Genomic DNA, 110,355 nt, shown 5'->3' on the forward strand with positions numbered 1-110,355 from the left:
ACTCATCCCGCCGGGGCCATGCGCGACGACGCGCTGCTGCGCATCGGCACCGCCGGCCCCAGCCAGCGCCAGCCCTGCGGTCGCGATTAACCAGGTCCGCATCGTCTTCTCCCTGTTCCGGCGCGCGCCCCCTCGCGCCGACGGTTAACATCGTGTTGACGATTGGCTTATCACTTGGTTCCTGGAGTCGCCAGCGGACCGCTGTCCCCTTTTGGATCAGCCGAGCCGCGTCGCCAGCAGAGCCGCAAGTGCCTCGCAACCCACGGCATCCTCCGCGTCGAAGCGCGCCGGTTCGGGGCTGTCGAGGTCGAGCACGCCGATCAGCATGTCGCCGCGGACGATCGGCACGACCAGTTCCGACCGGCTTGCCGCATCGCAGGCGATATGGCCGGGAAAGGCGTGGACGTCCTCGACCAATTGCGTCGTGCGGGTCGCCGCGGCGGCGCCGCAGACGCCCTTGCCGACCGGGATGCGGATACAGGCCGCCTTGCCCTGGAACGGCCCCAGCACCAGCTCGTCACCGACCAGCCGATAGAAGCCGGCCCAGTTGAGGTCGGGCAGATATTGCCAGACCAGCGCCGAGGCATTCGCCATATTGGCGATTCCGTCGGGTTCGTCCGCGGTCAGCGCGTCGAGTGCGGACAACAGGTCGCGGTACAGGTCGGCCTTCGAGCCGGCGGAGATATCGAACTGGTACATGGCGGGCGATGTAGGCGCGGCGCCCGGCTCAATCCAGCCGCACCTTGCCGCGCCCGGCCTTGACCGTGCTGCGCCCCTTCTTCTCGTCGACGCGGCGTGCCTTCGCCGACCGGCTCGGCTTGGTCGGGCGGCGCTTCTTGGGGACGATCGTCGATTCCTGGATCAGCGCGACCAGCCGCTCGCGCACCTCGCGCCGGTTCATCTCCTGCGAGCGCGATCCGTCGCCGCGCAGCGTCAGCACGCCGTCCTTGCTCAGCCGCGATCCGGCGAGCACGCTCATCCGCTGCTTGACCATGTCGGGCAGGCTGGGCGAGCCCCAGACGTCGAAGCGCAGCATCACCGCGCTGTCGGTGGTGTTGATGTGCTGGCCGCCGGGACCGGACGCCCGGGTGAAGCTCTCCTCGATCTCGCGGTCGTCGATCGCGATCGATCGCGTCACCTGGATCAGCGGCATGCGCGCGCCGCTCCGGTCACGCCGCCTCGGCGGCCGATGCGATCCCCGGCCAGTCCCCGAAGCGCGCCGGCAGCGGCGCCTCGGCGACGATCGGGTCCTTGTTGGCGCGCGGTATCGTGAGCGCGGCGGCGTGCAGCATCATGCCGCCGGGTTCGCCGGCGCCGTAATGCGGATCGCCGAGCACGGGCAGCCCCAGCCCGGTGGCGGCATGGACGCGGATCTGGTGCGTGCGCCCGGTCGCCGGGCGGAACTCGACCAGCGCATGGCCATCGCGCGTCGCGACGACGCGCCATGCGGTGCTCGCCGCCTTGCCGTTCGGATCGGCGACGATCCGCCAGCCCTCCTCGCGCGTGCTGACCTTGCCGAGCGCGAGGTCGATCACGCCCTCCGCCTCCGCCGGCACACCGGCGAGGATGGCGAGATAGCGCTTTTCCACCGCGCCGCGCTCGAACGCCTGCTGGAAGCGGGCATGCGCCTTGGGGTTGCGCGACAGCAGCAGGCAGCCGCTGGTGTCGCGGTCGAGCCGGTGCACCGCGGTCGGCCAGCGCTGGAAGCCGAACTTCAGCGAATCGAGGTGGTTTTCCAGACTGAGGGAGCCGTCGCGCGGCTTGTCGACCGGCAAGCCCGCGGGCTTGTCGATGACCAGAGCCTCGCCGTCGATGAACAATACGCGGTCGCCATGCATGCGAAACGCCTTGCCACTCCCCGCCCCTTCGCGCCAGAGCCGTTGCATGCGCCGCGTCCTCCCCCTGCTGCTCGCCGCGATCCTCGCCACGCCCGTCGACGCGCAGCTGTGTGCCGGGGCCACCGCGAGCATGGCGAGCGACGGCCGCGTCTACGGCCATCTACCCTATGGCGATGCCGCCCCGTCCGATCTGGTCCCCGCGCCCGCCGGCTTCGCGCTCAACGCCTGCATGGTCCGGCGCGACATGATCCCCGACCTCGAACGCCTGCTCGCCGCCGCGCAGGGCGATGCGGCGGTGATCGGACAGCTCCGCGGCCTCTCCTGCCACCGGTCGATCATCCGCCAGGCCAACGTCTTCTGCCGCGAACATCCCGACACAAGCGGCAACCCCGACGCGACGCGTGCGATCTCGGTCGCGCCGCCGGGGCATAGCGAGCATTCGACCGGCTATGCGATCGACTTCGCCGTCCGCCCGGCCAACGGCTGTCCCGATGCGGAGGCGTGCATGGCGGCGACCCCGGCTGCGCGCTGGCTGGTGGCGAACGCGCCGCGCTTCGGCTTCGAGATGTCGTTTCCCGGCGGCAACCGCCAGACCGTGAAGTGGGAACCGTGGCATTGGCGCTGGGTCGGGGCGAACGCAAGCGCCCCCGGCGCCGCCCGCGCGCGGTTCCTGTTCGCCCGGGCGCGCGATCAGTTTCCCGCCGATCCGGCGGTCGACCGGGTCGTCGTCACGGTCGCGTCGGTGACGCCGGTGGTGTATGTGGCGGTGCCGCCATGGACGGAACCGAAGAAGAGGCGGCGGCGCAGATAAGGAGCCGGACGATGTTCATGGACTTCAGCGAGCAGCCGCCCCCGCCCCGCTGGGAGCCTTCACCCCGCCGCCCGCCGCTCACGCCGCGCGAACGCACGGCGGTGACGGCGATCCTGCTGTTCAACGTGGCGATGCTGGTCTGCGGCCCGCTCGCCGGCGTGACATTGTTTCAGGCGATCCCGGCGCTGTTCCGGTAATTACCGTCGGATATACCTGAAATACCACATTTCAGGCATATGTAAGTGCGAATTGGCAGGGATGCCTTGGTTTTTTGCGAGTCCACGGGTGCCAGCAAACCTTCTAGCAATCACCGGGTAATCATGGTGAGCTGTTTGGCACATCTCTGTTCGTAAGAACCAGGCGAGCAGTTAAGCCAAGTCCACCCTCCTGCTGAGTTGGGAGCCATGGACTCTGTCACCGGCTCGAAATAGCGTCATCACACAGGGGAGATGGGTGTGGTTGATCGTTACGACCGTTGGTGCTTGTTCTACGATCTGGAGATCTTGTCATCCCCCTCGCAAGGACCGGCGTATGATCTCGTTGGGCTCGTCCCCCTCCTGCAGCACCGTATTGAGCGAAACCTCAGCGTTAAAACAATCGATCGAGACAGGAGGATCCTTCGGATCGCGCAAGCGAGAGCGCTGGACGTTGGGGGGGCTCCCTGTTTGAGTATGGTTATGACCTTGGGCAATAAGACCGCCGCCGATCCATCATTCATTGATTTTGACGTCGGGACTGCTCGCGATGCTGACCGACAGCCACATGAGGCAAAAGGCGCCAGCGCACATTGCATTCTTCGCACAACAACAACGCCGGGTCATCCTGGCCGATATTTGATGATGCTTGAACAGACCACGGGTTTGGGACGCACGACCGTCGAGCGGCTGCTGAATAGCGAGTTTGCTACAATCGCGAGCGATCGCGGGGACAATTTTATCAGCCCGGCGACTGGCCGGCCGGTTTCGGTTCGCCCCGTGGCCCACATGAGTGGCCATAAGTCGAACCAAATGGAAGAGGCTTTGAGAACGGGAACTTTCGCGCCGATCGAACTGATAGATAGCACGCCCGATCACACGTTCGACGAACCCGGCGTCTTCAGACCGAAGCGTAGGATGTTGCGCGTGGAGCTGGTCGCCCCTCCCGGTGAGCGTCGCGCTGCGCTTGAAGTTCTAAGCGCGCGCGCGCGCGAAGCCGGTTATCAGCGGATGCGAATTAATTGGCGGCCTGCCGGAGCGACGAGGAACAGCGATAGCGAGATCGACACGGATTTGGACGACATTGGCGAGGCGATGTTCACTAAGCGCGAGCTAATTCACGTCGAGGCTGGTATGTCGGAATGCAGCCATACGCTACGCGGTGATTTTATCACGGCCATGGCTGAACGGTTTAGCTAGTTCACCGCGAGGAGGAAAAGTTGCTGCTGGCCCCGCTTCGCTACCTTCGAATCCAACACTCAGTTAAGTGGCGTTGGGACGCTTGGATGCCGTTGGCTGGAGCGACAGCGCTAACGGCCGTGCTACGCCTATGGCCCGCGATTCCCTCTCCATTTTCCGCCACAGGATACATCGCCGGTTTGCAGCCGATGTACGCGATCCTTGGTGGATTTTTCATAGCCGCCCTTACACTCCTCACGACGGCACAAACCACCGCCCTACGGCAACCGCTGGCAGGATACCCGGCTCCGATGGTAGCTGGCGAGTCCACCCCTCTCATCCGGCAGCGTTTTCTATGCCTGCTGTTTGGCTACTTGTCTTTCTCAGTGTTCGGCCTTTACCTCCTCGGTTTCGGTGCGATCCTATGTGCTCCAGGTCTCCGCCTTATGGTTGGAGGCGCCACTCGGGCATGGCTCGGGACGTTCTTCCTGTTCGGCTACAACTTCTGGCTAGCGCACACCGCAGTCGCCACGCTGGTTGGCCTCTACTATTTCACTGATAGGTTGCAGCGGCCTGATGTGGAATTTGCTCCGCCCCACCCGGCGCGTGCTGACTAGCCTATTCAGTCTGCGCAGTTCGCACTAACCCACGGGTGACCGTTCTCGACCATCGGTGTTAGCGGCAATAATCAAGATCAGATGGCATGTCCGATCTTACTGGCGGGAACCAACGGTGAGGCTCACGCTGGTTCTAGACGACCAGAGAGGCTGAAGAACCTAGCCAACTCGCGGGCAGCATCCTCGGAGACGAATTTTGCCAAGACTTCGCCAAAGCCGGTCGGGGATTGCCTATCAACCGAAACTAGATAAATTCCAGCACCATCGACCATAGGGCTATCGGCAGCGGCTTCGGCTTCGGCTGCGGTTATCTCGCCTATCACAAGACTGAGTCGGTTCGTGCTATGTGCGACCGCCTGAAAACTCATATTAATTTCCCACGCGAGAGGCCGACGATGAGTGTGAATCAGCCCGAACTCTCTGTCAACAAACTCGCCGAGTACATCGTCAGCAAGGGAGCCCGCCAACGAAAATTGCTTCGTGACCGGAAGTATCCCGATCCTGATTTTCAAATGGGCATGTTCCACAGAGAGGCAAGCGAATCGGTCCGGAAATACGTTGCGGATGGGTGCGTCGATGCGGTCCCGATCGAGAATCAGATCGCCGCGCTGAAGCAGCAGTCCCCCGGTAAAATCGGCACGATTCGACGTATCAATGCCAACATCGACGCGCTTGAGCGCTTTCTGGATATGCTGGACGATCTTGCGATCGATGGCGAGCCAGAGTTGGGAAGCCACGTCGCAGAAAAGGTCACGATCCACGGTGTTAAGATCAGCGTACGACCCGAGATTGTGGTGCGTGGCACCGGGCCGAAGGGCAAGAAACTCGTGGGCGCAATCAAGCTGCATTTCACTAAATCGTTTCCCATGACCGCTGAATCGGCGGGCTATGTTTCCGCCGTCGTGCAGGAATTCTGCAGAACACATTTACTTGGGCCCGATGAGGCCGTTTTTTCCGACTATTGCAAGGTGATCGATGTGGGGTGCGGAAAGGTGTTTCCGGGCGTGAAAGCAACGACTGCGCGGATGAAGGACGTTTCAGCCGAATGTGAGAATATTGCCGGGCTATGGCCGACCATCTGAGCGCCGGCATCAGCTCACGAACATCGCCTCAACGATCGCCTGCATCAGGACACCCCGAGGCACCGGCACGCTGACCGACGTATAGCCGGGGTTCTCCGCCCGCCGCTGACCATACAGCCCGATCCACGAGCGCCCATGCTGCCGCCAAGCCCGCTGTAGCGCCGGCACCGGCAGGAGGACGCATGTCGCTGCGGGCGCGTGGGCGTAGGCGATGAAGTCGCACGCCAATGGCTTCTGCACCCAACCAGGTGATTGCCGCGCCTCATCCGACCACCGCTCCAGCAGCACGTCCGGCCAGTCCTGAGTCCTGATCTTTTCATCGACCGTATAGGTCCGACCGCACGACAGCGTCAGCAGCCGGTCTATCCCCCCGCGCTGAGCCCACCCGTCATGCTCCACAGCAACCGCGGACATCAACGTCGGGAAGGCGCGGCGATAAATCGGGATCCACCAGTCCGGCCCGTACTGCGCCGCGAGGTCGTGGCTGTCCTTGAACCGGTGGACACGCCCGAAGCCCGCCACCCGCGATCTGCGGGCGACGGGCCGATGTTGCAACGGCCGGGCTGATGCCGGCTGCCACGTGGCGGGGCTATTCGTATGCTTTCTCCTGTCGGTGATGATGGTCGTCTTCACCGGGATCGCTGACGGGGCAACCGGGGTATCCCAGCCAGTTGGCGCTATGATCGACGAAGTCGTCTTCCCCGCCGGTGCCGTCCAATTCGTCGCCGTTCGCCTCGACAAGATCGCCGTCGAGTTCGTCCATGCGGTCGATCAGCCGTTCGGTCAGGCGCGACAATTCGGCCCGGGGGAGCGACGGGATAGCGGCGAGCAGTTGCCCGGCTGTCACTACGTCATCACCGCGAAGCCACCGGCGGCGTTGACGACGCGGCCAAGGCGAGCCGGTGCGATGTCCAGTGCGAGGCGCTGGGTGCATCATGCCCATCGTCATGCCTCCCCGTTCTGACGGCGCTCGATCGTGACCCGAACCGCCTCCGCACGATCAGGGTGGCCCACGATCTGCGCCATCAGCGGCGTCAGCTCGTCTGCCGGGCATTGCTCGACGACCAGCCACAGTTTTCGGCCGGATGCGAGGGCATAGCCGCCGCCGATCTTGACGAGGTCGTGCAGCCAGGCGGTGGGGTTGAATGTGGAGGGCGTCGTCATCGTCGCAGGGCGCGTTTGTAAAAGCGGGTTCATGCCGCACCTCGCAACGCCTTGATCGCACGCAGCGCCATGATGGTGGAAAGCTCCGGCTCGTCGGCGTTGGCCATCAGCCAATCCACATCCTCGCGGTCCATCGCGTCGTTCTCGGTACGATAGACAAGATCGCCGGTAAGGCTGAGCCACATCCGGATCTCAGCTACCCGCGGCCCCGTCTCGTCACTGTCGCGGATGATGTGCTCGGCCCGCTTCAGGCGATGCCAGATCGGATGATCGCCCTCGTCATAGTCGTCGTTCGTTGCCGCGTTGATCGCGCGGCGGATCGCCTTCCATTCCGCGAAGGCTAATTCGACTTCGCCACGGACCGGCGGCGGGGTAGCGCCGACCATCAAGGGGGCCAGAGCGAGGCTTGTGCCAGAGAGCATCGCGCGGCGTGTGGTTTCGATTTTCATGCTCATGCCTCCGCTCGCAGGGCATCCACCGCGATCTTGCGCAGCGTCGGAATGTCGATCTCGCAGCCCTCCAGATAGTCGAGCAATGCGTTGATCTTCACGCCGACGGCGGCGCGATCTGGCGCGGGCAGGGCGGCAAGGTGACGCACTGCGGCCCCCTCCTGATCAACTGCCGTATCCATGGCTTCATCCGAGGCGCCGCCCGGCACGGCATTGAGACGTGCAACCTCGTCATGGGCGGCGTTCCACGCTGCCACCGCCTTGGTCCATTCGGTGTTAGCGGCAACCGCTGTGACGGAGGCTGCTACGGCGGGAGCGATCAGGGTTACGCTGGCCAAGCAAGCGCCCCCGATCAGCATGCGGCGGGTGGTGTACGTCGTCATCGGATCAGCCCTCCAGTCCAGCGATGCGGCGGGCATCGGCATGCAGTTCTTCCAGCCAGTCCATGCCGTCGCCCAGCTCGTGCTCGACCAAGAAAGCGATCTTGGCGGCAAGGTCGAAAGCAGTGCTGACGGGGTGCTGGCCTACGTCGTACTGCGCAGCGCAACATTCGCTGGTCAGCTCGTCGCTGCGTTTACCGGCGGCGGCACAACCGGTGTCCCGCCTTATGCGATTGGAGGCGCGCTCTCGACGCAGTTGGGCAGCGGCAAGCGTGCGTGCGTGAACCAGACCGGCGCCGGTCATGTCCTTGCCTTCGCGGGCCATGTCCACGATCGAGCGGGCGATTGCGACGGTGCTGGGCTTCTCGGTCGACCAGACGACATGTCCGCCGGTGATGCTCGGACCGGCGTGGACGGTCGTATGGGGCAGCGCCTCGATAGCAGCGTCCGCCTTGTCTTTGGCGGGAAAGTATACGTCGCGGTTGTGCAGTTCTAGCACGAGCGACGCTTGCGCAGCCTTGTCCAGTAGCGCGGCGAGGTCCGGCGAAAGGGTTGCAGCCGTGGCAGGGGTGGCACCGCAAGAGGCGATGACGATGGCCGGGAGCGCCGCGGCGCTCCCGATGATGTGACGACGGTTGAGCATGGATCAGCCCTCCATCTTCGCGGCAAGGGCGGCTTCGCATGCCGTGTCGATGGCGTCGGTGACGCTGGCGGACTGGCAGTGCAGCGCGAAGACGGCATAGGCCGGGTCACCCTCGGCATGGTACAGGTCAAGCGCCCGCTGGCCGTGTTCGTCGCGGATCGCGGTCAGCGCATCAACGCGGTAGCCGATGTAGCGGAAGCCCTCGCCATATCCGTAGGAGTGATAGGCGCGGTGCCATTCGCCGTGCGGCATCAGAGCGGCGCAGGAGGCGAGCAGCAGCTTGGCGCGGCGGTCGTCCGTCCAGCTGCGAAGATTGTCGTTCGCGTGCGCGGTCGCGGCGATCACCGCCGGGCTGGCGACGGCAGGGTCCATGATGATAAGGGGCGCGGTAGCCATAGCTTGATCCTTGTACGATCGGTTGCGGTCAGGCCCGGCAGCGGTGTTGGTTGCACCCTGCTGGGCTGTTCCCGTTGGTATCGGGTAACGTTGAGCGTTATGGTAGCTGTTGAGCATCATGTCAACGCTCATCGTTAGCTTGCACTGCTGGCGTTGTAGTCTTACGCCTTAACTATGCTGACACCGTCTACTTGCCGTGCCGCCCGAGCGCTTGTGTCACTCGATCAGGCCGACGTCGCGAAGGCGGCAGGTGTGGGCGTATCGACGGTTCGAAATTTCGAAGCTGGTCGCTCGGTGCCGATCGGCAACAACCTGACCGCCATCCAGCGTGCGCTGGAGGCGGCAGGCGTTGTCTTTCTAGCTGACGGCGAAACCGCACCTGGCGGTCCCGGCGTTCGGTTGGGCGTTACGAGCTCCGCTGACGCGCGGTGACGATCGGCTGCCAGTGCTGGTGGATGATGATGTGACACGGGACGCAGAGCGCCCGCATAAACCGCCAATCGTATCGAGCAGGATGCCGATGGGGCAGATCGTGATGCGCCTCCGCAGACGGGCGCTGACCGCACCGGTGGCATGTGGGGTGCGAATCGAGGTATAGCTTATTGCGCTTCTGCCGGCTGTTCGGCGTCTCGGTGCGCCCGCGTCCGCGCCAGTTCCTGGGATTGCTCATTTCATTTTCTCCATCGCCCATCAGGGGCAATGGTCTTCCAACTGTATCTGGATCGGCGGCGTGGGCCGTTCCTCGCGAGCCGCGCAGCGGCAACCCAAGGTCCGCAGACGGACCGCCCAGAGCGCCCGCAGGCGCGACCGGTGCCGATTCTGGCAGCGGAACTTGATCCAGCTATGAATGACAAAGTGATTATCATTCAAAGCAGCTGATGTGTGGCGTGCCACGGATCAGCGGTATTGCGCCTGCAGTTGAGCTTCGAGGGAAGCGGCCTTGAAGCAGGCTGTGACGTCTTCGTCGCTCATCCAACGTCTTCGATGGCCGGCTACGACATGAACGAAAAACACGTTCTTTTATCTCGTGGCCGTGCATAAAAGGCGTGTCGAGCAACGCACAGGAGGACCCATGCTCGACAAGCTTTTGAAGACCGTCAACCGTCTGGCGGATAGGCATGCTGCGGAGGCCGAGGGGCTTCGCGCCAATGTCGAACGGGAGCGTGCCAGCGATCACGCCCGCCAGCACGCTGGTCGCGAGTTCCAGAATCCAGAAGGTTATACGACGCCACTGCGCAAGAATGCGGAGAACTCGCAGGTGGCGTACGCGCGGGCCCGCAAGGCGTTCGAGAAGGATGGCGGTCTTCGCGCGTTGGCCAATTACCTGGCCATGGAGATCGCTCGGCAGCGCCGGGATGAAGCGGTCGTGGCGCTGAAGAAACACGAGGCCGAGGAAGCGCAGCGCCTCGCGACTGGGGTCCATAAGGAGGTTGCAGCCTTCTTCGCGTTGATGTTCCGCGATGGCGTCGAGCCGCGGCATCTGGCTAATGTCAGCGAGGACGTCCGGGTCATCATCTCCAATCTGATCCGCTGGGACGGCCACGACTGGGATCGCGTCGGACCCGACTCTCCTGTGCCGCAGGTCATCGCGATTTACAGGCACCGCGCGAAGGTCCGGCCCGGCCGGATGGGCGACAGGTCTCGATCGCAGCCGTGTGAGGCAGGCAGCGACGACCCCAACCTGTATCGCTTCGGTGACAACGAAGATGGTCCTGCCAATCGGCCCCTCGACAACGAGCAGGCACCCGATGAGCCGCTGGCGGTGGTGCATGAGGATGTCGTGATCGCTGATGCGGTTCCTTATGCTTTGCCGGTCAACCTATCCCCGGGCACGGTCAAGCTGTTCACCGAGCTGGCCACCTCGCAGGTGGCGATCGATCCCGACTGGGATCTGGGCATTCGGCTGGCGTCGAACGGGTATGACGATCAGCGCAACATCAAGGACACGATCGAGGCTCTTGAGGGGATGTGGCAGCCTGATGCTGTGACGCCGTTCGTCTTCTTTATCGACGCCGCTCGTCGCGGCGGTCTAGGGGCCGGTCGTGCCGCATACCGGGAAGCGACCATCCGCCGCGCGGCAATGCAGATCGCATGCGAGTATGGCGTCGTTCCGGCCATGGGCGTCGCGGCCTGATCATCGACACTCGCCCATGCCGTACTGACGCCAATACCTAGTCCACCGTATCGCACCGCCTGCCGCGATGGCCGCGCACGACAGTGATCGGCCATCCGGCAGGGTGCACCGCGCGACCACACGGTTGTAGCTCTTGCCTACCGGCTGGCAGGAAAGCCGTTTGCCAAGGACGAGGCTAGAGACGATCCGCTGACTGTGGGCGGCGGCGCGATCGTCGCAGCTATAGTTTGCACGACGAGCATCAGGCCGGCGGCATGGTTCGGCGCTTTCGAAGTCCGGTGCTTGAATGCCGGCGATGCGCACCTTCTCGCCGGATCGGCACCATAGGGGGCCATCGCCGTCATGGACGCGGACGACGTCGCAAGTGAACGCCCGCAACGCAGCGGCGGCCAACATCATGGCAATCATCGATCAGGCTGCCATCCAATCGCTCTCCGCGTCGTCGATCGCGGCGAAGGCATCGCCGTCGGCCTGCTGTTTGCGGAGGTGAGCGCGAACGGCCTCGGGATCACCGTCCCGCGGAAAGGTGCGGTCCGCTCGGGCAGCTTCGGCGATGCCCCCCACCCAGTCGCCGCGGTCCCGTTGCGTCAGCAGCCATCGGCCGAAGGCAACTTGGGGTCGATCATCGTCATTCTGCTCGATCATGTGCATGCCTCCATGGTGGCCGCCGCCTGCCACCGATTGTTTGTTCATGCAATGTTCTTGCGAATCGATCGGCGATCGGCGTAGCCTTGGCCATCGCCGGACGCCGGCGCATCGACAGCATCAGGAGCCTCGGTATGGAGCACGATCTCCAGCTACGCGCAGCCGCGCGTGCGATCTACAACGCCTGCTATCCAACAGAGGAATGGGCGCCGTGTGGGTTCGATGAGGCTGAACGGTTCGGCACGGTGCACTACCGGCAGGCCGTCGGCGCAGCTCAAGAGGCACGGTGGGCGCTTACCTCGATGGAAGAACGGCAACTGCTTCTGTCGGTCGTGATCTGACCCAGGCAGCTTGACCGACTCGACTCCAGGAGATCGAAGGCGGATGCTTGCGGCATGGCGACTCACATTCACACGCCTCATGAGCTTGGCGAGCTGCTGACGACGCTACTCGCCGGAGCGGCCGGTGGGACCAAGAAAGACTGGGCGGCGAAGGTCGGCGTGGTCGAGAAGCTGCCGATCGCAATGAACGTGAAGTCGAATTGGCAGGTTACGCCAAACGGGCGGGCTGCAGACAAGAAGGCCATCGGGCAGGCGGTCGACATCGTTCGTGCGCAGCATCCCTACGTGGCAGACTGACAACGTACCTGCACGTCAGCCTACAACCCCGTTCAGGCTAGATGCGCGTCCTCAAGCCTATTGAGGGGCCATGCCCAATCTCCGGGCGAAAGGACACAACATGAAGATCACCAAGATCATCGCTGCAGCGGGCCTGCTCGCAGCTGCAATGGGCGCCAGTGCCAGTGCCGATGCACAGCGCTACAACGGCGACCGCGATCATGGGCGATACGAGCAGCGGAATGACCGCGGCGACCGTGGCCGTCACTATGGCCGGAATGACCGCGGGCATCATTATGGCCGGGACCGTCATCAGCGCTGCCGCACGGAATGGCGCCACCATCACCGTGTTCGCATCTGCCGCTGAAGCTGAAGGCTTGGGGTGCGTTACAGCACCCCAAGACAGCGCCTGGGTCAGCCTCGGTTCAGCACGACTCGGTTAGTTGGCGATTATGCTTAGATCACTGCTCATATCGGCGGTTACCCTCGCGACGCCCGCCGTTGCTGCTCATCGCGATACCCCTGAGATCCAGTTGCAGAAGGCGTTGGCCGGACGTGTGGCTGGCAAGCCGACGAACTGCATCACGCTGTCCGGCGTCAACTCGACCCAGATCATCGACGGTAAGGCGATCATCTACCGGGATGGCAGTCGGCTGTACGTCAATGAACCTCGCTCGGGCGCCGAGTCACTGCGCGATGACGACATTCTGTTCACGCGGACGTTCGGCTCGCAGCTGTGCAGCATCGATACCGTGCGGCTGATCGATCGCGGCTCACGCTTTCCGCGGGGCTTCGTCTCACTCGGCCAGTTCGTCCCGTACACGAAGGTGAAAAATCCGACGTAATCGCTGACGTACCAAGGCGGGATTCTGGATGCGATTTGTCATGCCATGCCCGTTGCTCGCCACTGTCGGCAAGGTCATGGTGGAACGACGCTCTGCCCGGTTGCTCGTCACTCCCGCCGGCAGGGCGACCATCATTAGCCGGTAGTCGTCCTCGTCGGAAACACCGGGCCGCGCACCGTCATCTTGTCGGCCGGGTATGGCTGCTGGAGCGCCACCACATCGTCGTAGCTACCGCGCAACCACCGTTGCCAGTCCGCTTCATGCAGGATGGTGATCATCGCCTTTGGGTGAACCGGGGCGACCAGTTCGTTCGGATCGCAGGTGACCATCGTGAACCCTGCCCCCTTCGCCGTCTGCTGCCAGAACCCAGCGACGGCGAACACCGGCTGATCCGGCACGTCGAACCACATCTCGCCCTTGATCGGCGGGCCATCACCAACCTTGTGCTTGTCAGGCGTCCACTCGCAGAACTCGGTCAGCGGCACGAGGCACCGATTGTGCGGTTCGGCAGCCAGTCGCCGCCACTGGGGCAGGCCCAGGTTGCGGACGTTGGTCATCGGCCACGCAGCACCACCGCCAAGGACATCCCACAGCATGAGGTCGACAGCACGCCGACCGTTCTCATCCCGAACGATGAACGCCTTGCTCTTCGGGAACAGCTCGACCGGATCCCTGTTCGGCCGGACCACGTCCTGAGCCCAGCTGGCGCCGAAGCGTTCGAACAGCGTCTCGGGTTCGCTCGACAGGCGGGCACGGTTACACATCAGGCATCAATCTCGTCATCCTCATCTGCGGAGGATGTCAGTCCCCGTGCGGCCAAAGCGTCCTTCAGCTGACGTTGGATAGTCGAGCCATTCAGATGACCATGGACACCATCGTGTCCTTCGGCGGTGAGCTGCGTGCGAATGTCCGCGACGGAATGGCACGCGCCGGACCGAGCGAGTTGAAATGCCCGCTCGATCGTGCCGATCTCGTTGTCCTTGCTCATGCCCGGCCCACCTTGTCGATCTCGGTCAACAGCCTTGTGCACTCGGCATTTGCTTGCGCCTCCGCCTGCCGCTCTGCCTCGGCACGGTCGGCATATTCGTCTGCCAAGTCGTCATGCGCGGTACGCGCCATGCAGGCTGCGTCTTCTGCGGCTGCTCGCTCGTCCGCTTCTCGCTGGCGCAGATATTCAATGTTATCCGATTCTTGAGTCGGTTCGCCGTTCGTCATGGGGAGCTTATGCGGAGGCCCGGCGAAAACGTCGAGCGTCGACTACTCGCACCCGACCCCATCGCCATCCCGATCGAGCTTGCGCGAATAGCCAGGCTGCCCCGATCGCACTGGCGCAGCGCCGGCGGCCCGCGCCGCAGAGCAATTGGCATAGTAGGAGGCACCACCGCCCCCTCCGGCGTAGGCATAGCTCGCGCCCGACCGGATGCGACGGGCTTTTGTCGAACCATAGTTTCGGCTGTAGCCGCCTCCGCGGCCCCGGCGGGCGTCAGCTTCTTCAGCGATTGCCACCGTGACGAAAATCGCCGCGGTCGCGGCCACCACCAAGTTCAGCACAACCGCCCCCTGCGATCATCGATTCGTTTGGTGAGTATTCCTGACCTGCCTGTCAGAGTCGACCGGCCAAACAGCGTCTGGTGCTACCTGTTGCGGGCTGGGCTTTTGCGCGCGTCGCGCATGTTGCGCATTTCGGCGCCGATCACCGTCAGGTTGGCAGCAATAAAACCGGACATAGCGACGTAGAATGCCATCGTGCTTCTCCCTCCGCCAGCGCGGCTGCTGGCGATGGGTGGATCGTTGGTCGAGGAAAGGTTGACGCCGTCTGAGCAACGAGCCGCCGATCTGTGATCCTGCGGCGACCCGTGCATTCCATAAGGTGATTATCGCCGCTGCTACGGTGATCGAGGGCGCGTAGACCAAGGGTGGGCGACGTTCAGCTCGATGCCTTCACCGTCGGCACCTCGGCGATGCTGGTCGTCCATGCCGGCGAGCGGTTCTCCGACCGCAGCTTCCATTCGCGCCTGAACCCCTGCGATGCCGTCACGGCGGTCCACTTGCCGAACCTGCCGTTGATCTCGTCCAGCGCGCTCATCAACCGATCGCGCTTGCCGCTGTCGTCCTCGAACAGCGTCCTAGGGCGCATGTCTACGGCGACAAGGTCGTCTAGCGTGATGCCCGCCTTCGTATACGCGTAACCGTCCCGCCACGCCCGTTCAGCGCCACGACGGGCGGCGGCGATCAGTTCAAGGCTGTCATTCGTCATCGGGTGCAGGGTCACCGTGCGCGATCCAGCGTATTGCGGCCGGTCGGGCTTGTGACGGTTGGTGTGGAAGAAGGCGGTCAGCCTGGCGGCGACGAGGCCGTGCTGCCGCAGCTTTTCGCCAGCGCGCAGGGCATATTGGCTGAGCGCGCCCATCAGGCCGTCGAACGTGGTCACCGGCGTCCCGAAGGACCGCGTCACGGCCATCCCCTTGCGCGGGGGCGCGACCATCTCGACGGCGGCCGACGGGACACCGCGCAGCTCGGCGACAAGACGTTCGAGCACGACCGTGCCGACCGCGCGCGCCTGCTTCATCGGCATATCGCGCAACGTCCCAGCCGTAGTGATGCCGAGGTCCGCCAGCTTGCGGGCCGTGGCACCGCCAACGCCCCAGACATCCCCAATCGGGAAGGCATGCATCACCTCATGCCGGACGCCGTCGTCGCGGAGATCAGCCACCCCGTTGAAGCCTGGGTTCTTCTTGGCAGCTGCGTTGGCGAGCTTCGCCAGCGTCTTGGTCTCGGCGATGCCCACGCAGGTCGGGATCGTCGTCCATTGGCGTACCTGATCCCGCATCTCATGAGCGTGTGCGACAAGATCGCGATCCTCGAAGCCGGCGAGGTCGAGGAAGGTCTCGTCGATCGAATAGATCTCGAAGTCGCGGGCGAACGCCTCGCAGGCGGCGATCACCCGGCGCTGCATGTCGCCGTACAGGGTGTAGTTCGATGACAGCACGCGGATGCGATGCTGCTTCACCTTGTCGCGCAGATGGTGGATGGGGTCACCCATCTTGATGCCCAGCGCCTTCGCTTCGGCCGATCGGGCAATGGCACAGCCGTCGTTGTTCGACAGGACGATCACCGGCACGCCGACGAGGCTGGCATCGAACGCCCGCTCGCACGAGACATAGTAGTTGTTGCAGTCGATCAGGGCGATCGGCGTGGTCATGCCATCTTGCGGGCGACGCCGACCACGACGCCCCAGATCTCGACATGCTCATCGACCAGGATGTGCGAATAGCCCTCTGCCTCAGGGATCAGCCAATAGCGCCCGTCCATATGGCGCAACCGCTTCAGCGTGCGGTCGCCGTGCACCAGCGCCACGACGATGGCGCCAGATCGCGGCGTTTTCGCACGGTTCACGACGATGAGGTCACCGTCGTTGATCCCGGCGCCCGCCATCGACTGACCATCCACCCGCATGATGTAGCTGGCGGCAGGATGCTCCACTAGCCAGGCGCCGAGGTCGATCGGCTCTTCCATGTCGTCCTGCGCGGGCGACGGAAAGCCGGCAGGCGTGCGGCACAGGAAGAACGGCACCTCGCGCGGCACCAGTTCGTACGGAATTTCGTGCAGCCGCAACGTGTTCATCTCGATTCCCTCGGTCACGCGCATTGTAACGCCCTACAGAACGAAAGAGGAACACGGAATCTGACGCGGTTCGTCGCATGATGCTGAACGGGTTCCAAAAACAGCGTTTGATCGGCCATGCATATCAAGGACGCCACCGGCCCCGCCGGCCACCATCATCGGCATCACGCCCGCCTGAAGCTGAAGATCGGCCGACGGTCTGTCCTGCGGGCGGATGTCGCGATCAGTTCATCCGGTCTACTGGCGATTGGCGGGCTGGTGTCTTCGATCCTGCTCTCGACGGCGGTGATCGTCCAGGTAGCCAAGGATCGCCGTGGATCGGCCCCGGCGAGACCCGACAATCTACCGTTTCGGCCATAACGTGATCGTCATTTGACGTGGCGCAGACGGGGACGCAGCATTGATCAGCCCGATCTCCGGGCGGGAGGATGTTGATGCGCAAACTTCTATTTGCCGCTGTCAGCGTGGGCCTGATGGCGACCGCAACGCCGTCGATGGCTGCACCATGCAAGGACGCGAAGGGCAAGTTCACGAAATGCCCGCCCAAGGCGCCGCCGAAGGCGACGCGCTGTAAGGCCGCCAATGGAAAGTTCGCCAAGTGCGGCACGCCCGGCGCCAAGCCAATCTGAATTCCAAGATACGGCTGGTTCACGGGTTGCGCGGACCAGCCGATCGCAGGAGAGAAGCTGAACCTAGCTCTTGGCGGTGAGTGGCACCGAGGCGCGAGCTGGGGGCCGTGACGCGCTCTGGCCGCCCCTGTCGACCTGTGCAGTCTGCCGCGTATCGTATAGCCGACGGAGGATCATTGCGAGATCGCGCTCAGTCAGCTGCGACGCCGGATCTATCACTGCGCCCTCGGGCAGCGGTTCCACGAACGCCGCTAACCGATTGCAGGCCGCACCAAGGTCGGGATCGAAGGTGTCATCGAAGGCAGCCATCAACCGAATTTATGCCTTATGCCAACGTCTGCAAGATCATAGATGGTCGCATATGCAGGAACTTACCCTTGCCGTGGTCGGCATCGACTTTCCGAACGCGGACGGCAGCAACCGTCGGTCCGAGGCGATGATGACGTTGCCCGGGGAACCCGTCGAACTGATCCCGGAGCCGAAGAACAAGCATGACAGCAACGCCATCGCGGTAATGAGTCCACGCGGCGTGCAACTCGGCTACATCAACGCCGAGCGGGCACCGTACATCGGCGGGCGGATGGCCCGCGGTGAGGATGCCGAGGCGATCTTCCAGGGCCTTGATGGCGGATCAGCGTTCATCCGGGTCAGGTTCGGTGGAGGTGCGCCGACGTTGCCGTCGGTGTCAGACACGCCAGCTACATCGGCACCGACACCACGACCCGTAAGGCGATCGGAGCCGTATGACCCGCACGCCTTCTACCCGGACGAAGACGGGCCAGAATGGGGCGCGTGATGATGCCGTCAGGCGTGAAGGGCGGGCGCCGTGCGCGCTCGGCGAGATCATTCTGTCGTCGCTATGCCAGTCCGGCGCATCCACGACGGCGACGTCTGCGTACCTTCACCTAAAGGGTACAGTGCAGATGATGATCACGCCTGACGAGCAGGCGGAAGCCGTGCATTTGGCGGCGTTCCACGGCGATCGGGTTTATCAGGTCGTAGTCGACATCCTCCAGGCAGCGTTGCGCGAGGAAGATGCAGAGCGAGTCGAGCGGTACAGCCGGATCACGTATTTTTTGAACGTTAAGCGATATGGATAAGCGGGGGCAGCGTTCCGAATGCCTGGTCGCGCGGCATCAAGACCGCGTGCTAGCACCCTGACGGAGCAGATCGTACTTCGCCGCGACCGCCTTCCACAATGCGACCGCCTCCCATTCGCCAGCGATGGCTGCAGCGCCTATCCGCTCGGCGATGTGTCTCGGTGCTCCGCCCCCGTGGTCCTGTTCGACCTTCAGTGCGATGGCCCATAGCTCGTGATCGGTCGCCATCGGATCATCCGCTGCGGATTACCGCCGGCCAAACCCCGCTGTGCTGTTCTCGCCATTGTCCGTCCGGTCGCGGCCAGCCAGCACGTTCTCAAGTTCGGCGAGCGTGTGCGGCACGTCGAGATGCTGCGCCCCAAGGAACAGCCGTGATCCATCGCCTTCAGGTACGGCGTGGGTCAGCTTGTCGATGTCCACCAGCGCCTTGCCCGAGGGGAGCATCTCAATCTGAACGAACCTCATCTCTTGATCCTCGGTTAGACGTTGAAACTGACATCGGTGATATAGAGTCGCTTGACGCATTGCTCAGCGGCCCAAGCCAAGCCCACTTTCTCGGCTTCCTCGCGCGACACGTACGACGGCAGCCCCATCAAGGCGACAGACTCGGCTTCCTCCCCATCGCCACACGTGATGAGCGCGGCGCCTTGCAGCTCGAAAGTGCCGTCAGGCTTTTCCTCGATGCTTATGCAGTCCGCTTCATCAGGCGCCCGCTGGCCGCTCGGTAATCTCGTGATCTCCATCGCTCATCCTTCTCCCTGACACACGATTGCAGAAGTTGCGTTGGTTACACCTGGTCCTCGTCCGGATCGAACGCAGCACGAGCCGCTTCGCCAGCCTTCTCCTCCTTGCCGTCCGTCTGATCGGCGCGACCAGTGTCGCTCTGCCCCTTCCCGTCATCGGACTGGTCAGAGATCGTGCTCTTGTCGACAGATGACGTCGCAGCTTTATCGATGGCCTGCCCTCGATCGTCCGAGCTGGAGCTGCCGTTCGCGTCATGATCTTCGGACATCGTAATCTCCTATTCCGCAGCCCAACGCCCGGCGCATCGTTTCGGCAGCTTCACGCAGCGTCGCTGGAAAACTGGTAAGGTTGGGCTTACGAGTTCCCTCGATCTCATTTGGGCGCGACCGCCCCAGTCTCGTGAGCTGCAACGAAAGACCGCGCGGGGAACGGGCCGGGGCAGTAAGCTATTGCTGATCGTCGCTTGCACCTGTCCCGCTCATCGGCTCAGCTGCGCCACCCAACAGGAGGGCATGATGCGTGACATAGGGTCAATCATCGCGGCGATCGGTGCCGCCGGGTTCTTGGCCATCGTCTTTTTGATGCCGACCAGCGTTGATGCGGCGCTGTACGGCGGTGGCGAGGTCACCAACCTGGCGCTCCAGCAGCGGCAGCTTTTGGCAGCGATGGGCACATCGGCGCTGTTCCTCGCAGGGATCATTCTGCACGCGGCCGGCGCACTGTTACCGAGCGTCGCGGCAGAAGCCGCTCCCCCGGAAGATGAGGAGACCATGTCGCGGCTCGGCATCACCCATGACGCGCACGGCTATCGCGCCGGCGGGTTCGTCTATTCGTCTTTCGCGGCGGCGGCGAAGGCGGTGCAGCGGCGTGGGTGACGGCGCTAGGCCGCCATCTGCTCCGTCAATCTCGCCTTTACGTCCTCGACTGGTTCCGCACCCTCCGGCGTAATCAGCTCGCCGATCCGATCTGGCCAACGACGCAGCAACTGGCGGGTGATGCCGGCGGCAGACACGGTCACCAGTTCGGCCAGTCCACCGACGAGATACTGGATCTGGCCATCGCCTGTGATGCCAACGACCAGCCGCTGAGCCTCGTGGAGCAACAGGCCTTCCCTAACTGGATCTAGGTTGTCGACATCCTCCTGCGTGTTAAACGCGCGTCCCAATATCCCGACGCCGTCCACCGCGGGCATGCAGCACGCCGGAGCAGCCAAAAGCGGCATACAGGGCTCATACCCGTCCAGATAAGAAATGCCCTGAACGTCCTCGGGGTCGCAGCGTTGGAACGTGCTCGCAATGCCCGCCGTCCAAGCCTGTCGTTCGTTCGACCAGCCCGCGATCGTCACCTCGAAATGCCGCTCGACGCATGGGGCGACGTCGCTGGTGACGATGTCGAACATCTGAAGGATGCTGCGGAGGGTGTTTGGAAGCGCGGTCATAATCGAGTCGAAGCTGGGCTGTAGCCCGAGGAGAAACTCCAACGGCATGGAGGGATAGTTCGCGCCCCTGACGGCCATCAGGCATCCGGACCGAGTAAGCTCAGCAACCTTGCTCCGAACGTCCGTCACTCGGCCATCGGGGTCATAGAACGCCCCGTCGGTGATCAAATGAACGGCATCGGTCTTCTGGATGATGATGATCGAGCTCATGCGATTGCACTCCAAGGGCGGAACTGTCCGGCCAGCGGCACGATGGTGGGAGCGTCCATAGTCAGGGGGTTACCGGCCAAGGCACCCAATCCGCCGCCGCCGCCGGTGGCAGCGGCTGCGAAACCACCCGCACCGCCGCCGAACAACGCTAGCAGGCCACGACGGAGCGCTAGGCGGGCAAGGTCCGCGATGATGCCCGACACAGCATCTCCAGCCGCGCCCCGCAGCTTCAGGAAGTTCGAGGCGGCTTCGGCCAGGCCATCGTTCAGCCTCTCGATGCCTCCGACCGCAATGCCTTCCAGCGCCTCGTTGACTTCGTCGCCGCTGGCGGGGATCTCGTCGAGATAGGCGGCGAGAGGGCCACGGTTGTTGCGGTTCACCGCCGCCGTGCCGAACTGTCGCAGCGAGGGTATCGAGTCGAGCACCCCCTTCGCGAGCGCCCCCTCCTGCGGGGTCGCCTTACCTTGCGCGGCAAGGTCCACCACCTTCTGCGCGGCAAGGCGCTGCTCCTCCAGCCCAAGCTCCAACAGCTTCAGCTCGATCGCGCGCCGCTCGGCTGTCGTGCGAGCGAGCCCTTCCTGCGCCTGAAGTATGTCCCGCTGGTGGCCGACCTGCGCCTGCGCGGTTTCCAACTCTTCGTTCGCGAACCGAATCGACTCGTTGCGGTTCACCAAGTCCAGGCGGTTCTGCGTGATCTCGTCGATCAGCTTCTTGCGGGCGTCATATTCCGCCTGGGTAAGATCGCCGCGGTCCTTCTGCTCGTCCAATCGGCCGACCTGAGCCTGCTGGTCGAGCTTGATCCGCTGCCGGCTGAATTCATCCTGCAACCGGGTGTCCGACGTCAGGTCCGACTTCGAAGATAGCAGGTCGCTGCGAAGCCCCAACAGCTCGCGCTCGGCACGGGCGGTGTCACGAATATCCTTCAGCCGCTCGCGTTCCGCCTTGGCCGCCTCGCGTGTCGCTTTGGCATGATCGCGCTTCGACTGCGCAGCGGACTTCTCGGCAGCCTCCGCCGAATTGACCGCCGTCTGCGCCTTCGTGAGATCGGCCCGGTATTGCTCCAGCGCCTTGCCGTCGCCCGCCTGAACCGATCGGCCGCGCTCCTGCACGAGCGCAAGCCTCGCCCGTGCTTTCTCCACCGCCGATGTGGCAGTTGCCAGCGCTACTTGCTTCTCGACCAACCCCGTCGTGGCCTTCCCGATGCCGAGCAGCGCCTTTTGTTGTGCGGTGGCCGTGCCGGTCAGTACAGCCTGTTCCGCCTTCAGCCGCTGCACGCTCTGCGCATAGGTGACGGTCGCCGCCGCCGACGCGGTGATGGTCTTGACCAGGCTCTTGTACTCGGGACGGTCGCCGACAGCCTGCCGAACGGCCAGAGCGAAGTCGTTGATCGGCTGACGGGTGCGGACAGCCTCAGCGGCGAGTTCCCGCAACCGCTTTTTAATAGGATCGGTGGTGTCCTGTTGCTTCGGGACGGTGACGCCGCCGGCCGTGAACACGGGTGTCGTGTCGATGATGCCCGCCGCCTTCTTCACGGACGTGATCGTCGCATTGCGAGAGCTTGCATACGACCGGGTGCCGCTCTCGATGTCGCCCTGGCGGGCCTGTGCCGCAGCGAGGCGCTGCACCGCCGTGGTCTGGCGATTGATCGCGCCGGTGGCCGTGTCCACGAACCGGGCAAGGTCGATCTGCGCCTTGCTCATGGTGTCCGCCGCATCGCCACCTTCTAGCAGGCGCGGGATCAGCACAGTGCCGAGGATCGAACCGGCAGCGAGAATGGCCGCGCCCCATGGACCGGCGAAGAATGACGCAACCCGTCCGGCGGCGCCGCCGACATCTGCCAGCGCATCTGCGATTTGCGGGGCCTGCTGGGCGAAGATGAGGGCGGGATTCTGTCCGCCCGATGCCTGCGCCCCGACGTCTGCCACCTGCCGTCCGAGGTTCCGCCGGGCGTTGGCTATCCGGCCTGCCGACTTATCGATGTCATCCGCGGCCTTTTTGGCGCCCGTGCCAAGACGGTCGAAGCTGGCCGTGCTGTTGCGGGCGAGCTGATCTAGATGCCCTTCAAGCTGCTTCGCCGATCGCTGCATGTTGTTCGTCGAGGACGTGAACGTCGCGTCCATGTCCTTCACGTCAGCCTTCGCCTTGGCCAGCTTCGCGATGATCTCGACCGACACGGTTTCGGCGGTGTAAGTCATGCCCGGTCCCCCATGGCGTTACGGCGGCGCATCAGTCTGTCTGCGCCTTCGCGGCGGCGCGGCCGACGGCTCCAGCAACGAGCTTGCTGATGGCACCGGCTTCCATCATCGCAGCCGGTCCCATGTAAGGGCGGGCAGCCATACGGCTTGTGCCCACCTCCAGTGACAGGGCAGCTTGGGACTGCGAGACGACAACCGAGCTGGTGGGGCCGGTCTGATCGTGCGTGATGCCGCGGACCAGATCGCCCAGATTGTTGTTGGGGGCTTCCCCCGGACGGCTGGCGACGTGGCCCTTGCCCGACGCAGACCCTTCGGTAATCAGGCCCTTTGCTCGATCTTCGACCAGCCGTGCGCCTTGTAGCACCGCCTTGCCGACTTCAGCTTCCATGGCTGCGGCCAAGCGTTTCAACCCACCCCGGCCCATCAGACTGGCTCGTCCGCCGCGGGCGCCTCGATGCCGTAGATCAGCGCGCCCAGTGTGGCGAAGGCGTAGTGCCATGCATCCTCAATCGGCTGACCGACCACGTAGGTGTTGAGCAACTCCATGGCACGAGCGGGAGGAACGGTAACTTCCCGTCCATCGACGACGCCGCGGTTGCCCCCGATCAGCCCAAGCCGAATCGTCTCGATGCAGTCGCGTTGCGTGATCTCGCTTGCGAGGATCTCCGCCTCGGTGATGTTGGACCAGTCGATCTCGCCGGTTGGCAAGAACGCGCGACCCTTCGCAACACGGGCGAAGACGGCTGCTACACCCAGCGGCACGAGTTCGCCGTCCCGGCCGGTGTACCCTGAGGCCCGCTCCAGTTCGTCGATCTGCCGGCGACCGAGATGGAACCGGTACACGCCGTCTCCGAATGGCACCTCGACCCACGTCACCCGGCGGGGGCGGGCCTGGATGTCAGCGCAGAGCTGCGCCAGGCGTTCAACCGCTGGCATTGAAACGATCTCCGCAATCACCTCGTCGGCCTGAACGGTCATGGTGTCGGTCGTCATGCTCGATACTCCAAGGTCCAGGCGGGGATCAGCGGTGCGGCATCAGGAATGCTGAAGGTGGCGATCTCTTCGGGTGTCGCTGGCCGCCCCTGCTGGATCGCCTCGGTCACGGTGCGGACGATCCTCCACAGCTCCGTCAGCGGGCGTGATGCGACGTAATCGGCAACTTCCATCGCCGTCGTGGGTGAGACGACGAACCGGTTTCCGAATCGTACCCCCATGCCGCCGCCGACGAGAGCCAGCCGCAACATCGCCAGACCATGGGCAGTCGGCGCCTTTGCTCGGTCTTTCGGCTCTTTGCTCGCAGGCGTACCGGCCCACAGGGTGCCGACCGGCGTAAGGCGCTCCAACTCCACGCACTGATTGGAGGCCAGATGTAGCCGGTACACGGCGTCGTCGATCGGGATCCAGACGTCGCAGCGATAGAGCCGCATTCGCTGCTCCCATGCGGTGAGAGGCCGACCATCCTCTTTCCAGACGGCGGCGTTTCCCTCTCCCGAGACGGTGCGCATGCCGAACGTCATGCTGTGCGCTGCCCGATCGTGGTGCCGACATCGGCGATCAATCGACCGATCGCGCGGGCGGAGCTGACCGCCATCACCGAGGGTGTGGCGTCAACGATCGTCGTGAACCGATGTTCGAGGCCTTGAAGCTGGCGGAACGCCTTCCGGTCGGCCTTCACCGCGGCACGGCCTTCCTCGTCCAGCCATCGCGCGACCACTTTCCAGCTAGTCGAATAGTGATCGACGCAATCCCACCCGAGCCGGATGAACTGCTCCCGGAAGTCGGCCGGACGCTCCCGCAATGGGGCGCCGGCTCGCACATCCTGCGTGTTTTCGTTGGTTCTCGCGGGCTTCATGCCCCGATTTAAGCGGTGACGAGGTGTATCGTTTACCGCCGTCATGATGCGGCAACCGCCCAGCAGAATGATCGTTGGACAGCGTCGAGGAGAAGACCGATCGCCCATGCCAGCAACGTCGTTCAATGCGATGGACCGAACAGCCCCCACGCCTTCGACATCATCCCGCTACAGCCGCGGAACGGCACCCTGGATGCGAAATGCCCGATCTGTCACGGCTACGGTCAGTGGAACACCGAGATCGATCTCGTCAGCTTCCGGTGCAAGCGGGCTATCTGCGACTATTGCCACGGGGCGGGCTGGGTTGAGACTGGCAACGATCCGGTGGGGCATGCTGACATCGTCATGTCGCCGGATGGCTATCCGCAATGGGTGGTCGCGTTCGATCCGCATCAGGATCCGGATCACCCTGTCGCAGATCCGGCTGCGCCATTGTCCCCGGAGCAGATCAAGCGCTAGATCCTACCGCCGGCTTGCCGCCCAATTTCCAGAGCGATCAACACAGGCCAATTCAACGCGTCAGCCAGCGCCATCTTCACCGCGGCGGCGATCTCGTCACCATGACCGGGATCGGAAACGAAGGTGGCAGGGCTGTCGGTGTACGAGACCGGGCCCCCAGCGGCGTCATAGTGCACCTCGTGGAGGGCCAGATGGTCACCGTGGTCGATGATGCGGTAGTTCCATGTCATTGGGCTGCTCCGGTTGATGGGGTGGTCCGCTCAACATGTGCCGTAGCGACAGGCGCGGCACAGGTTCGGGCATCCCGGCGCTTGCGGTGTCCGGCCGCAACGGCGGCGGCACGGGCTGCGCGGAGCTGTTCGCGACCCTCTTCCATGATCCAGCGGCGGATGCAGCGCCAATTGCAGCGATAATGTTCGTCCAGCCCGTCCCAGCCCATTTCGATGTAGCGATCTCGAAAATCGTCGGGTTTGGGGCGGTAGGGGCGGACGAGACCGGTATCGTTGCGGCGGGGCGGACGGGCGGCCATGGTCCATCGGGCTACCTACCGCAGTCAGTCTGTATTACCGCCGCCACGGCTGCTGGAGGACCGATCGATGATCTGGCGCGACTTGTTCAACCTGTTCACCGGGCGCGAGGCACCGGACGCGCCGCCGCCCTGGGCGGCATACGAGCCGGTGACCGTCGTGCCGGACGAGGAGGTGCGGGCAGCGTTGGTGCAGACAGGCCTATGTCATGGTCGAGACGGGGACGTGGCATTCGTGAAGGCGGCGATCGGCGGCACTGCGTTCGCCAAAGGCATCGACCTGCGACGTCATGGGACACAGCTCGACAAGCCGACGCTCAAGGCCATGAAGGTCCGGCCCACCGCTATGCTGACCGCGGAATACCTGGCGATCCTGACGCCGGCTGGGCTTGCAGACCCGATCGAGGCGGCGCAGTTCCTGACATCCGCTTACCAATCGCTGATTGCTGGCACCAATGCGCTGGGGCGTGCCGAGCATGCCGGTGTGCAGTTCGTCGAGGTGATCCCGAACAACACGGCGGCTGGTCCATGTGCGGCTTGCCTGAAGATGGCGCAGAAGCCGGTGCCGGTTGCCGAGGCGCCGACAGGTCCATTGCCCGAATGCCCGCACCCGACGCAGTGCGTGATCAGGACCAAGTCGGTCTTCTCGCTCAGCTAAGCCTGCGGATATAGAAAGTCCGAAAATGGTGGATAGCGGACGGGCGGGTTTGCGGCTGGATCATAATCAAAGCTGCCGCTAACTCTACCCGATGGACTTTTCCGGCCTCATCGTGCTTCCGCTCGCTGCGCTAATCACTGCCTGCTGGATCGTTGGCACGGCAGTCCTTTCAAAGAATGGTCCGGGCTTTCGAGCGCCGTTTCTCCTATCCTACGGCTTTGGCGCGATCTTCATGGAGCCATGGAAGATCGCGGCATGGCAAGAACTTGGCATGTTCGCGATTATGCTCGTAATGCTCGCGCTTTGGGTTGCGGCCGGATGCGTCGTTGGCGGCATTCCTGCTGCGCTGATCGTCTCGCTCGCGACGAAGTTGCGGCAACGCTTCCGGCATTAAGGAACGGCAGCTTCCTGGCACACTCATAACGGCATGTTACGTCCGACTTTAGGCGGAAGCGGAACGTCCGCTCTTGGGAGGAAAGCGGACATTCGCGAGATCGCGTGATCGGGGTCCGCTACAATCAGAAGCGGACCCGTGTCGGACAGATCAGGCAGGAAAATGAATTCCGCACAATTTGTTGCCGTCGGGGTCACGGAAATAGGCCAGCTCGATGGTGCCCATTGAAGCAGTTTCGCGCGGTCCGGGCGGAGCTTCGATCGATGCCCCGCCAGCGGCAACGGCGGCATCGTGAAGCTGCTTCACCTGTTCGGGCGAGTCGCATGAAAATGCGACGGTGCTGCCGTTGGCGACGCTTGCCGGTTCGTCGTTGATGGGCTGGCTGACGATGAAGTTCGTTCCTTTGCCGTTATTGTATATCAGACGTGTATGGCCGCTGTCGGCGATGTTCCGCGTCCCTTCCCCTGCACCCAAGGTGCCGAGCACCGTGTCGTAGAAGCGCTTGGACCGTTCAATGTCATTCGATCCGACCATGGTGTGAAAAAGCACAGGCACTCTCCTGAAGACTGATCGACTTCCGATCGCTATTATCAGTCTCACCTAGCCGGCGGGTGATCCGCAGTCACCCCGGCCCGTGGAGTGTCCGCTATTGGGCGTTAGCGGGCGTTGGCTGCTCTTCAGCGCGCAATCCGTGCTAGTTGGCCGGCGTTATGGCCGGCTCGGCTATGTCGAGGAGGGTGCCGCTAAATACCAGTCCTGCGGATCTTCTCGGTTACTGGGTAGTGCAACGCCAGGAAGCAAAGTCAGGATGATCGAAATACAGGCTGAGGAATGAGGGCGTAGCCTCGGCGGCGAGAGGGTGTCGCAACAATGCCGTGCTTCGTTCGAACCAGTCCCGCGGCACGGCCACGCTGTCCGAACCGTTCAGGGCTATACAGCGGGCGTGATCGAGCCGGCGAGCGAAGCCGTAGCGGATGTTCGTCGCCCGATCGTTTGCAGCGTGCGCTCGGTCGATGCCGCGGAGGAGGGCCTGCATGGGGTCTTCACCCGTCTTCATGTCGCCTAGCATGATCGCCACCACGAGCGCCTGGAGAGCGATGAACCCGGCGCGGCGCTCGTCCGTCATCGGTACCGAAGGACGGACGCAGGGAGTGGCGCGTTCTAGGGTGCTCAGCCGCCGGACGAGATCACGCATTGTACGGCTCCCCAAAATAGAGATGGCGGTTCCACGACCCGGGGGCGTCTTGCTCGGGATGAATGCCAGTCCGCTGATACTCGACGCGCTGTGGGCCATCCGGGGTTGCCACGACGAACTGGTAGCAGCCGATCATGTCGCCTTCCTGTTCCTCGGGCATGATCTCCCAGGGCAGCAACAGCATGACGCGTCCGTGGATGGCGCCATGCCGCGCCTCCAACGAGGCAAGGCGCCTTTCGATGGTCGCGTTCATAGATGAGCGTCCGCAGGGGACATGCCGGCATAGATACGCTGGAGCCATGGCGCTGCCGCTTCGACCATTCCGATCCAGGCTGCCAAGGCCACGGCAACCGGTCGCCCACACGGCGTCCCGTCGCTGATGAGTTCGGCCTGATAGCGCGCAGCGGCGGCTTCGATCTCAGCCGCTGGCATGCGGGGATCGGCATGTTCGTTCCGTTCAAGGCGGGCGAGACGTTCAGTGATGCGCATGACGATCCTCATCGTAAGCGGAGACGAGGGGCCGACCATGCAGCGCCATGATCGATGCAATCGGCGTTCGATCGCGCGCGAACCGCATCTCCCAAGCGCAATGCTCGGCCGGACTCATTTTCGCGATCCGCTCTTCCAATGAAATTGCCGCGGCTGATGCCGGGAAGCGGCTGGCGAGGCGAGCGACCATGCTGGTGACCGACGCGGCGTCCGCTGCTGTGCTCGTGTTGCCTCCGCTGGTGACGGCATCCTCAAGGAGGGCAAGGCGTTGGATGATCCTCATTTCGCTCCCTTCGCTTCTAGGGCTTCCAACCGGCCCACGATCTCGGCTGTCTCGATTGCCCGACGGTGCTGCTCCATCAGGGCGGCGAATGCCTGCCCCTCATTCGGCGTCAGGTCACCGCCTGCCACCGCCTCCAGTACCGAGGCGAGAACAGCGGGGTGATCCTTCGCGCCGCCAATCGGGGGTAGGTCGAAGGTGAGGAGGCGGTCCTTACGTGGCGGCACCAGCCGTTCGAGGCAGAGCCTAAGCGCAGTCGCATCGCCGTCGAGCGCCTTGTCGATCGCGACGCGGGTCAGCTTTTCAGCCTCCCCATCAAGCAGCGCCTCAGCGGCAAGTGTCGCCCGGCTGCGCGCGCCCTTCGGCTTACCGGGATTGCCGGGTCCGAATGGACGACCCCGCGTTTTTGCGCGGTCATTTCGCGGCTCGGTCATGCTGGATTGCCTACGCCGTGGGACCGCACACTCTTACCGCCGCCAAGGCCGCGGTCGTTGGTCTGCCTCGTTCGTGCCGACCTATTGGCGCTATTGTCACTATTGTCAGGGGCGCGCGCGCTCGCGACCGATCCAGCCGGGACCATCGCTGCCGGCCATTTCCGAAATAGATAGATAGATGACTTTTCTAGCCTACGCCGCGCGAAGGCTGAGGGCGTCAGATTGAGCGCGGGAGTCCGTGACAATAGCGACAATAGTGACAATAGCGCCCGGATCACCGGCCGAACTCCCACAGCAGGACGGGCGAGACGGTCGGGTGCGTGCCATGGCCCATGCCACCGCGAGTGAAGGCGGCGCGGCGGTCACCATCGGCGACGATGGCGCGCTGCTGATCCAGCAAGGCGATCGATCGACCACGCAGCCATACCGCTAAGCCCGAAAATTCCCAGTCGTCACGCGGTCCGATCCCGAACAGATCACCGGCCGACCAGCCCAATGCTATCGCGTTCGCTGCCCACCCGTCGCGAGCAACCCCCAGCGCATCGCGGACGATGCCCCGCCATCTGTCCGCCTGCTCGATCTTCCTCGGCGCAGGCATGTACTCCAGCGCCCGCAGGGAAGCGGCAAGGTGGTCGGGCAGGCCGAACGTTTCCGCTACCGGCGGGAGGGGGGCGGGCTGCTCGCGCCGCTGGGCTACGGCAGCCGCGACGTCACGCCAGCTACCCATTGGCCACCTCATGCACAGCCGGATTGACGAGGAAGTCCTTGCGCGCCTTGCCCGGCGTATCACCGTCCCGCCCTGGTGCCGACCGCAGCCATCCAGCCTCGATCAGCAACTCGGTCGCGCCTTCGACGTCGGCCGCCACCTTCAGCGTCGCAATGCCACTGTTGCGCTGGATGTCGCGGGCATTGATCCGTTGAGCGCCGTGCTTCTTGATGTGCCGGGCCAGAGCTGCGGCATTCCGCTCAACCTCGGGAAGCGCTGCATCACCGAAGACGCGGAGAGCGGACGGTTTGGCATAGTCGTCGACGAAGCCAAGCACCGACACTAGGGTGGTCAGGCTGATCGTCTCCGGCTCGCGGTCGCCGTTCGCCGCCCAAGTCATCAACTCTACGACTAACGCCAACCGCAGCACCATGCCCCGCAGCTTGCCGACGACGCCTTTGTAGAGCGACGATGCCTCGCGAACGGCAGCATCGTTGTCGCGGACCCATGCCTCGAACACATCGGCGGCATCGTCGGCGAGCAGCAGCACCCGTGCATCGATCCGGCCGTCCTCCAGTCGAGGCGCGTCGAGCTGCTGAAGGCGGCGGTACATGCCCTCTAGCTGTTCGGTGTCGGCGATCTGGCGCGGACGCTGATACAGAATCGGATCGGGCCACACCCACAGGAAGCGGGGGACCAGACCGTCGTCCGCCGTCTTCAGCAGGCATTCGCGCAGCTTCTCGGGCTGGATGCCACCAAGGACGGTCACGCCGTTGAACGGCACGAACAGCGGCCCCGCCTTGTTGCTCTTGCGATCGATCACGTGCGGCCGCCCGCCGTATGCTTCCAGCCAGAACTCCCGACCACCCGGCGAATACCGGTCGAAGCTCATCAACCAGGCAGCGAGCTCGTCGCGCAGGTGAAGGGTGCCGTTAGGGTTGCCCGCCAATATCTCGCCGAGGGCTTCCGGCGTCGCGTCCTGCACAACAAGGCGGGGACGCTGCGGCTCATCCGGCTCGACCGCGGCAGTCGGCATAGATGGTGTCGCCACCCCGTCCTTGGTCGCCGCCTTCACCTGCGCCTGCCATTCGGCTCGCTCGGCCTTGGCCCGTTCGTTCTCGGTTTGCCAGCCGATCAGCCGCGACTTGTGCCGTTCGGCCAGCTCTGTTTCCATGCCTCGGAGCGGGCTGGTGGCAGCATCGATCGCAGGCGACTTGTTCGACGACGGATCGCCGACCGGTGCGACCCACAGGACGCACGGTTCCTGCCACTGTGGCGTCGTGGTGTAGGGCTGCACCCGCCGCTTTGCGCCGACGAGCGAAGCGACCACGCCAAGGACGCCCACCGCCACATAGTCGACCGGCGCACCGGCACCGGCCGCCAAGTCGCGGATCAGCGGCCACAGCGATCCGAAGATGTCGGTGGGCATGACTGGAGGCGTGGTGCGCCCGCCCGTCAGGATCGTCATATCAGGCGCTGGCCAAGGGTTCGCACGACGCGGACGGACGACGGTGCCGCCATCGAACGGCTCGGGCGAGAACGGGCGAGCGTCATCGTACGCCGCATGGAATGCCGCGGCGTTCATGACCGAGCCCCCATCAGTTCGGCGTTGAAGTCCTTGTACGGGGGCGTTGGCCGCATGATCCTCGTGGCCAGGCCGGCGGCAGCAAACGCCGCCGCCGCCTTAGCCGCAGCTATAGCACCGGAATCGTCGCTATCCGCACCGATCACGATAGCGCGCGTCACGGGGGTGAAGGTCATCTGCGGCATCATAGAGGTGCCAGCCGCGACCCAGACGGAACGGCCCAACGCCTGGTACAGCGTCAGCCCATCCTCCAGCCCCTCGGTGACGAGCATGCTGGCGGATGGCGGCCCAAGCCGGATCGATCCACCAACGACGTTGCCGAGGCTGTACTTCACCTTCGGCTTACGGTCCGTCTCGGTCGCCTTCACGGCAGCCTTGCGCCCGTCTTCCGTCAGGTAGGTGCGTTGCAACCCGACTAGGTCGCCGACGGGATTGGTGACGATGGCGATCAGCGCGGGCAACAGCCCCGGACCGTTCGCCGCCAGCAAGCCATTCCCGTCGATCTTGGGCGGCGCGAGGCGGGTGAACCGCAGAGTGTGCGGCAGGTCCATCGTGATCCCGCGCGACCGCAGGTACACCGCGGCCGGCGTCCCTTCGATCGGGACGGACCCGGCAACGATACGCTGAGCCACTGGCCGCATGTCCGCCTTCGGCTTGGCGGGCGCACGCTGCTGCTCCAGTTCCCGCAACGCGCCACCGTCCAGCATGTCGATCGCGCCGGGCAGCTTCACGCCATAGGCCTGCTGCACGAAGTCGAGGACATCGCCCGACCAGCCACAGCCGAAGCAATGGGCGCGGCGGTCGTCGGCGTAGATGGTGAAGGACGGGGTGCGATCCTGATGGAACGGGCAACTGGCCTTGAGCTCATTGCCCGCCCGGTGCAGTTTCACGCCAGCCTTCGACGCCACGCCCGACACGGGGAACCGGTCGCGGATCCCGGCGACGATGCGTGCCAGGTCGTTGCTATCGATGCGGCGGGTCATGCAGCGTCCCCCGTCCTGCGCACGAAGGGCAAGATCGTGGCGCTTGGCCGCTTGCGGCGCCGCAAGTTGATACGTCCCGGGTTGTCGAGCGTCTTGAGGCTGATGCGCCACGGGGTCATTTCGACATACACCGCTCCGGTTATTGTGATCCCGTCAGCATCGCTTCCAAGTTCGCCAGTCCGTTCCAGGAGGAAGATGCGGTCGCGCCCGAACGTAGCGACGGAAGCGAACTCGTCTCGATCCGTCTGAAGGTGCGCGAGGATCTTCCCCTCCGCAGTCATCAGGACCACGACGCGATTGTGCTGCACGCTCATGGTCGCGCCCCCATCTTCGGCGCATCGCGCTTATGATCGAATCGGCGCAACGCCCTGCCGTTCGCCTCAATCGCGAGGTGCAGCCGCATCTTCGCAGCCGTGATCGCCGCGATCCTGACAGCAGGACCATACTCCCGTGCCGTCGCGATCCGGGCCACGAACGAGCGCTTACCGTTCTGCACCTCATGCTGAACCACACACCAGTGCGGCCCCTCAACTTGCCGCAGCACGATCATCATGCGGTTCCTCGCGGGCGCGCTCATGCGGCACCCCCTTTTGCTACGGCTTCCTCAAGGTGGGCGACATAGGCGAGAATCATCTGCACGCTGGCGGCGGACAGCTCAACGCCGCCGTCGGTGGCATCGCCAACACGGTCGGTCAGATGCTCCACAGCAAATGCTGCCCAACGGTTGGGGAGGGTGTTATCCAGGGCCGCGACCGCGGTCAGACGCTCGGTGACGTAGCCCCGAAGAGCAACACCACCGCCGCCGGCGATGATCTCGTCAGCCGTCAACAGCGTGGATCCGTCTGCCTTGCGTGCGTCGTCCAGCCAGGCGAGATTTGACTTCGGCGGGATCAAGCGGACGCCTCCTGTCGATCGAGGATCGTGGCCCGCCACACGATGGCGTTGGCCCCGCTGACGTTGCGACGGCGCTTGCCCGTGTCGCGGATCATCTCCTTCTTGCGCAGCTCGGTGAAGCGGGGCTGGAGCGAATACCTGGGGTATCCGGCAATGCCGCACGTCTCGTCGACCGTCAGACCAGCAGGGTGGCTGCACAGCGTTTTGTGGACGATGGCGCGCAGGTGATCCGCCATAGGGGCAATGCCCGCATAGGCGGCGGCGCTGGTGTCGGTGCGGCCCATCATGCGCCCGCCTCCCATGCCATACCGGCGATGACGTTCGCACGCGGTCCGGTAATCCCGGCCGCGAACAGCCGTTGCAACCGGAGCATCGAGGCAGTATCTGTCGTGGTGCTGATGCTGTGAAAGTTCTGGAGGGGTCGGACTGTGGCGGTCCGGCCCTTCCGCTTATTAGGCTGCGGTGCCTCTGCCGATCTGGATGCCATGATCGATCACGCGGCGACCGGCTGCGACGTCGACGAGACGCGACGCCCCGCCTTCCACGCCTCGATGTCAGACACGTCATACGCGATATTACGTCCCGCGCGGATGTGCTGAGGGCCGCGCCCGAGGACGCGCCAGTTTTCGAGAGTCTTGGGCCTAACGCCAACCAGTGGCGCGGCTTCCTTGGTCGTGAGCAGCTTCTGCATGTTGCCTCCTCCACCACGGGTACGTCCGGGTGTTGGAGGGATGATCGGGGGTCCAAAAATCGCAGGCTATTTCGCCGAAATTCGCCGAAAACATTCGCTGATAAATGCGCTATCCGCCCTTCTTGTTACGGCCTCTCGTCCGCGCCGGCAGCTCTAATTGCACGCGAACATCTGCATCTAGTTTTCGAATAGTGGGGCGACCGGGGACGACGTTATCCGGGAACGCACTGGCTGCGCCTTTGACGATCTGGTCCTGGTCCCAACCTTCGACGTTTCGAGCGCGCACCCAGCCGCGCAGGTCGCTGCCGCTTACGGTCGGCTTGTTCTTTATCTCTGCCACCGTAGCCTGTGGTGTTGGCTTAGCGACGGGCGCTCGGACGTCGTCTGCGCGAAACCGAAGATCATACCATCGCGCTGGTTCATTTATGCCGGCAACGACACGGTGAAGTGAGCCCCCGCGCCCTTCCCAAAGTTGAACTCCAATGAAATCATAGGCGGGAACGTCACGCCGAACGCCCTTATCCGCAGGAATGCCCGTCGCGCGGACACTGCCGGTTTGGCAAGCTGCCAACAGCTTGATCCGGGCTGCGTCGGCGGTCATCATGCCGCTGCCGGCCGTCGCGCGATGGGCAAGCGACTGCTCCAGCCGCTTCCATGCCACCGCGCCGTAATTCTTAGCGGTCGTGCCGGGAAAATGATGTGGTTGCTGGCGCTCGACAAACGCGAGGTCGTGCGTTCCCATCCACGCCACAGCTTCGTAGAGCGACCAGAGGGCCAGCGGCGCAGCAGTGTCAGCGGCGGCTGGCGCCTCGCTGATGAGCGTCGCCGAACTGCCCAGCATGAGCTGGGTCATATCACTAGGCAGCACCGTGCCGACTTCGCGCTCCCGGTTAGCAATCAACTCGCCCCTGATACGAGGCCAATCTTCTTCACGCACCCAGAGCGTTGCTCGATCGCATTCCGCACGGGTCGGCCCGTCACGACCGTACGCGACATTGAGCGCAACGTAGATGCCCGTCTGCACCGTGTAAGACGAGTTCCACTTGTTCGGCCCGAAAAGGGTTTCGTGGTCCAGCTCGACGAAGCTGCCATCGTAATCCGTCCATGTCGGAAGATGGCCCGATGACAGCGCCTTGACCATCGCCTCGCTCGCCGCATCCCGCAGATACCAGCTCGTGACGTAGGGCTCGCGCGCGTTTGGATCATAGAAGTCCATGCTTGCAGCAATGCCGCTCATCCCGAGGAACGCGCGAGATTCGCGATCTGCCGTGCTGACGATCATCTGACCAAAAACGCTCATCAACTCTTGCATGCAATCTGCCAGCTTAACGCCGCCGGGCATCTTGCCCGGGTGACGCCCGACACGCGGCGCTTCTATCCTCGACATTCGCCCTCCGTTGGCGTCCCGCATGTGGAAGGGGCGGCAGGCTGGGCGGAAACCAACCGTTCGGGAGCTACCCTAGCCGCCCCAGCATCACGCCCGCCGGGTGGCGAGCGGGATGACGTTTGTCTCATCGGCATAGGCGAGGATCTTGCGGATGTGTTCGCCCCAGGCGTCCAGCGCCTCTCGCTTTTCATCGACCCATCCAAACCGCTGGTACACGCCGGCCACGCCCGATCGCGCCCCGGACAAGTGGTTAAGCACCGCCTCGGTCACTTCGAAGCGAACGCCTAAGCGCTGAAGACCGGTGGCGAGTGTGCGTCGCAGATCGTGGAGGCGCCATGGGGGCAAAGGATCTTCCCCGTCCTTCTCGATCACCCCGTCAATCTTGTCCTTGCCTTTGGCATGCGCGGTGAACGCCTCGCCGTTGGACGTTGCGAAAACCCGCCCGCGCTTCGGCCACTTATCCCCACCCGCGACGGCGTCGATCACCAATACCGCCATCTTGCTCAACGGCACCTCGTGCGGTTCGCTGTTCTTGGTCCGCGGACCCGGCAGGCGCCATAGCTTTGCCGCACGGTTTAGCTCCTGCCACATAAGCCCGGTCACTTCTTCCCGACGTTGTCCCGTAAGGACGAGCAATCGTACGATTGGACCGAAACAGCGGTGGCAGGACGGTGCGGCATTCCAGACGCGGGGTATCTCGTCGTCGGTCAGCCAGCGGTCCCGGGCCTTAACGGGCGGCGGCGTCTCCATCCCCTCCATCGGTGAGCGCTCAATGTCGCCACGACCCACGGCCCATCGAAACAGCCGGCGCAGTATGGCGAACACATTGCGACGACCGGCCTGTTGCCCGGCGGGCATGGCATCTAACACGGCGACGACGTTGGCGCGCGTGATTGTCGGCAGCGCCTTGGCACCAAGCACGGGCGTGATGTGCAGCCGTAGAGATCGTTCGACGAGATTGCGCCACCCCTCCCCTTTGCAGCTGCCGTAGAACGCATTGGCGTAGGCGTTGAAGGCGAGGCTCACCGCTTCATGACGGCGCTTCTTGTCGGCCTCAGCTGGGTCGGTCCCCTGCGACACCAACACCGCCAAACGCTCAGCTTCGGTCCGTGCAGTCGTTGGCGTCCATGGGGAGCCATGCGCCCCTATGGTGTAGCGCCGTGTTTTCGCCTCGCGACCGCCCATTCGGTACTGATACACGTAGGTCACGGCCCCGGCCGGCGTGATCTTCACCCCGAACCCCTTCAGGTCGTCGTCCCATAGGAAGCCGACGCCAGCGCCGGGCTTCAACGCATCGACCGTCCGCTTATTGACCTTGCCCGTCGCCATTAGGAGCCTCGCTGGCAATCACCTGACAATCACCGTAGCGGGAAGCACAGGGAACAGCAAGGGAACAGCGGGAACAAGGCCCCTCTCTAACAGGCGTGAACGGATCGCGAACCCCGCAGCCTACTGTCGGATATACCTGAAATACCACACCTCATGCCCCTGCCGGCGCGCCTTGCGTTCGTAGCGCGTTTCGGGCCAGTCGTCGGGCCGGGTGAGGAAGTCGGCGGGCTCGGCGGCGGTCCAGACGAAATCGCGACGCTGGTTCATCACCATCATCGACCAGCGGCAATAGGTCGGGTCGTCCGTCCCCAGCCGGAATTCGGCGCCCGGCTTCAGCTTTGCGGCGATCGCGTCGAGCGGGCCGTGATTCATCATCCGCCGCTTGGCGTGGCGCGCCTTGGGCCAGGGATCGGGATGGAGCAGGTAGACGCGCGAGAGGCTGGCATCGGGCAGGCGCTCCACCACCTCCAGCGCGTCGCCCATGTGCAGGCGGACGTTGGCGAGGCCGCCGTCGCGGATATGGCCGAGCGCGCCGACGACGCCGTTAAGGAAGGGTTCGCAACCGATGAAGCCGGTATCGGGGCGCATCGCCGCCTGTCCGGCGAGATGCTCGCCGGCGCCGAAGCCGATCTCGAGTTCGAGTGGACGCGCATCGCCGAACAGCACGCCGGCATCGAGCGGCCCGGTGTCGGGGACGCTGAGCGGCGCCAGCGTGTCCTCGACCAGCGCGGCCTGTCCGCTACGCAGCTTGTGGCCCTGACGACGGCCGTAGAGGCGGCGGATGGTGGCGGGATCGTTCATGGTGGCGCGCCCTAGAACACTTGGCGGGACAGGGAAACGGCACATTCGTCGTGCCGCAACGGAGCAAAGCGGTGCGGGGTCCGTTGCACTGCCGTAATGGCCGATTCCCCTCCCGCTCCGCATGACGACGATGACGATCTGAAGGCGGCGGACGCCAAGGACCTGCATCGCGCGGTGCGTCAGGAGGGCGAGGAGGAGTTGCGACGCCCGGCGGCATCGCTGTTCTGGTCGGGGCTCGCCGCCGGCATCGCCATCACCGTATCGCTGCTGACCGAAGCGGCGCTGCACACCGCCCTGCCCGCGACGCCGTGGCGCGAGCTGATCGTCGCGCTCGGCTATCCGGTCGGGTTCCTCGTGGTGATCCTCGGCCGGATGCAATTGTTCACCGAGAGCACGATCACCGCGATGCTGCCGCTGGCGACGCGGCCGTCGCGCTGGGCGCTGGCGCGGACATTGCGGCTGTGGGGCATCGTCCTCACCGCCAACCTGCTGGGGACGGCCATCGCCGCGCTGGCGATGGCGACCGGCGCGCTGGGCAGCGAGGCGATCCGGGCCGCGGCGCTGACCCTGTCGGCCGGGATCACCGAATTGTCGGCAGGCCGGACCTTCGTCAATGCGATCCCCGCGGGGTTCATGATCGCGATCCTCGCCTGGGCGTTGCCCAATGCGCGCGACCAGAGCGTGCCGGTCATCGTCATCGTCACCTATGTCCTGGCGATCGCCGGCTTCAGCCATTCGATCGTCGGGTCTGCCGAGGCGTTCCTGCTGCTGTTCGCGGGACGGACCGACGTGTGGCAGACCGTGGCGGGACTGATTGCGCCGGCGGTGCTCGGCAATCTGGTCGGCGGTGCGGGCATCTTCGCCCTGCTCGCCCATGCGCAGGTACGCGGCGAGATGCCGCAGGGAGACGACAGTTGAGCAAGAAGCCGGGCAAGGCGAAGAAGGCGGCGAAGACACTCGCCAGAGCCGATCGGGAGGCGACGCACGATGCCGCGCGCCATCGCGACGCGGCACCGGTGCGGTTCGCCGGTTTGCTGGGCGAGATCGCCGACCAGCCGCAATTGATCGCCGTATCGGGCGCGACGATCGCGGCGGGCCTCGTCGCCCGGCGCCCCGACCTCGTGCGCGGCGGGGCGAGGATGCTCGCCGCGCATCTGCTCGCCACCGCGGTCAAGACGGCGATCAAGCACCGGTTCGACCGCGCCCGGCCGAGCAAGGCGCTGGACGACGGGCAAACCCACTTCGATCGCGGCACGAGCCACGATCACCAATTGAACTCGTTTCCGTCCGGCCACACCGCCGGCGCGGTGGCGGTGGCCCGTGCCGCGGCGCGTGAGATCGATGGCGCCGCCTTGCCCGCCGCACTCGGTGCCGGTGCGGTCGCCGCGATCCAGCCGGCCGCCGGCAACCATTATCTGTCTGACGTCATCGTCGGCGGGGCGATCGGCTGGCTATCGGAAGCGGTGGTCGACGCGCTGCTGAACCAGCTCCCACGCCCGGAAAAAACGGCGATATCGGACATAGTTGTGCGAAATCCAGGGTAACGCGGCCCGCGATTTACTTTCGCCTTACTATCTTCTGGCAAGAATGGCGGCGGAGACACCTATGCCAGATCTATCCGAACCCGCGCGCGAGAAGCGCAACAGCGTGATCGTCCGCGCTGCCGTGGCCTTCCCCGGCGGCCTGTCCAACGAACGCCGTGTGCGCAATCTGTCGCGCTCCGGGGCGTGCGTCGAGCATGCCGGCGAATTGCAGGTGGGCGCGACCGTCCAGCTCCAGATGGGGACGATCACCGATCTCGCCGCGGAGGTGATGTGGGTGACCGAGCGCCTCGCCGGCCTGCGCTTCGCCGAGCCGATCGACCTGGACGAGGCGCGCAAGCCGCGCGGCATCGGCACAACGCCGAAGGCGGGCTGGATCGCCGAGATCAACGACGCCTATCGCCGCTGATCGCGGGCGGATACGAAACACCCTCCCCCGCCGACCGGCGAAGGAGGGTGCGTTGTCGAACCGGCGATCTATGCCGGGCGATTTGCGCCGGCGGTAGACGTCAGGCCACGGCGGCCTTCAGACGATCGACCAGATCGGTCTTTTCCCAGGTGAACAGGTCGCCCTCCGGCTCACGGCCGAAGTGACCATAAGCGGCCGACTTGACGTAGATCGGCGCGTTGAGCTTCAGATGCTGGCGGATGCCCTTGGGCGTCAGGCGGACGAGCTGCGGCAACACCTGCTCCAGCTTCGCCTCGTCGACGGTGCCGGTGCCATGCGTGTCGACATAGACCGACAGCGGCTCGGCGATGCCGATCGCATAGCTGAGCTGGATCGTGCAGCGCTTGGCGAGACCCGCGGCGACGACGTTCTTCGCCAGATAGCGCGCGACATAGGCGGCCGAACGGTCGACCTTGGTCGGGTCCTTGCCGCTGAACGCGCCGCCGCCGTGCGGGGCCGCACCGCCGTAGGTGTCGACGATGATCTTGCGACCGGTGACGCCGGCGTCGCCGTCCGGTCCGCCGATCTCGAACGCGCCGGTCGGGTTGATATAGACCTTGGTTTCGTCGGTGACGAAGCCCTCGGGCAGGATACCGGTGAACACGCCGGTGACATAGTCCTTCAGGACGTCATACTTGGCGGGATCGGCATTCTCGCCCTGCAGGCAATAGCCGGCCTTATGCTGGGTCGAGACGACCAGCGCGACCGCACGGGTCGGCACGCCATTCTCGTACTGCAGCGTCACCTGGCTCTTGGCATCCGGCTCGAGGAACGGCGCCTTGCCCGAATGGCGGTCGGCCGCCATCGTTTCGAGGATCTTGTGGCTGTAATAGAGCGTCGCCGGCATCAGGCCCGGCGTCTCGTCGGTCGCATAGCCGAACATGATGCCCTGGTCGCCCGCGCCCTCGTCCTTGTTCGAACCCTCGTCGACGCCCATGGCGATTTCGGCGGACTGGCCGTGCAGGTTGTTTTCGAAGCGGAAGGTTTCCCAGTGGAAGCCCGACTGTTCGTAGCCGATGCGCTTCACCGTCGCGCGGACCGCCGCCTCGATCTCGGCGAGCGCGCCATCGGCCCAGGCGCCGTTCTCGTACACGCCCTTGCAGCGGATCTCGCCCGCCAGCACGACGAGGTTGGTCGTCGTCAGCGTCTCGCACGCGATGCGCGCCTCGGGGTCCTTGGACAGGAACAGATCGACGACCGTGTCGCTGATCTGGTCGGCGACCTTGTCCGGATGGCCTTCGGAAACCGACTCGGACGTGAAGATGTAGCTGCTGCGCATCACTGCCTCATAACGATATAAAGAAACCTTTATATCACCTCCCTAACGTGCGCGGCGGCGGATGGCAATCGCGGCGATCAGGAAGGCGAGGCCGACGATCAGGGCCGCCGCATTGCCGATCCGGCTGAACAGCGTCGGCGGCGGCGCGGGCGGCATCGGCAGCGCGATCGCGCCTGCGGTTTCGTGCGGCACGGTGGCAAGCAACGTGCCGTCGGCGGCGATCACCGCGGAGATGCCGGTCGGCGTCGAGCGCACGATCGGCAGCCCCTCCTCGATCGCGCGCATTCGCGCCTGCGCCAGATGCTGCGGCGGCCCCCAGCGCCCGAACCAGGCGTCGGTCGAGGGGTTGAAGATCATTTGCGGCCGATGCGCCCGGTCGACGACCTCGCCCGAGAAGATGATCTCGTAACAGGTCTGGAACCCGATCGCGCCGAAGCCGGGGATTGCCAGCGTGCGCGGCCCCGGCCCGTCGTCGAAGTCGAAATCCCCCGGCACCAGCCGCGCGATGCCGATCGGGCGAAGCAGCCATGGCATCGGCAGATATTCGCCGAAGGGGACCAGATGCGCCTTGTCGTAACGGCCGACGATCCGGGCGCGACTGTCGATCGCGACCACCGCATTGGCGGCGCCCGCGACGTCGCCGGCCGCATCGAAGCGCAACGGCGTATGCCCGGTGAGCAGGATGTCGCGGGGGCCGAGCAGCTGCGCCAGCCGCCAGCGGTTGAATAGCGGGCTCTGCCCGTCATAGATCCAGCGCGGATAGCCGCTTTCCAGATAGTCGCGCATCACCCCTTCGGGCCACAGCACCAGCCGCGGGCGCGGTCCCGGGCGGCCGGACTGGCGGATCAGCGCGGCGAGCATCCGTTCCTGATCGTCCTGCCCGCGCGCATCCTGCCCGATATTCGGCTGCACCACGCGCAACAGCGGCGCGTCCGGTGCGGTGGCGGGCGCGCGGGTCCACGGCGCGGAGATTGCGGCGAGTGCCAGCACCGCCGCCAGCCCGGCGGGCAGCCGCCAGCGCCGCTGCGACAGGAGCAGCAGCGACACCGCCATGAGCACGGTGACGCCCGACAGCGCATAGGTGCCGATCCACGCCGACAGCCGCGCGACGCCGATCACCGGCAGCCAGATCACGCCGATCGGGTCCCAGGCATAGCCGGTGAACAGCGTCGCGCGCAGATATTCGCTGCCGATCCACGCCGCCCCGAACAGCAGCGCATAGGCCGCATCCGGCCGCTCTCGCCGCCCGAACCGCCAGCCGATTCCCGACACCAGCATCGGGAACACCGCCAGATACAGCGCCAGCCCGACCGCGGCGAAATAGCCGAGCACCGGCGGCATCTTGTCCTGAAAGTCGAAGGCGTGCTGGAACCAGTTGTTGTTGATCGTGAAATGCCCGACGCCCCAGCACCAGCCGATCCACAGCGCCCGCCGCCCCGTCGGCGCGGCATGGACCAGCGCAGCGAGGCCGGCGAGGCCGATAAGGGTCAACGGCCAGAGCTGCAGCGGCGCGAATCCGGTCGCGGCAAGCGCCCCGAGCAACAGCGCGACCAGCGCGGGACGGCGGAAGAGGAAAGCAGGCATCGCAGCGGCCTGTAATGCGCCCGCGGCGCAATGTCCCGTGTGGTGAGTGAGGGGATGCGGGAGGCTCGCCCGTTGGCGTTCGGCGCATGTGCGGGTGGTACCTCGCACCCTTCTGTTCCCCGGCGGAGGCCGGGGCCCAGTCGGGAAGGCCGTCGTACGGTATCGCAACCGTTCGCCCAACTGGGCCCCGGCCTTCGCCGGGGAACCGCGGGGGATGTTCGCCGTCCTGTTCACGCAAGCTGGCATCCGTCCCGCGCGTGTATTGACAGGCGGTGCAGAGGCTCGCCCGTCGGCGCTCGGCGCATAGGCGCGCGGTACCTCGCACCCTTCCGTTCCCCAGCGGAGGCCGGTGCCCAGTCGGGACAGCCGTCGTCCGGTATCGCAACCGTTCGCCCAACTAGGCCCCGGCCTCCACCGGGGAACTGTGGGGGATGTTCGCCGTCCTGTTCGCACAAGGCTGGCATTCGTCCCGCGCGTGTCCTGGGAGGCGATAAGGACGCTCACCCGGCGGCGGTCTGCGCATGCGCGCCCGGTGCCTCGCATCCTTCTGCTCCCCGGCGGAGGCCGGGGCCCAGTCGGGAAGGCCGTCGTACGGTATCGCAACCGTTCGCCCAGCTGGGCCCCGGCCTTCGCCGAGGAACATGTGGAGAGGTCGTGGTTGTGCGCTCCCCCACCCCCTCAGCGCAGGCTGGCATCCGCCCCCGCGCCGCCCTATCTCCTCGGGCATGACGCTGCGACCGTTCCACCTCGCCTTTCCGGTCCACGACCTTGCCGCCGCGCGCGCCTTCTATGGCGGGATGCTCGGGTGCGCCGAGGGGCGGTCGAGCGATCACTGGATCGATTTCGACCTGTTCGGGCATCAGATCGTCGCGCATCTCGATCCTGCCGCGCGCGCGGTCGCGGTCGAGAATGCGGTCGATGGCCATGCCGTCCCCGTGCCGCATTTCGGCGTGGTGCTGACCATGCCCGACTGGCAGGCGCTGAGCGCGCGCGTCGCCGCCGCCGGCGTGCGCTTCGGCATCGCACCGCACATCCGCTTCGAGGGACAGGCCGGCGAGCAGGCGACGATGTTCTTTTACGACCCCTCCGGCAACGCCCTGGAGTTCAAGGCGTTCGCCGACGACGCGATGCTGTTCGCGACCACAAAGGACCCCGCATGAGCGCCCCCATCGACATCAACATCCCCCATCAGCTCGGCAAGCAGGCGGTCCGCGACCGGCTGGACGGCGGGGTCGGCAAGATCGGCCGGATGATCCCCGGCGGCGCGCAGGTCGACCATCGCTGGGAGGCGGATACGATGCATTTCACCGTGCAGGCGATGGGCCAGTCGATCGGCTGCCGCGCGACGGTGTACGATACCAACGTCCATGCGATCGTCGACCTGCCCGGCTTCCTCGGCCTGTTCGCCGGCAAGATCCGCGACGTGATCCAGCAGGAAGCGCCCAAGCTGCTGAAATAACGGCGGGCGGCGCGGCCGAGGTCGCGCGCCTATCCCATGTGACGCTTGTCGAGCTTTCGCGCGAGCGTACGGCGGTGCATGCCGAGGCGCCGGGCGGCTTCGGAGATGTTGAAGTCGACGTCGGCGAGCGTCTGGTGGATATGCTCCCATTCCAGCGTCTTGATCGAGGTCGGCGGCGCCGTGGCGATCGTCGCGTCGGCATCGCCGTCGACCCGCGCGAACGCCGCCTCGATATCGTCGGTGTTGGCGGGCTTGGTCAGGTAGTTGGTCGCGCCGAGCTTGATCGCCTCGACCGCGGTGGCGATGCTGGCGAAGCCGGTGAGCACGACGATCTTCATGGCGGGATCGAGCGCGTGCAGCGCCGCGACGCAGGTCAGCCCCGATGCGCCGCCCAGTCGCAAGTCGACCACCGCATGGTCGGGGCGGAAATCCGCGACGCGCGCCTCCAGCCCGTCGGGTCCGGGCAGGGTCGCCACCGCATAGCCGCGCCGTTCGAACGAGCGCGCCAGCGTCCGGGCGAAATTCGCATCGTCCTCGACGATCAGCAGCCGGCGATCGCCGGTCATGCCGAAGGCTCCAGCGCGAGGCTGGCGAGCGGCAGTCGCAGGACCGTCTCCGCGCCGCCGCCCGCCAGATTGCGCGCCTGCAACGTGCCGCCCAAAGTCCGCAGCACGTTGGTCGCGAGGAACAGACCCAGCCCCGCGCCGCGCCGGTCCTTGCTGCTGTTGTACGGCCGCCCCAATGCGGCGAGCACCTCCGGCGGGAAACCGCTGCCATCGTCCCGTACCGTCAACACCAGCACCGCCTCCTCCAGTCCCGCGGTCAGCGTGATCGCCGCCGCCCCCGCCTCCACCGCATTGTCGAGCAGGTTGACCAGCGCCTGCCCCAGCGCGCGATCGGCGACGATCGGCCGGTCCTCGCCCAGCCGGTCCGCGAAGGCCACGCTGCCGGGCCATGTCGCGACGATTCCCGACAGGAAGCGGCGCAGCGTCGTCCGCTCGGGCGCCTCGCCGGTCACCTCGCCGGCGGCGAACAGGATGCCCGACACGATCGCCTTGCAGCGCATCACCTCGGCCTGCATCTCGTCCACCTCCGCCGCGAGGCGCGGTTCGTCGCGGATCGCCGCCTCGCCCTTCCAGTCGCCGAGCAACACCGAGATCGACGACAGGGGCGTGCCCAGCTCGTGCGCGGCGCCGCTCGCCAGCAGGCCCATGCGGACGATATGATCCTCCTCCGCCGCGCGCTGGCGCATCGCGGCGAGGTGCGAATCGCGGCTGCGCAGATTGGCGGCGATACGGGTGACGAACAGCACCAGCAGCACCGCGGCAAGCACGAAATTGCACCACAGGCCGAGCACATAAGCGGGCGACAGGCTGGTCGCGAGCCATGGCGGCAGGTCGAGCGGCGGGCTGACCAGGGCGACCAGCGCAAAGGCGGTGGCGGTCAGCCCGACCAGCGCCCAGCTCGACCAGGCGTGCAGCAGCACCGCACCCATCACCACCTGCAACAGATAGAGCGAGACGAAGGGATTGGCCGCTCCGCCGCTGAGGTGCAGCTGCACCGTTAGCGCGACGACGTCGCAGGCGAGCGCGCCGAACAGCTGGAAATTGGTCACCGGCCAGTGCGGATGGCCCAGCCACGTCATGACGTTGAGCATGACCAGCGCCGCCAGCACGACCGCCATCGGCGCGATCGGCAGGCGGATGCCGAAGCCGTAATGCACTGTCAGGATCGTCGCGAGCTGGCCGCCGACCGCCAGCCAGCGCAGCAGCACCAGCTGGCGCATGTTGCGCGCCGCCGCATCCTCGGGCGCGGGCGGCGGCAGGCGGGTGGGATGCGTGGCCATCGCCGCCGGTGTAGGCGCGATTCGGGGCAAGCGCGACACCCCTCGCGCCGGCATGCGCACCGTTCGTCATCGCGGCGCGGCAATCCAGGGCCGCGCCGCGGGCCGCCCTGGATTGCTTCTCTGCGCTCGCAACGACGAGGGGCGGTTACTTCAGCTTCGCGGCCGTCTCGGCGATGCGCTTGCCCTGATAGCGGGCACCGGCCAGCTCTTCCTCGTGCGGCTGGCGCGCGCCGTCGCCGCCGGCGATCGTCGTCGCGCCATAGGGCGAGCCCCCGCGGACCTCGTCGACGCCCATCTGGCCCTGGAAGCCGTAATCGAGTCCGACGATCGTCAGGCCGTGGTGCAGCAGGTTGGTGATGATCGAGAACAGCGTCGTCTCCTGCCCGCCATGCTGGCTGGCAGTCGAGGTGAAGGCGCCACCGACCTTGCCGACGAGCGCGCCGCGCGCCCAGAGCCCTCCGGTCGTGTCCCAGAAGCTCGCCATCTGGGCCGGCATGCGGCCGAAGCGGGTCGGCGCGCCGACGACGATCGCGTCATATTGCGCCATCGCATCCGGTCCCTCGATCACCGGATGGGCGGTGTCGGTCTTGAAGTGCGCGGCCTTGACGACCTCGTCCGGCGCGGTTTCGGCGACGCGGCGGATGTCGACCTCGGCACCGCCGGCGCGCGCGCCCTCGGCGACCGCATCCGCCATCTGTTCGATATGGCCGTAGGAGGAATAATAGAGCACCAGAACCTTGGTCATGCGAGCGTCTCCAGATCGTGTCGGGGCCAAGATGGGCGTGGCCGACCATCGCGTAAACGGAAACGATGGAAACCGATCGTTTCTACGCTAGGTTCCGCGGCGTTGCGTGGAGGACGAGGATGCGATTACCCGATCTGGAAGCCTGGGCGATCTTCGCCGCCGTGGTCGAGCATCGCTCGTTCAGCGGTGCGGCGGAGGGGATCGGGCTCAGCAAGGCGACCGTGTCGAAGGCGATCACCCGGCTGGAGGAGCATATCGGCCAGTCGCTGTTCCACCGCACCTCGCGCCGGCTCGCGCTGACCGAGGCGGGCAAGCCGCTGGCGGAGCATGCGCAACGCATCCTCGCCGAGGCGCGCGCCGCAGAGGAGGCCGCACGCGATGCGGCCAGCGCGCCGACCGGCCGGGTTCGGCTGGCGACGCCGATGAGCTTCGGGGTCAGCAACGTCGCGCCGCTGCTCGCGACCTTCCTCGCCGCGCATCCCGGCGTCGAGATCGACCTGCATTGTTCGGACGCGCGCGTCGACATCGTCGCGGAGGGGTTCGACGTCGCACTGCGCATCGGCGACCTGCCGGACAGCAGCCTCCGCGCGCGGCGGCTGTGCGACATCACCACCTATCTGGTCGCGGCGCCCGCCTATCTGGCCGCGCACGGCACGCCGCAGCACCCCTCCGACCTCGCCCGCCACCGCGTCCTCGGCTATTCGAACGTGTCGGGGCCGTGGCGATTCCAGCATCCCGACGGCAGCGACCTGTCGATCAAGCCCGAGGGGCCGCTGACCGCGAACAGCGGCGAGGCGCTGCTGCCGACGCTGCTCGCCGGGCTCGGCATCGCGCGGCTGCCCGGCTTCATCGTCGGGCCGCACATCACCAGCGGCGCGGTGGTGCCGATCCTCGCGGCATGGGCGCCGGCACCGATCGGCCTCCACATCCTGACCCCGCCGAGCGCGCTGCGCCCGGCGCGGGTCGAGGCGCTGATCGCCTTCCTCTCGGCGACGTTGCGCGATCCCTGCGCCGCTCAGGACTGACCGGCGCGCGCCACCTGGAATCCGGCGAAGGACTGGCTGACCGGCATCAGCTCCAGCCGGTTGATGTTGAGGTGCGGCGGCAGCGTCGCCACCCACAACATGGTCGCGGCGATATCCTCCGCAGTCATCGGATCGGCACCCCTGTAGAGCGCATCGGAGGCCGCCCGGTCGCCGCCGGTGCGCACCGTGGTGAACTCCGTCTCGACCATGCCCGGCTCGATCGAGGTGACGCGGACGCCCTTGCCGTGCAGGTCGGCGCGCAGGCCGAGCGAGAATTGCTCGACGAACGCCTTGGTCCCGCCATAGACGTTGCCGCCGCTGTACGGATAGGTCGCGGCGACCGACGACAGGTTGATGATCGCGCCGCGCCGCGCGACCAGTCCGGGCAGCAGGCGGTGGGTCAGTGCCACCAGAGCGGTGACGTTGGTCGCGATCATCGTGCGCCAGTCGTCGAGGTTCGCCTCCTGCGCCGGCTTCGTCCCCAGCGCGAGACCGGCATTGTTGATGAGCAGGTCGATGGCACGCCAGTCCTCCGGCAGGCCCGCCAGCGCCGCGTCGACCGCGGCATCGTCCGCGACGTCGAAGGCGAGCGTGTGGACCGCATCCGCGCCGAGGCGAGCCTGCAACGCTGCGAGCCGGTCGGCGCGGCGGCCGGTGGCGATCACCCGCCAGCCCGCGCCGACGAATTCCTCGACCGCGGCGGCGCCGATGCCGGAGGTCGCGCCGGTGATGAAGGCGGTGGCTGTCATGGTGTGTCTCGCTCGCATGGAGTTCGCCGCCTATCAGACGCCCCGGTCATTTCAACTCGGCCCGGTCATTTCAACTCACGCAGCCAGATCGAGCGGAAGCTGATCGGCGCGCTGGGATCGCCATGGTCCTGCAGCTTGATCGGCGCCGGCCCATGCGCGGTGTAGCGTGGGGCGCCGATATAGGCGGTCTCGCCGGTCAGCGCATAATGGTCCTGCACCAGCACGCCGTTCATCAGGACGGTGACATAGGCGGGGCTGACCAGCTTGCCGTCCGCGGCGAACACCGGCGCGGTCCAGACCACGTCGTAGCTCTGCCATTCCCCCGGCGCGCGGGTCGGATTGGCGAGCGGCGGGGATTGTTTGTAGATGCTGGCGGCCTGGCCATTCACGTATGTCGCATTGCGATAGCTGTCGAGGATCTGGAGTTCGTAGCCGGCATCGCCGTCGCCGGTCGAGGCGAGGAACAGCCCGCTGTTGCCGCGCCCCTGCCCCTCGCCGACGATTCCCGCCGGCACGCGCCATTCGAGGTGGAGCTGATAGTTGCGGAACGACCGCTTCGTCTGGATGTTGCCCGTCCCCTTGCGCACCGTCAGCACGCCGTCCCTGACCGTCCAGCCCGCCGGTCCCTTGTCCTTCGTGCTGGTCCACTGGTCGAGCGAGGTGCCGTCGAACAGCACGATCGCGTCCGACGGCGCAGGCGCGGACGGCGTCGCCGGCACGGCGACGACCGGCGGCACGGGCTGCCAGACCTCGGTATCCGCCGGCTTCGCGCCGGACTGGGCGAGCAGGAGCAGCGAGCCGATAATATGGGGTGCGATCATAGCGACCATCCTTTGCGATATTCCCGATCGAGGAAGCGGTTGGCGTCGGGGACGTTGGTGATCCGGCCGGAGGCCCCGTCATAGTCGATCGGCTGGTCGGCGCGAAGCGCGACCATGCCGAGGATCATCGTTTCGTTGAGCGGCACCGCGACCGCGAAGGGCGAGGAGATTGCCTCCTCGCCGCGGATCGCGCGGATCCAATTCATCTCATGCCCGTCGCGCCCGTCGAGGATGCGCGGGAGCGACACCGGCACCGCCGCCGCACGCGCGGCGACGCCGTCGCCGATCAGCACCGGCTTCTCGCCATAGGTGTCGTGCATCAGCATGCCCGCCTCGCCGACATAGAGCACGCCGCCGTCCGGGTTCATCCGCGCGGTCGCCGGCATCGCATCGGGGGTCGGCGGCATCAGACCGCCGTCATACCAGGTCATCGTCACCGGCCCGCCCTTCGCATTGCCGAAGCGATAGGTGGTGACGGTGGCGAGCGGATAGCTGCCGAGGTCGGCGGGCGGCCTGCCGTCCCAGACGTTGTCGTCGCCGCCCCAGCGGCTGTGCCGCGTCTCGACCCGCGTCGGCAGGCCGGGGTCGAGCGCCCAGACCGGGAAATCGATCAGATGCGCGCCCATGTCGCCGAGCGCGCCGACGCCGAACGGCACCCAGCCGCGCCAGTTGAAATGTGCGTAATCGGGGTGATAGCCCCAGTCGACCGGTGCCGGCCCCAGCCACAGGTCCCAGTCGAGGCCGGCGGGCTTCGCCACCGGCGCGGGGCGCGGCTCGCCCTGCGGCCAGACCGGCCGGTTGGTCCAGGCGTGAACCTCGCGCACCCGCCCGATCGCGCCGCCGCGAATCAGCTCGACCACGCGCCGGCCATCGTCGCCGGAATGGCCCTGATTGCCCATCTGGGTCACGAGCCGGGGATTGCGGCGCGCCAGATCGAGCAGCGTGCGGCCTTCGCGGACGGTATAGGTCAGCGGTTTCTGGACATAGACGTGCAGGCCGCGCTCCATCGCCGCCTTGGCCGCGAGCGCGTGATGATGGTCGGGCGTCGCGATCACCACCGCGTCGATATCCTTGCGGCCGTCGAACATGCGGCGATAATCGGCGAAGCGGGCGGCGCGGTCATAGGCGGCCTTCAGCGCCAGCCGGTCGGCGCGCACCGCGCCCTTCGCATCGGTGAGCGATTTCGCGACATGGTCGAAATCGACGTCGGCCGCGGCGACGATATTCTGGCCGGTGAGCTTCGCCATATTCTGCGCGCCCATGCCGCCCGCGCCGATCACCGCGAGATTGACCCGGTCGCTCGCGGCGATCCGCCGCGCGAAGGCCGGGCCGGGCATCGCCAGCAGTCCGGCGCCCGCCGCCGCGCCGCCCAGCCAGTCGCGGCGCGTCATGCCGCCGCCCGGTCCGCTCACCTTCCGCATCCTTGCAAGCCTCTCGTCCTGTCGTTGGCCCGCGGCGGCCTGTGCGGCCGTGCGGGCATCGCCATCATAGCCACAGCGCACACCGCACCGCCACTGCGATCTCCCTGTTCGCATTGTACTATCCCGCGTTCTGGTCCACCTCCGTCCCGCGCGCACCGGCGTCCAGCCGGTCGCGACATGGATCGACGGGAAGACGAGCATGCGGACCCTGGATCACCGGCCATCGGAAGCGGCAACGCAGGGGTTCGCCCGCAACGCCCGGGCCACGACCGCCGTTCGCGGCGCGATCGGCCTGGCCGCCGCCCTGCTCGGTTCCATGCCCGCGACCGGCGTCGTCGCGCAGCAGGGGCCGCCATCGGCGGAGCGGCCGGGCGACGCGGTCGATCCCTTCATCGGCACCGGCGGCGAGGGCCATACCTTTCCCGGCGCGGTCGCGCCGTTCGGCATGGTGCAGCTGTCGCCCGACACCGACACCTCCTGCGTCATCCGCAGCTGCTACGGCCATGCCGCCGGCTATCGTTACGACGACCCGACGATCGAGGGGTTCAGCCACACGCATTTTTCCGGCGCGGGCCATTCCGACCTCGGCGACGTGCTCGTCATGCCGGTCGCGGGCGAGGCGGTGCCGATGGACCCCGGCACGCCTGCCGCGCCCGGCTACCGATCCGCCTTCCGCCACGCGACCGAGGTCGCGAGCCCCGGCTATTATGCGGTGACGCTCGACGGGCCGCAGGTCCGCGCGGAAATGACCGCGGGCACGCGGGTGGGCGTGCACCGCTACCGGTTCCCGGCGGGCAAGGCGGCGCATCTGATCGTCGACCTGCGATCGTCGCTGTACAATTATCCGGGGAAGATCCTGTGGTCGGGGCTGCACCTGCGCGCCGACGGCGTGCTCACCGGCTTTCGCGAGACGCGCGGCTGGGCGCCGGGGCGCAAATTGTTCTTCGCGATGCGCTTCTCCTCAGCCCTGGTCGGCCACGCGCTGGTCAACCGCGAGACGGACGTGCCGTACAAGGGCTTTCAGGGCCCCGGCCGCGGCAGCGACGCGCTCGCCGAAAAGCTCGGCCGGGCGCTGGAGGCGCGGCTCGATTTCGGCATGCTCGATACGCCGCTGGAGGTGAAGGTCGGCCTGTCCGGCGTCGACGAAGCCGGCGCGCTCGCCAACCTCGACAGCGAACCGGGCGGCTTCGACGCGGTGCACGCGCGCACGCGCGACGGCTGGGACACGGCGCTGGGCGCGGTCCGCTTCGACGCCGACGGGCCGATGCGGCGCATCTTCGCGACCGCGCTCTACCACAGCCTGCTCGCACCGAGCGTGTGGAGCGACGCCGACGGCCGCTATCGCGGGCCGGACGATCAGGTCCACCGGGCGGACGGCTTCACCGTCCGCTCCACCTTTTCGCTCTGGGACACGTTCCGCGCCGAACATCCGCTGCTGACGCTGATCCAGCCGGCGCAGACCACGACCGACATCGTACTTTCGCTGCTCGCCAGCCAGCAGCACAGCCCCGACGGCATCCTGCCGGTATGGCAATTCGCGGGCCGCGAGACGTGGACGATGATCGGCTATCATGCCGTCCCGGTGATCGCCGACGCCTATATGAAGGGCATTGGCGGCTTCGATGCGGAGGCGGCGCTGCGCGCGATGGTCGCCAGCGCCGATCATGCGGCCTACGGCGGGCTCGGCGAATACATCCGCCGCGGCTACGTGCCGATCGACAAGGAGCCGGAGGCGGCGTCGAAGACGGTCGAATATGCCTATGACGACTGGACGATCGCCCGCATGGCGCGGCGGATGGGCAAGGCCGACATCGCCGCCCGGTTCCAGACACGCGCCGGCAACTGGCGCAACAGCTTCGACGCGCGCTCGGGCTGGCTGCGCGCGCGGCTGTCGAACGGCACGTTCCGCACGCCGTTCGACCCGACCGCGATCAACTACGGATCGGACTATACCGAGGGCAATGCCTGGCAATACAGCTGGTTCGTGCCGCAGGACCAGGCCGGCCTGTTCCGCCTGCTCGGCGGCGACGCCAAGGCGATCGCCCGGCTCGATGCGATGTTCGACCACGACAATTCGAAGCTCGACTACAGCCATGCCGAGGATATCGCCGGGCTGATCGGCCAGTATATCCATGGCAACGAGCCGAGCCACCACGTCGCCTATCTCTACAGCTACGCCGGCGCGCCATGGCGCACGCAGGAACGGCTGCGCCAGATCGTCACCAGCCAATATGGCGCGACGCCGGCGGGGCTCAGCGGCAACGACGATCTCGGCCAGATGTCCGCCTGGCTGGTGTTCACCGCGCTCGGTTTCTATCCGGTCGCGCCGGGATCGAACGAATATGTCATCGGCCGCCCGTTCCTGTCGCGTGCGGCGATCGCCCTGCCCGACGGCAAGCAGTTCGTGGTCCGGACCGACGGCCTGTCGGAGGCCAATCCCTATATCCGCTTGGTGACGCTCAACGGCCGGCCGCTGACCCGCAGCTATCTGCGCGACGACGAGATCCGGCAGGGCGGCGAGCTCCGCTTCACGATGGGCGCGCGCGCCGATACGGCCTGGGGCCGAAGCGCGGGCGCCCGCCCCTTCTCGCAATCGACGGCGCGCCCCGCCACCCGGTGACGGCCGCGCCCCTCGTCGGTTCCGCATCGGGCCGCGCTGGTGTAGGAGCGCGGCGATGGCGGCCGATGTCGGGCGGCCGCGATACGGAACCGGTTGACCCTATGGCCCGCAAGCATTCGAAACACGGCCCCTATGACGCGGATCAGGGCGATGCGGACGACGCGCCCGCGCCGCCGCCGGCACCCTGCTGGCTGTGCGGCCGGCCGACGGGCAAGACCATCGTCTGGCACCATCCCGTCCCCAAGAGCCGCGGCGGCCGCGATGTCGTACCCATGCATCCGATTTGCCAGCAGACGGTGACGGCGCATTTCACCAATTCGGAACTGCAGCGTCACGGCATGGACGTGGAGGGCCTGCTGGCCGATCCGGTGGTGCGCAAGTTCGTCGACTGGGTCGCAAAGAAGGACCCCGATTTCACCGCCACCATCACCAAGAAGCAGCGCTGAACGCAGCGGGGGGACGCAACCCCCCGCCCCTTATCGCATCACCGCCAGCGCCGCGACCGTCAGGGTGCGGATGCCCGATCGTATCGCCGCCTCGTGATCCGGCGCGAAGAAGGGCGAATGGTTGCTCGGCACCGTCTGCCCCTTGGCCGCGAACCGCGCCAGCGTCGCGGCGTCATAGCCGCCGATCGTCATATAGACGGACGGAACGCCCGCCTCGACGAAGGCGGAATAATCCTCGCTCGCCGACCAGCCCGGCTCCGATGCCGGGACGTGGCGGATCGTATCGGGGCTGGACGCGGCGAGCGCCGCCGCCACCTTCGCGCCGAGCGCGGCATCGTTGACCACCGCCGCGGTGCCGTGGAGCCATTTGACCGTCGGTTCGGGCGCGGCGGCCATCGCGGCGGACGCCTTGGCAACCCGGCTGACGCCGTCGAGCAGCAGCGTGCGCACCGCCGGCGTGAACGAGCGCAGGCTGAGCTTCAGCACCGCCGTGTCGGGAATGATGTTGCCGACGGTGCCGGCCTGGAACGCGCCGACGGTGACCACGCCGAACGTGCCCGCGTCCTTCTGCCGGCTGATGACGGTCTGCACGTCGGTGACGAAGCGCGCGCCCATCACGATCGGGTCGATCGTCGCGCTCGGCATCGATCCGTGGCCGCCGCGGCCGTTGAAGGTCACCTCGACCGAATCGGAATTGGAGCTGACCACGCCGTCCTTGACGATCACCGTCCCCGTCGGCTCCGATCCCACGTGCACGGCGATGCCCGCATCGGGCTTCGGGAAGCGCGTGAACAGGCCGTCGGCGATCATCGCCTTCGCGCCCTTGACCTGCTCCTCGGCCGGCTGCGCGACGAACATCAGCGTGCCGTGCCATTGCGCCTTCATCGCCAGCAATGCCTGCGCGGCACCGATCCACGCGGTCATATGGACGTCATGGCCGCAGCTGTGCGCGACGAAGCTGGTCTTGCCCTCGAAATTCGCCTGCGCGCGGCTGGCATAGGGCAGGCCGGATTTCTCCTCCATCGGCAGGCCGTCCAGCTCGGTGCGGACCAGCAGCGTCGGTCCGTCGCCGTTGCGGTAGAGCGCGACGAGGCCGGTGCCGCCGACCTTTTCGGTCACGGTGAAGCCGAGCGCGCGCATCCGGGCCGCCAGCACGCCCGCGGTGCGGACCTCCTGAAACCCCAGCTCGGGATGCGCGTGCAGGTCGCGGTACAGCGCGTCGAGCTGCGGATAGCCCTTCGCCACCGTCGCATCGATCGCCTGACCGGTCGGGTCGGCGCCCGCCGCCACGGGCGCGAGCAGCGCGGCGGCGGCGAGCAGGGGGCGGATCGCCATGCCGCGGCTCAAAAGAAGCGCAACGAATCGAAGGCGACGCTGACCGTCTGCCCCGGCGCCCGCGCCGCTCCGATTTCGACCTGCACGATGCTGTCTCCCTTGAACGCGATGCCCGGTTTGCCGCCGCGCGCGACCGGCGTCAGCATCGTGAAGGGAATTTCGATCGTCGTCCATGCCGCGGTCCCCGTCACCGGCGCGGACCAGCTGTTCTCCAGCCCGTTGAGCTTCAACAGGAACGGCCCCGCCCCCTTCAGGTCGAAACGCACGCCGCGATAGCCGCGCACGTCGACCGGCTGCACCGATCCCCGCGTCAGCGGCACCGCGACGCCGGCATAGGCGTCGCCCTTCATCGCCATGCGCGCCGACAGCTGCAGCGCGTGGCCGCCGTCGCCGCGCGGCACGATCTGGCTGATCTCGACGGTGCGATCCATGCCGCCGTCGCCGGTTTCGAGCCGCAGCGTGTCGAGCGTGCTGCGCCCGTCGGGCCGCTCGAAATCGTCGATTGTCGCCGGCACCGTCACCGCCGGCAGATAGCTGGCGCGATTGCCCGCGGGCAGCGCCGGCGCGCCCAGGCCATAGACCAGCCGGCCGTCGATCACGACCTGCGCCAGCTTGCGGATATCGGCGATCCGCTCCCAGGGCCGGCCGTCGACCAGGATGATGTCGGCGCGCTTGCCCGGCGCGATCGTGCCGCGGTCGCCGTCGAGACTCATGATCTCCGCGCTCGACCGCGTGCCGGCGACCAGCGCCTGCGTCGGGGTCAGGCCGGCGCGGACCAGCAATTCCAGTTCGCGCAGCGTCGATGCGCCGTGCGGCGTCCCCGGCATGCCGGCATCGGTCCCCAGCCCGATGCGCACGCCGGCATCGTACATCACCTTCACGTTGTGGAGGGCATGGCCGAACTTGGCGACGCTCTGCCGGTAGCGCGGGCTTGCGGGGTCCTTCGGCGGGCCGGCCTTGTCGGGCTCGTAGACCGCCAGCGTCGGCGCCATCGCCATCTTCGCCGCGACGATCGTCGCGAGCGTCGCCGGGTCGATGTCGCGATCCTGCAGTCCGTGCGCCAGCGCGTCGATCTTGGCGCGCGCCGCGACCCCGCCGCGATCGACGGTGACCGTGTGGGTCAGCACCTTCCACCCCGCCTGATGCGCGCCCTCGACCAGCGCGCCCAGCGTCCATTCGTCCATGCTGGTGTTGTCGGGCGCGACGCCATAGCGCCAGCCGTCGGTGAACGCCTTGATGAGGTCGGGCTTGTACGGCTTCAGCCGCTCGACCGCGGCCTTCGCGGCTTCGGGCGTGTTGACCCAGATCGTCGTCGACTGGTCCGCCCAGTCCGCGCCATGGCCCCCGGGCGTGCTGACCCGCGCGGCGAAATTGACGTGCGGCGCGACCAGCGACGCCAGCCATTGCCGGCGCGGCGCATAGCTTTCCGGCTGTTCGTGGAAGTCGTTCACCGTGGTGACGCCCGCCTGCACATAGGCGGTGGCGATCTGCGGCGTCGTCGCGGGGACGCCCGCCGGTGTCCAGTGGGTGTGGAGGTCGAACAGGCCGGGCAGCAGCGCCTTGCCGCGCGCGTCGATGACGCTGGCGCCGGCGGGCGGCGCGACGTCCGGACCGACCGCGACGATGCGGCCATCCTCGACGAGGACGTTGGCGACCCGCGGGGCGGCGCCGGTGCCGTCGAACACCGTCGCGCCGACGATCGCCAGGCGCCGCGGCGCAGGCGCCGGCGTGGCGGCGGTGGTCAGGCTGGCGATCAGCAGGACGATCCCGACGCGCAGCGGCGATGCGGCGCGGCGATCAGGCGAGGCGATACGGGTCACGAGGCATCCTTGCTTGCGGGGGATAGGGGCGTCGTCAGCCAATCGTCCTCGTCGCTGCCGATCGGCGCGCCCGGCGGCACCTCCGGCGGCGGCGCGATCGGTTCGGCGAGACGCTGCAACTGTTCGACCGGGCCGGTCAACAGCGCGGCGAGATAGGCGCAGGAATCGGTTTCGAGCCGGTCGCCGCCACAGCCGCGCAGCCGTTCGCCGAACCGGGTCGCGGCGCCGCGCGCGGCGGCGACCGCGGTCGACGACAGGCGCTTGTCCTGCAACAGGCCGGCGAGCCGCGCGACGTAGCGGGCACGCACGCGCCGCCGCAGCTCCGCCGCCCGCCCCTGCCCCGCCGCGGCCGGGCCGAGCGCGGCACCGATCCGGTCGAACAGTTCGTCCACCGACAGCTGCTGCGGGTCGACGCGCTGCTGCTCGATCAGCCGGTTGAGCCGCTCGGGATCGAGCAGCGCCTCGAACGTCACGTCCGCCGCCGCCTCGGCCGCGCCCGGCAGGTCGAACGGCGCCGCGGTCCGGGACGGCAGCAGCTCGACCTCATACTGGATGTCCGGCGTGCCCGACTGGACCGACGACAGCACCGCCAGCAACGGGTCGGGCAGGTCGAGCTGGTCTGGCGACAACGTGCCGATCAGCGCGGTCAGCGCCGCGCGCTGGCGGGCGGCGGGAACGACCGCCGCGCGTTCGTGGCCGTCGCCCTTCACCGCATAGCCATAATCGACGCCGCCGATCAGCTTCGACGCCGCCGTCACCTGATAACGATGGTAGAGGTAGATCGGCACGATCATCCGCCGCAGGTCGGCGGCCGGCGCGCCCTCGGGCAGGTTGCGCAAGCCGAACCGCGCCAGCGCGATCCGCCGCGCCGCCAGCACGTTGGCGAGTTCCGCGACGGCGTCCTCGCCATTGTCCCACATATTGCCATAGGGCTGGGCATCGCCCGCCCCGCGCGTGTCGCCATCGGCGACGAAGCGATAGCCGCGCGCCTGCCCCTCTCGTGCCAGCCCGTCCAGCCAGCGCGCCTCGTCCGCGCCCTTCGGCGCCGTGCCGTAGAGCCAGCGGATCGCGAACCGGTCCCACGCGCCTACACCGGTGGCATAGGCATCGCTCAGGTCGAGTCCGCCGTCGCGCACCCGGATCAGCGGCGCGGGATAGTCCATCACCGACGCCCGGCCGGCATAGCTGCTGCCCGCGAAATTGTGCGACAGCCCCAGCGCATGCCCGACCTCGTGCACCGCCAGCTGGCGCAGCCGTGCGCGGACCAGCCGGATCGGATCGTCCGCCGCGCCGCTGTTCTCCCGCTCCGCGCCGACCAGCCCCTCGAAGATCATCTTGTCCTGCCACGCGCGCAGCGAGCCCAGCTGGACGACGCCGCGCACGATCTCCCCCGTGCGCGGATCGACGATGGTCGACCCGGTCGACCAGGCGCGCGTTTCGCGATGGACCCAGGCGATGACGTTGTAGCGGGCGTCCATCGGGTTGACGCCCTCGGGCAGCAGCTCGACGCGGAATGCATCGCTGTAGCCCGCGGCGTCGAACGCCTGCGCCCACCAGCGCGCGCCCTCGATCAGCGCCGTCCGGATCGCCTCCGGCGCGGCACGATCGACGTAGAAGACGATCGGCTTCACCACCGCCGATCGCGCCGCCCCCGGATCGCGCTTGGTCAGGCGGAAACGGCGGACGAGCCGGGTGACGATCGGCCGATCCAGCGCGGTCGCATAATCGTTGCGGATCACCTGCACCGACGTGCCGGTGCGCGGATCGTGCGCGCGGGTCGCGAAGCCGTCGTCGGGCAGCCGGATGAAGCTGTGGTGCACCGCCACGGTAATCGCGCGCGCATCGGGCACCGCGCGACGGATCGCGGCGCCGGGCTCGTCGGTCTGGAAGGTCAGCACCGACTGGAATTCGACATTGTCGGGGAAGGCCGCGCTCTGCCGCGCATCGACATAGCTCAGCGTCGGCGCGAGGCGGTAGGTGCCGGCCTTGCCCTGTTTCAGCCGGCCGGCGATGTCGAGGCCGTCCCTCAGCAGGAACCCGGCGATGTCGACCGCGGTGCCGCCGCCCGGCTCGTCGACCGCCTCGCCCGCCCAGATGGTGGACGGGGCGAAAGAGGATTCCACCGCCTCCTCCGCGCCCCGCTCGCCGTTCAGCGCGCGGAAGCGGGTGTTCTCGAACGACAGCAGCACGCGCTTGCCGAGCCGGCGAAACACCAGGATCTGCGTCTGCCCCAGCCAGGCGCGATCGACGCCGATATCCTTCGCACCCAGGCCCGCGGCGATCGACGGCGTGTAGAGATAGCGGCCGATCACCCCGTCCGGCCCCGCCGCGGGCAGGCGGATCACCTGTTTGCCGCCGTCCCGGTCGGCGACGATGCCGAACAGCGTCCCCTGCGCCGCCGCGGGAGCGGCCACCATTGTCGCCGTGCCGAGCAGGACCGCAAGAACCAGACCGCGCATCCGCATCAGAACTTGTGCCGGATGTTCGCGTACCAGTAGCGGCGGACCGGTGTGTAGAGGATGCCGAGATAGCCGTCCGACGACAGCGACGGCTTTTCGTCGGTGAGGTTGCGCACCCCCAGCCGGATCGTCGTGCCCGCGAGCGACCCGCCGGTGAAGGCATATTGACCGAACAGATTGCCGGTGATCTGGTCGTCGACGATCCACGGCGCGCCGGCGGAATCGATCAGCCCGGTATCCTCGACGCTGCCGATATATTGGGTGAAGGCGCCGATCGTCACGTTCTTCAGCGACCAGGTGAGCGCGCCCGACCATTTCCACGTCGGCCGGGCGGATTGCCGCCGCAGGTCGCCGCCACCGGTGATGCTGGTGCCGGCGTTGATCTGGCCAGCGGCGCGCGCCGCCAGCAGCGCCGCGATGCCGGGCGACGGGTCCTGATAGAATTTGATGAGGTGCGCGACGTTGAACGACAGGTTGAAATTGCCGACCCCGGTGTCGCGCAGGTTGTAGATCGCGTTGACATCGACGCCGCGCACCGTCTGCGGCAGCTGGTTGACGTAGCGGTCGGTGACGAACAGCACCTGCCCCGCCGGCGCCAGCCCGGTGCCGGTGAAGGCCGCGATATCGTCGCCGGTCGGCGCGGCGCGGACGACGTTCGGGTTGGTCTGCCCCGACTGGCGCAGCAGATAGTCGAGGATCAGCGCATTGCCTTCGCCGAAGATGCCGACCAGCCCCTTCTGCTTCACCTGCCAATAGTCGCCGGTCAGCGTCAGGCTGCCGAGGCCCGCGGGCAGCGGCGGTTCGAGCACCGCACCGAACGACAAGGTCGTCGCCCGTTCGGGATCGAGATCCGGGTTGCCGGAGCGTTGCGCGGTGGTCGTCTGCGACCGGGCGCAATTGGCGAAGCTGCTGATCCGCCCCGCGCGCAGGTCCGCCTCGCAAAAGGCATAATCGGTGCGCGTGTTGGTGCGGGTGACCAGCGCGGCATTGGTCTGTTCGAGGTTGGGCGCGCGGAACGATTTCGCCCATGACCCGCGCAGGCGGATGCCGCGGACGATGTCCCACGCCCCCGCGACCTTCGGCACGGCGATGCTGCCGAAGTCGCTGTAATCCTCGAACCGGCCCGCGACCTGGAAATTGAGGCTGCGGATCAGCGGCACGCCCATTTCGGGCGAGATCGCCGGGATCGCCAGCTCGCCATAGGTCGCGAAGACCTCGCGATGGCCGCGCGTGTCGGGGTTGATGCTCGAATTGGCGAAATCGCCCGCCACCACGCGGGTCAGCGGATCGGTATAGGTGATCGTGCCGTCGATCCGCGCGTCGCGATCGTCGAGCTGCGTCTCGCGCCGCGCCTCGATCCCCGCGGCGAAGCCGACGTCGCCGGCCGGCAGGGTGATGAGGTTGCGCTTCGACACGCGGAAGTCGAACGTCGCCAGCGTCGATTTGGTGCGCCGCGTCAGGCTTTCGCGGATCGCGTCGATCGTCGATTGCCGGTTGGGCGTCGCATCGCCGATCGACGGCGTGTCGAGCGTGCCGCCGTTGAAGACGTTATAGGCGTCGGGCGTCGACAGGCCGAGGTAATAGGCAAGCTTGGTGCGCGAGATATTGTCGCTGACGTCGCGGACGGTCGCTTCCGAATAGCTGCCTGCGGTTTCCCAGTCGAAGCCGTTCCAGCTGCCGCGCAGGCCGAACAGGCCGCGATATTGCTGGTTGGTGACGTCGACCTTGATGTTGCCGAAGTCGGAGAAGGAATAGTTGCGGATCGTCACCGGCAGGCCGGCGGCGGGCACGTTGGTGCCGGGAATGCGATTGGGATTGGCGGTGCCGTCGGCGAAGGTCGCGGCGCCGAACGGGTTCCAGTAATTGCTCGCCGGCACGGTGATCGGGATCGAGGTCAGCGTCTGGATCGGGCTCTGCTCGGCATGCGTCTTGCCGCGATAATAGCCGCCCTCCCAGAAGGCGGTGACCGAATCGTCGAGGTCGAAATGCCCGGTCAGGAACAGGTTGATGCGGTTGAGCGACGGGATCACCGACGTCCGTTGCGCCGCGGTGTCCTGCCGCAGGTCGCGGTCCGCGCCTGCGGTCGACAGCGCGCCGTCGTCGATGCACAGGCCGTTGCCGATCGCGCGCTGGCATCCGGCCGAGGTGGTCGGCTGGATGTGGAACAGGCCGGATGCGCTGGTCAGCGCGGTCGTGCCGGCGCGGACCGTGCCGAAGCTGGCGGGCGTCTGCGCCGACAGCCACGGCGTCGTCACGCTGCGCGAATCGAGCGAGGTCGCACCTTCGAACCGGGTGCCGACGAACAGCGCACGCCGGTCGGACGAGGCGGTGAAGGATTGTTCGGTGCTGTCGAGGCCGGTGCCGCGATCGTAATTGGCGAACAGCGTGACGTTGCCGCGCCCGCCGGCGAAATTGGTGCCGAACACGCCGTTGGCGTTGAATTCGCGGAAGCCCGTGCCCTCGGCACCGCCATATTGCAGCGACATGTCGCCGCCGCTGTAATCGGTCTTGAGCACGGTGTTGACCACGCCCGCGACCGCATCGGCGCCATAGATGGCGGCGGCACCGTCGCGCAGCACCTCCAGCCGTTCGAGCCCGTTCACCGGAATCGCGTTGGAATTGTAGGTCAGCACCGGCACCAGCTGGGTGTTCGCCTGGCTGGTCGGGTGCGCGACGACGCGGCGGCCGTTGAGCAGGACGAGCGTGTTGCCGATGCCGAGGTTGCGCAGGTTGATCGAGCCGACGTCGCCGCGCGCCGAATTGCTGCTGCCCGGCAGGTACGAGCTGTTGAAGGTGACGTCGCCGAACTGCGGGACCGAGCGGAACAGCTCGTCGCCCGACACCGCGCCGGTCGCCGCGATCTCGCGCTGGCCGATGACGGTGACGGGCAGCGCGTCGTTGACCTTGGCACCGCGGATCTGCGAGCCGACCACGACGATGTCGTCGGGCGGCGCCTGATCCTGCGGCGCATCGGCCTCGGGCTGCACCTGATCGGTGGCAGGCGGCGCCTCGGCCGCGGCGGTCTGGACGAAGGACGGGGCGGCGGAAATCGTCCGCAGCCGCGGCGCCGGGTCGCTGGTCAGCGCGACGACGCCGCCCGCCATCGAGGCGACGCGCAGCGGCGTGCCGCGCAATATCCGCTGCAGCGCGGCCTCGGCCGGATAGCTGCCGACGACCGCATCGGCGCGCAGCGCGCTGACGCTCTTCGACGGGAACAGGACGCGATAGCCCGACTGCCGGGAGAAAGCCTGCAAGGCATCGCCCACCGATTGCGCGGGAATGTTGAACTGCACCGTCCGCACCGCCGACTGCGCGACGCCGGCCTGCACGCAGCCTGCGGCGGTGAGCACCAATGCGCTGGCACGGACGGCCAGAGCCGCTCTCCTGAACCTGATCGTCATAATCCCCCGTCGCCTGAAAACTGCGATGTCCCTGCCGAGAGAGACGAACGGTCCCGCAAAACCCTCACCGTCCGGCGTCACAAAAAAGCAATTAAATGGCTCGACAGCCAGCATGTTTGTCGCTTTCATGCGGGTCGCGGAGAGGATCGACCACCCAGGGGGAACGGGTTTGAGCGATCGCGATCAGAAACTGGAATGGTTCAAGGCGGTGATCCTGCCGCAGCAGGCATTGCTGCGCCATCGCCTGCGCCGGGTCGTCCGCGACACGCAGGACTTGGACGATCTGGTCGCCGAAGTGCTCGCGCGGACCTTCGCTTGCGCCGACTGGCGCGCGATCCGCCACGGCCTCGCCTTCCTGACCCGCACCGCCTACAACATGCTGATCGACCAGCAGCGACGCGAGGTGATCGTCTCGTTCGACTATATGGCCGATCTCGACGGGCTGCAGCGGAGCATCGACACCGACGGCATGCTCGACGCGCGCGACACGCTGCGCCGGCTGGAAACGATCATCGCCGCCTTGCCCGCGCAGGCGCGGCGCGCCTTCGTGCTGCGCCGGGTGCAGGGCCATGCGATGACGGAGATAGCGGATATCATGGGGATATCCGTCTCTACCGTAGAGAAGCATCTGACCAGGGCGCTGACGCTCGTGACGGCGGCGATGACGGAGCAGGAGGATCATGGGGTTACCCGGCATGGCGCCGCCGACGCAGGACAGGACGGCGATTCAGGCCGAGGCCGCGGCGTGGGTCATCCGGCTCGATAGCGCGCCCGGCGACGACGTCCGCGCCGCGGCGGACGCCTGGATCGACGCCTCGCCGCATCACGCCGTAGCCTTCGCCGTGGCATCGCTGGCGTGGGAGACGGCGTCGCGGTCACGGGTGCGGGCGGCCCCGGAGCTGAAGGGCTGCGAGTTGGAGGACGTACCGGCCGATCCGCCGGCACCGGTCGCGGCATCCGACGACGCGCCGGCCGACGCGCGCCCTCCGGTCACCCGCCGCGGCGCGGTCGGGCTACTCGCCGCCGCCGCGGTCGGCAGCGTCGGACTGGGCCTGTCGCGTTACGCCGACCTCATGCCCGACCGGCATCGCACCGGCCGCGGCCAGCAGAGCCGCACCCGGCTGGCGGACGGGACGTCGATCGCGCTCAACACCGATACGTTGCTCGACACCCGCCTCGACGGGTCGGAACGCCGCGTCCGCCTGCTCGCGGGCGAGGCGATGTTCGACGTCGCGCGCGACGTGCGGCGGCCGTTCGTCGTCGATATCGGCACCGCGCGCATCCGCGTGCTCGGCACCCGCTTCAACATCCGCCGCCTGCCCGACCGGATCGAGCTGACGGTGACGCACGGACTGGTGTCGGTCCTGTCCGGCAACGGCCAGTCGGTGCGCGCCGCCGCCGGCGACACCGCGCTGATCCGCCCCGACATGCTCGCGACGACGCGGCTCGACGACGGCTCGATCCTGCGCCGGGTCGCGTGGCAGGACGGCTATATCGAACTGGACGAGGACACGCTCGAACAGGCGGTCGACGAATTCAACCGCTATCGCGAGCGGCCGATCGTGATCGTCGATCCGCGCCTCACCCCGCTGATGGTGTCCGGCCGGTTCGGCGTGCGCGAAAGCGCGGCGTTCCTGACCGCGCTGACCGCGAGTTTCCAGATCCGGGTCACGCCGGTGTCCGACGGATCGATCGCCCTTTCCCGCGGCTGACGTCGGCGCGTCGCCGGCTTCGCCTTTCCCGTATTCCCCGCATTCCGGAGCCTCCCCCGATGAAGCGTCGCCTGCTGCTCACCACCGCCCTGCTGTTGCAGGCGCTGCCGCTCCACGCCCAGACCGCGCCCGAACGCTTTTTCAAACAGCCGCCGGGGACCGATTACTATCTCGCCAACTACACCGAATATGCCGCCTATCTGCAGCGGCTGGCGGGCGAATCCGATCGCATCAGGCTGGTCGACATCGGTCGCACCGCAGAGGGGCGGACGCAGTGGATGGCGATCGTGTCGTCGCCGGCGAACCTCGCGCGGCTCGACCATTTCCGCGACATCGCGGCACGGCTGGCGCGCGGCAAGGGCGTCGACGAGGCCGAAGCGCGCCGCCTGTCCGCCGAGGGCAAGGCGATCGTCTGGATCGACGCCGGCATGCACGCGACCGAGACGGTGACCTCGCAGGGGCAGATCCAGGTGCTCCACCGCATGCTCAGCCAGACCGACGCCGAGACGATGCGGCTGCTCGACGACTGCATCATCCTGTTCGGCCACGACAATCCGGACGGGATGGAGCTGGTCAGCAACTGGTACATGCGCCACGCCGATCCCAAGGCACGCGAATTCGCCACCCTGCCCCGGCTGTACCAGAAATATGTCGGCCACGATAACAACCGCGACAGCTACATGGCGGCGATGCCGGAGACGGAGAACGTCAACCGCGTGCTGTTCCGCCAATATTATCCACAGATCGTCTACAACCAGCACCAGACCGGGCCGGAGGGCATGGTCGTGTTCGTCCCGCCGTTCCGCGATCCGTTCAACTTCAACTACGACCCGATCGTCATGTCGCAGCTGAGCGAGGTCGGCTTCGCGATGCATTCGCGGCTGATCGCGGAGGGCAAGGCGGGGTCGGGCAGCCGCAGCGCCGCACGCTATTCGACGTGGCACAACGGCATGGAGCGCTCGGTCGCCTATTTCCACAACAGCATCGGGCTGCTGACCGAGATCATCGGCGGGCCGACGCCGACCGAGATCCCGCTGGTCCCCGCGACGCAGCTGCCGCGTGGCGACGAGATGCTGCCGGTCGCACCGCGGGCGTGGCATTTGCAGGATTCGCTCGATTACCAATGGACGCTCGACCGCGCGGTGATCGACTATGCCGCGCGCAACCGCGAACGGCTGCTGTTCAACATGTGGCGGATGGCGACGAACAGCATCGAACGCGGCAGCCGCGACAGCTGGACGATCACGCCGGCCAAGGTCGACCGGCTCGCCAATGCCGCCCCGCTCACGTCGAAAGACGGCGAGGCGCGGCCGGGCGGCCCCAAGAAGGTCGACCCCGCGCTCTACGCATCGCTGATGCAGGCGCCGGCCGAACGCGACGCGCGCGCCTATATCCTGCCAGCGCGGCAGCGCGACATGCCCGCGACGATCACCTTCCTCAACGCGCTCATCAAGAACGGCGTCGAGGTCGAGCGCGCCGACGCCGCCTTTCAGGCGAACGGGCGCACCTATCCCGCCGGATCGTATCTGGTCCGCACCGCGCAAGCCTATCGCCCGCATATCCTCGACATGTTCGAGCCGCAGGACCATCCCCACGACACCGAATTCCCGGGCGGCCCGCCCAAGGCGCCCTATGACGTCACCGGCTATACGCTCGCCTATCAGATGGGCGTCACCTTCGACCGCAGCCTCGATCCGGTCACCGGGACCTTCTCGACCCTCGCCGACGTCACCGCGCCGCCGGCGGGGACGATCCGGGGCAGCGGCACCGCCGGCTGGATCGTCGGGCATGAAAGCACCAACAGCTTCATCCTCACCAACCGCCTGCTGAAGGCGGGGGCGAGCGCCGCGTGGATCAGGCCGGGCGTCACCGTCGCAGGCGAAACCTTCGCGCCCGGCGCGATCTGGATTCCCGCCTCCGCCACCAGCGATGCGATCGTGCGCCGCGCGGTGGCGGAGCTCGGCCTCGACGCCACGGCGGTCGATGCGGCACCGGCGAGCGAGACGATCGCCCTGCGTCCGGTGCGGATCGGGCTGGTCGATCGCTACGGCGGGCTGATGTCGGCGGGCTGGACGCGCTTCATCCTCGAAAAGTTCGAATTTTCGTTCCAGCAGGTCTTTCCCAAGCGACTCGACGCCGGCGATCTCGGCAAGGATTTCGACGTCCTGCTGTTCGCCGACGATGCGATGGCGCCATCGGGTGCGTGGGGATCGGACCGCGCGCCGCGCCAGCCCGCGCTCAACGACACGCCCGCCGAATATCGCGACCATCTCGGTCTCACCACCGATGCGAAGACGGCGCCGGCGGTGACCGCCTTCGTGCGCAACGGCGGCGCGGTCGTCGCGATCGGCAGCTCGGGGCGCTTCGCCGACCTGATGGGAACGCCGCTCAAGCCCGCGCTGACCCGCGAGGTCGACGGCAAGCTGGAGATGCCGGAAACGAAGAACTTCTACATCCCCGGCTCGATCCTGCGCGCCCGCGTCGACACCCGCCAGCCGCTCGGTTTCGGCCTGCCCGACCGGGTCGACGTCTTCTTCAACCAGTCGCAGCCGTTCGTGCCGCGGGCATCGGGGGCGGGCGCCGGCTATGCCAGCGTCGCCTGGTTCGAGGGGCGGGACACGCTGCGCAGCGGCTGGGCGGTCGGGCAGGAAAAGCTCGCCGGGACGATCGCCGTCGCCGACGTCGACGTCGGACGCGGCAAGCTGTTCCTGATGGCGCCCGAGGTCGCGCAGCGCGCGCAATCCTATGGCACCTTCCCGTTGCTGTTCAACGCCTTGCTCTATGGCGGCGCGGCCGGTCGCCGTTAGGCGGTAGCGGTGGCGACCACGACCTGCCACCGCCGCCGGGCGCGGACCGGCCGGACCTGCCACGACCGGCCCGTCTCGCGCAGGAAGCGGGTCTGGATGCCGCGCGCATGCTGCGCGAAGTCGTAGAAGTCGATGCGGTGGTGCGCGAGGATCAGCCGGCCGCCGGGGCGCAGCGCGGCCGCCACGTCGCGAGCGACCTGCGCCATCGCGCGCGGCGACAGATAATAGAGCAGTTCCGCGACGATCACCGCGTCATAAACCGGCCGCGGCAACGCTGCAGGCAGCGCCAGCCGCACCGCGCGCGCACCGCTATGCCCCGCGATCGCCGCCGCGGTCAGCCGCCTGCCCTCCTCCGTCCCCTCGGTCGCGTCGAGCCGGAGCGCGCGCGGGGCGAGCGCGGCGCTGTTCGAACCATTGCCGCTGGCGAGTTCGAGCACGCGCCCGACCGGCCCCGGTCCCAGCGCGTGCAGGATCGCCTGCCGCTTGACCGCCTCGTCCCGGTTGCTGAACGTGCCCCACGGATCGTCGTCGGTCGCGAACTTGTCCGCAAACCCGCTCAGGTCGATCGCCGTCATCGCCGAACCTCCACGAAGGCTTCGAGGGGATGGCTGAACGCGTCCAGCTCGTGCCGGGCGATCGCGAAGCCCGTCGGATCGTCGCGGATCGCGCCGAGTTGCGTGGCGTGGACGCGGATCAGCGAGCGCTTGGCGGCCGACCCGCCCCGCATCGTCACGGTCCGCGCGCGTCCGCGCGCCAGCGCCTGCGGCGGCCACACCTGATAGGCGAGTCGCCGCGCGCCGCCGCGCAGGCAATACAGCGCGGCGGCGACCGCCTGATGGTCGGGATGGGCATCGCCGGCGGCGGGGCCGACGATCAGGTCCGCACCGGCACCCGATCGCACGATACGGCGCAGCGCCCGGGTGCAGCCGGCGACCTCGCCCCCCACCGCGCCGTCGGGCAGGCCGAGACAGTGCACCGCCCCCGCCGCGATCCCCAGACGCCGCAGCGCGCGGCGCGATTCGCGGTAGCGTTCCGCGACCAGCCGCGCGCGCGGCCAGCGGCGGCTGGCGGGATGCGAGGCGGCGCCGTCGCTGACGATCGCCACCGTGATCCGGCAGCCGCGCCGCCGCAGCGCCGCGATCAGACCGGCCGCGCCGATGATCTCGTCATCCGGGTGCGGCGCGACCACGACCGCATGGCGCGGCCGCCCCAGCCTGAGCGTCACAGCGATGGCGCGAGCTGCCCGCTCGCGACCGCCGCGCCGACGCGCAGCCGCTGCGCATCGGGCGCGGGCTGGCGCAAATAGACTGACAGATCGGTGAGCATCGCCGACAGCGGATGATCGAGGAAGTGACCGGCAAGCCCGACCGCCTGCTGCGCGATCGCGATGGCGCGTTCGGCGGCATCGGCGACCGCGAGCCGGCTCGCCGCGACCCGGACGAGGCGCGCGTCGGTGCGCTCGTCGAACCAGTCGGTCGCGGTGCGGCGGACAATGCCCGCCGCGGCATCGCTCAGGCAGAACAGTTCGGCGAGGCGCGCGGACTGGAAGGAGTCGCCGGCGCGGCCGGTCGCGACCAGATGGTCGCGCGTGCGGTCGCACAGGCCGGCGATGCCGCCGGCATGGACCGCGACGAAGCGCAGCGCGCCGCCGCTGAAGAACGGCTCGCGCGCATAATCGTCGGCCGCGCCGATCGTCGCATCGTCGTCGATCGCGGCCGCCGTCCAGCGTACCCGATGCGTTTCCGACCGCTGCATGCCGGTCGTCCGCCACCAGTCGCGATCGATCGCGGGCGGCACCGCCGCAAGGTCGAGCAGCAGCAGGCGGGTGCCGTCCGGCGCCTGCGCGGTCACCAGCGCATGCGTCAGCACGCCGGCGCCCGAGGCATAGCTCTTGCCGCCGTCCAGCATGCCGTCGGCGAGGAGCAGCGGCCCGTCGGGCATAGCCGCGTTCCACACGCCGAGCGTCGCGCCCGCCGCCAGCGCCGCGAGCAATCGCTCGCGCTGCGCCGCGCTGCCATAGCGCCGGGCGATCTGCACCGCATCGACATGCCCTTCGAGCAGGCGCCCGAGCGGCAGGTCGCGCCGGCCCGTCTCGTACAGCCGGGTGAGGATCGCCAGCGATGCCGCCGCATCGTCGGGGTCGCGCGGCGGCGCCCGGTCCCAGCCCGCGTCGGCGATCGCGGCGCGCAACGCGCTGCGCATCGCGGTCACGCCGCCGCCCCGCACCATTGCGATTCCAGCAGGGTCAGCGCGTCTTCGGCCTGGGCCAATGTCATCAGGGTTCCCACGTCGGGCGGCGCGGGAACGATCCGCATCGCAAAGGCCTCGGCATTGCGGCAGTCGCGCGCAACGCCGAGCAGATGGTCGGCGGACAGGCCCAGCCGCCCGGCGAGGCTTGCGCGCGCCGCGCCGTCCGCGATCGTCGCGAAGCCGAAGCGCATCGCGGCATGCTCGCGCCACTGCCACGCCATCGCGTCGGGATGCGCGACCCGCTGCGGCTCGCCGTCGTCCATCGCGCGCAATGCGCTCGCCAGACCCAGCGGTGCGCGGCCGTGCCGCCGCGACGACGTCTCGACCAGCATCGCGCCGTCGCGCCGCACCCGGAAGCCGGCACGCGCGGCATCGTCGAGCAACGTCGCATCCTCGGCAAAGGGCAATGGCCGGAACCCGCCGATCGCCTGATAGACGGAGGATCGCATCGCCAGATTGGCGCCGCCGCTGAAATGATGCGTCTCGCGCGCCTCCCACGGCACCGGGTCGATCCGCCGGCGATAGGCGTGAAGGCGGTCGTAATACCGTTCGATCCGCGACTGCGCCGCATCCGCCGCGCCGTTGCGGCGCGCGATCCGGCCGGCGGCGACATCGGCCTGCGCCAGCGCCGCGCGCCCCGCCGCGATCCAGTCGCGCCGTGGCCGGCTGTCGGCATCGGTGGTGAACAGCAGGCCCTCCGCCCCGGCGAGATGGTCCAGCCCCATCGCCATCGCCGCCGCCCGCGCGACGCCGGCATTGGAGGGGTGACGATCCGTCCCGACCGCGATCCGCAACGCGAACGGCATCGCCGCCGCCGCCGATCGCACCACCGCCTCGCTGCCGTCGGTGCAGGCGTCCAGATAGAGGCACACGGTCGGGGCCGGCTGGTCCCACGCCAGCGCGGCGAGCGCGTCGAGCAGCGCCGGCAGCGCCCGCGCCTCGTTGCGCGCGGGGACGCATATCACCACGGGCAAGGGGTCGATCAGCGTCATTCTCCGGCCGGTCATTGAACGCGCCACGGTCTGGAGAGATTATCGATATCTGGCAATAGTTTACGTGGCGTCGTCATGGAATCGCGATCGGGCCGTCGGCCTGCGCGGGAAAGCGCGCGAGCACCGCATCGGCCAGCGTCCCGGCGACGAGCGGGATTGCGCCCGCCCGCGTGCCCGTGACGCGCACCGTCACCGCGCTCCCCGACCAGAGCACCTTGCCGTCGCTGCGCCGCGACAGCACGACCGTCAGCGTCGTCGCGACGAGGTCGCTGAGCCGGTCGCCGCCGGGCGGCAGCGCGAGGCTGACGCTGCCGTTCAGGCTGGCGAGCGGCGCGGAGGAGGCCGGGATGTCGGACGTGACGACCCCGCGCGATGCGCGCGTCACCTCGACCGTCGCGATATAGCGGCCATGGTCCTGCCCCGGCAGCGGCGTGAACCGGGCTTGCAGCAGCGCGCGCTGCACGGCGTCGTCGAACGCCTGCCGCGTCTCCGCGGGCAGTGGCGCGGACGCGGCGGCGCGGAGGGTGACCGTCCCCGGCGTGACCGCCGCGGGCGACGGGTCGGCGACGATGCCGGCGATGGCGGCCGCGGCGATCAGCACGAACATGGCGTAATCTCCCGGCGCGGCGCTGCGCACCCCGATCCATCCACGTCGACAGTCCGGCCGCCGTCGGGGACGGCGCGCGCGCGTTCGACCACGGTCACGGCAACGCCGGCGCGGCCGGGCGACCGCGCCGCGGTGTTGGCGCCGGCAATCGGGACGCGGCGGGACATGGAATGGATGCTCATCGCCCCCTCAACGTCCGGCGCGGCAAAAGTCGCCACGCGAGGACGGGGAATCGACCGCGATTTGCTAGGGCCGATCGACATTCAGATGATGACGTGCCGAAAACGGTGGTTTCGCGTGACCCGGAGCGCAGCGTACTAACGGTACGTGAGCACCGGAAGCACGCGAAACCGCCGTTTGCAGGCCGTCAGGGCTGAATGTCGATCGGTCCTAGGCCGGGTCGACCGGACCGGTCTGACGGCCCTGTCCGGAGAAAGCGCCGAGCCTGTCCGAGATGGATTCGCCCGCCGCCACCAGCATCGCGCGCGTCTGGTCGAGGTCGGTCCGCTGCGAGCCGTCGATCATCGCCAGATAGGGGATGGTCAGCGCGGCGGTGATCGCGCCGCCGAATTCGAAGATCGGCACGCTGATATCGGTGACGCCCGCGGCACGCGCGCTCGGGCTCGTCTCGTAGCCGCGCTCGCGCACCACCGCCAGTTGCGGCGCGAGCGCGCGCATCGCCGCGACTACCTCCGCCGGTTGCGCCGCCATGATCGCGTCGCGCGTCGCGTCGTCCGCGAAGGCGAGCAGGACGTGGCCCGAACAGCTGGTGACGAGATCGATGACCGCACCGGCGCGCATCGCGAAACCGGCGGGGCCGAGGTTTTCCTTGCGCTGGATGACCAGCCCGCGGCCCTCGGCGCGGACCACCAGATGGCAGGACTGGTTGGTCGCGGCGGCGAGCGACTGCATCACCGGCGCGGCGACCGTCGCCAGCGACTGCGCCGGCGTCGCGCGATAGGCGACGTCGAGCATCCAGTAGGACACGCTGTAATGGTCCGATTGCGCGCTCTTCCGCAGCCAGCCGCGCCGTTCCATGACGATCGTGACGCGAAACACCTCGCTCATCGAGCGGCCGAGATGCTGCGCGATCTCGCTGATGGTGAGGCCGCCGGGCATGGTCGCCAGCAATTCCAGAATGTCGAACCCCCGCTCCAGTGCCGGCGCGGCGTAGGAGTTGCGCGATTTCGTGCCCTTGTCGGTCATACCCGGTTTTCTCACGTCCGCTTCGGATTGAAAAGCGCGCTTGCCTAAACCCGATCGCTGGGCTAATTTCCACCTGTAAAACAAACTTTCAAAAAAGATCGTGGGGCGGATGGGCGGACGACTGGAGGGCAGGCGCGTTCTCGTGACGGCGGCGGGCCAGGGCATCGGGCGGGCGATCGCGGAAGCCTGCGAACGCGAGGGGGCGAGCGTCTTCGCGCTGGACCGCGATGCCGCGTCGCTCGCGGACAGCGCCCGTCCGATCGTATTCGACCTGCTCGACCATGACGCCATCGACCGGCTGCCGGATCGAACGGGGCCAGTCGACGTGCTGGTGAATGCGGCGGGGATCGTCCATGCCGGCAGCGCGCTCGATTGCACGACGGCGGACTGGGACATGAGCTTCGCGCTGAACGTCACCGCGATGTTCCGCACCATCCGCGCCTATCTGCCCGGCATGATCGCCCAACGGCGCGGTTCGATCGTCAACATCGCCTCGGTCGCCTCATCGATCATCGGCGTGCCCGACCGGTTCGCCTATGGCACGACCAAGGCGGCGGTGATCGGCATGACCAAGGCGGTCGCCGCGGATTTCGTCGCCGACGGCATCCGCTGCAACGCCATCTGTCCCGGCACGGTCGAGACGCCGTCGCTGCTGGCGCGGGTGCGCGATCGCGCCGGACGGGACGGCGTGACCGTGGCGGCCGCGCATGCCGCCTTCGCCGCGCGCCAGCCGGTCGGTCGCCTCGGCCGCGCCGGAGAAATCGCGGCGCTGGCGCTGCACCTCGCCTCCGACGAAAGCAGCTTCACCACCGGCACCACCGCGGTGATCGACGGCGGCTGGAGCCTGTTGTGACGCGCATCACCGGGCTGCGCACGCACGACATCCGCTTCCCGACGAGCGATTCGCTCGCCGGATCGGATGCGATGAACCCCGATCCCGATTATTCCGCCGCCTATGTCGTGCTCGACACCGACCGACCGGGGCTGGAGGGCCACGGGCTGACCTTCACCATCGGCCGCGGCAACGAGGTGTGCGTCGCCGCGATCGAGGCGATGCGCCATCTGGTGGTCGGGCTCGACCTCGACTGGATCGTCGCCGACCCCGGCCGCTTCTGGCGGCACATGACCGCGGACAGCCAGTTGCGCTGGATCGGCCCCGACAAGGGCGCGATGCACCTCGCCACCGGTGCGGTCGTCAACGCGGTGTGGGACCTGTGGGCGCGGCACGCGGGCAAGCCGCTCTGGCGGCTCGTCGCCGATTTCACCCCCGAGGAATTCGTCCGCGCGATCGACTTCCGCTACCTGACCGATTGCATCACCCCCGACGAGGCGCTGGCGCTGCTGCGCGCCAGGGCGGACGGCAAGGCAGGGCGGATCGCGACCCTCGAGGCGCAGGGCTACCCCTGCTACACGACCTCGGCGGGCTGGCTCGGCTATGCCGACGACACGCTCCGGCGGCTGGTGCGCGAATCGGTCGATGCCGGCTTCCGCCACGTCAAGCTGAAGGTCGGGCGCGACCTCGACGACGATATCCGCCGCCTGACCATCGCGCGCGAGGCGGCGGGGCCGGACGTGCGGCTGATGATCGACGCCAACCAGAATTGGGAGGTCGCCGAAGCGATCGACTGGGTCCGCGCGCTCGCCTTCGCCGACCCGTGGTTCATCGAGGAGCCGACCAGTCCCGACGACGTGCTAGGCCATGCCGCGATCCGCCGCGGCATCGGCGCGGTCAAGGTCGCCACCGGCGAGATGTGCCAGAACCGCATCATGTTCAAACAGTTCATGGCGGCCGGCGCGATCGACGTGGTGCAGATCGACGCCTGCCGGCTGGGCGGCGTCAACGAGGTGCTCGCCGTGCTGCTGCTCGCGGCGAAATACGACCTGCCCGTATGTCCGCATGCCGGCGGCGTCGGATTGTGCGAATATGTCCAACATCTTTCGATGATCGACTATGTCGTGGTGTCGGGAACGATGGAGGGGCGCGTGGCGGAATATGTCGATCATCTGCACGAACATTTCGTCGATCCCTGCATCGTCCGGAACGCCGCCTACATGCCGCCGACGCGGCCGGGCTTCTCGATCGAGATGAAGCCCGGATCGCTCGATCGCTATCGTTTCGCACCGCCGCCGGCGGCCGCGGCATGAAGCTGGGACTGGCCGGCAAGGTCGTCGTCGTTACCGGCGGCGGCGCGGGGATCGGCCGCGCGATCTCGACCGTGCTCGCCGAGGAGGGCGCGATCCCGGCGGTGCTCGGCCGCAGCCCGCCCGACCCGGCGTTCGCCGCCGCGCTGACGGCAGTTCAGCCGCTCCATATGTTCGTTCGAGTCGAGCTGGAGGACGATGCCGCCTGCGCCCGCGCGGTCGACCAGGTCGTCGGGCGGTTCGGCCGCGTCGACGCGCTGGTCAACAATGCCGGGGCGAACGACAATGTCGGACTGGACGCGGGAGTGGAGGCGTTCGTCGCCTCGCTGCGCGCCAATCTGATCCATTGCTACGGCATGGCGCATCACTGTCTGCCGCATCTGCGCGCGGCGCGCGGATCGATCGTCAACATCTCGTCCAAGGTCGCGCTGACCGGCCAGGGCGGGACCAGCGGCTATGCCGCGGCGAAGGCGGGGCAGCTCGGCCTGACCCGCGAATGGGCGGCGGCGCTGGCGGGGGACGGCATCCGCGTCAACGCGGTGCTGCCGGCCGAGGTGATGACACCGCTTTACCGGCGCTGGATCGAGACGACCGACGACCCCGCGGCGCAGCTCGCCCGCATATCGGACCGCATCCCGCTCGGCCGGCGCATGACGACCGATCGCGAGATCGCCGACACGGTCGTCTTCCTGCTGTCGGACCGCGCCTCGCACACCACCGGACAGTGGATCGTGCCCGACGGCGGCTACACGCACCTCGACCGCGCGCTCAGCTAGGACCCGCCACGCCATGCCGACCGCTCCCGCGCCGCAAACCCGCCCCCGCTACACCGCCGCCATCCTGCTGACCGTCAGCCTGTTCTTCCTCTGGGGCATGGCAAACAACCTCAACGACATCCTGATCGCGCAGTTCAGGAAGGCGTTCACCCTGTCGGACTTCGGCACCAGCTTCGTCCAGCAGGTCTTCTATTTCGGCTATTTCCTGTTCGCGATCCCCGCGGCGATGCTGATGAGCGCGCGCGGGTACAAGGCGGCGATCGTCCTCGGCCTGATCCTCTACGGCTGCGGCGCGCTGCTCTTCTATCCGGCGGCGGAGGGCAGCCTCTACGCCCTGTTCCTGCTGGCCCTGTTCGTCATCGCGTCCGGACTGGCGTTCCTCGAAACCGCGGCGAACCCGCTGATGACGGAGCTGGGCGATGCCGCCGGCGCCGCGCGCCGTCTCAACTGGGCGCAGGCTGCCAATCCCGTCGGCGCGATCGCCGGCATCCTGATCGGCCGCAACTTCATCCTGTCGGGCATCGAGCATGACGACGCCGCCCTCGCCGCGATGACCGCAGGCGAGCGGCTCGCCTATTACGGCATGGAGGTGCGCGCGGTGCAGGCGCCCTACCTCGTCATCGGGTGCGTCGTGCTGGCCTTCGCGGCGGTCGCGGCCTGTCTGCGCTTTCCACCGGGCGATGCCGATGCGCCGCCGACCGCCTCATGGGCAGGGTTGCGCACCGCCGCCCGCCAGCCGCGCCTGATCTTCGCCGCCGCCGCCCAATTGCTTTACGTCGGCGCGCAGGTGGGGATGTGGAGCTTCACCATCCGCTACGCGCAGGCCAATGTCGCCGGGATGGACGAACGCGCCGCCGCCGATGCGCTGTTCGTGTCGCTGCTGCTGTTCGCGGCCGGTCGCTTCGCCGGCACCGCGATGATGGCGCGGGTGCGCCCGGCGACGATGCTGGCGCTGTTCGCGGGCGTGGCGGTGGCACTGACCGTCGTCGCCGCGACCGTGGGCGGGCGATGGGGCCTGTATGCGCTGGTCGGCACCAGCTTCTTCATGTCGATCCAGTTCCCGACGATCTTCGCGCTGGGGGTCGAGGGGCTGGGGCCGCTGCGCCGGGCCGGCGCGTCGCTGCTCATCATGGCGATCATCGGCGGCGCGCTGCTGACCGCGGCGATGGGCTGGCTGTCGGACCGCGTCGGCATCACCGCGGCGATGCTCGTCCCCGCCGCGGCCTTCGTCGTCATCGCCGTCTTCGCGCGCTGGGCGCGGGAGCCGCGTCCATGAGGAAAGCCCCCCTGCTGCTGCTCGCGCTGGCCTGGTCGCCGATCGTGGCCGCGCAAACGTTGGTCGCGACAGAGGGCGTACAGCCCAACATCAAGGGCCGGCTCGACCGCCCCGTCCGCTACCGCCCCGATGGCGACGCCTTCGTGATCGAAAACGGTCGCGAACGGTTCAACCGGTCGCTCTACGGCAACAACACCGCCTTCCGCGCCGACGGTGGCGACCGGCCGGAGTTCGTCCTGTATTTGCCCGGGCGCGGCGGCAATCTGCGCTTCGCGGTGCGGGGACGTGACGGCCGGAGCTGGTGGCTGCACGACGCGCGATCGATCACCACGCGCTACCGTCCCGGCGAGCTCGACTATCGGATCGCCGATCCGCGGCTGGGCGGCGAGATCGCGCTGACGGTGGTGGCGCTCGCCGCGACGGAGGGCGTCGCGGTACGCGCGCGGGGGGCTGGCGTAATGCCCGGCACGACGCTCGTCTGGGCGTTCGGCGGGGTCGACGGCCAGCGCGGCAAGCGCGACGGCGACATCGGCACCGAGAAGGTGCCGATCAGCGAATGGTTCGGCTTCCGCCCCGCGTTGGCGGAACGCAACACCGTCAGCGTGGCCGGGCGCGACCGCTTCGCCATCGCGGGACCTCCCGGCACGATCACCGGCACGGTGCGGAACGGCACCGTCACCGGCGTCGCCGATGCCGCGGGCTGGGACGATCCCGCGTCCTTGTTCGCCCCGCGCCGCGCCGGTGCCACGCCGGACCGGCCGGTCGCGATCGGCACGCTCGGTCTCGACGGCGATGCGTATCTGCTGCTCCAGCGCACGGCCTATGCCGCCAAGGCGACCGCCGATCTCGCGACCTATGCGGCGGTCAGCGCCGACCGGCGCGCGACACCGCCCCTGCCCTCGCTCGCAGCCCCCTATGCCGCCGCGACCCTGCCTGCGGCGTTCGAAGCGGCGCGCGCGCATTTCGATACGCTGCGCGGCCGGGTGCGAATCGTCACGCCCGATCCCTGGCTCGACGCCAGTGTCGGCGCGCTCAACGTCGCGGCCGACGCGGTGTGGGACGCACCGCAGGCCGCGATCATGCACGGCGCGGTGGCGTGGCGCACCAGGCTGCTCGGCTGGCGCGGCCCCTATGTTCTCGACGCGCTCGGCTGGCACGATCGCGCCCGCGCAAACTTCCGCGCGTGGCTGCCGCGCCAGAACGTCGAGCCCGTACCACCGACGCTGCCGCCCCCCGATGCCGCCAGCAACCTCGCGCGCAGCGAGGCGGGGCTGCATTCGAACGGCGACCTGTCGAATTCGCATTACGACATGAACGCCGTCTTCATCGACGCGCTGTTCCGGCATCTCGCCTGGACCGGGGACATCGGTTTCGCCCGCGAAGCCTGGCCGGCGATCCGGCGGCATCTGGCGTGGCAGCAGCGGCTGTTCCGCCGGCCCTTCGGCGCGGAGCGGCTACCGCTGTACGAAGCTTATGCGCAGATCTGGGCGAGCGACGACATCCATTATGCGGGTGGCGGCGTCGCCTATGCCTCCGCCTACAATCTCTACCACAACCGGCAGGCGGCGCAGATCGCGCGCCTGATCGGCGAGGATCCCGCACCCTACGACCGCGAGGCGGCGTTGATCGGCCGGGCGATGCGCGCCGAATTGTGGCTGCCCGACGCGGGCCGGTTCGCGGAATATCGCGACTGGCTGGGCGCCCGCGCGGTCCACCCCAGCGCCGGGCTGTGGAGCTTCTACCATGTCGTGGATTCCGGCGTGCCGACGCCGCGCGAGGCGTGGCGGATGGCGGATGCGATGGCGCGCGACCTGCCGCTGATCCCGGTGAAAGGTCCCGGCGTTCCCGCCGACCGGCCCTATGGCGTCTATCCGTCCAGCGACTGGATGCCCTACAGCTGGTCGGTCAACAACGTCGTGATGGGCGAGAACCTGCATAGTGCGCTGGCGCTGTGGCAGGCGGGCCGCGCCGACGAGGCCTATACGCTCGCCAAGGCGGCGCTGCTCGCCAGCATGTATATGGGGATCAGCCCCGGCAACGTCGGATCGATGAACTATCTCGACGTCTATCGGCGCGAGGCGCAGCGCGACTTCGCCGATGGATCGGGGGTGATGGGGCGGATGATCGTGGAGGGATTGTTCGGGATTGCTCCTGACGCGCTGGCGCAGCGGCTGACGCTGCGGCCGGGCTTGCCGGGCGACTGGGACCATGCCGAACTGCACCATCCCGACTTGGACATCGCGTTCCGCCGGGAGGGGAACCGCGAGCGCTGGACGGTGCGGCAGACCGGTACGCGGTTCGCGCAGGTGCAGCTGCGACTGGTCGCCCGGCGCGACGGCGTTACCGCGGTAACGGTGAACGGCAAGCCTGCGCATTGGACGCGCGATTCCGACGCGGTGGGGGCGCCCGCAATCCTGGTCGATACCGCGTTCGGGGCGAGCGCGGACGTCGTCGTGCACTGGTCGGGGCGCAGCATCGCGCCCGTAGCCCCGGGCGGTGCGCAGCTGGTCGCCAAGCGGCAGGGGGCGATGCGCTGGTGGTCGCCGGCCGGCGCGCCGGTCGCACCGGTCGCGCCGCCGCTCGTGGTCGATCGCGTGCCGGTCGGCCCGCAACGCGCCGTCGACCTGTCGGGCGCGTTCAACGATCGGATCGATGCGATCTTCCGGCCGGGCAAGTATCGCGGCCCACGGTCGCCCTTCGTCTCGCTCGCGCTGCCGTCGCAGGGTCTGGGTGCATGGGCGGGCCATGTGAATGCCACCGCGACGATCGACGACGGCGGACTCCGGCGCGCCGCCAAGGCTGCGAACGGCTGGTTCCGCCTGCCCGACGGCGGCGGCTTCCGGACGCCGGCGGAGGGCCCCAATGCACTGTTCGTTTCGCAATGGGATGCCTATCCCGACAGCCGGACGGTGCCGCTGACCGGTCGCGGCCGGTTCCTGCGCCTGCTGATGACGGGCTCGACCAACCCGATGCAGAGCCGCATCGACAATGGCGAGGTCGTCGTCACCTATGCCGACGGCGGCACCGCGCGGCTGGCGCTGCGCAATCCGACGACCTGGTGGCCGATCGAGCGCGACTATCTGATCGACGATTACCAGTTCCGCGTCCCCGGCCCCCGTCCGCTGCGCGTCGATCTGGCGACCGGGCGGGTCCGCACCGGCGGGGCAAGCGTCGAGCAGGTCGAGGGGGGCGCGGCGACCGTGCTCGGCCTGCCGCTCGACCCGCGCCGGCCGCTCCGCTCGCTCACCGTCCGCGCCCGCGCCAACGACGTCGTCGTCGGCCTGCTCGCCGCGACGATCGAGGAAGAGGGGCGCTGACCGGCGAAGACGCCTGGGGCCGATCGACATTCAGAAGATGACGTGCCGAAAACGGTGGTTTTGCGTGATCCGGAGCGCAGCCTACTATCGGTACGTGAGCACCGGAAGCGCGCGAAACCGCCGTTTGCAGGCCGTCAGGGCTGCATGTCGATTGGCCCTACCGCGTTCCGGCGCGCGCATCGTACGCGGCGAGCACCGCGCCCGGGCCGGTGCCGAACCACGCATAGCCGCGGCGGCGGCCCGTGCTCAGCTCCATGTAATCGTCGTGGAGCGTCTTGTCGCGGTCGCCGAACAGCGGCTGGTTGCGGTCGACGGTATAGAAGCGCGCCCACAACAGTGGTGCGGCCGGGTCCGCGATGAGGCGCCGGCCCAGTCCGTCGTTCGCATCGCGCCACGCCTGGCCATAGATGGCGCTGGTCCGCAGCCAGTCCGCCGCTGCGCCGATCGCCGTCTCTACGGCGGCGTTCCGGCGCGGCAGGCCCATCAGATACCGGAGCACGGCGGCGCTTTCCGGCGCGGCGAGGGCGGCGGGTTCATAGTTGCGCGCCGAGGTGATCGCCAGCGTCAGCGCATCATGCTGCTGCCCCCAACCCGTCCGCCGCCCGTCGCGCACAACCTGCATGGCCAGGATGCAAGCAACACCCCGCGCCGCCGCCGCCCGCGCCTGCGACCGCATCGCGTCCGGTATGACCGCGAAATCGCCCTGCCCGCCGGCGACGTCGGTCAGCAGGTCGAGCACCTGCGCCATCGCATTGTCGTTCAGCGTGATCGCGTCGTGATAGCCCCCCTCGAGCGGCCAGACCTGCGGCCAGCCGCCGTTGGGATATTGCGCGTCGAGCAGATAGCGCACGCCCCGCTGCGCGCTTTCGCGATAGGGCGTCGCCGCCGCTCCCCGCCCCAACCCGGTGGCGACCTTTGCAAGGAACCGGATCTCGTGCGTGGTCGCGTCATTGTCGATCGTGCCGACATAATGCCAGCTGAGCGACGGATCGAAATCGCCCGGCCGGGCCGCCGCATTCGAATTGTTCGAGACATAGGCCTGCCCGGGCAGGCGCACGGCCCCGCGCGGCTGGTTCTTTCCCCAGCCGCCCGCCGGGGTCTGGAAGCTGACGATCGTATCGGCGATGCGCCGCGCTTCGGCACCGGCATACCAGTCGGCCGGACGGTCGAGCGGCATGGTCAGCACGCCATTGCCCGTCCCGGGTGCCGGCGGGATGGCCATACCCGGTTTGCGCTCGGCGGTGAGCCTTGCCTTGTCGGTACGCATCGCGGCCTGCGACCGCGCGAGATAGGCCGTCCAGACGCCGCGCTGCGACGGCGGCAGTGCGGCGATCCGCGTCGCCGTCACGCTCTCGGCCGGCTGGTTCATGCCGACGACCTTCGCCTGTGCCGGCACGGGGTGGAGGACGGCAAGGCAGGAGGCCGTACCGAGCAGGATGGTTGCGGATGTCGTCTTGGTCATGGTCGCTCTCCACTATGGGCGATGCCGGATGCTAAGAGGCTGCAATCGGGGAGACGGAGACGCGCGTGATCGACAGCCATGTCCACCTCTGGTCGCCGGCGATGGCGTTCCACCAATGGCCGGGCGCCGACCTGCCCGCGATCCATCGCGCCTATGGCCTCGCCGATCTGTCGGACCTCGATCCGGCGATCGACGGCGTGATCCTCGTCCAGGCGCAGCCCGATTCCCGCGAGACGGACTGGCTGCTCGATCTTGCCGCGCGCGATCCGCGCATCGTCGGCGTCGTCGGCTGGCTGCCGCTCGACGCGGCCGATGCCGCGGCTCAGGTCGCGCGCTACGCCGCCCGCCCGGGCCTCGTCGGATTGCGCCCGATGCTGCAGGCCATCGCCGATCCGCGCTGGATACTGGGCGATGCGCTCCAGCCCGCCCTCGCCGCGATGAAGTTGCATGGCCTCTCCTTCGACGCCCTCGTCCAGCCCCGGCATCTGGGCGTTCTCCTCGAACTGGCGGAGCGCCATCCGGCATTGCGCATCGTCGTCGACCATGGCGCCAAGCCCGCGATCGGCGGCAGCGGCGATGCGGACTGGCGGGCCGGCATCGCGGCGCTCGGCCGCTTGCCCAACCTTTGGTGCAAGCTGTCCGGCCTGTGGACGGAGCAGGCGCCCGGCGCCGACCGCGACGCGGTCAGGATATACGTCGAGCATCTGCTGCACAGCTTTCCGGGACGCGTGATGTGGGGCGGCGACTGGCCGGTGCTGCGGCTGTCGGGGGCGCGCCACGGCGACTGGCTGGCGTTCGCACGGACGATCGTGGCCGCGACCACACCGGCGCAGACGCCGTCCGTGTTCGAGGGCGCGGCGCGAGATGCCTATCGCCTGCCATCTAGCGCGCCTCCAGCAAGGTGACCCGGCCAAGCAGGCCCGAAGGCTGTGCGGCGACCTTGTCCTGATCCTGATCCTGGAAGCGGTCGCCGTAGCGCGCCACCAGCAGCCGACGGTCGGGCGCAGGCCGCGCGGCAAGCGCGTTCAGCGCGGTGTTCATCACCGTCACCTCGACGCGGTTGCGCCCGCGCGTCAGCAAGCCGGTGACGTCGACCCGCCACGGCGCGGTCCAGAGCGTGCCCGCCGGCCGGCCGTTCACGCGGACGATCGCGGCGTCCCGGACCGGCGCTGCGAGCGCTGCGACCGGTCGGTCGGGCGCCCCCCCTGCCCGTGGTGTCGCTTCGCCGAAATCAAGAAGCAGCCGTCCGTCCCCCGGCGGCGGTGCGGCGACGTCGAGGTCGCGCGTATAGGTGATCGCACCGGAATAGTCGGCGAGGCCCACGACCCGATCCCACGACCGGCCGGGCTGCAATCCGGTGCCCGCCGACGTGCGCCAGCCGGTCGACAGGTCGCGAACCACGGCCGTCCGGGTAGCAGCCGTCCGGGCAGCGGCCGTCGCCATCGACCCGCCGAAAACGAGCACGCGCGACTGATAGGGGGCGAGGCGGATCGCGATCGAGCCGGTGCCGGCGGAGCTTCGCTCGCCAGTGACCGGGTCCCACCATTGGCCGCTGCCGGTATCGCCGACGAAACGCGCGCTGGTTTCGATCGCGGTCGCGCCGGTGTTCGCGACGAAATAGAGATCGCCTGCGGCAAGGCGCCGGCGGACGAAGCCGATCGCGGGATCGGGACGGGCGAGCGCCATCGTCGGCGTCGCGCCTTCGGCCAGCACCGTTGGCAAGCGATTGGGCGCCACGACGCGGACCCTTCCCTGCAACATGCGCGTCGTCGCGGCGACGCTGCGGGTGCCGGCCGCCGCCTCGCGCAGGCCGACACCGCGGCCCGGCAGCGCGCCGAGCGCGATGACGACGCCGCCGCGCGCGGCATAGGCCGCGATCGGGCGATAGGCGGCGGGATCGATCCGTTCGATCTGCGGCAGGATCAGGACACGGTGTCGCAGCTTGCCCGCCAGCACCGCCGCGCCGTCGATGAAATCGACCCCATGGCCGGCGTCGAGCACCCGATCGACGAGCGCGGGGTCGAGGCGGGCGCGGATCGCCTCGTTCAGCGACGCGCGGGCCGGCCGCATCGCCGCGAACGCATCCTCGGTCGGCAGATAGATCGCGACATCTGGGTCGGCGACGCCCTCGCGCAGCATCGCGCTGACCCGCGCGAGATAGCGCGTGACCGCGGGCATCGCCGGATACCACGGATTGTGATCGTTCAGCGCCGCCGCCGCATAAAAGGCCCATCCGGGTTTGGCGATACCGGGCGGCGAATAGGGCCAGCCATGACCGACCAACTGGTTGACGCCCTGTAGGAAATGCCGGTCCGCCTCGACCTTCATGTCGAGCGGGGTCGCAGCCCAGGTCGGCGAATGCAGCCACGTCCAGGTTTCCGACGACACCACCGGTCGGTCGTACAGATGCGCCGCCGACGTCGCCCAGCGCGTCGAGCTGAACCGCCGCCAGGCGGCCCCCTCCCCCTCGGGCAGATCGACCAGGGCGTTGCTCGACAGCGTCAGTGGCGGGAAACCATAGACCTGCGCGCGGAAGCGCGTGCCGTGCGCATGCGCCCAGTCGGTGATCGGCCGCAGATAGCGTTCGTCGACCAGTTCCGACAGTGTCCGCGCCCAATCGTAGCGGACGTCCGCGCTGTCGGGCCGGTCCTCGAACAGCGCGGGCAGACGATCGAGCAGGTCATACCCACGCCGGCGACGGAATTCGGCGGGCAGATCGTCGGTCCAGCCGGCGCCATAGGCCTCCAGACTGTCCGAGAACATCGCGGTCGGCGGGGGAGCGCCGGCGAAGGCGGTGAGCAGCCGGTCGCCGACCTCTGTCAGGTGACGGCGGACCGCGGTCGCGCTGGCATGGTCGAGGACGAAGCCCTCCGCCCCGATGGCCGGACGCTTGACCTGCTGGCCGGTACGCCCTGCGACGAAGAGCCAGGCCTCGCGCGCGGCCGCCGCGGGCGCGATGGCCGGTGCGGTGAGGGAGAGGCGCCGGCCGTCCAGAACGAGGGCGACCGGTGTCTCGCCCGGCCCCCGTGCGGGCAGGACGATCCGGTCGGCACCTGCGGGCACCGCGACGCTGACGCGGCGCAGCGCGGAGGAGGCCTCGCCGATCGGGACGTGCGGCCCGCCGAAAGGCCAGCCGCTGCCGATCGTCACGTCGATCCGCATCCCCTCCGCCCGCGCACGCTCACCGGCGTGGCGCAGCGATGCGATGAAGGGATCGGACAGATATAGCGTGTTGCGCAGCCCCTCCTGCTGCCCGTCGAGCGCCAGCGGATAGGTCGGCTGCACCTCGAACCCGCCGAAGCCGCCCGCCTTCATCGCCGTGATCTCGCGCGACAGTTCGGCAGCGTCCACCGACGGGCCGAACCACCACCAGCGCACCATCGGCCGCGCATCGGCGGGCGGGGTTTCGAACCGCTGCCACAGCGCGGCATCGCCGTCCGGGCGCGTCTGGCCGACAGTCGGCGCCGCCAGCGACGCGGCGGCGAGGGCCAGCGCGAGCCGCCTCACGCGGCGGGGCTCCGCTGCGCCTGCCCGTTGACGGTCACCCGGTCGAACCGCAGGTCGCGCACGCCGGTCGCGGCCAGTCGCTCGCGGGCAAGGCGCACGTCCACGTCGCGGAACAGGATGGTGCCGATGCTGGTCTGGCCCGGGTTGGGGCGGATCGTGCCGAACGCGCCGAACCGGCCGCGGATGTCCATGAAGGAGACGTCATCGACCTGCGACAGCGGCGGTGCGCCGGTCCGGTCGCGATATTGCGTCCAGGGCTCGATCGCGACGATCGATCCGCCATCGCTGTCGAGCGTGATGTTGCGGAAGCGGATGCGCTCGTACCGCTGCGGCGTATCCGGGCGCAGCTTCAGCCGGGCGAGCACCATCGCGCCGGTCACCCGGCAATCCTCGACCAGCACGTCGCGCACGATCGTCGCCTCGCTGCCGCAGGAGAAGACCTGATGCCCACGGCGGAACAGGCAGTTGCGGACGCGGATACGCTCGACCGGGGGGCTGCTGGTGTCGTCGAGCGCACGCGGTCCCTTCGATCCCTTGGCGGCGATGCAATCGTCGGTCACCGAGAAATCGCAACCGTCGATCAGCACGTCCTGACAGCTGTCGAGGTCGATGCCGTCGCTGCTCGGCGCCTGCTTGTAATCGTCCGGCACCTCGAACCGCGCACGCCGGACGGTAACGTCGCGGCAACGGTAGAGATGCAGGTTCCAGAATTGCGAATCCTTGAAGGTGACGCCCTCGATCGTCACTCCGCGCGACCGTTCGATCAGCGCGAGGCGCGCGCGCGGCACGCCGAGGTTGGGGAAGTTGCCCGGGTCGGGTGCGGCGTTGCGCAGCCGCCAGAACAGGTCCCAGATCGGCCGGCCGGCGCCGTCCAGCGTGCCCGCGCCGGTGATGCGCAGCCCGTCGCAGGCGACCGCGTTGATAAGCGCGGGCGTGAAGCGTTCCTCGAAATGCCCCTCGATCCGGGTCCGCTGCGGCGGGAATTGCGTCATGTCGGTCGTGCAGCGCAGTACCGCGCCCGCCTCCAGATGCAGATGCACGCCGGGCTTGAGGAACAGCGCACCGCTTAGGAACACGCCGCGCGGCACGACCATGGTGCCGCCGCCGGCACGGGCCAGCGCGTCGATCACCGATTGGATCGCGCGGGTGTTGATCGTCGTGCCGTCGGCGACCGCGCCGCCGTCGCGGATCGACCGGCTCCGCTTCGGCACGGGCGCACTGATGGCGGCGCAGACGGGGGTGGCGAGGATCGCTGCGGTTGCCGACCGGCGGCAGAAGGTGCGCTGGGTCATGATGTCCTGTGGTGCGATCGGGTGATCCGATACGGCGTGGCAGGCTCCCGCAGATGCCGTTCCGCCGCAAGGTATGTGATTGAAAATAGGCTGTCGGGATCGTCAAACCCCGACAGCCAGGACTTCCAGGGTAGGAAGGTCGTGGCGCGCCGGCCACCGGGCCGGCACGCGAAAGCGGATCAGAAAGTGATGATCGCGCCGGCATAGAAGGTCTTACCGGCGTAGAGCGAATCGTACATGTACGGGATGCCGCCGCCGATCTCGCGATACTTGTCGGGGGCGAACTTCTCGATCGGCGTACCGAGCAAATTCTTGCCCTCGGCGAACAGCTGGAAGCGCTTGCTGATCGCATAGGCGGCGCGTGCGTCGAGCGTTTCGGTGCCGTTCTTGAACACCGGTGTCACCAGCTTGTAATAGGATGTCGCGACACTGCCGGTGATCCCCGGCGTGCTCGGGATGCGGTTGACGGCGTTGGCTTCGGTGAGGGCGTAGAAGATGTCTCTTTTCTGATAGGCGATGCGGGCGTTCAGTTTGCCGTCGTCGTACCAGAGGTTGAGGTTGTAATAATATTTCGACTCCGACCGCGGCGGCAGCGCGGTGCCGGTGAACAGGTCGACGAAGGTGTTCTTCTCGTTCGACTTGGTGAACGAGTAATTGAAGCCGCCGCCGGTGTGACGCAGGAAGCCGGGCAGGAAGGTGAAGGCGGTGCGGCCCGCGACCTCGAAGCCGCGCTGGCGCAGGCCGCTCGGCCCGTCCCGATAGGTCGCGACCTCATAGGTGTCGCCGCCGAGCTGATAGGCGCCGATGTTGACGTCCTCCGGACGACCCGAGCGGACGCTGATCTGGTAGACCGCGGCGCTCAGCTGCGTGTCCTTGTTGGGATACCATTCCAGCGAGAGGTTCTGCGTCGTCGCGCCATAGCCCTTCAGCTCGGGGTTGCCGATCCGGCCGGTGCAGCGGTTGACGAAATTGGCGAGCACGGCGCTGCCCTCCGCGGTGTCGTCGGTCGAGGGGTCGTCGTCCTGGATCGCGCCGGGATTGGCGGCGATGAACGCCTCGAGAGCGGCACGCTGCGCGGGATCGACCAGACCGCAGGACACGGTGCCGTTGCCGGTGAGCTGGAGGATGCTCGGCCGGGCGCGCTGCAGCGCCGCCGAATAGCGCAGGCCGAGCCGTTCATCGATCGGCCATACCGCGAGGTTGAAGCTCGGCAGCCAGTCCTCGCTGGTCCGCTGCACGTCGCCGACCTCGCGCCGGATCAGCTGGTTCTCGATCGTATAGCCGGGGAACGGCGTGGTGATCGGCGTCGCGACGCGGCGGCTGAAGTCGATCACCGGCTGCGCATTCACCTTGATCCGCTGATAGCGGACGCCGACGTTGCCGTTGACGAGGATGCCGAGCGGCCGCGTCTCGAAATCGAGCATCGCATAGGCGGACGACGTCACCTCCGAGGTCAGATAGGTCGGTCGCTTGTAGGTCTTGCCGTCCGATGCGGTGCATTCGTACAGGCAGTCGAGGTTGCGATAGCCGAGGTCGATCGTCTCGCCGAGAATCTTCTGGAACGCGCCGACGTCGTAGGTGCCCCATGACGAGATCAGGTCGCCGCGCTTGGGCGCACCGCCGAAGAATTGCGCGCCGGGCAGGCCGACGAGGCTGGCGTTGATGAGGTTCTGATACTGGTCGCGGGTCAGCGTGTAGATGCGCGACAGCTGGTCGGTGGTGCCGGCGGTGGTGACGCGCGGCGTCGATCCGAACTGGCAGGGCGTCGCCGCCGGCGCCAGCGCGGGATCGCAGAACTGGATGAGGTCGAGCGACTGCGCCCGCGTCAGCACCACGCCCGGCGACAGCTGCGAGCCGTTGTTGCGATAGCTTTCGTTGTCGCGGGTGCGATGCTGGATACCCGCCTTGATCCGGACGATCGGGCCGAAGCTTTCGAACACGCGATCGACGTCGAGCTGGTAGTTCCACTCGCTGTTCTTGTCGTCATAGGGCGTATATTCGTACTGCGAGCCAGCGCTGACGCCGTTCGCGCCCACCGTCGGATAATAGGATGCGGGGTTGAACAGGTCGACGTTCGGCACCGTGATGTTCCACAGGCCGGTTTCCGGCAGCACCCGGTAATTGGCGATGTCCACGGGCGCGAGGAACGAGAAGGCGTTGTCTTCGCGACTGGACGAGGCGCGGCTGTACTGGATGCGCGCCTTGGCGGTCCACGGCCCGGAGATGAAGTCCGCCCCCGTCTGCGCGTAATGCTGTTCGATCCGGCGCTGGATGTCGCGGATCTGGCTGGTCACGCTCAGCGTGTTGCTGAACTGGTTGCCGGTGCCGCGCGCGATGTCGAACGCGGTGACATAATGGTTTTCGTTGACCACGACGTTGCGGATGTTGCTGCCGGTCAGCACGCCGGACGTGTTGGTGGTGCCGACCGGGGTCGCGACGCTCCAGTTGTAATCCTGCGACGACACGCGGCGGAAATTCGGATTGTACGAGGCGAACAGGGTCAGATCGCGGCTCACCCGCCAGTCCGCGCGCGCCTGGAACGAGATGCGCCGGTCGGATTTGAGCTGACGCCCCGGCCGCGGGAAGGAGGGGACGAAATCCTCCCATTGCGCATAGCAGTTGAGGCGGCTGTTGATCCCCGTCGTCGACAGCGCCGCGCAGCCCGCCTTGCTCGTCACCGCGGCGGCGACGGGATCGAACGGCGTCGTGAAGCTCTTGTTGGGCGAATTGTCATAGTCGCCGAGCGGAATGTAGCCGGCGTTCGCGACGGTGACGCGCGCGTAATCGGTGCCGACCTTCTGATCCTCGTACGTGCCGTTGAGGATCAGGCCGACGTCGCCGTCGAAGAATTTGCGCGTGGCGATGGCGTTGATGCGCGGCGAGGCGCGCTGGCTCAACGTCTGGTACATGCTCTGCAGGTTCAGCCGGTACAGCGGCTCCTTGAAATCGAGGCCGCTGCGCTGCTCGATCCGCACGGTGCCGCCGACGCCGCCGGGGGTCATGTCCGCGGTCTGGCCCTTGATGACGTCGACGCTCTTGATGAGGTCGGACGACAGTTCGCCGACCGACGAGGCGCGGCCGCCCTGATCGTTGGTCGACAGCGTCGTCATCCCGTCGACCTCGACGCGGATCAGGTCCGCCGACTGGCCGCGGATGGTGAAGCCGCCCTGCTCGCCCGAATCCGACACGTCGAGCGCGACGCCGGCGATGCGCGCGATCGCCTCCGCGGCATTCTTGTCGGGGAACTGGCCGACGTCGTCGGCGACGATCGAATCCTGCGCGGTGCGCGCGGTCCGCTTGCGCGAGATCGCCGAGGCTTCGGCGGCGCGGACGCCGGTGACGACGATCTCCGCATCCCCCGGCTCACCGCCCGCATCGGGCGCGGCGCGGGTCGGACGATCGAGATCCTGGTTGAGCGCCTCCGGATCGCGGGTCGAGGATGCGGTCTGCGCGGGGGCCGTGGCGCTGGTCTGGGGCGACGGGGCGACGCTGTCGGTCGCACCGGAGGTCGTCTGCGCGGCCTTGGCCCGCGGCGACGCGGTCGTGACCGTGTTCGTCGTCCGCGCGGGCGGCACCCCGACCTGCTGCGCCGATGCCGTCGCCGGACGGAATCCGCCCACCACGATCGACAGCGCCGACACGCCCAGCAGCGCGACGGCCTTCACCCCTTGCTTTCCCAACTTGCCTCTCCCGGATAGTTCTTTTTTCTCGTTCGTCGCATCGCGCATCGGCCGGTCGCGCGCATCGCGGCGCTGGCCCGGCGCCACCGTCCGGTGCCGTGTGCCAAGACTCCCGATGCCCCCGTCGCGACCCTTGTTCCGATGCCCGGTTGGCGCCTGTGGACGTCCAACCCTTGTCTCTCGTGTCTTTCGGTCTACCCGCAGATACGTCGCACCCAGCTTTCATATTTGCAAGCCGTTTTTGCAGGTGGATTTGAAATAATGGTTCATTATGTGGCGCGGCAGATAGGCTCGGGGCCGGGTGCCGCGGGCGGCCTCACGCCCTGGCGGCGAAACGGCGAATGCGGGACCAGTCTGCCCCGCAGGCAGGTTCGGGCTCTGCGCGAGCCACCTGAACGGCGGCAGCGTCGCCGGCAAACACGCGTCGTTCGACCGGATCAGAATCGCCGGGGCGGGGTTAAAGCGCCACCGAACATCATGCCCATCCCGGCGGGAGCATCTCGTGCGATTCTTTTTCCACACCCAGACCGATGCGCGTCACACGGACATCGAGGGATCTGACTTTCCAACCTACGTCGAGGCAAGGAAGGCCGCGATCAAGACGTGCGGTCAGATGATGCAGGATGCGCCGGAGGTTTTCTGGGGTTCACGGCCGTGGAGTGTGACCGTCACCGACGAGTCCGGCCTGATTATGTGGGAAATCCATCTCGACGGGCAATCGACGCCCGCCAGTCGTGGACTGGAGGAGAGCGTCGTTCCGCCGGCGCGGACTGTCATTGTGCCCTGAACGGGTCGGACGGCGTCAAGCGTCTCCATCCGGCAGAGACATCGGCGATGCCGATGGAGCGCGCCCGACGCGCCCCATCAGTGAAGTTAGCGGCAGATCCGCACACGGTGATGGTGGCGCCATTCGGTGCGACACCGCTGATGACGATCTCGGCCGTAATGACGCCCGCGGTCGTTCCGCCCGTAGTGATGGCCGCGATCACCCCGGTTGTCGCGCTGCTCGTACCGCCCGCGATCGCGGTCGCCGTCATAGCGTTGCGCATCGGCACTGGCGCTGGCGCCGATTGCAGCGGCGAGCAGCCCCGCAGCAGCGATGATCCTGGAGATCGTCATGTCCTTCCGCCCGGAGATCGGGCATGACGCTGCGGTAGGCGTGTGAAGGCGCATCGAACCTGAACGGGGTTGTAGGGCTAGGTGCAGGTCGCGCGATCAGCCCTGACGGCCTGCAGACGGCGGTTTCGGCACGTCATCCTCTGAATGTCGATCGACCCTGGAATCGGATGACATCGGATTGATCCGCATGTTCGTCATTGCGAGCGCGGCGAAGCAATCCAGAGCCGTACCAGGACGCCCTGGATTGCTTCGCTGCGCTCGCAATGACGGATCGGTTCGATGCCATCCCGCTCCAGGTGCAGGTCGCGCGGTCGGCCTGCGCCGTAGAGGGGCCGCGCATGCGTCGTCACCTCCGGGCGATCAGCCGCACCGGCCAGCAAAATACCGGGCGTGACGCTGCGAGGCGCCATGACCACATGGTCCGCTGCGGTCCCGGAGAGATGTCAGCGTCCCAGGAACACCACGCCGGGCAGCCGGGTGCGGTTCGTCGCTTCGGCCAGAGAGCCGTCACCACGGAGCGGCAACCGGGCGATGCCTCCGGAGCGTTCGTTCGCGACCAGCATTTCACGCTGCGCTTCCCGCAGCAGGAAGAACCGGGGCCAATGCCCACCGCAGTCGACATGCTGCAGCAGCCTGAGCCCGCCATCCGGTCCGACCGCATAGACCGCGATGCTGTCGTGTCCGCGGTTGGAGACGTAAAGCCGGCTGCCGGCGGCGTTCAACGCGATATGGGCGCCGAAGGACGTCCCGCGAAAACCCTCCGGCAGGGTCGATACCGTCGCCCGGTGTGCGAACGTCCCGTCGCGGGATGCGCGCAACACCGTGATCGTGTTGGCAAGCTCGGCCACGAGATAGGCGATCGGCAGCCGCGGATGCCGGGCAAGATGGCGCGGCCCCGAGCCCGGTGCCGCCCGATAGGCGACCGTCGTGCCAACGCTACGGCCCGTCCCGCGATCTATCCTGTGTGCGAACACCGCATCGGCGCCGAGATCGACGGAATGGAGGATCGATTCGTCCGTGGTGAAGCCTACCCAGTGCGCGTGCGGCCCCGCCTGTCTCGTCGCGTTCGGCCCGCTGCCCTGATGCGCCACGACCTGTGGCGAGCCCCGGGGCAGGCCCGTTGCGGGGTCCAGCGGCCACAAGGCGACGCTGCCACTGGAGTAATTGGCGACCGCCAGCATGTTGCCCCCCGGGGCGAGGGCGACGTGACATGGATCGGCGCCGTGCGTCGAATGGATCGCGATCCGCGTGAAGGCGGCATCGTAGATGCCGACCGTTCCGCTCTTCTGTTCATCGAGAAGATAGCGGATCCGGTGCCCCCGCCCCGTGACGCCGAAGGACGCGTTGTGGATCGTCGGATGCGCAGCCCCCGTCTCCCACCCTTTCGCCGTCGGAATGAGTGGCACCAGTCCTGCCCCGCCTTCATTGGCATAGGTTCCGGCGATGAGGCGCTCGTGGCCGGCGGCGGCGATCCGTTCCGGCATGGCGCCTAGGGCGATCAGGCCACCGACGACGGTGCGGCGGGTGGCAAGCGGGAGGGGCGTGTCGGGCATTCCCCGTTGAACCTGCCTCGCGCGGCGACGTCAACGCCGGATGTCGCGAGCGGACCAGAACCGGACGATGAACGGGAACGGACCAATCCCCGGCCTCGTCGGCCACGACCCGCCTGCCCCGCGCGCGACGGTTGGACGTCTTGCTGCACAGGTGCGCGGGTTGCCCGTGCCAGATTGGCCTCGGGGCCATGCTGCGGTACGCCCCTCAACGTGGGCCGCGACGGTCTGTTCTAACGTGCCAGCCAGTCGGCTTCGATCTTGCCCCTGTGGCCTTCCGGCGCCAGCGCGGCACGGAGGGCGTCCAGCAGAGGCGGCAGCGCCTGCGTGAAGGCGTAGGGCGGGTTGACGATGTACAGGCCCGCACCGTTATAGATGTCGGGCTGATCGGTATCGTATAGCCAATGCTCCACCCCCAGACATTTCGGGATGCCGAGCGTGCGCAACTGCGCCTTCCAGCGCAGATGCGTGGCGCGGTCTTTCAGCGGATACCAGATCACCGTCACGCCATGCGCCCATTTGCGGTGAGCCGCGGCGAGCGTGGCGGTGATACGAGCGCGCTCGTCCGCCTGTTCATACGGCGGATCGACCACCACCACGCCGCGCGGGGTACGGGGCGGCAGCATCGCCAGCCAGAATTCGTAGGCGTCGCGCTGATGCACGGCAGCGGCAGTGTCCCGCATCACGCCGCGCAAGGTACGGGCGTCCTCGGGGTGTTTTTCATTCAGGACCAGGGCATCCTGCGGGCGCAGCAGCTGTGACAGGATCCGCGGCGAGCCCGGGTAGAGTTGCGGCTCGGCCCCGACGTTCACCGCCCGTACGGCGGCGCGATAGTCGTTCAGCACGGGGTCCGGGGCGGCAAACGTCCGCAGCACGCCCTGCGCGGACTCGCCGGTGCGTTGCGCCGCCTCGCCGGCAAGGTCGTAAAGTCCGCAGCCGGCATGGGTGTCGATCAGCGTCAGCGCGGCCTGTTTTTGCTGCAAGGCCCGCACGAGGGCGATGAGGAGGCTGTGCTTCACGACATCGGCGCTGTTGCCGGCATGGAAGGAATGACGATAATTCACTGCGTTTCAAAACCTTGACGATGTGCCTTGATGCGCACGGCCGGGCCTACACCTGCCCGGGTCGCGAACGGAGGTGCGCTCGCTTGAGCTGGCATAGCGCGAACGGGTCGAGAGCGGTCGCCGGCCTTCCGGCGAAACTGACCGACGTCCGGACGCCTGCAGGTACCGGGCCCCTGCCGAACGGCGAGCCTCCGTGCCCGGCTTTCGATGTCGGTGTCACACTGCCGAGATCTCGCCAGCATCGGCCGCTTCAATTGCCTTCGGCGTCGACCGTGAACACCACCGGCTTGCCCCGCGACATCGGCTCCCAGCCGGCTGACATGGCGGCGCGCACGCACCGTGCGATCGTCGCGTCGTCGAGTTGCAGACGACCGCGCGGCAAGCCCTTCAGGAGCCGCCTAGGCGGCGGGAATTGCATCCAGGCTTCGCGTTTTGCGTCGCGCTGGAGAAGGGCGATCGTCATCCCCTTCCACCCTTCGTCATCCGACTGATGCGGTTCGCGCTGAAGGTGCCAATCGTATAGGGCGCCGTCGACAGCGACGGTGCCGGCATTGCTCGGAGATTTGGACATACCAGCGGTCATAGCATGCCAGCCCGACCAACGCACCGGTCTGGCGCCGGAGAGGCTCACGGCCAGGCCGGCGGGCGGGCGACCCGTTTCCCGCTAGGATCGGGGCCGCTTTCATGGTTTCCTGCGTCGCATACGGGAGGGGCGGTGCGATGCGTCGGATAGATTGGATAAGTGGGCTGATCCTGGTTGCCGGCGTGGGGAGCAGCCCGGTGGCGAACGCGCAGGCCGTCCAGGCCCAGCCGTCGAACGGCGACATCGTCGTACAGGGCCAGCGCGCGCGGCCGAGCCATTGGCGTGAGGCAGAGACGCAGCACGTCATCGTGCTGAGCGATGGCCGCGAACAGGAGGTGACGCAGATCGCGCACAATCTGGAACGGCTGTACTTCCTGCTGTCGGTGCTGCTCGACCGCACGACGCAGACCGACAATACGATCAAGCTGCGCGTGACGCTGATCGGGGACACCGCCGAGTTCCAGGCGATGGATCTGCGCAATCTGCGCTGGCAGCAGGGGCCGTTCAACAGCGCGTTCGACATTCGCCGTTACTATGATCCGCGACAGGATGGCGCGGTGCTCGCGACGACACGGATCGACCAGCGCGTCGTCCTGCAACGCGGCGTGGCGGTCGTCGACGCCCTGCAGGGTGTCCAGATCGGCGGCCGCAGCGATCCGGGGTCCCCGCCCGGCGCAGGCGGCACCGGGGCGGGCGGCGGACAGGCGGGACTCTTCGGCCTCCAGAGCAGCGCCGACCTGATCCGCCCGATCAACGAGGAATCGGTTCCGCTCACCGCAGAGGGCATGATCTATGCAGGTTTCGCGCAGCATTATCTGACGGCCTTCTTTCCCGTCGCCTATCCACGCTGGTACCTCGACGGCTTCGGCCAGCTGTTTTCGACGCTGGTGGTACGCGGCGATACGATCATGGAATATGGCCGCGCACCGGAGGGCACGACTGCGGTGCTGCATCGGTTCGGCAACGTCCGCCTCACCGACGTGCTGAGCGGAGCCTATCTGACGCAATCGCCCGACACGACGCGCTGGACACCCGTCCATGCGTGGATGTTGACGCACTTCCTGTTCTTCTCGCCGACCCGTAGCGGTCAGTTCCGCAGCTATCTCAAGGCGATCGCCAGCGGCACGCCCGCACCCGACGCAGCGGCGGTGTTCGGCGACCCCGACGCGCTCGCAAAAGAACTGCGCGCCTATTTCTTCGCCAAAAAGCCGTTCGAACGGATGACCTACCCGGCGGAACGCGCGGAGGTGCCGATCGTCCGGCGGCTGTCGCTGGGCGAGGCCGCATTCGTGAAGGGGCGGCTGGAACTGGGATCGCGGATCGAGGCCGGCGGACCGCAACGCGACGCGTGGCTGCGACGGCTGCGTGAGCAGGCGGCGACGTTTCCGGGCGACGAAGGCGCGCAGGTTCTGGTCGCGGAGGCGGAATGCCGCAGCGACCATGCGGCGGAATGTCGGGCCGCGGCGGATCGCGCGCTGGCCTTGTCGCCGACCGACAGCGCCGGGTTGACGTGGCGCGGCGTCGCGATGGCGCAGACCGCAACCTCCCTCACGGGAGACGCCCGCACCGCGATGCTGGGTCAGGCGCGTGCCGTGATTGCCAAGGCCAATCGCATCGACACCGAAGCGCCCGCACCGCTGATCGCTTATTATCGCAGCTTCGCAGACGCGGGCGATCCGGCGCCGGCCATCGCCGTCGATGGGCTGACCAAGGCCCTGACCGCGGTCCCCAATGCGCCCGCGACCCGGCTGGCGCTCGGCGCGGAGCTCGCCTTGCGGGGAATGGTGTCGGTGGCCCGCGGCACGCTGATGCCCGTCGCGCGAGGAGGCTATGAGTCCCCGGAGCGCGCGAAGGCGCAGGCGGTGCTGGAGGGATTGCCGGACCGCTAGGACCATCCTGTCGGTCAAGCCCGCCGCCCGCTCGCGATACCGCGCCACCCTGCGCATCACGCGGGGCCGGCACGACGGTGTATCGATCGTCCCGACGGGCCTCGATGATGGCGCGCGCGCGATGCGGGTCGACCCGGAGCCAGACGCCCAGTCCCTCGTGGCGGCCTCTCGAGATCGGCTGTTCATGCGGACTGGCATGGGATGCGTCCAGGAAGTGCAGCCGCCTTTTCGCTGGCAGGAGTCCGCGACCGCACTGACGCCTCGCGCTCCATCGTCTCGAAGATTCCCCGGCGACGGGCTCGAACGGCGTCTGTGCCGCCAGCCCGGCCTCGAGGCGCCGCTGGCGCTTTTCCTCGACCGGATCGATCCCGTCATGGGATTCGGCCTTGAGCTCACTGCGCGTCCGGCGTGCCCGAAACAGCGAGAGTTTGCGCCCCATGCCGCAGCACCGGTAGCGAAAGCACCGGTAGCGAAAGCGCCGGACGGTTGCACTGGCAGATACAAGCCGTCGACATCGGCAAGCTTGTGGGGACGCTCTGCCGGTTTGGGCGCCCGAATCCGCACGACCGTGAGCATGGGGCCACGCCCCCTATCACCGTTCCTACCCACATGATTCGTGGCCCCTTTCGCGTGGGCCATGGCGGAACAGAGTGCGATGTCGTGAGGCCGCCGGCAGGCAGTCTACCGCAGATTTCGCGGCTTTCCAGGTGTGTTCCGGAAAGGTGTGGTACCCCGCGAAGGACAAGGATGGGCACTCAAATCATTGGCAAATTTGTATCAGTCGCCCATAGGGATGACGGTAATTGATACAAGACACGGATGCTGCATTGTGGCAAGCAGAAGCGGTAAGTCACTGCTTAAGAGCAATGAATGGGCATCTCATTTGATCGCGACCTTAGGGTCGCAGGTTACCGGCCATCGACTTTCAAGAATGCTCTAAAGGGCTATCTTCGTTCAAAAAGTCCTGCCAGCCTGATCGACCTGAAAACCGTGTTTCCCCACCGGAGAGACGGAGCGATCGTTTATGAGGAATGTCTTGATCGTCATTTGATTGATCGAACCACCGGGGCGATCACTGAGGCCGGCCTAACTTTGGTTAGATCTAAAGTGGTACCGCGAACACCGCTGGGAAAGGCGAAAGTGGTGCTTGACGCCTTTTTGGAGCGAGTAGATCAACTCAATCACGACCCAGAGGCTATTAGCCGGGTGGACCAAGTCTGGTTGTTCGGTAGCGTAATGAGAGATGAGGTCGCCGTAGGTGACATAGATTTGGCCTTAGCTAGGTCGAGTTCAGATCGTTTTGACAACCTCGACGCGCAAATCATTCAGGCAGAGGCACTTTTGACGAACTTCCCGGACGCACCGAGCGATTGGGCATGGCCGTGGGATCAGATCGACTGGCTATATCATCGAGCCATCTTTGGTGCTCGCCGACATCCTCTGCTCGCCGGCGCGAAAGACGGAATGGACGATCTGGCTTCGCTTGGAGTGCCCTGCAGGCTCATTTACGAGCGATCGCGTGGCGGTCGTGTCAACGACGTCGTCGTGCCTCGGCATCCACAATCCAATGGCCGACTGAATACCATAGATCCCTTGCCGGTTGTGCCTGATCTTACCCCTACGCCCCTCCAGCCGATGGACGCTAGATGGGTAGCGGGCTATGATCGGTGGGGACGCGTTTCGCCCTACGATATCTTCCGGGGTTGGACCGACGAATGCAAACAGCTGTTTCCTGAATATCCTCGAACGTTACGAATCGCCGCCTCTGGTGATGACCTCAGAGATTTTCCGTGGTGTCCCAAGACCATGAAGCGGCCGGGCATTGATGGCCGTGCCGCTATTGCTGTCATGAGTGCCACGGAATTCTGGGGGACATGCATAACCTTGCACAGGTCGATATATGACATCTTAGGCAAGATGGTGTTGGAAGCCAGCTTTAGCGATTTGCTTTTGCACAGGAGCAGAAAATATATCGATCTAGGCACGCTACCCGAGATGGTTTCGGCCGTCTCCCTCATCCTAGCTGTGGATGCCGAACGAATAGTGCGCCGAACAGCGACCGCGACATGCGTGCCGAGGTAACAATAAAGATTGTTTCTGGCGATCTTCCCGACGATATGAAGCGCTATTTCGTCGATGAGGTCGTGAAATCCTTGGCGCAACGTACAGTTGCGATCGAACCTGCGAGTGAACCGAAATCAGTCGTGATTGAACTAACTTGATTTCGAGGCAGAATATCGAGCGACGTGACCGCCTGCATTTTGGCACTCTCTCTGGAGTCCCGCCCCATCATGGATATAGATATTGAGGCCGTCTGTTGGCCGGGCTACGATCGCCCCGCCATGCAGAACATCACGGTCGTGGCGAAAGCCGAAGATGGCCGGCTATTATGCACCTTGGAATGCCTGCGATGGGCCGAACCGTGTTTCGAAATCACTCGGGCCGATAATTTGGTTGCTGCTTTCGACGAGCATAGTGCTTTCGCGTATGGCCTCGCCGAAGACGTTCGAAAGCGGAGGCGAGCGATGACAGCCCGCCACGGTGAGGAGCCGTTTGTGTCAGGCTTCATCGGAATCATTGTGATCCGAACCGAACCAGACGCCGTCGGCAATCGGTTCGGCCTTGAACTGATCCGATATCTAAAGAGGATGCATGCCGGGATGGCTTGGTATGCAGGTCTGCAGGCAGCCCCTTATGATATGGAACACGGCAGCGCCGCGTATCGCGACATGCGGCGTCGATTAACGGCCTATTATGCGTCTGACCGCTCGCTTGGATTCAAAGAAGATGCACCACGCTCATCTCCTGGACTGATGACGGCGTTGTGGGATCAGGAATGACGCCTGCGCAGCTCACGGAAATCGTTCACGCGCGCCGGTTCGCAGATAGTCCTCTATGAGGTCGACCGAAACACCGGTTTTCTGCGGTTTTCGGAAAATGGTGCCGCTTACAGGACTCGAACCTGTGACCCCCGCATTACGAATGCGATGCTCTACCAGCTGAGCTAAAGCGGCACGGCGAAGCGACCGTGTGGCCGTTCGGGGGGTGCGCCTAACAGGTCGGACCGCGGCTGACAAGCGTCCGATGCGGCTTTTGCGGCTTTACGCCTCGTTTACCACGGAGCGTGCACAAGCGGTGCCGAACCAGGAATGCAGGCCTGGCGGATGAAGGGTTTGGGCATGGATACGGTGCGCGGTTTCGAGGACGAGCGGCTGGAACTCGACGACGGGATCGATGCGGGCGGCGATCGGGGCGTCGACCAGCAGGGCGTCGACGATGCGATGTTCGACCTCGGCGGCGACGAGCGGCGCATGCACGTGCGCGCCTACAACCATTGGGTGTCGCTGCTGAAGGGCCGCGCCTATCCGGGAATCGACGATCTCGACCCCGCCAGCATCGCCGATTTCGGCCCGCACAGCGTGCTGCTCGATTTCACCGCGGGCGTCGACGATCCGACGATCGCCTATCTCGGCCGGTCGCTGCGCGAAGAATGCGGGCTGGAGACGACGATCACCCGCATCGCCGACGTGCCCGGCCGGTCGTTGCTGTCGCGCCTGACCGATCACTATTTGCAAATCATCGCCAACCGTGCGCCGATCGGGTTCGAGGCGGAATTCGTCGGCACGCGCGGGCGTACGACTCTGTACCGCGGCATCCTGATGCCCTTCTCGTCCGAAGGCGAGACGATCGATTTCATCTACGGCGTCATCAACTGGAAGGAGATGGTCGACGACGAGACGCAGGCGACGCTGGATGCCGAGCTGGTCGCCGCCGTACGCGCCGCACCGGCGGCACCGACCGATTCGCCGGTCTGGGCGGACGGCCCGAGCGCCGGGTTCGAGGCCGTCGACGCATCGGCCGATGGGGTGCTGACCGGGTCGCTCGGCGACCGGCTGATGATGGCGCGCGAAAGCGCCGCCGCGGTGCGTGCCGCCGATACGCGCGGCCGGTCGGCGCTGTACCGGGCGCTGGGCCGCGCGCACGATTTCGGCCTCGCCTGCGATGCCGACGCGGCCGGCTATGCCGAACTGCTCGCCGCGGCCGGCGTGAAGGTGTCGCCACGCGCGCCGATGACCGCGGTGGTCAAGCTCGTCTTCGGCGCCGATTACGACAAGACCCGCCTCGCCGAATATGCCGCGGTGCTGGGCCACGCCCGTCGCGAGGCGCTGCCCGCGGGCATGCTCGCGCATGTCCTCGAACAGGCCGAGGGCGGGATCAAGGCGATCGTCGCCGCCGAGCGGAGTGCCAAGCGCCCCGCCAGGCCGCCGACCGTCTTCGATCGCGTCGCCGCCGAGCTGCGCGCGCTGCCGACGCTGGGCAGCATCGCGATCGGCGCCGGATCCGACGAGTTCGTCGTGCTGCTCGCCCGCGCCGGCGAGAACGGCACGGTCGACGTCATCAAGCGCATCGAGGGCAAGGGGCTGGTCGAGAGCATCGCGCGCAAGGCGGCTTCCTGAGCCGACCTGCCGCGATCGCGGATCGACCATAGATTATTGCGCCTGCATGTAATTTTCGCACTGCAGCAAAGCTTGAAGCGCGGCGATGGCAGGCGCATAGGCGCGGGCTATGGCCGACCAGAACCAGAGCATGGCCGAGGCGCTCGCCGCCCGGCTGACCAAGGGCGCGCTACCGGGAGAGCTGACCGGCTTCGGTGAAGCGGAGCGGGCCGCCGCGGCCGCGTTCGTCGCGCAGACCGCAGGCCGGCGCGAGTCCGGCAGGCCGGCGATCGCGCTGGAGGCGATCGCATCGGACGACGTGCGGCGGCGGATGCGCCTCGCCATCGTCAACGACGACATGCCCTTTCTGGTCGATTCGATCGCCGCCGCGATCGGCGAGCAGGACCTCGACATCGATCGCGTCATCCACCCGGTGGTGCGGGTCAGCCGCGATGCCGACGGCAAACTGACCGACATCGGCGGTGCGGGCAGCCCCGAATCGATGATCTATATCGAGCTGGAACGCGCCGATGCGCGCGACCGGCGCGGGCTGATCGAGGAGCTGACCGCAGTGCTCGCCGACGTGCGCGCCGCCGTCACCGACTGGCCGCAGCTGCAACGCGCGATGGCGCGCGACGAGGCGACCCTGCCGCAGGGCGAGGGCGCGGCGCTGCTGCAATGGTTCCTCGACGGGCAATTCACCCTGCTCGGCCACCAGATCTGGCGCCGCGACGGCAGCGCCGGCGACGCACTGGGGCTGGCGCGCAACCCGCATCAGACGCCGGTGCTGGCGGAGGCGAGCCGCGCGCTCGCGATCCGCTGGTTCGAGGATGGCGGCGAGGCGCCGCTGCTGCTCAAATCCAGCCTGATCTCGACCGTCCATCGCGCCGTGCCGCTCGACCTCGCGATCGTGCCGATCATCGAGGCGGGCGAGATCACCGGCCTGTCGATCCACGCCGGCCTGTGGACCAGCGCCGCGCTGAGCGCCCGGCCACGCGACATCCCCGTGCTGCGCGCGCGCCTGTCGGCGCTGGAGGCGAAGTTCGGCTTCGATCCCAAGGGCCATGCCGGGAAGGCGCTGACCCATGCGCTGACCGCTTTGCCCCACGACCTCGTCGTCGCCTTTCCCGCGCCGGCGCTGGAAGAGGTGGTGCTGACCGCGATGAGCCTCGCCGACCGGCCGCGGCCGGCGCTGGTGCTGGTGCGGTCGGCGCTGGGGCGGCACCTGTTCGCCTTCGCCTGGCTGCCGCGCGACGACCTGACCACCGCGCGCCGCGTCGCCATCGCGCAGATGCTGACCGAGGCGTCGAACGGCAGCGTGCTCAACTGGTCGATCAGCCTCGACGACGGCGTCGTCGCGCTGCTGCGCTACACGATCGACCTGCGCGGATCGGGCCGGATGCCGGAGACCGAGCCGCTCGCCGAGCGGCTGCGCCGGATGGTCCGCGGCTGGGTATCGGACGTCGAGGCGGCGCTGGCCGAACGGGTGCCGACGCAGCGCGCGGCGCGGCTGGCGCTGCGCTGGGCGCAGGCCTTCCCGCCCAATTATCGCAACGTCAGCAGCGCGGCGGAAGCGGCGGCGGACATCCTGCGGCTGGCGGGACTCGACGACGCCGACGCGCGTTCGGTGCGCATCTTCCCGATCGTGCCCGGCGAGGACCGGCAGCTCAAGATCTACAAGGCGCATGGCGCACTCGCGCTGTCGGACGCGGTGCCGGTGCTGGAGAATTTCGGCTTCCGCGTCATCGGCGAACTGCCGACGCGGCTGCGCGAGGACAATGACAGCTTCGTCCACGATTTCGTCGTCGAGAGCGACGCCAGCGGCGAAGGCCATGACGCCGCCGTGCTGGAAGGCGCGATCGCCGCGGCGCTGGAGGGCAAGGCGGAGAACGACGCGTTCAACCGCCTGATCGTCGATGTCGGCCTGTCGCCGCAATCGGTCGTGCTGCTGCGCGCCTGGTTCCGCTACCTGCGCCAGGCGGGCCTGCCCTATGGCCTGACGACGGTGGTCGACGCGCTGCGCCGCGCGCCCAAGCTGACCAAGGCGCTGCTCGCACGCTTCGCCGCGGCGCACGATCCGGCCAACCCCACCGACGTGCAAGGCAGCGACGAGGCGATCGAGCGCGGGCTCGACGCGGTGTCGGCGATCGACGACGATCGTATCCTGCGCGCCTATCGCAACCTGATCGCGGCCTGCCTGCGCACCAATGCCTTCGCGCCCGCCGCGGCCGAAGCGCTGGCGTTCAAGCTCGACAGTCATCTGATCCCCGGCCTGCCCGCCCCCGTGCCGTGGCGCGAGATCTGGGTCTACAGCCCGCGTGTCGAAGGCATCCACCTGCGCGCCGGCCCGGTCGCGCGCGGCGGCCTGCGCTGGTCCGACCGCCGCGACGATTTCCGCACCGAGATCCTCGGCCTGATGAAGGCGCAGCGGGTCAAGAACGCGGTCATCGTGCCGACCGGGGCCAAGGGCGGATTCTATCCCAAGCAGCTCCCCTCCCCCGCGCTCGACCGCGACGCGTGGCTGGCGGAGGGGACCGAGAGCTACCGCATCTTCATCCGCTCGCTGTTGTCGATCACCGACAATATCGTCGACGGCGCGGTCGTGCATCCGCAGGGCGTGGCGATCCTCGATGGCGAGGACCCCTATTTCGTCGTCGCCGCCGACAAGGGCACCGCGACGTTCAGCGACGTCGCCAACGCGCTGGCGCTGGAGCGCGATTTCTGGCTGGGCGACGCCTTCGCCAGCGGCGGCAGCGTCGGCTACGATCACAAGGCGATGGGCATCACCGCCAAGGGCGCCTGGGTGTCGGTGCAGCGCCATTTCGCCGAACGCGGCGTCGACGTGCAGACGCAGCCGATCACCGTCGTCGGCTGCGGCGACATGTCGGGTGACGTGTTCGGCAACGGCATGTTGCTGTCCAGGACGCTCAAGATCGTCGCGGCGTTCGACCATCGCCATATCTTCATCGATCCGAATCCCGATCCGGCGGCCAGCTGGGACGAGCGCGCGCGCATGTTCGCGCTGCCGCGGTCGAGCTGGGCGGATTACGACGCCGCGCTCATCAGCGAAGGTGGCGGCGTCTGGGCGCGGAGCGAGAAGGTCATCAAGCTGTCGCCCGAGGCGCAGGCCGCGCTCGGCATCACCGCGACGCAGATGGACCCGGCCTCGCTGATCTCCGCGATCCTGAAGGCGCCGGCCGACCTGCTGTGGTTCGGCGGCATCGGCACCTATGTGAAGGCCGCGGCGGAGAACAACGTCGCGGTCGGCGATCCCGCCAACGACCGGCTGCGCGTCAACGCCGAGGAACTGCGCGTCACCGCGATCGGCGAGGGCGCGAACCTGGGCGTCACCCAGGCGGCGCGCATCGCCTTTGCGCAGGCGGGCGGGCGCATCAACACCGACTTCATCGACAATTCGGCCGGCGTCGATTGTTCGGACAACGAGGTCAACATCAAGATCGCGCTCAACCGCGAGATGAACGAAGGGCGGCTCGGCTTCGAGGAGCGCAACGCGCTGCTCGCGAGCATGACCGACGACGTCGCGCATCTGGTGCTGGAGGACAACCGCCTGCAGACGCTGGCGCTGTCGATCGCCGAGGCGGACGGCGCCGCCGCGATCCCGAGCTACGTCCGCGTCATCGAGATCTTCGAGGCCGACGGGCGGCTCGACCGCGCGGTCGAGGGGCTGGCGGGGAACGAGGACCTGCTGCGCCGCGGCCAGGAGGGGATCGGCCTCAGCCGCCCGGAACTCGCGGTGCTGCTGGCGACCGCCAAGCTGGCATTGCAGGACGGCATCGAACATGCGCCGCTGGCGATGGCGCCGGAACTGGCGCCCGACCTCTACGCCGCCTTCCCCGCGGCGATGCAGCGCGATTATGCGACGGCGATCGACGAACACCGGCTGCGGCCCGAGATCGTCGCGACCAAGCTCGCCAACCGCATCGTCAACCGGATGGGCGTGCTGTTCCCGTTCGAACTCGCCGAGGAGGAAGGCGCCGCGGTCGCCGATATCGCCGCGATGTTCGTCGTTGCCGAGCGCCTGTTCGGGCTGGACGCGATCTGGGGCGAGATCGAGCGCGCCGCGATCACCGAGGGCGCCCGCATCGCATTGTTCAACGAGGTCGCGGTGGCGACCCGATCGCACATCGCCGACCTGTTGCGGGCGACCCCGCCGGGGACGCTGCCGGGCGCGGTGCTCGACCGGCTGGGCAAGGGCATCGCGCAGCTGGAGGCGCAGACCGCGTCGCTGCTGCTCGAGGAGGCGAGCGCACAGAGCGCGCGCATCACCGCCGAGCTGGAAGCGGCGGGGGCGCCCGCCGATCTGGCGCAGCGCGTCGTTCGCCTGTTCGATCTGGACGGCGCGGTCGGGCTGGCGTCGCTCGGCGAGCGGCTCAAGCTGGACGAGATCGAGCTGACGCGGGCGTTCACCCATCTGGGGCAGGCGCTGGGCCTCGACTGGGCGCAGGCGGCGGCGGCGCGGATCGAATCGAGCGACCCGTGGGAGCGGCTGCTGCTCGCCGGCCTCGCGCGCGATTTCCAGCAGCAGCGGCTGGAATTCCTCGCGCGCAGCGGCGGCAGCGATCCGCGGGGTGCGGTGCGCGACTGGCTGACCGCCAATGCCGCGCGCGTCGGCCAGTTCAAGACGGTGGTCGACCGCGCCCGCCACGCCGCGCAGCCGAATGCGGCGATGCTGGCGCAGATCGCCGGCCAGGCGCGGGTGCTGCTGGGCCGGTGACGTCCAGTCTCTCCCTTCCTTCGGGGGGGGGAGGGACAGGAACGCGCCGTTCGCCCCGAGCCCGTCGAAGGGCCGAACGGATCAGGGTCCGGTTAGCGCCGCGCCACCCGCGCGCGCCAGCCGCGGGCGCGCCACCACATGATGATCCCCGTCACCGCCAGCGCTGCGGGCAGCAGACCGCCGACGAAGATCACCAGCTGCCAGACGATCCCCATCCCCTCGCCGTCGTGGATGCGGCGCATCAGCTGCGCGGTCCCGCCGGGTGCGCGCGACGGCGCGGCGACCGCGATGCCGCCGTCGTCCGCCACCTTGACGGTGCCGCCGCCGGCATAGGTCACCGTCCAGTCGGGCGTGCGCGTCGTCGGCCAAGCGATGCTGCGGATCGGTCCCTGCCGCACGGTATTGGCGCGCGCGACGACGGTGCCGATCGGCTGGGCGGGATCGGCGAGCGCCGGTGCGCGCAGCGTCGCGGACCGATCGGCCCCCCGCGGTACGCCGCCGGTCAGACGCGCGAAGACGCCGGGAAAGCTGATCCACGCGCCGGTCAGCGACAGGACGAACAGCGGCAAGGCGATCCAGAAGCCCATGACGAAGTGCAGGTTGGTGTCGGTGTTCCGATGCCGCCGCCAGCGCAGCCCCTTCACCCAGGTGCCGACCGTCGGCCACCACAGCCACAGACCGGTGAAGCACGACACCATCATCGCCACGCCGATCCAGCCGACGATCTGCCGCCCGATGCCGGGCACCTGCAAACTGCCGTGCAGGACGTGGAGGAAGCGGACGAGCCCCGCATTGCCGGGCGCGACCTGCAACACGCGCGCGGTCGGCGGATCGAGATAGACCATCGTCCGCGCCGGCGGCCCGCGCCGGGCGGGCTGCGCGTCCGCCGGCTGCGCCGCGATCACCACCGGGCCGCCGGCTTCGGGCATGGTCAGTTGCGCCACCCGGTCACCGGGCGGCAGCGCCGCATGCGCGGCGGCGAGATAGGCGTCCGCGGACAGCAGCGCATCGCCCGTCACCGCATAGCGCGACGGATTGACCAGCCGGTCGAGCCCGTCATGCCAGACCAGCGCGGCGCCCGACAGCGACAGCGGCACGATCAGGATCGCAAGCGTCAGCCCGATCCATTTGTGGACCTGAAACCACGTCCGCCGCCATGCCACTGTGCTCATCCGTCGCTCCCGTCCTCCCGGACGGGGGTCGCATGCAGGTCCTGTTCGGTCAATCGCGCCGCGAACAGCCAGCTGCGCAGCGCGCTGGCGAGGTTGGGCGGTTCGTCCGCGGCGATGCGCAGCACGTCGATCTGCGCGACCAGCGCGGACAGCGGCAGCGCATGGGCGACCGCGGCCAGCTCCAGTGCGCGCCAATAGGCAGGCTCGAGGCTGATCGAGGTCTGATGGCCGGCGATGGTGATCGAGCGCTTGACCGGCCCTTCGAAGCCGAACGGCGGCGGCGTGACCTCAGGCATCGGCCCAGCGGCGCAGCAGATTGTGATAGATGCCGGTCAGCCGTACGACGGTGGGATCGCCCTGCCCCTGCGCCGCCGCGACCGACTGGATCGCGCCGTCGAGTTCGAAGAGGGTCCGCCGCTCGCCGTCGTCGCGGACCATGGATTGCAGCCAGAAGAAGGATGCGGTGCGTACCCCGCGCGTCACCGGCGTGACGCGGTGCAGACTGGATGCGGGATAGAGGACGAGGTGCCCGGCAGGCAGCTTCACCGTCTGCGGACCGAACTGGTCCTCGATCACCAGTTCGCCGCCATCATAGGCCGCCGGGTCTTCGAGGAACAGCGTCGCCGACAAATCGGAGCGGATGCGGAAGTCGGTGCCGCGCTGGATGCGGATCGCATTGTCGACGTGGAGGCCAAAATCCTGCCCGCCGGCATAGCGGTTGAACAGCGGTGGGAACACCTTGAGCGGCAGCGCCGCCGCGAAGAACAGGGGCGAACGCCCCAGCGCCTCCAGCACCATCGCCGCCGCCTCGCGCGTGGCCGGCGCATCCTCCGGCAATTGCTGGTTGCGCTTGGCGAGCGCCGCCTGCGGACCGGAGGTGACGTTGCCGTCCACCCAGTCGGCCGCGTCGATCAGCGCGCGCAGCCGCGCCACGCCGTCGGCGTCGAGCACATCGGGAATGGCGATCAGCATGTCATCGTGCGTCCGGGTCTCCTCCCCGCCGGGGGGCGGGGAGAAGCTAGCAAGCCTAGAAGCTGTAGAACAGGCTCAGCACCGCCGAGCGCGCCTCGCCCGGCGCGGCCCAGCCGTTGTTGCGGATGGTGGTGTAATATTTCTCGTTGGTGAAGTTCTGGACGTTGACCTGCGCGGTCAGGCCGCCGGCGAAGCTGTAGGCCAGATAGGCGCGGTGGATCAGGTAATCGTCCGACCGGTATTGCGTCGGCGCGGCGAGGCTGGCCGCGTTGAGCGCGAAGCTGCCCTGATAGGTCAGGCCATAGCCGACCTCGAGCCCGAACGGCAGCTTGTAGGTGGTGAACAGACTGCCCGAATGCTTCGGGGTCTGGACGAAATAGGTGCCCCGCTGCGGATCGGGGTTCGCGGCGCTGTTGCCGCACGCCGTGCTGGGATTGGCGATGCAGCGGTCGGAGATCGACTGGAGGATCTCGCCGTCGAGATAGGTGTAATTGGCGAAGATCGTCCAAGCGCGGGTGACGTTGCCCGATGCGCCGAGCGCGATGCCGTCGACGCGGGCGCGTCCGTCGAGCACCTGCGTCGCCGCCGGCAGGACCGGATCGTTCGACGCGACGCGGAAGTTGGTCCGTTCGTTGCGGAACACCGCCGCGGTCAGTTCCAGCCGGCGACCGAACAGCCCGGCCTTGATCCCCGCCTCATAGTTCTTGGCGGTCTCCGGTGCGACGTCGCACGGATCGAACACCACCGCACCCGCCGCCGAGGCGACGCCGCAGCCGAGGCGGACGGTCGCCGACGACGGCGTCCTGGCATTGCCGTAGCCGGCATAGAGGCTGACGTCGCGAATTGGGTGGAACACCGCGCCGACGCGGTAGGAGAACAGCTTTTCATGGCTGGTCTGCGGCGCCTGCTGCGCGGCGGTCAGCGCGGCGGTCCCCGGCGGCACGACGGCGAGCGGCAGACCGCGGAACGTCGCATCCTGCACTTCCCAGCGGACGCCGCCGTTCAGCTCGAAATAGCGCCCCAACTCCAGCGTATCGAACGCATAGACCGCGAGGTTGCGCGTCTCCGATTTGGACTGCGCCGTCACCGTATAGTTGATCGGCCCGGTATAGACGGTGTTGGGGTTGCCGAAGTTGATCTGCGGCAGCACGACGAGCGCGCCGGCGCCGTTGCGCGGCAGCGATGCGGCGGTGATCGCATAATCCTCGACCGACGCGGACATGCCGACGTTGGCGACGTTGCGGATGCCGCCCTTCTCGCCCGTTTCCAGCCGGATGTCGGTCTGGTTGACGAGCAGCTGGTTCTCCTGATCGCGCACCAGCCCGCGCGGACCGCTCGGCTGGTACAGCCCCGGCGCGACGGTGATCGTCTGGCTCGGGCGGAACACGCCCGCGGCATCGGCGAAATTGGCGAGCGTCGCGGTGCAGGCGGTGCCCGTCGGCGTCCGGTTGGTCGCGGTCAGGCAATAGGTGCCCTGCGGCGCGCTGGTGACGCTATACTGGCCGACGCGCTGCCACCGGGTCAGGTTGCGCACCGACAGCGCGTCGTTGACCTGATGGCGGAAGGTCGCGGTGAAGCGATCGACCGTCGTATCCTGCCGGTCGAGGTTGGCGATGCCGAAATAGTCGCTGCGATCCACCCCGGCCAAGGGGCCATTGTTGAAGGCGTTGCGGAAATAGGGGACGCCATAGATCGGCGTGTTGCGATCCTCCTGATGGACATAGGCGAGCGTCAGGCTGGTCGGCCCGTCGATGCCGATCGTCACCGAAGGAGCGATGCCCCAGCGCTTATACTTCTCGACATCGCGGCCGGGCACGTCGTTGCGGTGATAGGCGCCGTTCAGCCGCACCGCGATATTGTCGCCGACGCGGCGGTTGGCATCGATCGCGCCGCGATAATACTCGTCGGTGCCGACCGATCCCTGCACGATCGTCAGGTCCTCGGCGCGCGGCTCCTTGGTGACGAGGTTGATCGTGCCGCCGACGCTGCCCGAGCCGTTGAAGACCGAGTTGGCGCCATTGTAGACCTCGATCTGCTGGATGTTGAACGGGTCGGTCCGGCTGTACTGCGCGCTGTCGCGGATGCCGTCGACGGTGATGTCGTTGTTGGCCGAATAGCCGCGCAGGTTGATGCTGTCACCATAGCCGCCGCCGCCCTCGCCGGCACCGAAGGTGATGCCCGGGATCGTCTGCAGCGCGTCGCGCAGGGTCTGGAGGTTCTGCTTGCGGATCACCTGGTCGGAGATGACGGTGATCGTCTGCGGCGTGTCGATGATCGCGCTGGTCGCCTTGGGGCTCTCGACGACGCCGGGTGCGGCATCGTTCTTGCCGTTGACGACGATCTCGTCGCGCTCGACCGACCGCTTCGCATCCTGCGCCTGTGCATCGGCGATCGCTTTCGCCCGCTCTGCCGCACTCGCCGGCGCGGTGTCGGCCGCCATGGCCGGCGCCGATGCGATGAACCCGACGCACGAGAGTGCGAGGAATGACGATGTCTTCATGTAAGTCCCCCTTCGTTGAGGGGCGCTTAATGCGAATGATTATCATCGTCAACGCTATTGCGAGTGACATGCATGAATAAGAACAGCCCACCCCCAACGGCTTTTTAACGCTGCCGTGGCATTCCCGCCGGCGACGCAGCATGAAGGCCCCGGGGTGTTCGACGTTTCCAAGTTGCCGGCGATGCGTAGCCAACGGCCCGCGTACGCATTGCTCATGGGGCAAGCGACGGGCGCAGTGGCATGTATGGGTGCCTTCGGCTTTCGCTACGATCTCCCGGCGATCGCGCTTTTGGGCATTGCGGGTCTGCTGCTATCCGCAGCGGTGGCCGCGCTGACCCGCCGTCGCATGTCCGATGCCGCGCTGTTGCTGGAATGCTACCTGCTCCTGCTGGCCAGTGCCGTGATATTATCAGCGGTCACTTGCACGCTCGCGGCGACCAAGGCGCCCTATGTCGACGATATCCTGATCGCGATCGACCGCGGTCTGTTCGGTTCGAGCTGGCTGGATATCGCGACGTTCTTTTCGCGACGGCCGCTGACAACGGCGATATTGTCGTTCGTCTACAGCAGCCTGTCTTGGCAGCCCTTCGTCATACTCGGCTTGTTGGTGCTCCGCCGCAGACATCGCGAAGCGCGGTCGATCACGCTCACCTGGCTCCTCGCGTCGACCCTGTGCGTCCTGGCGATGCCGGTTGCGCCGGCGCTTGGCGGCT

At 67.5% G+C, this 110,355-nt stretch carries 120 protein-coding genes and 1 tRNA gene (2 of these 121 running past the window's edge); 43 read left to right on the forward strand and 78 right to left on the reverse strand.

The features are described 5' to 3' along the window. The 4 genes from B2515_RS02315 to B2515_RS02330 form a co-directional block, all read right to left on the reverse strand. Positions 1-102: the 5' end (the start) of an RcnB family protein gene (locus tag B2515_RS02315; protein ID WP_293873166.1), read on the reverse strand. Its footprint begins 1,068 nt before the window's first position; the window shows 102 of its 1,170 coding nt (coding positions 1-102); it begins with the start codon at positions 100-102; its stop codon lies off the left edge, out of view. A 114-nt stretch (positions 103-216) separates the two neighbouring features. After that, entirely contained in the window at positions 217-699 is a 483-nt protein-coding gene (locus B2515_RS02320; protein ID WP_293873169.1) for a GAF domain-containing protein, read from the reverse strand. A gap of 28 nt (positions 700-727) precedes the next feature. Beyond that, on the reverse strand, positions 728-1,153 hold the full coding sequence (arfB, locus tag B2515_RS02325) for an alternative ribosome rescue aminoacyl-tRNA hydrolase ArfB (protein WP_293873170.1): 426 nt from the start codon (positions 1,151-1,153) through the stop codon (positions 728-730). A gap of 16 nt (positions 1,154-1,169) precedes the next feature. Next, a complete protein-coding gene (locus tag B2515_RS02330) occupies positions 1,170-1,838 on the reverse strand; it encodes an RluA family pseudouridine synthase (RefSeq protein ID WP_293873517.1) in 669 nt (222 codons plus the stop codon). Between the two features lie 46 nt (positions 1,839-1,884). Here B2515_RS02330 and B2515_RS02335 point away from each other — a divergent pair, with 46 nt between their 5' ends. The 4 genes from B2515_RS02335 to B2515_RS02350 all read left to right on the forward strand — a co-directional run bounded on the left by B2515_RS02335 (position 1,885) and on the right by B2515_RS02350 (position 5,721). After that, on the forward strand, positions 1,885-2,649 hold the full coding sequence (locus tag B2515_RS02335) for a M15 family metallopeptidase (protein ID WP_293873171.1): 765 nt from the start codon (positions 1,885-1,887) through the stop codon (positions 2,647-2,649). Between the two features lie 11 nt (positions 2,650-2,660). Then, positions 2,661-2,846 carry a hypothetical protein gene (locus B2515_RS02340; protein ID WP_293873173.1) on the forward strand — a complete coding sequence of 62 codons (186 nt, stop codon included), beginning with the start codon at positions 2,661-2,663 and terminating at the stop codon, positions 2,844-2,846. A 486-nt stretch (positions 2,847-3,332) separates the two neighbouring features. Further along, positions 3,333-4,043 (forward strand): hypothetical protein, encoded by a 711-nt coding sequence (locus B2515_RS02345; RefSeq protein WP_293873176.1) that lies wholly within the window; start codon positions 3,333-3,335, stop codon positions 4,041-4,043. Between the two features lie 991 nt (positions 4,044-5,034). Further along, a complete protein-coding gene (locus tag B2515_RS02350) occupies positions 5,035-5,721 on the forward strand; it encodes a hypothetical protein (protein WP_293873179.1) in 687 nt (228 codons plus the stop codon). Between the two features lie 9 nt (positions 5,722-5,730). Here B2515_RS02350 and B2515_RS02355 read toward each other — a convergent pair whose 3' ends face one another. The 7 genes from B2515_RS02355 to B2515_RS02385 all read right to left on the reverse strand — a co-directional run bounded on the left by B2515_RS02355 (position 5,731) and on the right by B2515_RS02385 (position 8,753). After that, a complete protein-coding gene (locus B2515_RS02355) occupies positions 5,731-6,354 on the reverse strand; it encodes a hypothetical protein (RefSeq protein ID WP_293873182.1) in 624 nt (207 codons plus the stop codon). After that, a complete protein-coding gene (locus B2515_RS02360; protein WP_293873185.1) occupies positions 6,311-6,517 on the reverse strand; it encodes a hypothetical protein in 207 nt (68 codons plus the stop codon). Before B2515_RS02360 ends, B2515_RS02355 begins: the two co-directional genes overlap by 44 nt. A 149-nt stretch (positions 6,518-6,666) precedes the next feature. Then, positions 6,667-6,918 (reverse strand): hypothetical protein, encoded by a 252-nt coding sequence (locus tag B2515_RS02365; RefSeq protein WP_293873188.1) that lies wholly within the window; start codon positions 6,916-6,918, stop codon positions 6,667-6,669. Further along, positions 6,915-7,334 carry a hypothetical protein gene (locus tag B2515_RS02370; protein WP_293873191.1) on the reverse strand — a complete coding sequence of 140 codons (420 nt, stop codon included), beginning with the start codon at positions 7,332-7,334 and terminating at the stop codon, positions 6,915-6,917. The genes B2515_RS02365 and B2515_RS02370 overlap by 4 nt, the downstream gene beginning before the upstream one ends. Before the next feature lie 2 nt (positions 7,335-7,336). Next, on the reverse strand, positions 7,337-7,717 hold the full coding sequence (locus B2515_RS02375) for a hypothetical protein (protein WP_293873194.1): 381 nt from the start codon (positions 7,715-7,717) through the stop codon (positions 7,337-7,339). 4 nt (positions 7,718-7,721) lie between these two features. Then, complete coding sequence (locus B2515_RS02380) at positions 7,722-8,357, reverse strand: hypothetical protein (RefSeq protein WP_293873196.1); 636 nt, start codon at positions 8,355-8,357, stop codon at positions 7,722-7,724. A 3-nt stretch (positions 8,358-8,360) separates the two neighbouring features. Continuing rightward, positions 8,361-8,753: a hypothetical protein gene (locus tag B2515_RS02385; RefSeq protein WP_293873198.1), complete on the reverse strand. Its 393-nt coding sequence runs from the start codon at positions 8,751-8,753 to the stop codon at positions 8,361-8,363. A 174-nt stretch (positions 8,754-8,927) separates the two neighbouring features. Between B2515_RS02385 and B2515_RS02390 the strand changes: the two genes are divergently transcribed. The 7 genes from B2515_RS02390 (at position 8,928) to B2515_RS02420 (ending at position 12,994) form a co-directional block, all read left to right on the forward strand. After that, a complete protein-coding gene (locus B2515_RS02390; protein ID WP_293873200.1) occupies positions 8,928-9,185 on the forward strand; it encodes a helix-turn-helix domain-containing protein in 258 nt (85 codons plus the stop codon). Between the two features lie 640 nt (positions 9,186-9,825). Further along, the gene (locus B2515_RS02395; RefSeq protein ID WP_293873202.1) at positions 9,826-10,887 is read left to right on the forward strand and encodes a hypothetical protein; all 1,062 of its coding nucleotides are present in this window, start codon (positions 9,826-9,828) and stop codon (positions 10,885-10,887) included. Positions 10,888-11,229: 342 nt separating this feature from the next. After that, the gene (locus tag B2515_RS02400; RefSeq protein ID WP_293873204.1) at positions 11,230-11,616 is read left to right on the forward strand and encodes a hypothetical protein; all 387 of its coding nucleotides are present in this window, start codon (positions 11,230-11,232) and stop codon (positions 11,614-11,616) included. Between the two features lie 2 nt (positions 11,617-11,618). Further along, positions 11,619-11,873, forward strand: coding sequence for a hypothetical protein (locus B2515_RS02405; protein ID WP_414711354.1), 255 nt, complete (start codon positions 11,619-11,621; stop codon positions 11,871-11,873). Positions 11,874-11,927: 54 nt separating this feature from the next. After that, positions 11,928-12,170, forward strand: a complete 243-nt coding sequence (locus B2515_RS02410; RefSeq protein ID WP_293873206.1) for a hypothetical protein — start codon at positions 11,928-11,930, stop codon at positions 12,168-12,170. A gap of 100 nt (positions 12,171-12,270) precedes the next feature. Next, a complete protein-coding gene (locus B2515_RS02415; RefSeq protein ID WP_293873208.1) occupies positions 12,271-12,516 on the forward strand; it encodes a hypothetical protein in 246 nt (81 codons plus the stop codon). Positions 12,517-12,601: 85 nt separating this feature from the next. Continuing rightward, positions 12,602-12,994, forward strand: coding sequence for a hypothetical protein (locus B2515_RS02420; RefSeq protein ID WP_293873521.1), 393 nt, complete (start codon positions 12,602-12,604; stop codon positions 12,992-12,994). 134 nt (positions 12,995-13,128) lie between these two features. Here the strand turns inward: B2515_RS02420 and B2515_RS02425 are convergent, their stop codons facing one another. From B2515_RS02425 to B2515_RS02450, 6 genes are all read right to left on the reverse strand, one after another. Continuing rightward, positions 13,129-13,758, reverse strand: a complete 630-nt coding sequence (locus B2515_RS02425) for an SOS response-associated peptidase family protein (RefSeq protein ID WP_293873210.1) — start codon at positions 13,756-13,758, stop codon at positions 13,129-13,131. Further along, complete coding sequence (locus B2515_RS02430) at positions 13,758-13,982, reverse strand: hypothetical protein (RefSeq protein WP_293873212.1); 225 nt, start codon at positions 13,980-13,982, stop codon at positions 13,758-13,760. Before B2515_RS02430 ends, B2515_RS02425 begins: the two co-directional genes overlap by 1 nt. Next, on the reverse strand, positions 13,979-14,209 hold the full coding sequence (locus tag B2515_RS02435; protein WP_293873214.1) for a hypothetical protein: 231 nt from the start codon (positions 14,207-14,209) through the stop codon (positions 13,979-13,981). The genes B2515_RS02430 and B2515_RS02435 overlap by 4 nt, the downstream gene beginning before the upstream one ends. 42 nt (positions 14,210-14,251) lie before the next feature. Continuing rightward, positions 14,252-14,545, reverse strand: coding sequence for an excalibur calcium-binding domain-containing protein (locus tag B2515_RS02440; RefSeq protein ID WP_349676224.1), 294 nt, complete (start codon positions 14,543-14,545; stop codon positions 14,252-14,254). A 376-nt stretch (positions 14,546-14,921) separates the two neighbouring features. After that, complete coding sequence (locus B2515_RS02445) at positions 14,922-16,196, reverse strand: Y-family DNA polymerase (protein WP_293873216.1); 1,275 nt, start codon at positions 16,194-16,196, stop codon at positions 14,922-14,924. After that, the gene (locus tag B2515_RS02450) at positions 16,193-16,636 is read right to left on the reverse strand and encodes a LexA family protein (RefSeq protein ID WP_293873218.1); all 444 of its coding nucleotides are present in this window, start codon (positions 16,634-16,636) and stop codon (positions 16,193-16,195) included. The genes B2515_RS02445 and B2515_RS02450 overlap by 4 nt, the downstream gene beginning before the upstream one ends. A 99-nt stretch (positions 16,637-16,735) precedes the next feature. Here B2515_RS02450 and B2515_RS02455 point away from each other — a divergent pair, with 99 nt between their 5' ends. From B2515_RS02455 to B2515_RS02470, 4 genes are all read left to right on the forward strand, one after another. After that, positions 16,736-16,978: a hypothetical protein gene (locus B2515_RS02455; RefSeq protein ID WP_293873220.1), complete on the forward strand. Its 243-nt coding sequence runs from the start codon at positions 16,736-16,738 to the stop codon at positions 16,976-16,978. Positions 16,979-17,052: 74 nt separating this feature from the next. Next, on the forward strand, positions 17,053-17,247 hold the full coding sequence (locus B2515_RS02460; protein WP_293873222.1) for a hypothetical protein: 195 nt from the start codon (positions 17,053-17,055) through the stop codon (positions 17,245-17,247). Between the two features lie 361 nt (positions 17,248-17,608). Continuing rightward, complete coding sequence (locus B2515_RS02465; RefSeq protein WP_293873224.1) at positions 17,609-18,043, forward strand: HIRAN domain-containing protein; 435 nt, start codon at positions 17,609-17,611, stop codon at positions 18,041-18,043. Between the two features lie 127 nt (positions 18,044-18,170). Then, entirely contained in the window at positions 18,171-18,347 is a 177-nt protein-coding gene (locus B2515_RS02470; protein WP_293873226.1) for a hypothetical protein, read from the forward strand. 36 nt (positions 18,348-18,383) lie between these two features. On the opposite strand, the gene B2515_RS17335 is transcribed toward B2515_RS02470, so the two are convergent. From B2515_RS17335 to B2515_RS02485, 4 genes are read right to left on the reverse strand one after another with little or no spacing between them, the layout of a single operon-like run. Then, positions 18,384-18,575 carry a DUF6961 family protein gene (locus tag B2515_RS17335; protein WP_414711355.1) on the reverse strand — a complete coding sequence of 64 codons (192 nt, stop codon included), beginning with the start codon at positions 18,573-18,575 and terminating at the stop codon, positions 18,384-18,386. A gap of 18 nt (positions 18,576-18,593) precedes the next feature. Then, complete coding sequence (locus B2515_RS02475) at positions 18,594-18,812, reverse strand: hypothetical protein (protein WP_293873228.1); 219 nt, start codon at positions 18,810-18,812, stop codon at positions 18,594-18,596. Between the two features lie 14 nt (positions 18,813-18,826). Continuing rightward, positions 18,827-19,090, reverse strand: a complete 264-nt coding sequence (locus tag B2515_RS02480; RefSeq protein WP_293873231.1) for a hypothetical protein — start codon at positions 19,088-19,090, stop codon at positions 18,827-18,829. Between the two features lie 44 nt (positions 19,091-19,134). Continuing rightward, entirely contained in the window at positions 19,135-19,359 is a 225-nt protein-coding gene (locus tag B2515_RS02485) for a hypothetical protein (RefSeq protein ID WP_293873234.1), read from the reverse strand. 244 nt (positions 19,360-19,603) lie between these two features. Between B2515_RS02485 and B2515_RS02490 the strand changes: the two genes are divergently transcribed. Beyond that, on the forward strand, positions 19,604-19,966 hold the full coding sequence (locus B2515_RS02490; protein ID WP_293873237.1) for a hypothetical protein: 363 nt from the start codon (positions 19,604-19,606) through the stop codon (positions 19,964-19,966). A 5-nt stretch (positions 19,967-19,971) separates the two neighbouring features. On the opposite strand, the gene B2515_RS02495 is transcribed toward B2515_RS02490, so the two are convergent. The 6 genes from B2515_RS02495 to B2515_RS02520 are packed head-to-tail and all read right to left on the reverse strand — an operon-like array spanning position 19,972 to position 24,786. Then, entirely contained in the window at positions 19,972-20,739 is a 768-nt protein-coding gene (locus tag B2515_RS02495; RefSeq protein ID WP_293873240.1) for a hypothetical protein, read from the reverse strand. Continuing rightward, positions 20,736-22,934, reverse strand: coding sequence for a phage tail length tape measure family protein (locus tag B2515_RS02500; protein ID WP_293873243.1), 2,199 nt, complete (start codon positions 22,932-22,934; stop codon positions 20,736-20,738). The genes B2515_RS02495 and B2515_RS02500 overlap by 4 nt, the downstream gene beginning before the upstream one ends. Before the next feature lie 31 nt (positions 22,935-22,965). After that, a complete protein-coding gene (locus B2515_RS02505) occupies positions 22,966-23,322 on the reverse strand; it encodes an HK97 gp10 family phage protein (protein WP_293873246.1) in 357 nt (118 codons plus the stop codon). 35 nt (positions 23,323-23,357) lie between these two features. Then, positions 23,358-23,927: a hypothetical protein gene (locus tag B2515_RS02510; RefSeq protein WP_293873249.1), complete on the reverse strand. Its 570-nt coding sequence runs from the start codon at positions 23,925-23,927 to the stop codon at positions 23,358-23,360. Beyond that, positions 23,924-24,451, reverse strand: coding sequence for a hypothetical protein (locus tag B2515_RS02515; RefSeq protein WP_293873252.1), 528 nt, complete (start codon positions 24,449-24,451; stop codon positions 23,924-23,926). The genes B2515_RS02510 and B2515_RS02515 overlap by 4 nt, the downstream gene beginning before the upstream one ends. Next, on the reverse strand, positions 24,448-24,786 hold the full coding sequence (locus B2515_RS02520) for a hypothetical protein (RefSeq protein WP_293873255.1): 339 nt from the start codon (positions 24,784-24,786) through the stop codon (positions 24,448-24,450). The genes B2515_RS02515 and B2515_RS02520 overlap by 4 nt, the downstream gene beginning before the upstream one ends. A gap of 15 nt (positions 24,787-24,801) precedes the next feature. Between B2515_RS02520 and B2515_RS02525 the strand changes: the two genes are divergently transcribed. Further along, positions 24,802-25,245, forward strand: a complete 444-nt coding sequence (locus B2515_RS02525; protein ID WP_293873258.1) for a hypothetical protein — start codon at positions 24,802-24,804, stop codon at positions 25,243-25,245. Here B2515_RS02525 and B2515_RS02530 read toward each other — a convergent pair. Then, positions 25,242-25,475 carry a hypothetical protein gene (locus B2515_RS02530; protein ID WP_293873261.1) on the reverse strand — a complete coding sequence of 78 codons (234 nt, stop codon included), beginning with the start codon at positions 25,473-25,475 and terminating at the stop codon, positions 25,242-25,244. The genes B2515_RS02525 and B2515_RS02530 overlap by 4 nt on opposite strands. Then, on the reverse strand, positions 25,472-25,774 hold the full coding sequence (locus tag B2515_RS02535; protein ID WP_293873264.1) for a hypothetical protein: 303 nt from the start codon (positions 25,772-25,774) through the stop codon (positions 25,472-25,474). The genes B2515_RS02530 and B2515_RS02535 overlap by 4 nt, the downstream gene beginning before the upstream one ends. 67 nt (positions 25,775-25,841) lie before the next feature. Between B2515_RS02535 and B2515_RS02540 the strand changes: the two genes are divergently transcribed. Next, positions 25,842-26,429, forward strand: a complete 588-nt coding sequence (locus B2515_RS02540; RefSeq protein ID WP_293873267.1) for a hypothetical protein — start codon at positions 25,842-25,844, stop codon at positions 26,427-26,429. 91 nt (positions 26,430-26,520) lie between these two features. Next, positions 26,521-26,823 carry a hypothetical protein gene (locus B2515_RS02545; RefSeq protein ID WP_293873270.1) on the forward strand — a complete coding sequence of 101 codons (303 nt, stop codon included), beginning with the start codon at positions 26,521-26,523 and terminating at the stop codon, positions 26,821-26,823. Positions 26,824-26,973: 150 nt separating this feature from the next. Here B2515_RS02545 and B2515_RS02550 read toward each other — a convergent pair whose 3' ends face one another. From B2515_RS02550 to trmB, 17 genes are all read right to left on the reverse strand, one after another. Next, complete coding sequence (locus B2515_RS02550; RefSeq protein WP_293873273.1) at positions 26,974-27,372, reverse strand: VOC family protein; 399 nt, start codon at positions 27,370-27,372, stop codon at positions 26,974-26,976. Positions 27,373-27,595: 223 nt separating this feature from the next. Next, on the reverse strand, positions 27,596-28,018 hold the full coding sequence (locus B2515_RS02555) for a hypothetical protein (protein ID WP_293873275.1): 423 nt from the start codon (positions 28,016-28,018) through the stop codon (positions 27,596-27,598). Next, the gene (locus tag B2515_RS02560) at positions 28,011-28,271 is read right to left on the reverse strand and encodes a hypothetical protein (protein WP_293873277.1); all 261 of its coding nucleotides are present in this window, start codon (positions 28,269-28,271) and stop codon (positions 28,011-28,013) included. Before B2515_RS02560 ends, B2515_RS02555 begins: the two co-directional genes overlap by 8 nt. Beyond that, positions 28,268-28,507, reverse strand: coding sequence for a hypothetical protein (locus B2515_RS02565; protein WP_293873279.1), 240 nt, complete (start codon positions 28,505-28,507; stop codon positions 28,268-28,270). Before B2515_RS02565 ends, B2515_RS02560 begins: the two co-directional genes overlap by 4 nt. Further along, positions 28,494-28,790, reverse strand: coding sequence for a hypothetical protein (locus B2515_RS02570; RefSeq protein ID WP_293873281.1), 297 nt, complete (start codon positions 28,788-28,790; stop codon positions 28,494-28,496). Before B2515_RS02570 ends, B2515_RS02565 begins: the two co-directional genes overlap by 14 nt. Further along, entirely contained in the window at positions 28,787-29,221 is a 435-nt protein-coding gene (locus tag B2515_RS02575) for a hypothetical protein (protein ID WP_293873283.1), read from the reverse strand. The genes B2515_RS02570 and B2515_RS02575 overlap by 4 nt, the downstream gene beginning before the upstream one ends. A 274-nt stretch (positions 29,222-29,495) precedes the next feature. After that, positions 29,496-29,948 carry a hypothetical protein gene (locus tag B2515_RS02580; RefSeq protein WP_293873286.1) on the reverse strand — a complete coding sequence of 151 codons (453 nt, stop codon included), beginning with the start codon at positions 29,946-29,948 and terminating at the stop codon, positions 29,496-29,498. Further along, on the reverse strand, positions 29,941-31,512 hold the full coding sequence (locus tag B2515_RS02585; protein ID WP_293873289.1) for a DUF3987 domain-containing protein: 1,572 nt from the start codon (positions 31,510-31,512) through the stop codon (positions 29,941-29,943). The genes B2515_RS02580 and B2515_RS02585 overlap by 8 nt, the downstream gene beginning before the upstream one ends. Continuing rightward, positions 31,509-32,495 (reverse strand): DUF7146 domain-containing protein, encoded by a 987-nt coding sequence (locus B2515_RS02590; RefSeq protein ID WP_293873292.1) that lies wholly within the window; start codon positions 32,493-32,495, stop codon positions 31,509-31,511. Before B2515_RS02590 ends, B2515_RS02585 begins: the two co-directional genes overlap by 4 nt. Then, positions 32,492-32,809, reverse strand: coding sequence for a hypothetical protein (locus B2515_RS02595; RefSeq protein WP_293873295.1), 318 nt, complete (start codon positions 32,807-32,809; stop codon positions 32,492-32,494). Before B2515_RS02595 ends, B2515_RS02590 begins: the two co-directional genes overlap by 4 nt. After that, positions 32,806-33,048, reverse strand: a complete 243-nt coding sequence (locus B2515_RS02600) for a hypothetical protein (RefSeq protein WP_293873298.1) — start codon at positions 33,046-33,048, stop codon at positions 32,806-32,808. The genes B2515_RS02595 and B2515_RS02600 overlap by 4 nt, the downstream gene beginning before the upstream one ends. 20 nt (positions 33,049-33,068) lie before the next feature. Continuing rightward, positions 33,069-33,389, reverse strand: a complete 321-nt coding sequence (locus B2515_RS02605) for a hypothetical protein (protein WP_293873301.1) — start codon at positions 33,387-33,389, stop codon at positions 33,069-33,071. After that, the gene (locus B2515_RS02610; protein ID WP_293873304.1) at positions 33,386-33,676 is read right to left on the reverse strand and encodes a hypothetical protein; all 291 of its coding nucleotides are present in this window, start codon (positions 33,674-33,676) and stop codon (positions 33,386-33,388) included. Before B2515_RS02610 ends, B2515_RS02605 begins: the two co-directional genes overlap by 4 nt. Before the next feature lie 206 nt (positions 33,677-33,882). Then, positions 33,883-34,080, reverse strand: a complete 198-nt coding sequence (locus tag B2515_RS02615) for a helix-turn-helix transcriptional regulator (protein ID WP_293873307.1) — start codon at positions 34,078-34,080, stop codon at positions 33,883-33,885. A gap of 109 nt (positions 34,081-34,189) precedes the next feature. Continuing rightward, positions 34,190-35,392, reverse strand: a complete 1,203-nt coding sequence (locus tag B2515_RS02620; protein WP_293873310.1) for a hypothetical protein — start codon at positions 35,390-35,392, stop codon at positions 34,190-34,192. Between the two features lie 162 nt (positions 35,393-35,554). Further along, positions 35,555-36,796, reverse strand: coding sequence for a tyrosine-type recombinase/integrase (locus B2515_RS02625; RefSeq protein WP_293873313.1), 1,242 nt, complete (start codon positions 36,794-36,796; stop codon positions 35,555-35,557). Positions 36,797-36,916: 120 nt separating this feature from the next. Beyond that, positions 36,917-37,597 (reverse strand): tRNA (guanine(46)-N(7))-methyltransferase TrmB, encoded by a 681-nt coding sequence (trmB, locus tag B2515_RS02630; RefSeq protein WP_293873316.1) that lies wholly within the window; start codon positions 37,595-37,597, stop codon positions 36,917-36,919. Between the two features lie 96 nt (positions 37,598-37,693). Between trmB and B2515_RS02635 the strand changes: the two genes are divergently transcribed. The 3 genes from B2515_RS02635 to B2515_RS02645 all read left to right on the forward strand — a co-directional run bounded on the left by B2515_RS02635 (position 37,694) and on the right by B2515_RS02645 (position 39,547). After that, the gene (locus tag B2515_RS02635; protein ID WP_293873319.1) at positions 37,694-38,515 is read left to right on the forward strand and encodes a formate/nitrite transporter family protein; all 822 of its coding nucleotides are present in this window, start codon (positions 37,694-37,696) and stop codon (positions 38,513-38,515) included. Next, a complete protein-coding gene (locus tag B2515_RS02640) occupies positions 38,512-39,141 on the forward strand; it encodes a phosphatase PAP2 family protein (protein ID WP_293873322.1) in 630 nt (209 codons plus the stop codon). The genes B2515_RS02635 and B2515_RS02640 overlap by 4 nt, the downstream gene beginning before the upstream one ends. Positions 39,142-39,202: 61 nt before the next feature. After that, positions 39,203-39,547, forward strand: a complete 345-nt coding sequence (locus tag B2515_RS02645; RefSeq protein ID WP_293873324.1) for a PilZ domain-containing protein — start codon at positions 39,203-39,205, stop codon at positions 39,545-39,547. Between the two features lie 100 nt (positions 39,548-39,647). Here the strand turns inward: B2515_RS02645 and metK are convergent, their stop codons facing one another. Together metK and lnt are read right to left on the reverse strand one after the other, a co-directional pair. Then, positions 39,648-40,865, reverse strand: a complete 1,218-nt coding sequence (gene metK / locus B2515_RS02650; RefSeq protein WP_293873326.1) for a methionine adenosyltransferase — start codon at positions 40,863-40,865, stop codon at positions 39,648-39,650. Between the two features lie 42 nt (positions 40,866-40,907). Then, positions 40,908-42,449 carry an apolipoprotein N-acyltransferase gene (gene lnt, locus B2515_RS02655; protein ID WP_293873329.1) on the reverse strand — a complete coding sequence of 514 codons (1,542 nt, stop codon included), beginning with the start codon at positions 42,447-42,449 and terminating at the stop codon, positions 40,908-40,910. 725 nt (positions 42,450-43,174) lie between these two features. Here lnt and B2515_RS02660 point away from each other — a divergent pair. Further along, on the forward strand, positions 43,175-43,609 hold the full coding sequence (locus B2515_RS02660) for a VOC family protein (RefSeq protein WP_293873332.1): 435 nt from the start codon (positions 43,175-43,177) through the stop codon (positions 43,607-43,609). Then, entirely contained in the window at positions 43,606-43,908 is a 303-nt protein-coding gene (locus tag B2515_RS02665; RefSeq protein ID WP_293873335.1) for a polyhydroxyalkanoic acid system family protein, read from the forward strand. The genes B2515_RS02660 and B2515_RS02665 overlap by 4 nt, the downstream gene beginning before the upstream one ends. A gap of 29 nt (positions 43,909-43,937) precedes the next feature. On the opposite strand, the gene B2515_RS02670 is transcribed toward B2515_RS02665, so the two are convergent. The 3 genes from B2515_RS02670 to wrbA all read right to left on the reverse strand — a co-directional run bounded on the left by B2515_RS02670 (position 43,938) and on the right by wrbA (position 46,499). Next, positions 43,938-44,474 (reverse strand): response regulator transcription factor, encoded by a 537-nt coding sequence (locus tag B2515_RS02670; protein WP_293873338.1) that lies wholly within the window; start codon positions 44,472-44,474, stop codon positions 43,938-43,940. Further along, entirely contained in the window at positions 44,471-45,754 is a 1,284-nt protein-coding gene (locus B2515_RS02675; protein WP_293873340.1) for an ATP-binding protein, read from the reverse strand. The genes B2515_RS02670 and B2515_RS02675 overlap by 4 nt, the downstream gene beginning before the upstream one ends. Positions 45,755-45,899: 145 nt before the next feature. Continuing rightward, entirely contained in the window at positions 45,900-46,499 is a 600-nt protein-coding gene (gene wrbA, locus B2515_RS02680; RefSeq protein WP_293873343.1) for an NAD(P)H:quinone oxidoreductase, read from the reverse strand. Positions 46,500-46,618: 119 nt separating this feature from the next. On the opposite strand from wrbA, the gene B2515_RS02685 reads away from it, so the two are divergent. Further along, positions 46,619-47,524, forward strand: a complete 906-nt coding sequence (locus B2515_RS02685) for a LysR family transcriptional regulator (RefSeq protein ID WP_293873346.1) — start codon at positions 46,619-46,621, stop codon at positions 47,522-47,524. Here the strand turns inward: B2515_RS02685 and B2515_RS02690 are convergent. The 3 genes from B2515_RS02690 to B2515_RS02700 all read right to left on the reverse strand — a co-directional run bounded on the left by B2515_RS02690 (position 47,515) and on the right by B2515_RS02700 (position 50,506). Then, positions 47,515-48,273, reverse strand: a complete 759-nt coding sequence (locus B2515_RS02690) for an SDR family NAD(P)-dependent oxidoreductase (RefSeq protein WP_293873349.1) — start codon at positions 48,271-48,273, stop codon at positions 47,515-47,517. The two genes, B2515_RS02685 and B2515_RS02690, sit on opposite strands and share 10 nt — an antisense overlap. 65 nt (positions 48,274-48,338) lie before the next feature. Then, positions 48,339-49,094, reverse strand: a complete 756-nt coding sequence (locus B2515_RS02695) for a 3-keto-disaccharide hydrolase (RefSeq protein ID WP_293873352.1) — start codon at positions 49,092-49,094, stop codon at positions 48,339-48,341. Then, on the reverse strand, positions 49,091-50,506 hold the full coding sequence (locus B2515_RS02700) for a Gfo/Idh/MocA family protein (protein WP_293873355.1): 1,416 nt from the start codon (positions 50,504-50,506) through the stop codon (positions 49,091-49,093). The genes B2515_RS02695 and B2515_RS02700 overlap by 4 nt, the downstream gene beginning before the upstream one ends. A 325-nt stretch (positions 50,507-50,831) precedes the next feature. On the opposite strand from B2515_RS02700, the gene B2515_RS02705 reads away from it, so the two are divergent. Then, entirely contained in the window at positions 50,832-53,135 is a 2,304-nt protein-coding gene (locus tag B2515_RS02705) for a GH92 family glycosyl hydrolase (protein ID WP_293873523.1), read from the forward strand. Positions 53,136-53,236: 101 nt separating this feature from the next. Next, positions 53,237-53,581, forward strand: a complete 345-nt coding sequence (locus B2515_RS02710; protein WP_293873358.1) for a hypothetical protein — start codon at positions 53,237-53,239, stop codon at positions 53,579-53,581. A gap of 30 nt (positions 53,582-53,611) precedes the next feature. Here the strand turns inward: B2515_RS02710 and B2515_RS02715 are convergent, their stop codons facing one another. Genes B2515_RS02715 through B2515_RS02730 form a run of 4 tightly spaced genes read right to left on the reverse strand, consistent with a single transcriptional unit; the run spans position 53,612 to position 62,596 of the window. Further along, complete coding sequence (locus B2515_RS02715; protein WP_293873360.1) at positions 53,612-54,916, reverse strand: amidohydrolase; 1,305 nt, start codon at positions 54,914-54,916, stop codon at positions 53,612-53,614. 8 nt (positions 54,917-54,924) lie between these two features. Further along, entirely contained in the window at positions 54,925-56,736 is a 1,812-nt protein-coding gene (locus tag B2515_RS02720) for an amidohydrolase family protein (protein ID WP_293873362.1), read from the reverse strand. Beyond that, complete coding sequence (locus B2515_RS02725) at positions 56,733-59,153, reverse strand: zinc-dependent metalloprotease (RefSeq protein WP_293873364.1); 2,421 nt, start codon at positions 59,151-59,153, stop codon at positions 56,733-56,735. The genes B2515_RS02720 and B2515_RS02725 overlap by 4 nt, the downstream gene beginning before the upstream one ends. A 47-nt stretch (positions 59,154-59,200) precedes the next feature. Then, entirely contained in the window at positions 59,201-62,596 is a 3,396-nt protein-coding gene (locus B2515_RS02730) for a TonB-dependent receptor domain-containing protein (RefSeq protein WP_414711356.1), read from the reverse strand. Between B2515_RS02730 and B2515_RS02735 the strand changes: the two genes are divergently transcribed. The 3 genes from B2515_RS02735 to B2515_RS02745 are packed head-to-tail and all read left to right on the forward strand — an operon-like array spanning position 62,538 to position 67,115. Beyond that, on the forward strand, positions 62,538-63,362 hold the full coding sequence (locus B2515_RS02735) for an RNA polymerase sigma factor (protein ID WP_293873370.1): 825 nt from the start codon (positions 62,538-62,540) through the stop codon (positions 63,360-63,362). The two genes, B2515_RS02730 and B2515_RS02735, sit on opposite strands and share 59 nt — an antisense overlap. After that, positions 63,277-64,308, forward strand: a complete 1,032-nt coding sequence (locus B2515_RS02740; RefSeq protein ID WP_293873373.1) for a FecR family protein — start codon at positions 63,277-63,279, stop codon at positions 64,306-64,308. The genes B2515_RS02735 and B2515_RS02740 overlap by 86 nt, the downstream gene beginning before the upstream one ends. A 59-nt stretch (positions 64,309-64,367) precedes the next feature. Continuing rightward, positions 64,368-67,115, forward strand: coding sequence for a M14 family metallopeptidase (locus tag B2515_RS02745; protein ID WP_293873376.1), 2,748 nt, complete (start codon positions 64,368-64,370; stop codon positions 67,113-67,115). Here the strand turns inward: B2515_RS02745 and B2515_RS02750 are convergent. From B2515_RS02750 to B2515_RS02775, 6 genes are all read right to left on the reverse strand, one after another. Beyond that, positions 67,112-67,690, reverse strand: a complete 579-nt coding sequence (locus B2515_RS02750; RefSeq protein WP_293873379.1) for a class I SAM-dependent methyltransferase — start codon at positions 67,688-67,690, stop codon at positions 67,112-67,114. The two genes, B2515_RS02745 and B2515_RS02750, sit on opposite strands and share 4 nt — an antisense overlap. Further along, complete coding sequence (locus B2515_RS02755; RefSeq protein ID WP_293873382.1) at positions 67,687-68,340, reverse strand: PIG-L deacetylase family protein; 654 nt, start codon at positions 68,338-68,340, stop codon at positions 67,687-67,689. Before B2515_RS02755 ends, B2515_RS02750 begins: the two co-directional genes overlap by 4 nt. Then, positions 68,337-69,317, reverse strand: coding sequence for an acyl-CoA dehydrogenase (locus B2515_RS02760; protein ID WP_293873525.1), 981 nt, complete (start codon positions 69,315-69,317; stop codon positions 68,337-68,339). Before B2515_RS02760 ends, B2515_RS02755 begins: the two co-directional genes overlap by 4 nt. Before the next feature lie 5 nt (positions 69,318-69,322). After that, entirely contained in the window at positions 69,323-70,372 is a 1,050-nt protein-coding gene (locus tag B2515_RS02765; protein ID WP_293873385.1) for a glycosyltransferase, read from the reverse strand. A 58-nt stretch (positions 70,373-70,430) separates the two neighbouring features. Next, positions 70,431-70,964, reverse strand: a complete 534-nt coding sequence (locus B2515_RS02770) for a hypothetical protein (protein WP_293873388.1) — start codon at positions 70,962-70,964, stop codon at positions 70,431-70,433. A gap of 390 nt (positions 70,965-71,354) precedes the next feature. Next, the gene (locus tag B2515_RS02775; RefSeq protein WP_293873391.1) at positions 71,355-72,170 is read right to left on the reverse strand and encodes an IclR family transcriptional regulator; all 816 of its coding nucleotides are present in this window, start codon (positions 72,168-72,170) and stop codon (positions 71,355-71,357) included. Positions 72,171-72,279: 109 nt separating this feature from the next. On the opposite strand from B2515_RS02775, the gene B2515_RS02780 reads away from it, so the two are divergent. Genes B2515_RS02780 through B2515_RS02800 form a run of 5 tightly spaced genes read left to right on the forward strand, consistent with a single transcriptional unit; the run spans position 72,280 to position 79,681 of the window. Further along, complete coding sequence (locus tag B2515_RS02780; RefSeq protein WP_293873394.1) at positions 72,280-73,023, forward strand: SDR family oxidoreductase; 744 nt, start codon at positions 72,280-72,282, stop codon at positions 73,021-73,023. Then, entirely contained in the window at positions 73,020-74,315 is a 1,296-nt protein-coding gene (locus tag B2515_RS02785) for an L-fuconate dehydratase (RefSeq protein ID WP_293873397.1), read from the forward strand. The genes B2515_RS02780 and B2515_RS02785 overlap by 4 nt, the downstream gene beginning before the upstream one ends. Further along, positions 74,312-75,088, forward strand: a complete 777-nt coding sequence (locus B2515_RS02790) for an SDR family oxidoreductase (protein ID WP_293873400.1) — start codon at positions 74,312-74,314, stop codon at positions 75,086-75,088. The genes B2515_RS02785 and B2515_RS02790 overlap by 4 nt, the downstream gene beginning before the upstream one ends. 13 nt (positions 75,089-75,101) lie before the next feature. Next, positions 75,102-76,364, forward strand: coding sequence for an L-fucose:H+ symporter permease (fucP, locus tag B2515_RS02795; RefSeq protein ID WP_293873403.1), 1,263 nt, complete (start codon positions 75,102-75,104; stop codon positions 76,362-76,364). Next, positions 76,361-79,681: a DUF4450 domain-containing protein gene (locus B2515_RS02800; RefSeq protein ID WP_293873406.1), complete on the forward strand. Its 3,321-nt coding sequence runs from the start codon at positions 76,361-76,363 to the stop codon at positions 79,679-79,681. The genes fucP and B2515_RS02800 overlap by 4 nt, the downstream gene beginning before the upstream one ends. A 157-nt stretch (positions 79,682-79,838) precedes the next feature. On the opposite strand, the gene pelA is transcribed toward B2515_RS02800, so the two are convergent. After that, positions 79,839-81,143, reverse strand: coding sequence for a pectate lyase (pelA, locus tag B2515_RS02805; protein WP_293873409.1), 1,305 nt, complete (start codon positions 81,141-81,143; stop codon positions 79,839-79,841). Between the two features lie 65 nt (positions 81,144-81,208). Here pelA and B2515_RS02810 point away from each other — a divergent pair, with 65 nt between their 5' ends. Further along, positions 81,209-82,048, forward strand: coding sequence for an amidohydrolase family protein (locus B2515_RS02810; protein WP_293873411.1), 840 nt, complete (start codon positions 81,209-81,211; stop codon positions 82,046-82,048). On the opposite strand, the gene B2515_RS02815 is transcribed toward B2515_RS02810, so the two are convergent. From B2515_RS02815 to B2515_RS02825, 3 genes are all read right to left on the reverse strand, one after another. Continuing rightward, positions 82,026-84,650, reverse strand: coding sequence for a glycosyl hydrolase (locus B2515_RS02815; RefSeq protein WP_293873413.1), 2,625 nt, complete (start codon positions 84,648-84,650; stop codon positions 82,026-82,028). The two genes, B2515_RS02810 and B2515_RS02815, sit on opposite strands and share 23 nt — an antisense overlap. After that, positions 84,647-85,942: a glycoside hydrolase family 28 protein gene (locus tag B2515_RS02820; RefSeq protein WP_293873415.1), complete on the reverse strand. Its 1,296-nt coding sequence runs from the start codon at positions 85,940-85,942 to the stop codon at positions 84,647-84,649. Before B2515_RS02820 ends, B2515_RS02815 begins: the two co-directional genes overlap by 4 nt. Positions 85,943-86,121: 179 nt before the next feature. After that, entirely contained in the window at positions 86,122-89,607 is a 3,486-nt protein-coding gene (locus B2515_RS02825) for a TonB-dependent receptor (protein ID WP_293873417.1), read from the reverse strand. A gap of 517 nt (positions 89,608-90,124) precedes the next feature. Here B2515_RS02825 and B2515_RS02830 point away from each other — a divergent pair. Then, positions 90,125-90,409, forward strand: coding sequence for a DUF6894 family protein (locus B2515_RS02830; RefSeq protein ID WP_293873420.1), 285 nt, complete (start codon positions 90,125-90,127; stop codon positions 90,407-90,409). Here B2515_RS02830 and B2515_RS17295 read toward each other — a convergent pair. The 5 genes from B2515_RS17295 to B2515_RS02855 form a co-directional block, all read right to left on the reverse strand. Then, positions 90,396-90,659: a hypothetical protein gene (locus B2515_RS17295; protein ID WP_349676225.1), complete on the reverse strand. Its 264-nt coding sequence runs from the start codon at positions 90,657-90,659 to the stop codon at positions 90,396-90,398. The genes B2515_RS02830 and B2515_RS17295 overlap by 14 nt on opposite strands. Before the next feature lie 276 nt (positions 90,660-90,935). Then, on the reverse strand, positions 90,936-91,151 hold the full coding sequence (locus B2515_RS02840) for a hypothetical protein (protein WP_293873426.1): 216 nt from the start codon (positions 91,149-91,151) through the stop codon (positions 90,936-90,938). Between the two features lie 33 nt (positions 91,152-91,184). Beyond that, positions 91,185-92,294, reverse strand: coding sequence for a lactonase family protein (locus tag B2515_RS02845; protein WP_293873429.1), 1,110 nt, complete (start codon positions 92,292-92,294; stop codon positions 91,185-91,187). 230 nt (positions 92,295-92,524) lie between these two features. Beyond that, positions 92,525-93,355 (reverse strand): 23S rRNA (adenine(2030)-N(6))-methyltransferase RlmJ, encoded by an 831-nt coding sequence (locus B2515_RS02850; protein ID WP_293873432.1) that lies wholly within the window; start codon positions 93,353-93,355, stop codon positions 92,525-92,527. Positions 93,356-93,605: 250 nt separating this feature from the next. After that, the gene (locus tag B2515_RS02855; protein WP_293873435.1) at positions 93,606-93,926 is read right to left on the reverse strand and encodes a hypothetical protein; all 321 of its coding nucleotides are present in this window, start codon (positions 93,924-93,926) and stop codon (positions 93,606-93,608) included. A gap of 209 nt (positions 93,927-94,135) precedes the next feature. On the opposite strand from B2515_RS02855, the gene B2515_RS02860 reads away from it, so the two are divergent. The 3 genes from B2515_RS02860 to B2515_RS02870 all read left to right on the forward strand — a co-directional run bounded on the left by B2515_RS02860 (position 94,136) and on the right by B2515_RS02870 (position 98,667). After that, positions 94,136-95,827 (forward strand): hypothetical protein, encoded by a 1,692-nt coding sequence (locus B2515_RS02860; RefSeq protein ID WP_293873437.1) that lies wholly within the window; start codon positions 94,136-94,138, stop codon positions 95,825-95,827. A gap of 870 nt (positions 95,828-96,697) precedes the next feature. After that, positions 96,698-97,909 (forward strand): hypothetical protein, encoded by a 1,212-nt coding sequence (locus tag B2515_RS02865; RefSeq protein WP_293873440.1) that lies wholly within the window; start codon positions 96,698-96,700, stop codon positions 97,907-97,909. Between the two features lie 260 nt (positions 97,910-98,169). Further along, the gene (locus tag B2515_RS02870) at positions 98,170-98,667 is read left to right on the forward strand and encodes a hypothetical protein (protein WP_293873443.1); all 498 of its coding nucleotides are present in this window, start codon (positions 98,170-98,172) and stop codon (positions 98,665-98,667) included. Positions 98,668-98,765: 98 nt separating this feature from the next. Here B2515_RS02870 and B2515_RS02875 read toward each other — a convergent pair. Next, positions 98,766-98,841 (reverse strand) — tRNA-Thr (locus tag B2515_RS02875). Between the two features lie 165 nt (positions 98,842-99,006). Here B2515_RS02875 and B2515_RS02880 point away from each other — a divergent pair. Together B2515_RS02880 and B2515_RS02885 are read left to right on the forward strand one after the other, a co-directional pair. Then, on the forward strand, positions 99,007-100,284 hold the full coding sequence (locus B2515_RS02880; RefSeq protein WP_293873445.1) for a PAS domain-containing protein: 1,278 nt from the start codon (positions 99,007-99,009) through the stop codon (positions 100,282-100,284). 109 nt (positions 100,285-100,393) lie between these two features. After that, on the forward strand, positions 100,394-104,998 hold the full coding sequence (locus B2515_RS02885; RefSeq protein ID WP_293873447.1) for an NAD-glutamate dehydrogenase: 4,605 nt from the start codon (positions 100,394-100,396) through the stop codon (positions 104,996-104,998). A gap of 92 nt (positions 104,999-105,090) precedes the next feature. Here B2515_RS02885 and B2515_RS02890 read toward each other — a convergent pair whose 3' ends face one another. Genes B2515_RS02890 through B2515_RS02905 form a run of 4 tightly spaced genes read right to left on the reverse strand, consistent with a single transcriptional unit; the run spans position 105,091 to position 109,642 of the window. Then, positions 105,091-106,170 carry a PepSY-associated TM helix domain-containing protein gene (locus tag B2515_RS02890; protein ID WP_293873449.1) on the reverse strand — a complete coding sequence of 360 codons (1,080 nt, stop codon included), beginning with the start codon at positions 106,168-106,170 and terminating at the stop codon, positions 105,091-105,093. Further along, positions 106,167-106,466: a ribbon-helix-helix domain-containing protein gene (locus tag B2515_RS02895; RefSeq protein ID WP_293873452.1), complete on the reverse strand. Its 300-nt coding sequence runs from the start codon at positions 106,464-106,466 to the stop codon at positions 106,167-106,169. The genes B2515_RS02890 and B2515_RS02895 overlap by 4 nt, the downstream gene beginning before the upstream one ends. Then, positions 106,459-107,142 (reverse strand): Fe2+-dependent dioxygenase, encoded by a 684-nt coding sequence (locus B2515_RS02900; RefSeq protein WP_293873455.1) that lies wholly within the window; start codon positions 107,140-107,142, stop codon positions 106,459-106,461. Before B2515_RS02900 ends, B2515_RS02895 begins: the two co-directional genes overlap by 8 nt. 55 nt (positions 107,143-107,197) lie before the next feature. After that, positions 107,198-109,642 carry a TonB-dependent receptor gene (locus tag B2515_RS02905; protein WP_293873458.1) on the reverse strand — a complete coding sequence of 815 codons (2,445 nt, stop codon included), beginning with the start codon at positions 109,640-109,642 and terminating at the stop codon, positions 107,198-107,200. 154 nt (positions 109,643-109,796) lie between these two features. Here B2515_RS02905 and B2515_RS02910 point away from each other — a divergent pair, with 154 nt between their 5' ends. Next, on the forward strand, positions 109,797-110,355 hold the 5' portion of the coding sequence (locus B2515_RS02910; protein WP_293873461.1) for a phosphatase PAP2 family protein. It continues 407 nt past the right edge of the window; only the first 559 of its 966 coding nucleotides appear in the window; the start codon lies at positions 109,797-109,799; its stop codon lies off the right edge, out of view.

Source organism: Sphingomonas sp. UBA978 (genome assembly GCF_002292295.1).
GTDB lineage: Bacteria > Pseudomonadota > Alphaproteobacteria > Sphingomonadales > Sphingomonadaceae > Sphingomonas.

Bases quoted from the DNA above. Each gene is read 5' to 3' on its own strand.
- B2515_RS02320 (WP_293873169.1), bottom strand. From the start codon at position 699: ATGTACCAGTTCGATATCTCCGCCGGCTCGAAGGCCGACCTGTACCGC.
- arfB (WP_293873170.1), bottom strand. From the start codon at position 1,153: ATGCCGCTGATCCAGGTGACGCGATCGATCGCGATCGACGACCGCGAG.
- B2515_RS02330 (WP_293873517.1), bottom strand. From the start codon at position 1,838: ATGCATGGCGACCGCGTATTGTTCATCGACGGCGAGGCTCTGGTCATC.
- B2515_RS02335 (WP_293873171.1), top strand. From the start codon at position 1,885: ATGCGCCGCGTCCTCCCCCTGCTGCTCGCCGCGATCCTCGCCACGCCC.
- B2515_RS02340 (WP_293873173.1), top strand. From the start codon at position 2,661: ATGTTCATGGACTTCAGCGAGCAGCCGCCCCCGCCCCGCTGGGAGCCT.
- B2515_RS02350 (WP_293873179.1), top strand. From the start codon at position 5,035: ATGAGTGTGAATCAGCCCGAACTCTCTGTCAACAAACTCGCCGAGTAC.
- B2515_RS02365 (WP_293873188.1), bottom strand. From the start codon at position 6,918: ATGAACCCGCTTTTACAAACGCGCCCTGCGACGATGACGACGCCCTCC.
- B2515_RS02370 (WP_293873191.1), bottom strand. From the start codon at position 7,334: ATGAAAATCGAAACCACACGCCGCGCGATGCTCTCTGGCACAAGCCTC.
- B2515_RS02375 (WP_293873194.1), bottom strand. From the start codon at position 7,717: ATGACGACGTACACCACCCGCCGCATGCTGATCGGGGGCGCTTGCTTG.
- B2515_RS02380 (WP_293873196.1), bottom strand. From the start codon at position 8,357: ATGCTCAACCGTCGTCACATCATCGGGAGCGCCGCGGCGCTCCCGGCC.
- B2515_RS02385 (WP_293873198.1), bottom strand. From the start codon at position 8,753: ATGGCTACCGCGCCCCTTATCATCATGGACCCTGCCGTCGCCAGCCCG.
- B2515_RS02390 (WP_293873200.1), top strand. From the start codon at position 8,928: ATGCTGACACCGTCTACTTGCCGTGCCGCCCGAGCGCTTGTGTCACTC.
- B2515_RS02395 (WP_293873202.1), top strand. From the start codon at position 9,826: ATGCTCGACAAGCTTTTGAAGACCGTCAACCGTCTGGCGGATAGGCAT.
- B2515_RS02400 (WP_293873204.1), top strand. From the start codon at position 11,230: ATGGACGCGGACGACGTCGCAAGTGAACGCCCGCAACGCAGCGGCGGC.
- B2515_RS02410 (WP_293873206.1), top strand. From the start codon at position 11,928: ATGGCGACTCACATTCACACGCCTCATGAGCTTGGCGAGCTGCTGACG.
- B2515_RS02415 (WP_293873208.1), top strand. From the start codon at position 12,271: ATGAAGATCACCAAGATCATCGCTGCAGCGGGCCTGCTCGCAGCTGCA.
- B2515_RS02420 (WP_293873521.1), top strand. From the start codon at position 12,602: ATGCTTAGATCACTGCTCATATCGGCGGTTACCCTCGCGACGCCCGCC.
- B2515_RS02425 (WP_293873210.1), bottom strand. From the start codon at position 13,758: ATGTGTAACCGTGCCCGCCTGTCGAGCGAACCCGAGACGCTGTTCGAA.
- B2515_RS02430 (WP_293873212.1), bottom strand. From the start codon at position 13,982: ATGAGCAAGGACAACGAGATCGGCACGATCGAGCGGGCATTTCAACTC.
- B2515_RS02435 (WP_293873214.1), bottom strand. From the start codon at position 14,209: ATGACGAACGGCGAACCGACTCAAGAATCGGATAACATTGAATATCTG.
- B2515_RS02445 (WP_293873216.1), bottom strand. From the start codon at position 16,196: ATGACCACGCCGATCGCCCTGATCGACTGCAACAACTACTATGTCTCG.
- B2515_RS02455 (WP_293873220.1), top strand. From the start codon at position 16,736: ATGCATATCAAGGACGCCACCGGCCCCGCCGGCCACCATCATCGGCAT.
- B2515_RS02460 (WP_293873222.1), top strand. From the start codon at position 17,053: ATGCGCAAACTTCTATTTGCCGCTGTCAGCGTGGGCCTGATGGCGACC.
- B2515_RS02465 (WP_293873224.1), top strand. From the start codon at position 17,609: ATGCAGGAACTTACCCTTGCCGTGGTCGGCATCGACTTTCCGAACGCG.
- B2515_RS02470 (WP_293873226.1), top strand. From the start codon at position 18,171: ATGATGATCACGCCTGACGAGCAGGCGGAAGCCGTGCATTTGGCGGCG.
- B2515_RS17335 (WP_414711355.1), bottom strand. From the start codon at position 18,575: ATGGCGACCGATCACGAGCTATGGGCCATCGCACTGAAGGTCGAACAG.
- B2515_RS02475 (WP_293873228.1), bottom strand. From the start codon at position 18,812: ATGAGGTTCGTTCAGATTGAGATGCTCCCCTCGGGCAAGGCGCTGGTG.
- B2515_RS02480 (WP_293873231.1), bottom strand. From the start codon at position 19,090: ATGGAGATCACGAGATTACCGAGCGGCCAGCGGGCGCCTGATGAAGCG.
- B2515_RS02485 (WP_293873234.1), bottom strand. From the start codon at position 19,359: ATGTCCGAAGATCATGACGCGAACGGCAGCTCCAGCTCGGACGATCGA.
- B2515_RS02490 (WP_293873237.1), top strand. From the start codon at position 19,604: ATGATGCGTGACATAGGGTCAATCATCGCGGCGATCGGTGCCGCCGGG.
- B2515_RS02495 (WP_293873240.1), bottom strand. From the start codon at position 20,739: ATGAGCTCGATCATCATCATCCAGAAGACCGATGCCGTTCATTTGATC.
- B2515_RS02500 (WP_293873243.1), bottom strand. From the start codon at position 22,934: ATGACTTACACCGCCGAAACCGTGTCGGTCGAGATCATCGCGAAGCTG.
- B2515_RS02505 (WP_293873246.1), bottom strand. From the start codon at position 23,322: ATGGAAGCTGAAGTCGGCAAGGCGGTGCTACAAGGCGCACGGCTGGTC.
- B2515_RS02510 (WP_293873249.1), bottom strand. From the start codon at position 23,927: ATGACGACCGACACCATGACCGTTCAGGCCGACGAGGTGATTGCGGAG.
- B2515_RS02515 (WP_293873252.1), bottom strand. From the start codon at position 24,451: ATGACGTTCGGCATGCGCACCGTCTCGGGAGAGGGAAACGCCGCCGTC.
- B2515_RS02520 (WP_293873255.1), bottom strand. From the start codon at position 24,786: ATGAAGCCCGCGAGAACCAACGAAAACACGCAGGATGTGCGAGCCGGC.
- B2515_RS02530 (WP_293873261.1), bottom strand. From the start codon at position 25,475: ATGACATGGAACTACCGCATCATCGACCACGGTGACCATCTGGCCCTC.
- B2515_RS02535 (WP_293873264.1), bottom strand. From the start codon at position 25,774: ATGGCCGCCCGTCCGCCCCGCCGCAACGATACCGGTCTCGTCCGCCCC.
- B2515_RS02540 (WP_293873267.1), top strand. From the start codon at position 25,842: ATGATCTGGCGCGACTTGTTCAACCTGTTCACCGGGCGCGAGGCACCG.
- B2515_RS02545 (WP_293873270.1), top strand. From the start codon at position 26,521: ATGGACTTTTCCGGCCTCATCGTGCTTCCGCTCGCTGCGCTAATCACT.
- B2515_RS02555 (WP_293873275.1), bottom strand. From the start codon at position 28,018: ATGCGTGATCTCGTCCGGCGGCTGAGCACCCTAGAACGCGCCACTCCC.
- B2515_RS02560 (WP_293873277.1), bottom strand. From the start codon at position 28,271: ATGAACGCGACCATCGAAAGGCGCCTTGCCTCGTTGGAGGCGCGGCAT.
- B2515_RS02565 (WP_293873279.1), bottom strand. From the start codon at position 28,507: ATGCGCATCACTGAACGTCTCGCCCGCCTTGAACGGAACGAACATGCC.
- B2515_RS02570 (WP_293873281.1), bottom strand. From the start codon at position 28,790: ATGAGGATCATCCAACGCCTTGCCCTCCTTGAGGATGCCGTCACCAGC.
- B2515_RS02575 (WP_293873283.1), bottom strand. From the start codon at position 29,221: ATGACCGAGCCGCGAAATGACCGCGCAAAAACGCGGGGTCGTCCATTC.
- B2515_RS02580 (WP_293873286.1), bottom strand. From the start codon at position 29,948: ATGGGTAGCTGGCGTGACGTCGCGGCTGCCGTAGCCCAGCGGCGCGAG.
- B2515_RS02585 (WP_293873289.1), bottom strand. From the start codon at position 31,512: ATGAACGCCGCGGCATTCCATGCGGCGTACGATGACGCTCGCCCGTTC.
- B2515_RS02590 (WP_293873292.1), bottom strand. From the start codon at position 32,495: ATGACCCGCCGCATCGATAGCAACGACCTGGCACGCATCGTCGCCGGG.
- B2515_RS02595 (WP_293873295.1), bottom strand. From the start codon at position 32,809: ATGAGCGTGCAGCACAATCGCGTCGTGGTCCTGATGACTGCGGAGGGG.
- B2515_RS02600 (WP_293873298.1), bottom strand. From the start codon at position 33,048: ATGATGATCGTGCTGCGGCAAGTTGAGGGGCCGCACTGGTGTGTGGTT.
- B2515_RS02610 (WP_293873304.1), bottom strand. From the start codon at position 33,676: ATGATGGGCCGCACCGACACCAGCGCCGCCGCCTATGCGGGCATTGCC.
- B2515_RS02615 (WP_293873307.1), bottom strand. From the start codon at position 34,080: ATGCAGAAGCTGCTCACGACCAAGGAAGCCGCGCCACTGGTTGGCGTT.
- B2515_RS02620 (WP_293873310.1), bottom strand. From the start codon at position 35,392: ATGCAAGAGTTGATGAGCGTTTTTGGTCAGATGATCGTCAGCACGGCA.
- B2515_RS02625 (WP_293873313.1), bottom strand. From the start codon at position 36,796: ATGGCGACGGGCAAGGTCAATAAGCGGACGGTCGATGCGTTGAAGCCC.
- trmB (WP_293873316.1), bottom strand. From the start codon at position 37,597: ATGAACGATCCCGCCACCATCCGCCGCCTCTACGGCCGTCGTCAGGGC.
- B2515_RS02635 (WP_293873319.1), top strand. From the start codon at position 37,694: ATGGCCGATTCCCCTCCCGCTCCGCATGACGACGATGACGATCTGAAG.
- B2515_RS02645 (WP_293873324.1), top strand. From the start codon at position 39,203: ATGCCAGATCTATCCGAACCCGCGCGCGAGAAGCGCAACAGCGTGATC.
- metK (WP_293873326.1), bottom strand. From the start codon at position 40,865: ATGCGCAGCAGCTACATCTTCACGTCCGAGTCGGTTTCCGAAGGCCAT.
- lnt (WP_293873329.1), bottom strand. From the start codon at position 42,449: ATGCCTGCTTTCCTCTTCCGCCGTCCCGCGCTGGTCGCGCTGTTGCTC.
- B2515_RS02660 (WP_293873332.1), top strand. From the start codon at position 43,175: ATGACGCTGCGACCGTTCCACCTCGCCTTTCCGGTCCACGACCTTGCC.
- B2515_RS02665 (WP_293873335.1), top strand. From the start codon at position 43,606: ATGAGCGCCCCCATCGACATCAACATCCCCCATCAGCTCGGCAAGCAG.
- B2515_RS02670 (WP_293873338.1), bottom strand. From the start codon at position 44,474: ATGACCGGCGATCGCCGGCTGCTGATCGTCGAGGACGATGCGAATTTC.
- B2515_RS02675 (WP_293873340.1), bottom strand. From the start codon at position 45,754: ATGGCCACGCATCCCACCCGCCTGCCGCCGCCCGCGCCCGAGGATGCG.
- wrbA (WP_293873343.1), bottom strand. From the start codon at position 46,499: ATGACCAAGGTTCTGGTGCTCTATTATTCCTCCTACGGCCATATCGAA.
- B2515_RS02685 (WP_293873346.1), top strand. From the start codon at position 46,619: ATGCGATTACCCGATCTGGAAGCCTGGGCGATCTTCGCCGCCGTGGTC.
- B2515_RS02690 (WP_293873349.1), bottom strand. From the start codon at position 48,273: ATGACAGCCACCGCCTTCATCACCGGCGCGACCTCCGGCATCGGCGCC.
- B2515_RS02695 (WP_293873352.1), bottom strand. From the start codon at position 49,094: ATGATCGCACCCCATATTATCGGCTCGCTGCTCCTGCTCGCCCAGTCC.
- B2515_RS02705 (WP_293873523.1), top strand. From the start codon at position 50,832: ATGCCCGCGACCGGCGTCGTCGCGCAGCAGGGGCCGCCATCGGCGGAG.
- B2515_RS02710 (WP_293873358.1), top strand. From the start codon at position 53,237: ATGGCCCGCAAGCATTCGAAACACGGCCCCTATGACGCGGATCAGGGC.
- B2515_RS02715 (WP_293873360.1), bottom strand. From the start codon at position 54,916: ATGGCGATCCGCCCCCTGCTCGCCGCCGCCGCGCTGCTCGCGCCCGTG.
- B2515_RS02725 (WP_293873364.1), bottom strand. From the start codon at position 59,153: ATGGTGGCCGCTCCCGCGGCGGCGCAGGGGACGCTGTTCGGCATCGTC.
- B2515_RS02730 (WP_414711356.1), bottom strand. From the start codon at position 62,596: ATGACGATCAGGTTCAGGAGAGCGGCTCTGGCCGTCCGTGCCAGCGCA.
- B2515_RS02740 (WP_293873373.1), top strand. From the start codon at position 63,277: ATGGGGTTACCCGGCATGGCGCCGCCGACGCAGGACAGGACGGCGATT.
- B2515_RS02745 (WP_293873376.1), top strand. From the start codon at position 64,368: ATGAAGCGTCGCCTGCTGCTCACCACCGCCCTGCTGTTGCAGGCGCTG.
- B2515_RS02750 (WP_293873379.1), bottom strand. From the start codon at position 67,690: ATGACGGCGATCGACCTGAGCGGGTTTGCGGACAAGTTCGCGACCGAC.
- B2515_RS02760 (WP_293873525.1), bottom strand. From the start codon at position 69,317: ATGCGCAGCGCGTTGCGCGCCGCGATCGCCGACGCGGGCTGGGACCGG.
- B2515_RS02765 (WP_293873385.1), bottom strand. From the start codon at position 70,372: ATGACCGGCCGGAGAATGACGCTGATCGACCCCTTGCCCGTGGTGATA.
- B2515_RS02770 (WP_293873388.1), bottom strand. From the start codon at position 70,964: ATGTTCGTGCTGATCGCCGCGGCCGCCATCGCCGGCATCGTCGCCGAC.
- B2515_RS02775 (WP_293873391.1), bottom strand. From the start codon at position 72,170: ATGACCGACAAGGGCACGAAATCGCGCAACTCCTACGCCGCGCCGGCA.
- B2515_RS02780 (WP_293873394.1), top strand. From the start codon at position 72,280: ATGGGCGGACGACTGGAGGGCAGGCGCGTTCTCGTGACGGCGGCGGGC.
- B2515_RS02790 (WP_293873400.1), top strand. From the start codon at position 74,312: ATGAAGCTGGGACTGGCCGGCAAGGTCGTCGTCGTTACCGGCGGCGGC.
- fucP (WP_293873403.1), top strand. From the start codon at position 75,102: ATGCCGACCGCTCCCGCGCCGCAAACCCGCCCCCGCTACACCGCCGCC.
- B2515_RS02800 (WP_293873406.1), top strand. From the start codon at position 76,361: ATGAGGAAAGCCCCCCTGCTGCTGCTCGCGCTGGCCTGGTCGCCGATC.
- pelA (WP_293873409.1), bottom strand. From the start codon at position 81,143: ATGACCAAGACGACATCCGCAACCATCCTGCTCGGTACGGCCTCCTGC.
- B2515_RS02820 (WP_293873415.1), bottom strand. From the start codon at position 85,942: ATGACCCAGCGCACCTTCTGCCGCCGGTCGGCAACCGCAGCGATCCTC.
- B2515_RS17295 (WP_349676225.1), bottom strand. From the start codon at position 90,659: ATGACGGCGACCGCGATCGCGGGCGGTACGAGCAGCGCGACAACCGGG.
- B2515_RS02840 (WP_293873426.1), bottom strand. From the start codon at position 91,151: ATGGCGCCTCGCAGCGTCACGCCCGGTATTTTGCTGGCCGGTGCGGCT.
- B2515_RS02845 (WP_293873429.1), bottom strand. From the start codon at position 92,294: ATGCCCGACACGCCCCTCCCGCTTGCCACCCGCCGCACCGTCGTCGGT.
- B2515_RS02855 (WP_293873435.1), bottom strand. From the start codon at position 93,926: ATGTCCAAATCTCCGAGCAATGCCGGCACCGTCGCTGTCGACGGCGCC.
- B2515_RS02865 (WP_293873440.1), top strand. From the start codon at position 96,698: ATGGGCATCTCATTTGATCGCGACCTTAGGGTCGCAGGTTACCGGCCA.
- B2515_RS02870 (WP_293873443.1), top strand. From the start codon at position 98,170: ATGCAGAACATCACGGTCGTGGCGAAAGCCGAAGATGGCCGGCTATTA.
- B2515_RS02880 (WP_293873445.1), top strand. From the start codon at position 99,007: ATGGATACGGTGCGCGGTTTCGAGGACGAGCGGCTGGAACTCGACGAC.
- B2515_RS02885 (WP_293873447.1), top strand. From the start codon at position 100,394: ATGGCCGACCAGAACCAGAGCATGGCCGAGGCGCTCGCCGCCCGGCTG.
- B2515_RS02890 (WP_293873449.1), bottom strand. From the start codon at position 106,170: ATGAGCACAGTGGCATGGCGGCGGACGTGGTTTCAGGTCCACAAATGG.
- B2515_RS02895 (WP_293873452.1), bottom strand. From the start codon at position 106,466: ATGCCTGAGGTCACGCCGCCGCCGTTCGGCTTCGAAGGGCCGGTCAAG.
- B2515_RS02900 (WP_293873455.1), bottom strand. From the start codon at position 107,142: ATGCTGATCGCCATTCCCGATGTGCTCGACGCCGACGGCGTGGCGCGG.
- B2515_RS02905 (WP_293873458.1), bottom strand. From the start codon at position 109,642: ATGAAGACATCGTCATTCCTCGCACTCTCGTGCGTCGGGTTCATCGCA.